Source organism: Stenotrophomonas sp. YJH_SMC_20 (genome assembly GCF_059367845.1).
This window is the reverse complement of sequence record NZ_JCAFRG010000003.1, coordinates 54,393-165,813: the sequence shown is the minus strand read 5'-3', so window position 1 is coordinate 165,813 and position 111,421 is coordinate 54,393. Positions and strand designations below refer to the sequence as shown.

108 protein-coding genes and 5 tRNA genes (2 of these 113 only partly in view) are annotated in these 111,421 nt (G+C 66.6%); 43 read left to right on the top strand and 70 right to left on the bottom strand.

The features are described from left to right. The 3 genes from ftsY to AC5P6A_RS06765 all read left to right on the top strand — a co-directional run. Positions 1–1,122 carry the 3' portion of a signal recognition particle-docking protein FtsY gene (gene ftsY, locus AC5P6A_RS06775; RefSeq protein WP_019661208.1) on the top strand. The gene continues 159 nt to the left of window position 1, outside the view, so only the last 1,122 of its 1,281 coding nucleotides appear in the window; the start codon falls outside the window, past its left edge; the stop codon is at positions 1,120–1,122. 94 nt (positions 1,123–1,216) lie between these two features. Further along, positions 1,217–2,341, top strand: coding sequence for an A/G-specific adenine glycosylase (gene mutY, locus AC5P6A_RS06770; RefSeq protein ID WP_019661207.1), 1,125 nt, complete (start codon positions 1,217–1,219; stop codon positions 2,339–2,341). A gap of 5 nt (positions 2,342–2,346) precedes the next feature. Further along, positions 2,347–2,616, top strand: coding sequence for an oxidative damage protection protein (locus tag AC5P6A_RS06765; protein ID WP_019661206.1), 270 nt, complete (start codon positions 2,347–2,349; stop codon positions 2,614–2,616). 67 nt (positions 2,617–2,683) lie between these two features. Here the strand turns inward: AC5P6A_RS06765 and AC5P6A_RS06760 are convergent, their stop codons facing one another. The 10 genes from AC5P6A_RS06760 to AC5P6A_RS06715 form a co-directional block, all read right to left on the bottom strand. Next, positions 2,684–3,133 carry a DUF6491 family protein gene (locus tag AC5P6A_RS06760; protein WP_021202024.1) on the bottom strand — a complete coding sequence of 150 codons (450 nt, stop codon included), beginning with the start codon at positions 3,131–3,133 and terminating at the stop codon, positions 2,684–2,686. 188 nt (positions 3,134–3,321) lie between these two features. Then, complete coding sequence (gene lolD / locus AC5P6A_RS06755; RefSeq protein ID WP_111098759.1) at positions 3,322–4,035, bottom strand: lipoprotein-releasing ABC transporter ATP-binding protein LolD; 714 nt, start codon at positions 4,033–4,035, stop codon at positions 3,322–3,324. Beyond that, positions 4,028–5,269: a lipoprotein-releasing ABC transporter permease subunit gene (locus AC5P6A_RS06750; RefSeq protein ID WP_019661203.1), complete on the bottom strand. Its 1,242-nt coding sequence runs from the start codon at positions 5,267–5,269 to the stop codon at positions 4,028–4,030. Before AC5P6A_RS06750 ends, lolD begins: the two co-directional genes overlap by 8 nt. Positions 5,270–5,292: 23 nt before the next feature. Next, positions 5,293–5,742, bottom strand: coding sequence for a hypothetical protein (locus tag AC5P6A_RS06745; protein ID WP_019661202.1), 450 nt, complete (start codon positions 5,740–5,742; stop codon positions 5,293–5,295). Next, entirely contained in the window at positions 5,693–5,941 is a 249-nt protein-coding gene (locus tag AC5P6A_RS06740; protein WP_019661201.1) for an FAD assembly factor SdhE, read from the bottom strand. Before AC5P6A_RS06740 ends, AC5P6A_RS06745 begins: the two co-directional genes overlap by 50 nt. A 98-nt stretch (positions 5,942–6,039) precedes the next feature. Continuing rightward, positions 6,040–6,825 (bottom strand): succinate dehydrogenase iron-sulfur subunit, encoded by a 786-nt coding sequence (locus AC5P6A_RS06735; RefSeq protein WP_005409079.1) that lies wholly within the window; start codon positions 6,823–6,825, stop codon positions 6,040–6,042. A 66-nt stretch (positions 6,826–6,891) separates the two neighbouring features. Further along, positions 6,892–8,682 (bottom strand): succinate dehydrogenase flavoprotein subunit, encoded by a 1,791-nt coding sequence (gene sdhA, locus AC5P6A_RS06730; RefSeq protein WP_180877717.1) that lies wholly within the window; start codon positions 8,680–8,682, stop codon positions 6,892–6,894. Positions 8,683–8,713: 31 nt separating this feature from the next. Further along, positions 8,714–9,100, bottom strand: coding sequence for a succinate dehydrogenase, hydrophobic membrane anchor protein (gene sdhD, locus AC5P6A_RS06725; protein WP_005409077.1), 387 nt, complete (start codon positions 9,098–9,100; stop codon positions 8,714–8,716). Next, positions 9,097–9,489 (bottom strand): succinate dehydrogenase, cytochrome b556 subunit, encoded by a 393-nt coding sequence (sdhC, locus tag AC5P6A_RS06720; protein WP_005416132.1) that lies wholly within the window; start codon positions 9,487–9,489, stop codon positions 9,097–9,099. The genes sdhD and sdhC overlap by 4 nt, the downstream gene beginning before the upstream one ends. A gap of 56 nt (positions 9,490–9,545) precedes the next feature. Then, positions 9,546–9,716, bottom strand: coding sequence for a DUF1674 domain-containing protein (locus tag AC5P6A_RS06715; protein ID WP_180877716.1), 171 nt, complete (start codon positions 9,714–9,716; stop codon positions 9,546–9,548). A gap of 39 nt (positions 9,717–9,755) precedes the next feature. Between AC5P6A_RS06715 and ygfZ the strand changes: the two genes are divergently transcribed. After that, positions 9,756–10,631: a CAF17-like 4Fe-4S cluster assembly/insertion protein YgfZ gene (ygfZ, locus tag AC5P6A_RS06710; RefSeq protein ID WP_021202021.1), complete on the top strand. Its 876-nt coding sequence runs from the start codon at positions 9,756–9,758 to the stop codon at positions 10,629–10,631. Positions 10,632–10,790: 159 nt separating this feature from the next. Here ygfZ and AC5P6A_RS06705 read toward each other — a convergent pair whose 3' ends face one another. After that, a complete protein-coding gene (locus tag AC5P6A_RS06705) occupies positions 10,791–11,873 on the bottom strand; it encodes an ABC transporter ATP-binding protein (protein WP_019661198.1) in 1,083 nt (360 codons plus the stop codon). Between the two features lie 352 nt (positions 11,874–12,225). Here AC5P6A_RS06705 and zwf point away from each other — a divergent pair, with 352 nt between their 5' ends. The 5 genes from zwf to eda all read left to right on the top strand — a co-directional run bounded on the left by zwf (position 12,226) and on the right by eda (position 18,310). Then, positions 12,226–13,662, top strand: a complete 1,437-nt coding sequence (gene zwf, locus AC5P6A_RS06700) for a glucose-6-phosphate dehydrogenase (protein WP_019661197.1) — start codon at positions 12,226–12,228, stop codon at positions 13,660–13,662. Beyond that, entirely contained in the window at positions 13,659–14,666 is a 1,008-nt protein-coding gene (gene glk, locus AC5P6A_RS06695; RefSeq protein WP_019661196.1) for a glucokinase, read from the top strand. Before zwf ends, glk begins: the two co-directional genes overlap by 4 nt. Continuing rightward, positions 14,663–15,385: a 6-phosphogluconolactonase gene (gene pgl, locus AC5P6A_RS06690; RefSeq protein ID WP_058980277.1), complete on the top strand. Its 723-nt coding sequence runs from the start codon at positions 14,663–14,665 to the stop codon at positions 15,383–15,385. The genes glk and pgl overlap by 4 nt, the downstream gene beginning before the upstream one ends. A 58-nt stretch (positions 15,386–15,443) precedes the next feature. Beyond that, on the top strand, positions 15,444–17,360 hold the full coding sequence (gene edd / locus AC5P6A_RS06685; RefSeq protein ID WP_021202019.1) for a phosphogluconate dehydratase: 1,917 nt from the start codon (positions 15,444–15,446) through the stop codon (positions 17,358–17,360). 290 nt (positions 17,361–17,650) lie between these two features. Next, positions 17,651–18,310, top strand: a complete 660-nt coding sequence (gene eda / locus AC5P6A_RS06680; protein WP_134730658.1) for a bifunctional 4-hydroxy-2-oxoglutarate aldolase/2-dehydro-3-deoxy-phosphogluconate aldolase — start codon at positions 17,651–17,653, stop codon at positions 18,308–18,310. Positions 18,311–18,640: 330 nt separating this feature from the next. On the opposite strand, the gene AC5P6A_RS06675 is transcribed toward eda, so the two are convergent. The 3 genes from AC5P6A_RS06675 to ispG form a co-directional block, all read right to left on the bottom strand. Then, on the bottom strand, positions 18,641–19,288 hold the full coding sequence (locus AC5P6A_RS06675) for a response regulator (protein ID WP_004153112.1): 648 nt from the start codon (positions 19,286–19,288) through the stop codon (positions 18,641–18,643). Positions 19,289–19,488: 200 nt separating this feature from the next. After that, positions 19,489–20,238 carry a phosphatase PAP2 family protein gene (locus AC5P6A_RS06670; protein ID WP_058980273.1) on the bottom strand — a complete coding sequence of 250 codons (750 nt, stop codon included), beginning with the start codon at positions 20,236–20,238 and terminating at the stop codon, positions 19,489–19,491. Next, a complete protein-coding gene (ispG, locus tag AC5P6A_RS06665; protein ID WP_019661189.1) occupies positions 20,219–21,484 on the bottom strand; it encodes a flavodoxin-dependent (E)-4-hydroxy-3-methylbut-2-enyl-diphosphate synthase in 1,266 nt (421 codons plus the stop codon). The genes AC5P6A_RS06670 and ispG overlap by 20 nt, the downstream gene beginning before the upstream one ends. A gap of 114 nt (positions 21,485–21,598) precedes the next feature. Between ispG and AC5P6A_RS06660 the strand changes: the two genes are divergently transcribed. Together AC5P6A_RS06660 and AC5P6A_RS06655 are read left to right on the top strand one after the other, a co-directional pair. Further along, entirely contained in the window at positions 21,599–22,825 is a 1,227-nt protein-coding gene (locus AC5P6A_RS06660; protein ID WP_019661188.1) for an ATP-binding protein, read from the top strand. Then, positions 22,822–23,385, top strand: a complete 564-nt coding sequence (locus AC5P6A_RS06655; RefSeq protein WP_005409063.1) for a response regulator transcription factor — start codon at positions 22,822–22,824, stop codon at positions 23,383–23,385. The genes AC5P6A_RS06660 and AC5P6A_RS06655 overlap by 4 nt, the downstream gene beginning before the upstream one ends. 21 nt (positions 23,386–23,406) lie before the next feature. Here AC5P6A_RS06655 and AC5P6A_RS06650 read toward each other — a convergent pair whose 3' ends face one another. From AC5P6A_RS06650 to pcnB, 8 genes are all read right to left on the bottom strand, one after another. Continuing rightward, positions 23,407–26,304: a type 2 lanthipeptide synthetase LanM gene (locus tag AC5P6A_RS06650; protein ID WP_134730662.1), complete on the bottom strand. Its 2,898-nt coding sequence runs from the start codon at positions 26,302–26,304 to the stop codon at positions 23,407–23,409. 80 nt (positions 26,305–26,384) lie between these two features. Then, positions 26,385–26,591 carry a DUF6229 family protein gene (locus tag AC5P6A_RS06645; RefSeq protein WP_010484314.1) on the bottom strand — a complete coding sequence of 69 codons (207 nt, stop codon included), beginning with the start codon at positions 26,589–26,591 and terminating at the stop codon, positions 26,385–26,387. A gap of 280 nt (positions 26,592–26,871) precedes the next feature. Continuing rightward, positions 26,872–28,386 (bottom strand): glucose-6-phosphate isomerase, encoded by a 1,515-nt coding sequence (gene pgi / locus AC5P6A_RS06640; RefSeq protein ID WP_134730664.1) that lies wholly within the window; start codon positions 28,384–28,386, stop codon positions 26,872–26,874. After that, a complete protein-coding gene (panD, locus tag AC5P6A_RS06635) occupies positions 28,383–28,763 on the bottom strand; it encodes an aspartate 1-decarboxylase (protein ID WP_005409061.1) in 381 nt (126 codons plus the stop codon). The genes pgi and panD overlap by 4 nt, the downstream gene beginning before the upstream one ends. A 160-nt stretch (positions 28,764–28,923) precedes the next feature. Then, positions 28,924–29,763: a pantoate--beta-alanine ligase gene (gene panC, locus AC5P6A_RS06630; RefSeq protein ID WP_134730666.1), complete on the bottom strand. Its 840-nt coding sequence runs from the start codon at positions 29,761–29,763 to the stop codon at positions 28,924–28,926. After that, positions 29,760–30,575 carry a 3-methyl-2-oxobutanoate hydroxymethyltransferase gene (gene panB, locus AC5P6A_RS06625; protein WP_134730668.1) on the bottom strand — a complete coding sequence of 272 codons (816 nt, stop codon included), beginning with the start codon at positions 30,573–30,575 and terminating at the stop codon, positions 29,760–29,762. Before panB ends, panC begins: the two co-directional genes overlap by 4 nt. Positions 30,576–30,609: 34 nt before the next feature. Beyond that, a complete protein-coding gene (folK, locus tag AC5P6A_RS06620; protein ID WP_155029289.1) occupies positions 30,610–31,095 on the bottom strand; it encodes a 2-amino-4-hydroxy-6-hydroxymethyldihydropteridine diphosphokinase in 486 nt (161 codons plus the stop codon). 3 nt (positions 31,096–31,098) lie between these two features. Then, positions 31,099–32,478: a polynucleotide adenylyltransferase PcnB gene (pcnB, locus tag AC5P6A_RS06615; RefSeq protein ID WP_111098753.1), complete on the bottom strand. Its 1,380-nt coding sequence runs from the start codon at positions 32,476–32,478 to the stop codon at positions 31,099–31,101. Positions 32,479–32,530: 52 nt separating this feature from the next. Here pcnB and AC5P6A_RS06610 point away from each other — a divergent pair. Beyond that, positions 32,531–32,605, top strand: a tRNA-Glu gene (locus tag AC5P6A_RS06610). A gap of 387 nt (positions 32,606–32,992) precedes the next feature. Here the strand turns inward: AC5P6A_RS06610 and AC5P6A_RS06605 are convergent. After that, positions 32,993–34,417 carry a sugar porter family MFS transporter gene (locus AC5P6A_RS06605; protein WP_180877715.1) on the bottom strand — a complete coding sequence of 475 codons (1,425 nt, stop codon included), beginning with the start codon at positions 34,415–34,417 and terminating at the stop codon, positions 32,993–32,995. 193 nt (positions 34,418–34,610) lie between these two features. Between AC5P6A_RS06605 and fdxA the strand changes: the two genes are divergently transcribed. After that, positions 34,611–34,934: a ferredoxin FdxA gene (gene fdxA, locus AC5P6A_RS06600; protein ID WP_004153066.1), complete on the top strand. Its 324-nt coding sequence runs from the start codon at positions 34,611–34,613 to the stop codon at positions 34,932–34,934. A gap of 169 nt (positions 34,935–35,103) precedes the next feature. Here fdxA and AC5P6A_RS06595 read toward each other — a convergent pair whose 3' ends face one another. Together AC5P6A_RS06595 and dapA are read right to left on the bottom strand one after the other, a co-directional pair. Next, positions 35,104–35,619, bottom strand: coding sequence for a hypothetical protein (locus AC5P6A_RS06595; RefSeq protein WP_019661179.1), 516 nt, complete (start codon positions 35,617–35,619; stop codon positions 35,104–35,106). Between the two features lie 32 nt (positions 35,620–35,651). Beyond that, positions 35,652–36,545, bottom strand: coding sequence for a 4-hydroxy-tetrahydrodipicolinate synthase (gene dapA, locus AC5P6A_RS06590; RefSeq protein WP_019661178.1), 894 nt, complete (start codon positions 36,543–36,545; stop codon positions 35,652–35,654). A gap of 164 nt (positions 36,546–36,709) precedes the next feature. On the opposite strand from dapA, the gene AC5P6A_RS06585 reads away from it, so the two are divergent. The 10 genes from AC5P6A_RS06585 to AC5P6A_RS06540 all read left to right on the top strand — a co-directional run bounded on the left by AC5P6A_RS06585 (position 36,710) and on the right by AC5P6A_RS06540 (position 42,607). Further along, positions 36,710–37,270, top strand: a complete 561-nt coding sequence (locus AC5P6A_RS06585; RefSeq protein ID WP_019661177.1) for a glycine cleavage system transcriptional repressor — start codon at positions 36,710–36,712, stop codon at positions 37,268–37,270. A 79-nt stretch (positions 37,271–37,349) separates the two neighbouring features. Next, complete coding sequence (locus tag AC5P6A_RS06580) at positions 37,350–37,829, top strand: peroxiredoxin (RefSeq protein WP_019661176.1); 480 nt, start codon at positions 37,350–37,352, stop codon at positions 37,827–37,829. Positions 37,830–37,913: 84 nt separating this feature from the next. Next, positions 37,914–39,314 carry a PhoH family protein gene (locus tag AC5P6A_RS06575; RefSeq protein WP_019661175.1) on the top strand — a complete coding sequence of 467 codons (1,401 nt, stop codon included), beginning with the start codon at positions 37,914–37,916 and terminating at the stop codon, positions 39,312–39,314. After that, complete coding sequence (locus tag AC5P6A_RS06570; protein WP_019661174.1) at positions 39,311–39,817, top strand: hypothetical protein; 507 nt, start codon at positions 39,311–39,313, stop codon at positions 39,815–39,817. Before AC5P6A_RS06575 ends, AC5P6A_RS06570 begins: the two co-directional genes overlap by 4 nt. A 12-nt stretch (positions 39,818–39,829) precedes the next feature. Further along, entirely contained in the window at positions 39,830–40,498 is a 669-nt protein-coding gene (locus tag AC5P6A_RS06565; protein WP_180877714.1) for a YoaK family protein, read from the top strand. 65 nt (positions 40,499–40,563) lie between these two features. Further along, positions 40,564–41,373, top strand: coding sequence for a bifunctional hydroxymethylpyrimidine kinase/phosphomethylpyrimidine kinase (thiD, locus tag AC5P6A_RS06560; RefSeq protein WP_180877713.1), 810 nt, complete (start codon positions 40,564–40,566; stop codon positions 41,371–41,373). Further along, positions 41,370–42,296, top strand: a complete 927-nt coding sequence (locus tag AC5P6A_RS06555; RefSeq protein ID WP_180877712.1) for an alpha/beta fold hydrolase — start codon at positions 41,370–41,372, stop codon at positions 42,294–42,296. Before thiD ends, AC5P6A_RS06555 begins: the two co-directional genes overlap by 4 nt. After that, positions 42,287–42,363 (top strand) — tRNA-Arg (locus AC5P6A_RS06550). Before AC5P6A_RS06555 ends, AC5P6A_RS06550 begins: the two co-directional genes overlap by 10 nt. Before the next feature lie 58 nt (positions 42,364–42,421). Then, a tRNA-Arg gene (locus AC5P6A_RS06545) sits at positions 42,422–42,498 on the top strand. A gap of 32 nt (positions 42,499–42,530) precedes the next feature. After that, positions 42,531–42,607: transfer RNA gene (locus tag AC5P6A_RS06540), tRNA-Arg, on the top strand. Between the two features lie 594 nt (positions 42,608–43,201). Here the strand turns inward: AC5P6A_RS06540 and AC5P6A_RS06535 are convergent. Further along, entirely contained in the window at positions 43,202–44,122 is a 921-nt protein-coding gene (locus AC5P6A_RS06535; protein WP_111103851.1) for a LysR family transcriptional regulator, read from the bottom strand. Between the two features lie 140 nt (positions 44,123–44,262). Here AC5P6A_RS06535 and AC5P6A_RS06530 point away from each other — a divergent pair, with 140 nt between their 5' ends. Continuing rightward, complete coding sequence (locus tag AC5P6A_RS06530) at positions 44,263–44,964, top strand: pirin family protein (protein ID WP_005409043.1); 702 nt, start codon at positions 44,263–44,265, stop codon at positions 44,962–44,964. 81 nt (positions 44,965–45,045) lie between these two features. Here the strand turns inward: AC5P6A_RS06530 and AC5P6A_RS06525 are convergent, their stop codons facing one another. Beyond that, positions 45,046–45,741 (bottom strand): alpha/beta hydrolase, encoded by a 696-nt coding sequence (locus tag AC5P6A_RS06525; protein ID WP_021202527.1) that lies wholly within the window; start codon positions 45,739–45,741, stop codon positions 45,046–45,048. A 184-nt stretch (positions 45,742–45,925) separates the two neighbouring features. Between AC5P6A_RS06525 and AC5P6A_RS06520 the strand changes: the two genes are divergently transcribed. Then, positions 45,926–47,065, top strand: coding sequence for an MFS transporter (locus AC5P6A_RS06520; protein WP_180877868.1), 1,140 nt, complete (start codon positions 45,926–45,928; stop codon positions 47,063–47,065). Between the two features lie 80 nt (positions 47,066–47,145). On the opposite strand, the gene AC5P6A_RS06515 is transcribed toward AC5P6A_RS06520, so the two are convergent. Further along, positions 47,146–48,264, bottom strand: a complete 1,119-nt coding sequence (locus AC5P6A_RS06515; RefSeq protein ID WP_111097992.1) for an alpha/beta hydrolase — start codon at positions 48,262–48,264, stop codon at positions 47,146–47,148. A 183-nt stretch (positions 48,265–48,447) separates the two neighbouring features. Here AC5P6A_RS06515 and AC5P6A_RS06510 point away from each other — a divergent pair, with 183 nt between their 5' ends. From AC5P6A_RS06510 to AC5P6A_RS06495, 4 genes are all read left to right on the top strand, one after another. Next, positions 48,448–49,794, top strand: a complete 1,347-nt coding sequence (locus AC5P6A_RS06510; protein ID WP_155030423.1) for a c-type cytochrome — start codon at positions 48,448–48,450, stop codon at positions 49,792–49,794. Further along, positions 49,791–50,717 (top strand): c-type cytochrome, encoded by a 927-nt coding sequence (locus tag AC5P6A_RS06505; protein ID WP_180877867.1) that lies wholly within the window; start codon positions 49,791–49,793, stop codon positions 50,715–50,717. Before AC5P6A_RS06510 ends, AC5P6A_RS06505 begins: the two co-directional genes overlap by 4 nt. A gap of 116 nt (positions 50,718–50,833) precedes the next feature. Beyond that, on the top strand, positions 50,834–53,212 hold the full coding sequence (locus tag AC5P6A_RS06500) for a TonB-dependent receptor (RefSeq protein WP_495222265.1): 2,379 nt from the start codon (positions 50,834–50,836) through the stop codon (positions 53,210–53,212). Positions 53,213–53,220: 8 nt separating this feature from the next. Beyond that, complete coding sequence (locus AC5P6A_RS06495; RefSeq protein WP_180877865.1) at positions 53,221–55,329, top strand: phosphocholine-specific phospholipase C; 2,109 nt, start codon at positions 53,221–53,223, stop codon at positions 55,327–55,329. 108 nt (positions 55,330–55,437) lie between these two features. On the opposite strand, the gene AC5P6A_RS06490 is transcribed toward AC5P6A_RS06495, so the two are convergent. The 4 genes from AC5P6A_RS06490 to AC5P6A_RS06475 form a co-directional block, all read right to left on the bottom strand. Beyond that, positions 55,438–57,033: an alkaline phosphatase D family protein gene (locus AC5P6A_RS06490; protein WP_180877864.1), complete on the bottom strand. Its 1,596-nt coding sequence runs from the start codon at positions 57,031–57,033 to the stop codon at positions 55,438–55,440. Between the two features lie 10 nt (positions 57,034–57,043). Further along, positions 57,044–59,977 (bottom strand): TonB-dependent receptor, encoded by a 2,934-nt coding sequence (locus AC5P6A_RS06485; RefSeq protein WP_134735415.1) that lies wholly within the window; start codon positions 59,975–59,977, stop codon positions 57,044–57,046. A 143-nt stretch (positions 59,978–60,120) separates the two neighbouring features. Then, positions 60,121–61,143, bottom strand: a complete 1,023-nt coding sequence (locus tag AC5P6A_RS06480; protein WP_134730694.1) for a FecR domain-containing protein — start codon at positions 61,141–61,143, stop codon at positions 60,121–60,123. Next, a complete protein-coding gene (locus tag AC5P6A_RS06475; protein ID WP_180877863.1) occupies positions 61,140–61,655 on the bottom strand; it encodes a sigma-70 family RNA polymerase sigma factor in 516 nt (171 codons plus the stop codon). Before AC5P6A_RS06475 ends, AC5P6A_RS06480 begins: the two co-directional genes overlap by 4 nt. Positions 61,656–61,693: 38 nt before the next feature. Here AC5P6A_RS06475 and AC5P6A_RS06470 point away from each other — a divergent pair, with 38 nt between their 5' ends. Together AC5P6A_RS06470 and aceE are read left to right on the top strand one after the other, a co-directional pair. Beyond that, the gene (locus AC5P6A_RS06470) at positions 61,694–62,092 is read left to right on the top strand and encodes a hypothetical protein (RefSeq protein ID WP_005409030.1); all 399 of its coding nucleotides are present in this window, start codon (positions 61,694–61,696) and stop codon (positions 62,090–62,092) included. Positions 62,093–62,337: 245 nt separating this feature from the next. Then, positions 62,338–65,010, top strand: coding sequence for a pyruvate dehydrogenase (acetyl-transferring), homodimeric type (aceE, locus tag AC5P6A_RS06465; protein ID WP_495222264.1), 2,673 nt, complete (start codon positions 62,338–62,340; stop codon positions 65,008–65,010). 51 nt (positions 65,011–65,061) lie between these two features. Here the strand turns inward: aceE and AC5P6A_RS06460 are convergent, their stop codons facing one another. Then, entirely contained in the window at positions 65,062–65,544 is a 483-nt protein-coding gene (locus AC5P6A_RS06460; RefSeq protein WP_155029274.1) for a LuxR family transcriptional regulator, read from the bottom strand. 221 nt (positions 65,545–65,765) lie between these two features. On the opposite strand from AC5P6A_RS06460, the gene AC5P6A_RS06455 reads away from it, so the two are divergent. Both AC5P6A_RS06455 and AC5P6A_RS06450 read left to right on the top strand, forming a co-directional pair. Then, positions 65,766–68,096, top strand: coding sequence for a TonB-dependent receptor domain-containing protein (locus tag AC5P6A_RS06455; RefSeq protein ID WP_180877861.1), 2,331 nt, complete (start codon positions 65,766–65,768; stop codon positions 68,094–68,096). A 114-nt stretch (positions 68,097–68,210) separates the two neighbouring features. Further along, positions 68,211–68,666, top strand: a complete 456-nt coding sequence (locus AC5P6A_RS06450) for a DUF4189 domain-containing protein (RefSeq protein WP_032953406.1) — start codon at positions 68,211–68,213, stop codon at positions 68,664–68,666. 95 nt (positions 68,667–68,761) lie between these two features. Here AC5P6A_RS06450 and AC5P6A_RS06445 read toward each other — a convergent pair. The 15 genes from AC5P6A_RS06445 to rlmE form a co-directional block, all read right to left on the bottom strand. Then, positions 68,762–68,854: transfer RNA gene (locus AC5P6A_RS06445), tRNA-Ser, on the bottom strand. Positions 68,855–68,932: 78 nt separating this feature from the next. Continuing rightward, positions 68,933–69,136, bottom strand: a complete 204-nt coding sequence (gene csrA / locus AC5P6A_RS06440; protein ID WP_004152909.1) for a carbon storage regulator CsrA — start codon at positions 69,134–69,136, stop codon at positions 68,933–68,935. Positions 69,137–69,283: 147 nt separating this feature from the next. Next, positions 69,284–71,932: an alanine--tRNA ligase gene (gene alaS / locus AC5P6A_RS06435; RefSeq protein ID WP_180877860.1), complete on the bottom strand. Its 2,649-nt coding sequence runs from the start codon at positions 71,930–71,932 to the stop codon at positions 69,284–69,286. 109 nt (positions 71,933–72,041) lie between these two features. Beyond that, positions 72,042–72,533 (bottom strand): recombination regulator RecX, encoded by a 492-nt coding sequence (gene recX, locus AC5P6A_RS06430; RefSeq protein ID WP_021202260.1) that lies wholly within the window; start codon positions 72,531–72,533, stop codon positions 72,042–72,044. A gap of 110 nt (positions 72,534–72,643) precedes the next feature. Next, on the bottom strand, positions 72,644–73,681 hold the full coding sequence (recA, locus tag AC5P6A_RS06425; RefSeq protein WP_026346904.1) for a recombinase RecA: 1,038 nt from the start codon (positions 73,679–73,681) through the stop codon (positions 72,644–72,646). A 204-nt stretch (positions 73,682–73,885) separates the two neighbouring features. Next, positions 73,886–74,521 (bottom strand): transcriptional repressor LexA, encoded by a 636-nt coding sequence (gene lexA / locus AC5P6A_RS06420; protein ID WP_005412936.1) that lies wholly within the window; start codon positions 74,519–74,521, stop codon positions 73,886–73,888. Positions 74,522–74,730: 209 nt separating this feature from the next. After that, the gene (gene ubiB, locus AC5P6A_RS06415; RefSeq protein WP_026346905.1) at positions 74,731–76,413 is read right to left on the bottom strand and encodes a 2-polyprenylphenol 6-hydroxylase; all 1,683 of its coding nucleotides are present in this window, start codon (positions 76,411–76,413) and stop codon (positions 74,731–74,733) included. A gap of 34 nt (positions 76,414–76,447) precedes the next feature. Next, positions 76,448–76,942, bottom strand: coding sequence for a CinA family protein (locus AC5P6A_RS06410; protein WP_005409020.1), 495 nt, complete (start codon positions 76,940–76,942; stop codon positions 76,448–76,450). A gap of 118 nt (positions 76,943–77,060) precedes the next feature. Further along, the gene (gene hflX, locus AC5P6A_RS06405) at positions 77,061–78,371 is read right to left on the bottom strand and encodes a ribosome rescue GTPase HflX (protein ID WP_005412934.1); all 1,311 of its coding nucleotides are present in this window, start codon (positions 78,369–78,371) and stop codon (positions 77,061–77,063) included. A gap of 14 nt (positions 78,372–78,385) precedes the next feature. Then, complete coding sequence (gene hfq, locus AC5P6A_RS06400) at positions 78,386–78,661, bottom strand: RNA chaperone Hfq (protein WP_004152891.1); 276 nt, start codon at positions 78,659–78,661, stop codon at positions 78,386–78,388. Positions 78,662–78,757: 96 nt separating this feature from the next. After that, on the bottom strand, positions 78,758–79,711 hold the full coding sequence (miaA, locus tag AC5P6A_RS06395; RefSeq protein WP_021202262.1) for a tRNA (adenosine(37)-N6)-dimethylallyltransferase MiaA: 954 nt from the start codon (positions 79,709–79,711) through the stop codon (positions 78,758–78,760). After that, positions 79,711–80,607 (bottom strand): dihydropteroate synthase, encoded by an 897-nt coding sequence (folP, locus tag AC5P6A_RS06390; protein WP_346714714.1) that lies wholly within the window; start codon positions 80,605–80,607, stop codon positions 79,711–79,713. Before folP ends, miaA begins: the two co-directional genes overlap by 1 nt. Positions 80,608–81,199: 592 nt before the next feature. Next, positions 81,200–81,385 carry a hypothetical protein gene (locus AC5P6A_RS06385; protein WP_021202558.1) on the bottom strand — a complete coding sequence of 62 codons (186 nt, stop codon included), beginning with the start codon at positions 81,383–81,385 and terminating at the stop codon, positions 81,200–81,202. A 101-nt stretch (positions 81,386–81,486) separates the two neighbouring features. Then, complete coding sequence (gene ftsH, locus AC5P6A_RS06380; protein WP_058980127.1) at positions 81,487–83,421, bottom strand: ATP-dependent zinc metalloprotease FtsH; 1,935 nt, start codon at positions 83,419–83,421, stop codon at positions 81,487–81,489. 69 nt (positions 83,422–83,490) lie between these two features. After that, positions 83,491–84,123, bottom strand: a complete 633-nt coding sequence (rlmE, locus tag AC5P6A_RS06375; protein ID WP_005409014.1) for a 23S rRNA (uridine(2552)-2'-O)-methyltransferase RlmE — start codon at positions 84,121–84,123, stop codon at positions 83,491–83,493. Positions 84,124–84,188: 65 nt separating this feature from the next. Here rlmE and yhbY point away from each other — a divergent pair, with 65 nt between their 5' ends. Next, positions 84,189–84,494 (top strand): ribosome assembly RNA-binding protein YhbY, encoded by a 306-nt coding sequence (gene yhbY / locus AC5P6A_RS06370; protein ID WP_019658872.1) that lies wholly within the window; start codon positions 84,189–84,191, stop codon positions 84,492–84,494. Positions 84,495–84,507: 13 nt separating this feature from the next. Continuing rightward, positions 84,508–84,882 (top strand): Mth938-like domain-containing protein, encoded by a 375-nt coding sequence (locus AC5P6A_RS06365; RefSeq protein ID WP_058980129.1) that lies wholly within the window; start codon positions 84,508–84,510, stop codon positions 84,880–84,882. 139 nt (positions 84,883–85,021) lie between these two features. On the opposite strand, the gene AC5P6A_RS06360 is transcribed toward AC5P6A_RS06365, so the two are convergent. Genes AC5P6A_RS06360 through surE form a run of 4 tightly spaced genes read right to left on the bottom strand, consistent with a single transcriptional unit; the run spans position 85,022 to position 87,887 of the window. Beyond that, complete coding sequence (locus tag AC5P6A_RS06360; protein ID WP_005416034.1) at positions 85,022–85,804, bottom strand: peptidoglycan DD-metalloendopeptidase family protein; 783 nt, start codon at positions 85,802–85,804, stop codon at positions 85,022–85,024. Continuing rightward, positions 85,801–86,415 (bottom strand): YqaA family protein, encoded by a 615-nt coding sequence (locus tag AC5P6A_RS06355; RefSeq protein ID WP_019658876.1) that lies wholly within the window; start codon positions 86,413–86,415, stop codon positions 85,801–85,803. Before AC5P6A_RS06355 ends, AC5P6A_RS06360 begins: the two co-directional genes overlap by 4 nt. An 18-nt stretch (positions 86,416–86,433) precedes the next feature. Next, positions 86,434–87,111 carry a protein-L-isoaspartate(D-aspartate) O-methyltransferase gene (locus tag AC5P6A_RS06350; protein WP_010485977.1) on the bottom strand — a complete coding sequence of 226 codons (678 nt, stop codon included), beginning with the start codon at positions 87,109–87,111 and terminating at the stop codon, positions 86,434–86,436. After that, the gene (gene surE / locus AC5P6A_RS06345; protein ID WP_019658877.1) at positions 87,108–87,887 is read right to left on the bottom strand and encodes a 5'/3'-nucleotidase SurE; all 780 of its coding nucleotides are present in this window, start codon (positions 87,885–87,887) and stop codon (positions 87,108–87,110) included. The genes AC5P6A_RS06350 and surE overlap by 4 nt, the downstream gene beginning before the upstream one ends. Before the next feature lie 209 nt (positions 87,888–88,096). Between surE and AC5P6A_RS06340 the strand changes: the two genes are divergently transcribed. Beyond that, positions 88,097–88,636 (top strand): Smr/MutS family protein, encoded by a 540-nt coding sequence (locus AC5P6A_RS06340; RefSeq protein WP_019658878.1) that lies wholly within the window; start codon positions 88,097–88,099, stop codon positions 88,634–88,636. Positions 88,637–88,759: 123 nt separating this feature from the next. On the opposite strand, the gene truD is transcribed toward AC5P6A_RS06340, so the two are convergent. The 10 genes from truD to AC5P6A_RS06290 all read right to left on the bottom strand — a co-directional run bounded on the left by truD (position 88,760) and on the right by AC5P6A_RS06290 (position 96,652). After that, entirely contained in the window at positions 88,760–89,791 is a 1,032-nt protein-coding gene (truD, locus tag AC5P6A_RS06335; RefSeq protein ID WP_346714713.1) for a tRNA pseudouridine(13) synthase TruD, read from the bottom strand. After that, complete coding sequence (ispF, locus tag AC5P6A_RS06330) at positions 89,788–90,285, bottom strand: 2-C-methyl-D-erythritol 2,4-cyclodiphosphate synthase (protein WP_021204089.1); 498 nt, start codon at positions 90,283–90,285, stop codon at positions 89,788–89,790. Before ispF ends, truD begins: the two co-directional genes overlap by 4 nt. Positions 90,286–90,319: 34 nt before the next feature. Then, positions 90,320–91,018, bottom strand: coding sequence for a 2-C-methyl-D-erythritol 4-phosphate cytidylyltransferase (gene ispD / locus AC5P6A_RS06325; RefSeq protein ID WP_019658880.1), 699 nt, complete (start codon positions 91,016–91,018; stop codon positions 90,320–90,322). Then, positions 91,015–91,368, bottom strand: coding sequence for a cell division protein FtsB (ftsB, locus tag AC5P6A_RS06320; RefSeq protein WP_019658881.1), 354 nt, complete (start codon positions 91,366–91,368; stop codon positions 91,015–91,017). The genes ispD and ftsB overlap by 4 nt, the downstream gene beginning before the upstream one ends. Positions 91,369–91,372: 4 nt before the next feature. Then, on the bottom strand, positions 91,373–92,665 hold the full coding sequence (gene eno, locus AC5P6A_RS06315; protein ID WP_014036739.1) for a phosphopyruvate hydratase: 1,293 nt from the start codon (positions 92,663–92,665) through the stop codon (positions 91,373–91,375). 96 nt (positions 92,666–92,761) lie between these two features. After that, positions 92,762–93,091, bottom strand: a complete 330-nt coding sequence (locus AC5P6A_RS06310) for a hypothetical protein (protein WP_019658882.1) — start codon at positions 93,089–93,091, stop codon at positions 92,762–92,764. Next, a complete protein-coding gene (locus AC5P6A_RS06305; RefSeq protein ID WP_164145309.1) occupies positions 93,091–93,438 on the bottom strand; it encodes a hypothetical protein in 348 nt (115 codons plus the stop codon). The genes AC5P6A_RS06310 and AC5P6A_RS06305 overlap by 1 nt, the downstream gene beginning before the upstream one ends. Further along, positions 93,435–94,265 carry a 3-deoxy-8-phosphooctulonate synthase gene (gene kdsA / locus AC5P6A_RS06300; protein WP_010485995.1) on the bottom strand — a complete coding sequence of 277 codons (831 nt, stop codon included), beginning with the start codon at positions 94,263–94,265 and terminating at the stop codon, positions 93,435–93,437. Before kdsA ends, AC5P6A_RS06305 begins: the two co-directional genes overlap by 4 nt. A gap of 88 nt (positions 94,266–94,353) precedes the next feature. Continuing rightward, positions 94,354–96,018 (bottom strand): CTP synthase, encoded by a 1,665-nt coding sequence (gene pyrG, locus AC5P6A_RS06295; protein ID WP_005416023.1) that lies wholly within the window; start codon positions 96,016–96,018, stop codon positions 94,354–94,356. A 400-nt stretch (positions 96,019–96,418) separates the two neighbouring features. Next, positions 96,419–96,652, bottom strand: coding sequence for a hypothetical protein (locus tag AC5P6A_RS06290; RefSeq protein ID WP_005416022.1), 234 nt, complete (start codon positions 96,650–96,652; stop codon positions 96,419–96,421). Positions 96,653–96,823: 171 nt separating this feature from the next. Here AC5P6A_RS06290 and parE point away from each other — a divergent pair, with 171 nt between their 5' ends. The 3 genes from parE to AC5P6A_RS06275 all read left to right on the top strand — a co-directional run bounded on the left by parE (position 96,824) and on the right by AC5P6A_RS06275 (position 101,053). Beyond that, positions 96,824–98,713 carry a DNA topoisomerase IV subunit B gene (parE, locus tag AC5P6A_RS06285; protein ID WP_019658886.1) on the top strand — a complete coding sequence of 630 codons (1,890 nt, stop codon included), beginning with the start codon at positions 96,824–96,826 and terminating at the stop codon, positions 98,711–98,713. Positions 98,714–98,866: 153 nt separating this feature from the next. Continuing rightward, positions 98,867–99,445, top strand: coding sequence for a GNAT family N-acetyltransferase (locus AC5P6A_RS06280; protein WP_019658887.1), 579 nt, complete (start codon positions 98,867–98,869; stop codon positions 99,443–99,445). 111 nt (positions 99,446–99,556) lie between these two features. Beyond that, positions 99,557–101,053, top strand: a complete 1,497-nt coding sequence (locus tag AC5P6A_RS06275; RefSeq protein ID WP_111103056.1) for a S10 family peptidase — start codon at positions 99,557–99,559, stop codon at positions 101,051–101,053. Positions 101,054–101,390: 337 nt separating this feature from the next. Here the strand turns inward: AC5P6A_RS06275 and AC5P6A_RS06270 are convergent, their stop codons facing one another. Further along, entirely contained in the window at positions 101,391–102,512 is a 1,122-nt protein-coding gene (locus AC5P6A_RS06270) for an inorganic phosphate transporter (RefSeq protein ID WP_019658889.1), read from the bottom strand. A gap of 13 nt (positions 102,513–102,525) precedes the next feature. Continuing rightward, entirely contained in the window at positions 102,526–103,152 is a 627-nt protein-coding gene (locus AC5P6A_RS06265; RefSeq protein WP_004152833.1) for a DUF47 domain-containing protein, read from the bottom strand. Between the two features lie 292 nt (positions 103,153–103,444). Between AC5P6A_RS06265 and AC5P6A_RS06260 the strand changes: the two genes are divergently transcribed. Then, positions 103,445–104,749 carry a hemolysin family protein gene (locus AC5P6A_RS06260; RefSeq protein WP_005416017.1) on the top strand — a complete coding sequence of 435 codons (1,305 nt, stop codon included), beginning with the start codon at positions 103,445–103,447 and terminating at the stop codon, positions 104,747–104,749. Then, the gene (locus AC5P6A_RS06255; protein WP_021204405.1) at positions 104,733–105,392 is read left to right on the top strand and encodes an exopolysaccharide biosynthesis protein; all 660 of its coding nucleotides are present in this window, start codon (positions 104,733–104,735) and stop codon (positions 105,390–105,392) included. The genes AC5P6A_RS06260 and AC5P6A_RS06255 overlap by 17 nt, the downstream gene beginning before the upstream one ends. Before the next feature lie 92 nt (positions 105,393–105,484). Here AC5P6A_RS06255 and AC5P6A_RS06250 read toward each other — a convergent pair whose 3' ends face one another. From AC5P6A_RS06250 to AC5P6A_RS06235, 4 genes are all read right to left on the bottom strand, one after another. After that, positions 105,485–105,982 carry a pyridoxamine 5'-phosphate oxidase family protein gene (locus AC5P6A_RS06250; RefSeq protein ID WP_111103060.1) on the bottom strand — a complete coding sequence of 166 codons (498 nt, stop codon included), beginning with the start codon at positions 105,980–105,982 and terminating at the stop codon, positions 105,485–105,487. 69 nt (positions 105,983–106,051) lie between these two features. Then, a complete protein-coding gene (locus AC5P6A_RS06245; protein ID WP_171952215.1) occupies positions 106,052–107,047 on the bottom strand; it encodes an LLM class flavin-dependent oxidoreductase in 996 nt (331 codons plus the stop codon). 201 nt (positions 107,048–107,248) lie between these two features. Beyond that, complete coding sequence (locus AC5P6A_RS06240; protein WP_346714712.1) at positions 107,249–108,016, bottom strand: sulfurtransferase; 768 nt, start codon at positions 108,014–108,016, stop codon at positions 107,249–107,251. Between the two features lie 366 nt (positions 108,017–108,382). Further along, positions 108,383–108,748, bottom strand: coding sequence for a DUF6164 family protein (locus AC5P6A_RS06235; protein WP_021204401.1), 366 nt, complete (start codon positions 108,746–108,748; stop codon positions 108,383–108,385). 70 nt (positions 108,749–108,818) lie between these two features. Between AC5P6A_RS06235 and AC5P6A_RS06230 the strand changes: the two genes are divergently transcribed. Together AC5P6A_RS06230 and AC5P6A_RS06225 are read left to right on the top strand one after the other, a co-directional pair. Beyond that, positions 108,819–109,253: an FKBP-type peptidyl-prolyl cis-trans isomerase gene (locus AC5P6A_RS06230; RefSeq protein ID WP_134729552.1), complete on the top strand. Its 435-nt coding sequence runs from the start codon at positions 108,819–108,821 to the stop codon at positions 109,251–109,253. Continuing rightward, positions 109,240–110,487, top strand: a complete 1,248-nt coding sequence (locus AC5P6A_RS06225) for a TIGR03862 family flavoprotein (RefSeq protein WP_155029261.1) — start codon at positions 109,240–109,242, stop codon at positions 110,485–110,487. Before AC5P6A_RS06230 ends, AC5P6A_RS06225 begins: the two co-directional genes overlap by 14 nt. A 91-nt stretch (positions 110,488–110,578) precedes the next feature. On the opposite strand, the gene AC5P6A_RS06220 is transcribed toward AC5P6A_RS06225, so the two are convergent. After that, a complete protein-coding gene (locus tag AC5P6A_RS06220) occupies positions 110,579–111,040 on the bottom strand; it encodes a GNAT family N-acetyltransferase (RefSeq protein WP_111102018.1) in 462 nt (153 codons plus the stop codon). A gap of 106 nt (positions 111,041–111,146) precedes the next feature. Further along, positions 111,147–111,421: the end of an FMN-binding glutamate synthase family protein gene (locus AC5P6A_RS06215; protein ID WP_021204397.1), read on the bottom strand. It continues 1,348 nt past the right edge of the window; only the last 275 of its 1,623 coding nucleotides appear in the window; its start codon lies off the right edge, out of view; its stop codon occupies positions 111,147–111,149.

The window sequence follows — 111,421 nt, the reverse complement described above, 5'->3', positions numbered from 1 at the left end:
GCACCTGTACCGGAACCGGCGCCCGTCGCCGAATGGCCTGCCGTACCGGCTGCGCAGCCGGTCACCGCGCCGGAGGACGTCCAGGCCGAAGTGCTGGCTGCGGCCGCCGTGCTGGCCCCTCTGGCTCCGGTCATTCCGGTCGAGGAACCAACCGCCCCGGCCGCCGACCTGCCAGCTCTGGTGGATGCCCCGCCAGCCCCGGCCGGCAAGCCCGGCTGGCGCGAGCGCCTGCGCAACAGCGTCATCGCGCGCAGCTTCGGTGGCCTGTTCTCGCGCAATCCCAAGCTCGACGACGACCTGCTGGACGAACTGGAAACCGCACTGATCACTGCCGACGTCGGCGTGGGTGCCACTACCGATCTGGTCGAGGGCCTGCGCAAGCGCATGAAGTCGCGCGAGTTCGCTGATGCCAATGCGCTGCTGGCCGCGCTGCGCGCCGAGCTGATCGCGATCCTGCAACCGGTCGCCAAGCCGCTGGTGATCGACCGCAACGCCAAGCCCTTCGTGGTGCTCACCGTCGGCGTCAATGGTGTCGGCAAGACCACCACCATCGGCAAGCTGGCCAAGCGCTTCAAGGATGATGGCCACAGCCTGATGCTGGCCGCCGGCGACACCTTCCGTGCCGCTGCCGTGGCCCAGCTGCAGGCCTGGGGCGAGCGCAACGGCGTGGCCGTGGTCGCGCAGGGGCAGAACGCCGATGCCGCGTCGGTGGCGTTCGACGCGCTGCAGGCCGGCAAGGCCCGTGGCACCTCGGTGCTGATCGCCGATACCGCCGGCCGCCTGCACACCCAGTCCGGCCTGATGAACGAGCTGGGCAAGATCCGCCGCGTGCTCGGCAAGATCGACCCCACCGCGCCGCATGAGGTGCTGATGGTGATCGACGGCACCACCGGCCAGAACGCGCTGTCGCAGTTGCGCCAGTTCAATGCTGCGGTGAACGTGACCGGCCTGGTGGTGACCAAGCTGGACGGCACTGCCAAGGGCGGCGTGGTGTTCGCACTGGCCCGCGAGTTCGGCATTCCGATCCGCTTTGCCGGCATCGGCGAGCGCCCGGAAGACCTGCGCGTGTTCGACCCGGAAGCCTTCGTCGACGCCCTGCTGCCCGAAGCGCTGGGCGCCTGATACACCGTGCAGCCACGCATGGCGTGGCTCTACTGCACCGCAACCGCAATGCAGTAGAGCCACCCTACGGGTGGCTGCCTTCCCCGGAACACCCATGCCCCGCCAGCCGCACGCCAGCGCCGACAACCCCCAGCAAGACGACTTCATCGCTCGCCTGCTGCACTGGTTCGACGACCACGGCCGCCACGACCTGCCCTGGCAGCACCCGCGCAGCCCTTACAGGGTCTGGTTGTCGGAGATCATGCTGCAGCAGACCCAGGTGACCACGGTCATCCCGTACTTCCTGCGGTTCCTGCAGCACTTCCCGACCCTGCCCGACCTCGCCGCCGCCAGCAATGACGCGGTGATGGCGCAGTGGGCAGGGCTTGGCTACTACGCCCGTGCGCGTAACCTGCATGCCGCTGCAAAGCGCTGCGTGGAACTGCACGGCGGCGACCTGCCGCGCGATTTCGATGCATTGCATGCCCTGCCCGGCATTGGCCGCAGCACCGCTGGCGCGATCCTCAGCCAGGCCTGGAACGACCCGTTCGCGATCCTTGACGGCAACGTCAAGCGCGTGCTCAGCCGCTATCACGGCATCGACGGCTTCCCCGGCCTGCCAGTCATCGAAAAGCAGCTATGGGCGATCGCCGAGGCACACGTGGCGAAGGTGCCGGCCGGTCGCATGGCCGATTACACCCAGGCACAAATGGACCTGGGCGCGTCCGTATGCAGCCGGGCCAAGCCCGCCTGCGTCATCTGCCCGCTGCAGGACACGTGCGTGGCACGCCGCGAAGGCCGCACCGCTGAACTGCCCACGCCCAAGCCCAGCAAGACCCTGCCGGAGCGCGAAGCCGTGGCTCTGCTGCTGCGTGACGCCCAGCAGCGCGTGCTGCTGCAGAAGCGGCCGGACACCGGCATCTGGGCGCAGCTGTGGACGCTGCCGCAGGCGGAGGCCGGCAGCGACCTGCAGGACTGGTTCGACGCACATGTCGACGGCTCGCTGGAAGATGCAGAGGAACTGCCGGTGCTGCAGCACACCTTCAGCCACTACAGGCTGCACCTGCAAATATTGTCACGGAAGGTGCGCGGCCTGCGCGTGGAAGAACCCACGCTGCGCTGGGTCGCCAACGACGAGCTACCCGCATTGGGCCTGCCAGCGCCGATCCGCAAACTGCTCGACGGCGCCACGATCAGGACGCCAAAACGAACTTCCAAGAAATCCCGCAACCACGAGTGAGTGCCATGCCCCGAACCGTCTTCTGCCAGTACGAACAACGCGATGCCGAGGGCCTGGACTTCGTGCCCTACCCCGGCGAGCTGGGCCAGCGCATCTTCAACAACATCGGCAAGCAGGCCTGGGCCGCATGGCTGGCGCACCAGACCATGCTGATCAACGAGAACCGGCTGTCGCCGCGCACCCCGGAGCATCGTGCGTTTCTTGAAGGCGAACTGGTCAAGTTCCTGTTCGAGAAGGACGCAGAGAAGCCGGCTGGCTTCGTTCCGGAAGCCTGACCTGCCGGTAGCGCCGGGCCATGCCCGGCGTCCAGGCATCCGCCGGGCATGGCCCGGCGCTACCCGTTTACTTCCCGGATTCCTCGCGCTCCTGCACCTGCGCCTGGCGCAGCTCCTGCTCGGACGCGCGCAGCGCCTTCACATCCAGCTTGCGGATGCTGTCGATGAAGCACGGCATGCGCGGGCCACCGGTAGGGTCGCGCACCAGCACCTTGTCGAAGCGCGCCGAAACACGATTCATCTGGCTGGTCAGGCCGATGGCGGTGGCATACGGCAGGTCCTGGCAGGGGCCTCTCAGCTCCAGCAGGTAGGCCTCGCTCGGGCGCGTCCAGACCGCCAGTGCGCTGTCGCCCAGTTCGGTCCAGCCATTGAGGGTGCCGAAGAACTGCATGTCGCTCTGCGGCGCACCGGCGTGGGCGCGGTAAAGGTCAAGCTTCTCGGCGCTGCTGAGCCGGCCGGTGGTCGCGCAGGCGACCAGGGCGAGGCAGAGGCCGGCCAGCAGGATCGGGGTCTTCATGGCGATCTCCTCGGGGAACTGTCGCCATCATGCGCCCGGGCTCGCAACGCTGGCGCGACGACCGGCAGCCCATTCAGCCGCCGGTCGGCGGCTGCTGGCCGGACCACGGTAGACGCCAACCTTGCTTGGCGCTTGCCCTGAAGGAGCAGCCGACCCAGGTCGGCTTCCACCAAAGCGGGCCCAGCGCCTCAGACGTCGGCGTGGGCCAGTGCGTGCAGGCGCCCTTCCCGCAGTTCCAGCACCCGGTCCAGGCGACGCGCCAGGCTGCGGTCATGGGTCACCAGCACCAGGCTGGTATGGCGCGCGCGGTTGAGTTCAAGCATCAGCTCGAACACCGTTGCCGCCGTGCGGTCATCCAGGTTGCCGGTAGGCTCGTCGCCCAGCACGCAGGCCGGGTGATTGACCAGTGCCCGCGCCACCGCAGCACGCTGCCGCTCACCACCAGACAGCTCGCCCGGCTTGTGATCCAGGCGATGGCCGAGGCCGACCGCTTCCAGCAGCGTGGTGGCCCGGCCGCTCGCTTCTGCTACCGCAGTGCCAGCCAGCAGTACCGGCATCATCACGTTTTCCAGCGCGGTGAACTCCGGCAGCAGGTGATGGAACTGGTAGACGAAGCCCAGCGCCTGGTTGCGCAGCAGACCGCGCGCGGTATCCGACAGCGCCGACATGCGCTGGCCGGTCACATAGACCTCACCGGCAGTGGGAATGTCCAGGCCACCCAGCAGGTGCAACAGCGTGCTCTTGCCGGCGCCGGAGGCACCGATGATCGCCACCGTTTCGCCGGCGGTCACGGTCAGGTCCAGCCCATCGAACACCGGGGTCTGCATGCGCCCTTCAGCGTAGGTCTTGCCCAGTGCTTCGGCACGGATCACTTCGTCGCCGCGGTTGAAGACCTTATTCATAACGCAGGGCCTCCGCCGGCTGGGTGCGTGCTGCCCGCCAGGCGGGATACAGGGTGGCCAGGAAGCTCATCAGCAGCGCGACCACGGTGATCGCCACCACGTCGCCCGTCTGCATGTCGGTCGGCAGGCCGGTGATGTAGTACACATCCTCCGGCAGCAGCTTGACGTTGAACACGCTCTCGATGGCGCCGAGGATGCGTTCCAGGTTGAGGGTCAGGGTGATGCCGCCGATCAGGCCAGCCAGCGTACCGAAGATGCCGATCAGCGAACCCTGCACCATGAACACCTGCATCACGCCACCCGGGGTCAGGCCGAGGGTGCGCAGGATGGCGATGTCGGCCTGCTTGTCGGTCACCAGCATCACCTGCGAAGACACCAGGTTGAACGCACCCATCGCGATGATCAGCGACAGCAGGATGCCCATCACCACCTTTTCCATGCGCAGTGAGTGGTAGAGGTTGGCATTCTGCTGGGTCCAGTCGCTTACGCGGTAGGCGCCACCGAGGTTCTGCGCAAGATCCACGCCCACCTCCAGCGAGCGGTCCATGTCGTGCAGTTTCAGGCGCACGCCGGTGGCACCGTCGCTGCGCAGCACGCGCTCCAGGTCCTGCATGTTGGCGAAGCCGACGCCGCGATCGACCTCGTTATAGCCGGCCTCGAAGAGGCCACTGACGGTGAAGCGTTTCATCCGCGGCACCGCGCCGGCCGGCGTGCCCTGCACTTCGGCAAAGGTCACCAGCACCTGGTCACCAACGTCCACGCCCAGCCAGATCGCCAGCTCCTTCCCCAGCAGCAGGTTGAAGCTGCCCGGCTTGAGGCTGTCATAGCTGCCCTTGGTGATCTTCTTGTCGATCACCGAGACGTTCGGCTCCAGCGCCGGATCGATGCCTTGGATGATCGCGCCCTGCACGCGCGGGCCGCTGATCATCGACTGGATCTCGATGTACGGTGCGGCGCCGGCCACACGCGGGTCCTTCCTGGCCACGTCGACCACCCGCATCCAGTCCGGCATCGGTTCGCCGTCGCGGCTGATGGTGGTGTGCGCGGTCATCTGCAGCAGGCGGCTGCGGATTTCCTTCTGGAAACCGCTCATGACGGCCAAGGTGGTGATCAGCACCGTAACGCCGAGCGCGATGCCCAGGATCGATGCCATCGAGATGAAGGAGATGAAGCCGTTGCGGCGCTTGGCACGCAGGTAGCGCAGGCCGATCGCCACGGGAATGGGTTTGAACATGCAGGCACGCCAGTCAATTCAGCTTATGGTGCCATTGACCGGGGCCGACGGGAAACGCCGCGTGCGGCCACGGCCAGTCGCAGTTCACGTCGCTGCCCGGAATCGAGCACATCGGGCCAGAACAGCAGGCGCCGGCGGCGCCGATCCTCACACCACAGCAACAACAGCCATGGGCCACGCACCACCAGCCGTGGCCTATCAACGTCCTGCCCGGCCACCTGCAGTGGTTCGGGAAGCGGCGCAAGAAGCACCTGTACGCGTGGCCTGCGCTGGCGCCAGGCCAGTTCGGCCAAGCCGACGCCCCAGGCCAGCAGCAGCGCGGGCATCAGCAGCCGCGCAGGCAGATCCGAGGCGCGCAACAGCCAGGGTGCGGCCAGCAGCACCGCCAACTGAGCGGCGGCCTGCAGCCTCGAAGGGCGCCACTCAAGGCTTGAGGGTGAGGATCTTCTGCATGAGGGGGATCGCGTGCGCATGCGGACAGGCCTCGTAGCCCATGAACCAGCGCCACAACTTATCGTCCTCGCAGTCGAGCAGGAATAGGAAAACCTCGCGCTCTTCGGTCGGCGCAGTGCGCCATTCGTGGTCGAGATAGCGCTCGAACAGCTGATCCAGCTCACGCATGCCGCGGCGGCAGCGCCAGCGCAGCTTCTTCAGCAGAACGTCTTCTTCCATCGTGCTTCTCCAGATACAGCAAAGCCACGCATGGCGTGGCTCTACTGAGGTGGTGCAGCCACGCATGGCGTGGCTCTACCGGGTACAGCCAGGCCTGATCAGGCGCGGCGTTCCATCATCAGCTTCTTGATCTCGGCGATCGCCAGCGCCGGGTTCAGGCCCTTCGGGCAGGTGCGGGCGCAGTTCATGATGGTGTGGCAGCGGTACAGCTTGAACGGATCTTCCAGATCGTCCAGGCGCGCACCGGTGTCCTCATCGCGCGAGTCGATGATCCAGCGGTAGGCCTGCAGCAGGATTGCCGGGCCCAGGTAACGCTCGCCGTTCCACCAGTAGCTCGGGCAGCTGGTCGAGCAGCAGGCGCACAGGATGCACTCGTACAGGCCGTCCAGCTTCTTGCGGTCTTCCGGCGACTGCAGGCGCTCGCGGTCCGGCGGTGCCGGGGTCTGGGTGCGGATCCACGGCTTGATCGAGGCGTACTGCGCGTAGAAGTGGGTCAGGTCCGGAACCAGATCCTTGACCACGTTCATGTGCGGCAACGGGTAGATCGGCACTTCCTTCTTGCCGCAGTCCGAGATGGCTCGGGTGCAGGCCAGGGTGTTGGTGCCGTCGATGTTCATCGCGCACGAACCACAGATGCCTTCGCGGCACGAGCGGCGGAAGGTCAGGGTCGGGTCGATCTCGTTCTTGATCTTGATCAGGGCGTCCAGGACCATCGGGCCACAGGCATCCAGATCGACCTCATAGGTATCGGTGCGCGGGTTGCTGTCGTCGTCCGGACTCCAGCGGTAGATCTTGAAGGTGCGCACATTCTTGCCGCCGTTCTTGACGGGGAAGTGCTTGCCCTTCGTGATCTTGGAATTCTTGGGGAGTGAAAACTCGGCCATGGCTGCTCTCGTTGGCTCAGGCGGCCCGCGCCCGTGGGCGCGGATTGCATGGTAGGCGGGGTCGGATCAGTACACGCGCGGCTTCGGTGGCACCACGGACACGTCGTCGGTCAACGTGTACATGTGCACCGGACGGTAGTCGAAGCTGCACTTGCCCTTCTCGTCGACGCTGACCAGGGTGTGCTTCTGCCAGTTGACGTCGTCGCGGTCCGGATAGTCCTCGTGCGCATGCGCACCACGGCTTTCCTTGCGCTGTTCGGCCGAGTTGATCGTCGCCACCGCGTTGAGCAGCAGGTTGTTCAGCTCGTAGGTCTCGATCAGGTCCGAGTTCCAGACCAGCGAGCGGTCGGAGACCTTCACGTCCTGGAACGAGTCGAAGATCTTGTCCATCTTCTCGCAGCCTTCCTTCAGCGTCTGGCTGGTGCGGAAGACCGCCGCGTCGGCCTGCATGGTGCGCTGCATGCGGTCGCGGATGACCGAGGTCGGGGTATCGCCGTTGGCGTGGCGCAGCTTGTCCAGCAGGCCCAGCGCCTTGTCGCAGGCATCGGCCGGCAGCGGCTTGTGCGCGGCGCCCGGCTTGATGGTCTCGGCGCAGCGGTTGGCCACCGCACGGCCGAACACCACCAGGTCGAGCAGCGAGTTCGAGCCCAGGCGGTTGGCGCCGTGCACGGACACGCAGGCCGCTTCGCCGATGGCGTACAGCCCCGGCACCACGGCGTTGTCGTTGTCGCCGACCTTCTGCACCACTTCACCGTGGTAGTTGGTCGGGATGCCGCCCATGTTGTAGTGCACGGTCGGAATGACCGGGATCGGCTGCTTGTTCACGTCGACGCCGGCGAAGATGCGGGCGCTCTCGGCGATGCCCGGCAGCTTCTCGTCGATCACGCCCGGGCCGAGGTGGGTCAGGTCGAGCAGGATGTGATCCTTGTGCTCGCCGACGCCGCGGCCTTCGCGGATCTCGATGGTCATCGAACGGCTGACCACGTCGCGCGAGGCCAGATCCTTGTAGTGCGGTGCATAGCGCTCCATGAAGCGCTCGCCGCTGCTGTTGCGCAGGATGCCGCCTTCACCGCGGACACCCTCGGTGATCAGGCAGCCGGCGCCGTAGATGCCGGTCGGGTGGAACTGCACGAACTCCATGTCCTGCATGGCGATGCCGGCACGCATGGCCAGGCCGCCACCGTCGCCGGTGCAGGTGTGCGCCGAGGTGGCGCTGAAGTAGGCACGGCCGTAGCCGCCGGTGGCCAGCACCACGCCCTGGGCGCGGAACAGGTGCAGCGTGCCATCGGACATGTCCAGGGCCAGCACGCCGCGGCAGGCGCCTTCGTCGTCGAAGATCAGGTCGAGCGCGAAGTACTCGATCATGAAGCGCGCATCGTGCTTCAGCGACTGCTGGTACAGGGTGTGCAGCATCGCGTGGCCGGTACGGTCGGCCGCCGCGCAGGTACGCTGCGCCGCCGGGCCTTCGCCGTACTTGGTGGTCATGCCACCGAACGGACGCTGGTAGATCTTGCCTTCGGCGGTGCGCGAGAACGGCACGCCGTAGTGTTCAAGTTCGATGATGGCCGGGATGGCCTCACGGCACATGTACTCGATGGCGTCCTGGTCACCCAGCCAGTCCGACCCCTTGATGGTGTCGAAGAAGTGGTAGCGCCAGTCGTCCTCGCCCATGTTGCCGAGTGCGGCCGAAATACCGCCCTGGGCGGCAACGGTGTGCGAACGGGTCGGGAAGACCTTGGTCAGGCACACGGTCTGCAGGCCCTTGGCGGCCAGGCCGAACGTGGCGCGCAGGCCGGCACCGCCGGCGCCGACCACGACCATGTCGTACTTGTGTTCGGTGATCTTGTAAGCGGACATCTAATCTGGATTCCTGTGTAGGTGCCTGGGCTCAGGCAACGCCGAGGGCGATGCGGCCCACCGCAAACACACTGACGATCATGCCGAGCACGGCGACGAACTTCACCGCGGTCTGCAGCACCAGGGCCAGCAGCGATTCGTGGATGTAGTCTTCCAGCACGACCTGCATGCCGAGCTGCGCGTGCCAGAACATGGCGATCAGCAGGCCGATCAGCGGCACCGCGTTCCACGGCTTGGCCACGGCGGCGGCGGCGGTCGCGTAGTCCGAGCCGAGCAGGCCCAGCACGAAGACCAGGAACCAGATGCCCAGCACCACCAGTGCGGCGGCGGTCAGGCGCTGGTGCACGAAGTGCTCGGTGCCGGTCTTGGCCGAGCCCAGGCCGCGCACGTTCTTCAACGGGGTACGGAACTTGCTCACGCGGCACCTCCGAACATCACATAGGCCCACACCAGCAGGGTGATCACCAGGCTGCCGATGACCGACAGCCAGCTGCTGCGGATGAAGGCCGGGATGCTGAAGCCGATGGCAAAGTCCTGCACCACGTGGCGGATGCCATTGCACAGGTGATAGGCGAACGACCATGTCCACGCGAACAGGAACACGCGGCCATACCAGGCCCCGGCATGGCCGGTGAAGCAGTTCCAGGACTCGGGCCCCATCATCAGGGCCAGCAGGCCGGCAGCGATGATGAGGGCACCAACAGACAGAAAGATGCCGGTGGCTCGATGCAGGATCGAGGTGGCCATCTGAATCTGCCAGCGATACACCTGAAGGTGCGGGGAAAGTGGGCGTTGTCTGGTCGCCATTCGCTGGGCTCGTTGTCTCGGCTGGGCGGCACGCGGCCGCGTTGGCTCAATGCTGATCAGAAATCGATGCAGCGTCCGTTTTTCTCCCAATCGCCATACCGCACCGGATCAAGTCCGCCGCGGCCGCCGAATTCCTCTGCCTTTTCCTGCTCCACGGGCACGGGTGCCGGAGGGACCAGCGGGGCTTCAGTTTCGTCGTCGGGAGTGGGGGTTGTTTGGCCTATCATGTTCGGTCTCGCAACGCACAAATTTTAGACCTCGTTCACGTGCCTGACAACCTGCCCCCTGCTTTCGTCGGATATCCGCGCCTGCCCGGCCACCAGCTGCTGAGCCTGCAGGGCCCGGATGCGGCCGCCTTCGCCCACGCCCAGTTCAGCAGCGATGTCACCGCCCTGCCCCTGTTGCACTGGCAGTGGAGTGCCTGGCTGAGTGCCAAGGGCCGCACTCTGGCGGTGTTCCAGCTGCTCCGGCTGGCCGACGATCACGTGATGCTGGTGCTGGCCGACGGCGATGCCGATGCGATTGCGTCGCAACTGCAGCGCTTCGTGTTCCGTCGCAAGGTGAAGGTGCAGGGACGCAGCGATCTGGCAGCGGCCGGCGCCTTCACCGCGCCCGAGGCCGCCAGCGGCGCGGCGATTGCGCAGGCCGCAGATGAGGGTTGGGAGCTGGACCTGGGCAGCGATGCACTGCCGCGCACCCTGCGCATCGGCAGCGCCGAAGCGTTCGCCGCCAGTTCTGAAGCCGATGAGACTGCTTTTGCCCTGGCCTGGCGCCAGGCCGACCTGCGCTACGGCCTGCCACGGCTGGAAGAGAGCCAGCGCGAAGTGTGGACCCCGCAGCAGCTGGGCCTGGACCGCCTGAATGGCTACAGCGTGAAGAAGGGCTGCTACCCCGGCCAGGAAATCGTCGCCCGCACCCATTTCCTCGGCAAGGCCAAGCGCGCGGTGCAGCTGCTGCATACCGCGGCACCCGCACAGGCCGGCGATGGCGTGCAGCAGGACGGCGCGACGCTGGGCACAATCGCCAGCGTGGCCGGCGAGCTGGCGCTGGCGGTGCTGCCACTGGAGGCTGGCGACGCCGAGCTGCAGGTGGGTGATGCCATTGCGCAGCGCGTGCCGCTGCTGGATGGATTGGCGCGCTGAATCTGACGCGCCCTCATCCACGCATGGCGTGGATCTACTGACCGACCCGGTGGGTGCGGACCGTTGGTCCGCACGCCTTCGGTGAAGGAATGGTAGTGCCGGGCGCTGGCCGGCAACCATGCAGGGTTGAGGTTGCCGGCCAGCGGCCGGCGCTACCCGTTACAGGCGCTCGCCGCTCTCTGCGTTGAAGAAATGCAGGCCCTGCGGGTGGATCGCCACGCGGATGTCATCGCCCACCGCAGGCAACGCCTGCGGTGCCACGCGCATGGTCAGCGCATGCTGGCCACTGCTGAGGTTGACGAAGATCTCGTTGCCGACCGGTTCGATGCCCTCAATGCGCGCGATGAACGCGTGCGCATCATCAGCAGCAGCCGGTTGCAGGTGCTCCGGGCGCACGCCCACCGCGATCGGTTTCTGCAGCCATGCCGGATCGATCGTGGCCTGGCCCAGCGGTGCACGCCACTGGCCGTCGACCACGGTCACGCCACCGGCATCGCCCTGCAGCGTGCCACGCAGCACGTTCATCGCCGGGCTGCCGAGGAAACCGGCCACGAACAGGTTGGCCGGGCGGTCGTACAGCGCCATCGGCGTATCGATCTGCTGGATGATGCCGTCCTTCAGCACCACGATGCGCTGACCCAGGGTCATCGCTTCAACCTGGTCGTGCGTCACGTAGATCATGGTGGTGCCCAGCTTCCGGTGCAGCTGCGCAATCTCGGTACGCACGCTGTGACGCAGCTTGGCGTCGAGGTTGGACAGCGGCTCGTCGAGCAGGAACACCGCCGGCTCGCGCACCAGCGCCCGGCCCAGTGCCACGCGCTGACGCTGGCCACCGGACATCGCCTTGGGCAGCTTGTCCATCATCTCGGTCAGGCCCAGCGTCTGCGCCGCCTCGGCAATGCGCTTGTCGATGGTCGCCTTGTCATGCCCGCGCAGCTTCAGGCCGAAGGCCAGGTTCTCGGCCACGGTCATGTGCGGGTACAACGCGTAGCTCTGGAACACCATGGCGATGTCGCGATCCTTCGGCGCCACGTCGTTGACCACGCGATCACCAATGGTCAGCGTGCCACCGCTGATCTCTTCAAGGCCGGCCACCATCCGCAACAGGGTCGACTTGCCACAGCCGGACGGTCCGACCAGCACCATCAGCTCGCCATCGGCTACCTCGAAGGTGGCGTCCTTCACCGCGACCTGGCCGTTGTCATAGACCTTGCGCACACCCTGCAACTGCACTTTTGCCATATCACCTATCCGGTCCGCCCGAAGCCGGGCTGTCTTTTGGGACTGCCTCGGCCCTCCCGATGGCAGTGATGATTGCGCGCCTGCCGCATGACGGCGAGCACTGCAATCGAATACAGTTGCCCATTCTGCCATGTAAACGTTTTCACGTGGCACTATCCGATGATCGGTGCGCACCGATCTGCGTCGGCGGTTGAACGAAGGTTCCGCCGAGGTAGTGGTTTCGAATGGAACGATCTTCCGCAACACCGGAGATCGCCCCTGACGAACCTCGGACAGGCAGTTGCGCGGATGTCCCCCGAACCCAGCCATGAAGCGATTGACAACGATGTCACCCGGATCTGAAACTCGAGCGATGCACGACACCCTCTTCCTGTTCGGTGCCACAGGTGATCTGGCCCAGCGCTACCTGTTCCCTTCGCTGCTTCGCCTGCTTGGCGACGGCCTGCTGCCGGAGGACTTCCGCATCCGCGCACTGGCCCTGTCCGGGCATGACACCGAAGCTTTCCATGACATCCTCCGGCCGCGCCTGCAGCAGGCCATGCCGATGGCCACGCAGGACGACATCGCTGCCCTGCTGCGCCGCATCGACTACCGTTCGGTGGACCTGCGCGATGTCGACTCGGTTGCCGCCGCCGTCTCCGACCTGGTGCACCGCAAGTGCGTCAGCTACCTGGCCATTCCGCCGGGCCTGTACATCTCCACCTGCGAAGGCCTGGCCAAGGGCGGCGCCCTCGCCGCGCCGGCACGCCTGATGCTGGAGAAGCCGATCGGCAGCGACAGCGAGAGCGCCGAGGAAATCATCAGCACCATCGGCCAGTGGATCGACGAGGACCGCGTGTTCCGCCTCGACCACTACCTGGGCAAGGCCGCGGTGCAGAACCTGATCGCACTGCGCTTCGGCAACACGCTGCTGGAAGCGGTGTGGAACCGCAACTACATCGAATCGGTGCACATCCTGGTGGCCGAAAGCGAAGGCGTGGATGGCCGCGATGCCTATTACGCCCGCTCCGGCGCGCTGCGGGACATGGTGCAGAGCCACATCCTGCAGCTGCTGTGCATGGTGGCGATGGAACCGCCGGCATCGCTGGAAGCCGATCGCATCCGCGACGAGAAGGTCAAGGTGCTGCGCGCCCTGCGCCCGCTCGATGCCAGGCACGCCGCGCGTGACAGCATCCGTGGCCGCTACACCGCCGGCACCATCAATGGCCAGCCGGCCCAGGCCTACCAGCCGCCGGAAGGCAGCGACGTGGAAACCTTCGCCGGTGTCACCGCGCATATCGACAACTGGCGCTGGAGCGGGGTGCCGTTCCACCTGGTCACCGGCAAGCGCCTGCCCGAGCGCACCACCCGCGTGGTGGTCACGCTGAAGCCGGTCACCCACTGGCTGTTCGAGCGCCCGCAGCGCGCGCAGGCCGCGCCAAACCGCCTGGTGTTCCAGCTGCAGCCGCAGGAAAACATCGAACTGGGCCTGATGAGCAGCCTGGCCGGCCCGGAATGGGGTGCCCTGGAACTGCATCCGCTGGAACTGGAACTGTCGGTGCCGACCGGCCTGCACCGCCGCATCGCCTACGAACGCCTGTTCCTGGATGCCTTCAACGGCAACCACACGCTGTTCGTGCGCGACGACGAAGTGCGCGCAGCGTGGGCCTGGATCGACAGCGTTGCCGACGCCTGGAAGGAGGCCAAGCTGCCGCTGGAACCGTATCCTGCTGGCCAGTGGGGCCCGAGCAATGCAGGCGAGTTCCTGCCGCAGGGCGTGGACGCGCCGGACAGCGGGGCCTCGGCATGAGTGCCATCTCGCAGCCGGTGCTGGTTGCCGACATCGGCGGCACCAATGCCCGCTTCGCCCTGGCCGACACCTCGCAGGACGCGCCGCTGCTCAAGGAGAGCATCCGCGAGTACGCGGTGGCGGAATTCCCGTCGCTGGGTGATGCCGCGCGCCACCACCTGGAGCAGATCGGCGCTGCGGCCAGCCGCGGCGTGTTCGCAGTGGCCGGCCGCGTCGACGGTGACGAGGCGCGCATCACCAATCATCCGTGGGTGATCTCGCGCAGCCGCACCGCCGCGATGCTGGGGTTCGACGAGCTGCACCTGATCAACGACTTCGCCGCACAGGCGATGGCGATTTCGCTGCTGCAGCCCGAGGACGTCGTCCAGGTCGGCGGCGCCGCCTGGGTACCGGGCAAGCCGGGACAGCCGCGCAACTACGCGGTGATCGGGCCCGGTACCGGGCTCGGCGTCGGTGGCCTGATCATGCGCCACGGCCGCTGCTATCCGCTGGAAACCGAAGGCGGTCATGTCAGTTTCCCACCGGGCACACCGGAGGAAATCCGCATCCTGGAAATCCTCTCCGAGCAGTTCGGCCGCGTCTCCAACGAACGCCTGATCTGCGGACCCGGGCTGGTCAACATCCATCGCGCCGTGTGCGAGATGGCCGGCATCGACCCCGGCCAGCTGCAGCCGGTAGACGTGACCGCGCGTGCCCTGCACGGTGATCCGCAGGCAATGCGCACCGTGGACGTGTTCTGCGCGGTGTTCGGCGCCATCGCCGGCGATCTGGTACTGACCCAGGGCGCCTGGGACGGCGTGTTCCTGACGGGCGGCCTGACCCCGAAGATGCTCGATTCACTGCAGCACTCCGGCTTCCGCCAGCGCTTCGAACACAAGGGGCGGTTCTCTTCGATCATGGCGAGGGTGCCATCGCTTGCCGTGATGCATCCCCACGCCGGACTGCTGGGCGCTGCCGCCTATGCTGCCGACGCCGAACGTGACGCACCAGGAGTTGCCGCATGAGCCCCACCTTCCACGACGACCGCATCGAGTTCATCCAGCACGGCGACGCCGATGGCTGGATCGAGGCGGTGGCCGCCGAAATGGCGCAGACCCTCAACCACGACATCAATGAGGTGGGCCGGGCCCGCATCCTGCTCTCCGGTGGCACCACGCCGGCGCCGGTATACCAGGCACTGGCCGAACTGGACGTGCATTGGGACCGGGTGGAAGTGAGCCTGGCCGATGAGCGGTGGCTGTCGCCGCAGGATCGCGACAGCAACGCCTGGCTGGTGCGCGAGCACCTGCTCAAGCGTGCCGAGGGTGCGCACTTCGATCCGCTGGTGCGGATCGGCAAGCCGCTGACGGAGTGCGTCTACACCGCCAACCTGCAGGCCCAGCACAGCCAGCCACCCAGCCTGGTGGCACTGGGCATGGGCAACGATGGCCACACCGCCTCGCTGTTCCCGGGTTCGAAGGACCTGGCCCGTGCACTGGAAAGCACCCTGCCCTATGCGGCACTGGATGCCACCGGCTGCCCGGGCGCGAACCAGTGGCCGCTGCGCATCACCCTGACCCCGCACGGCCTGCGCCAGTGCCGCCAGCGTCTGCTGCTGCTGCGCGGCAAGCAGAAGCTGCAGGTACTGCGCCAGGCACTGGACAGCAATGACCCCCAGCAGTACCCGATCCTCAATGCAATCAACCTGGAAGGCGCGCGCCTGCGCGTCCACTGGGCTGATTGATGTCGGCGGCGGCGCCACGCCGCCGCTTGCCTCTCGCCACCACGAACGCCGGTAGCCAATGAGCCTCCATCCGCAACTGCAAGCCATCACTGAGCGCGTCATCCGCCGCAGCGCGGCCTCGCGCGCCGCCTATCTGGCCGCGATCGACGCCTCCCTGCGCGAAGGCCCGTTCCGCAGCCGCCTGAGCTGCGGCAACCTCGCCCACGGATTCGCCGCCTGTGGCGGCACCGACAAGAGCCGCCTGCGCGGTGGGGTGACACCGAACCTTGGCATCATCACCGCCTACAACGACATGCTGTCGGCACACCAGCCGTTCGAGACCTATCCCGAGCAGATCCGCCAGATCGCCCGCGAGCTGGGCGCCACCGCGCAGGTGGCCGGCGGTGTGCCGGCGATGTGCGACGGCGTCACCCAGGGCCGTGGTGGCATGGAGCTGTCGCTGTTCTCGCGCGATGTGATTGCGCAGGCGACGGCGATCGGGCTCAGCCACGACATGTTCGATACCACCGTCTACCTTGGTGTCTGCGACAAGATCGTGCCGGGGCTGCTGATCGGCGCACTGGCCTTCGGCCACCTGCCGGCGGTGTTCGTGCCGGCCGGCCCGATGACCCCGGGCATACCCAACAAGCAGAAGGCGGAAGTTCGCGAGCGCTATGCCGCCGGCGAAGCCACCCGTGAAGAACTGCTGGAAGCCGAGTCGGCCTCCTACCACGGCGCCGGCACCTGCACCTTCTACGGCACGGCCAACTCCAACCAGGTGTTGCTGGAAGCGATGGGCGTGCAGCTGCCGGGCGCGTCGTTCGTCAATCCGGGCACCCCGCTGCGCGACGCTCTTACCCGCGAAGCGACCGAACGTGCACTGGACATCACTGCGCTGGGCGATGACTTCCGTCCGCTGGGCCGGATCATCGACGAGCGCGCGATCATCAACGCGGTCATCGCGCTGATGGCCACCGGCGGTTCGACCAACCACACCATCCACTGGATCGCGGTGGCGCGTGCGGCCGGCATCGTGCTGACCTGGGACGACTTCGACGAGCTGTCGCAGCTGATTCCGCTGCTGGCCCGCGTCTACCCGAACGGCGAGGCCGACGTGAACCGCTTCGCCGCCGCCGGTGGCCCGGCGTTCGTGTTCGGCGAGCTGATCAAGGCCGGCCTGATGCATGGCGACCTGGTCAGCGTGGCCCGTGGCGGCATGGCCGACTACGCCCGCGAACCCCAGCTGCGCGACGGCCAACTGGTTTATCTGCCGGGCCTGGAACGCAGCGCCGATGACGAGGTGGTGCGTGGCGTCGACAATCCGTTCGAACACCAGGGTGGCCTGCGCCTGCTGCGCGGCAACCTGGGCAAGTCGCTGATCAAGCTGTCGGCGGTGAAGCCGCAGTACCGCACGATCGAAGCACCGGCCGTGGTGGTCGATGCACCGCAGGTGCTGAACAAGCTGCACGCCGGTGGCCTGCTGCCCGAGCATTTCGTGGCGGTGGTGCGTTACCAGGGCCCGCGTGCGAACGGCATGCCGGAACTGCATTCGCTGGCGCCGCTGCTGGGCCTGTTGCAGAACCAGGGCCGACGCGTGGCGCTGGTCACCGACGGCCGCCTGTCCGGCGCCTCGGGCAAGATTCCGGCGGCGATCCACGTGACGCCGGAAGCGGCGCGCGGCGGCCCGCTGGCGAAGGTTCGCGAAGGCGACATGATCCGGCTGGACGGCGAGGCCGGCACGCTGGAGGTGCTGGTGGACCCGGCCGAATGGGCGGCGCGTCCGCTGGCTCCGAACACTGCGCCGGCCGCGCATGACCTGGGCCGCAATCTGTTCGCGGTCAACCGTCGCGTGGTGGGCCCGGCCGACCAGGGAGCGATGTCGATTTCGTGCGGTCCGGCGGCGGCCGATGGCGGGCCGTGGGAGTACGACGCGGAGTACGAGCTGGGGCATGATGCCGCGGCGGCGGCAGCGCCGCATGAGGCGAAAGACGCCTGAAGCGAAAAGCCGCGGCAGGCTTCCCGGCTTGGGCAGTAGAGCGCCCTGGCCGGGACACGCCGTAAACCCCCCTACGGGACCGGCCCAACCGCTGGCGGTTGGGCGTTCGGGCGCTTGCAAAGCGGTGCTTCGCAAGCAAAGCGCCCTCACCCATGGGGGCTCGGTCGCGGCATCCATGCCGCTTACGGTCCCGGCTGGGGCTGACCGCGCCCTTCTGACACTCTCCGGCGCATCAATGCCGCGAAGTGATCATTGAAATCAAATTCGACAGCAAAGGCAGAAGCAGAGCTATGGGTATCGAACAACATCAGGTGAAGGCGGCGGAGCTGTTGCATGCGGCGGGCATCCTGCCGGTGGTGACGGTTCATACGCTGGACCAGGCGCGGGCGGTCAGTGCGGCGCTGCTGGACGGTGGTTTGCCGGCGATCGAGCTGACGCTGCGTACGCCGGTGGCGATGGAAGCGTTGGCGATGCTCAAGCGCGAGCTGCCCGATGTGGTGGTGGGTGCAGGCACGGTGCTGACCGTGGAGCAGATGCAGCAGTCGATCGATGCGGGCGCGGACTTCCTGGTGACCCCGGGCACGCCGCCAGCGCTGGCCGATGCACTGGCTGCTGCGCCGCTGCCGGTGGTGCCGGGTGCGGCCACGCCGACCGAGCTGCTGTCGCTCTACGCCCGCGGCTTCCGCGTGTGCAAGCTGTTCCCGGCCACGGCCGTGGGCGGGCTGGCGATGATCAAGGGACTGGCCGGCCCGGTGGCGGACCTGAAGCTGTGCCCGACCGGCGGCATCACCGAAAACACCGCCGCCGAATACCTCGAGCAGAAAAACGTGGTCTGCATCGGCGGTTCGTGGATGGTGCCGGGCAACTGGATTGCCAACGGCGAATGGGACAAGGTGCGCGCCAGCGCCGCCGACGCCGCGAAGATCATCAAGCGCGTTCGCGGCCACTGAGCCCAACGCAGCTGTAGAGCCGAGCCCACGCTCGGCTCCACGCCAGCGGAATGGAAAGCAGCCGAGCATGGCTCAGCTCTACAGGACCAGCATCCAGAGCGCGCGCAGCGCGCGACCCGCTCCCGCTCTTCCTTCTTCATTCCGCGGTGGCGGCGCACGAAAACCGTCCTTGGCCCTGCGGAGGGATTGCGCAGGGGCGCGAGCGCCATGGATGGCGCGACCGAGCCTCCAGGGATGGATTCACGGCGTCCCCTGCGCAATCCCTCCGCAGGGCCAACCCCACGAATCCTGCCGCACACCGCAAGGGGCTCAGCCGTTGGCCGAAACCCGTTACAGCGGCCGCGCCGGATCCACCAACCCGTACTGGCTGGCCATCCGCGCCAGCGCGATGTTGTCGTGGATCCCCATCTTCTCGAACAGCCGCGCCTTGTGCGTGTTCACCGTCTTCGCACTCAGGCTCAGCCGCCGCGCGATATCTTCCTGGCGCAGGCCCTGGGTCAGCAGCAACGCCACTTCCAGCTCGCGCGGCGACAGGCTGTCGAACGGCGAACCGTTGCCTTCCACCGTCGACAGTGCCAGATTCTGCGCGATGCTGGTGCCCAGGTAGCGGCGCCCACCTGCCACGTCACGCACCGCGCGCAGCAGTTCCTGCGCATCACAACCCTTGCCGATATATCCGGCCGCGCCGGCTTCGAGCAGCCGCTTCGGCAGCGGGCCATCTTCCAGCACCGACACGATCACTACGCGGGTGTTGCGGTGGCTGCGCACGATGCGCTCGGTCACTTCCATGCCGCTCACACCCGGCAGGTGCAGGTCACACAGCACCACATCCGGCAGCAGCTGGCGGACTTCACGCAGCGCGTCTTCGCCGGTCTCGGCTTCGCCCACCACCTCGATGTCGGTTTCCCCCGACAGAATCATCTTCATCCCGGTGCGGACCAGCGCGTGGTCATCCACCAGGTAGACTCGAATCGTCATTCACGTACCTCTTCGAATGCGGCCATTGCAGGTCAAGCTAGGCAGGGTGCCGATACCCTGCAAGCGCGTTCGGAATGCGGCCCCGGCAATCTGCCTTGCGCATCACAGTACCGCGCGTTGTGCTTGCCCCCTGTCTTGCAGAACCTGCTGCAACGAAACAACTGATCTATCACGTAGACGTCCCGCGCGGGGCATCCACGTCAATCCCCCTGTGATGATGCTTCGCTGGCCTTCGCTGGCCGCGTGCCATGATGCCGCCAAGGGTGCCGGCGACTGAACATGACCAGATAGCACCCTACCACCCAAACCAGCGCGGCACACCATCCGGCCAGGATATCGGAGGGGTAATGCACCCCCAGATAGACCCGGGAGACGCTGACCAGCAGGCTGAATGCCGGTGCCAGCAGCAGCACCGGCCAGCGCCAGCGGGTGTTCCAGGCCAGCAGTACCAGGGTCACCGCCAGGGTCATCGAGCCCATCGCGTGGCCGCTGGGAAAGCTGAACGTCGATTCCGGCGCGATCGATTCCCACAGGCTGGGGCGCTGGCGCTGGAAGAAGTGCTTGCTGCCCATGTTCAGCAGCGCCGAGCCGACGAAGCTGACCGCCACGAAGGTGGCCTCGCGCCAGCGCCGGTAGCCCAGCAGCACGCCGATGATCAGCACGTCGGCCGGGATCAGGAACCACTCATAGCCCAGTTTGGAAATGAGCACGAAGAAGCGGTCCAGCAGTGGCGAGTGCAGGCCATGCATCTGCCACAGCAGCGGCGCGTCGAAATGGAACGATTCAAACTCGTGCACCTCGTCCGCCAGGGCGACGAAGCCAGCCAGCGGCAGCAGCACGCCGCCGAACAGCAGGACCAGGCGCCAGGCATTGCGCGCCATCCAGTGGCGGAAACCGGAGGCGGACTCCGGTGCAGCGAGGATCGCAGGCTTATCCGGCGCTTCGGACATACGTGTGTTCGACGTAGTCGTCGATCAGGGCGACGAACTCCTGGGCGATGTTGTCGCCGCGCAGGGTCACCTTCTTCTCGCCATCGACAAACACCGGCGCTGCGGGTGTTTCGCCCGTGCCCGGCAGCGAGATGCCGATGTTGGCATGGCGCGACTCGCCCGGCCCGTTCACGATGCAGCCCATCACCGCCAGGGTCATGTTCTCCGCCCCCGGGTGGTGGATCTTCCACAGCGGCATCTTCTCGCGCACGTGGTTCTGCACGACCTTGGCCAGCTCCTGGAAGAACTCCGAGGTGGTGCGGCCGCAGCCCGGGCAGGCCGTGACCAGCGGCGTGAAGGCGCGTTGGCCGGTGGTCTGCAGCAGTTCCTGGGCGACGATCACTTCCTGCGTGCGCGACTGGCCCGGTTCCGGGGTCAGCGAGATGCGGATGGTGTCACCGATGCCTTCCTGCAGCAGCACGCCCAGCGCCGCCGCCGACGCGACGATGCCCTTGCTGCCGATGCCGGCTTCGGTCAGGCCCAGGTGCAGGGCGAAATCCGAGCGCTGGGCCAGGTCGCGGTATACCGCGATCAGCTCCTGCACGCCGCTGACCTTGGCCGACAGCACGATGCGGTCGCGCGGCAGGCCGAGTTCCACCGCCTGCTCGGCCGAATCCAGGGCCGAGCGGATCAGCGCTTCGCGCAGCACGCGGCCGGCATCCCAGGGCTGTTCGCGCAGGCTGTTCTCGTCCATCAGCTTCGCCGCCAGGGCCTGGTCCAGCGAGCCCCAGTTGGCGCCGATGCGCACCGGCTTGTTGTAGCGGATCGCGAACTCGATCAACTGCGCGAACTGCAGGTCCTTCTTCTTGCCGAAGCCGACGTTGCCGGGGTTGATGCGGTACTTTGCCAGCGCTTCGGCACACGCCGGTTCGGCGGTCAGCAGCTGGTGGCCGTTGTAATGGAAGTCACCGATCAGCGGCACGTCGATGCCCATCATCGCCAGCTTGTCGACGATGCGCGGGATCGCCGCAGCGGCTTCAACGGTGTTGACGGTCAAACGCACCATTTCCGAACCGGCACGCCACAGCTCGGCCACCTGTTTCACGCTGGAGGCCACGTCAGACGTGTCGGTGTTGGTCATCGACTGCACCACCACCGGCTTGCCTCCACCTACGGTGACCCCGCCGATCTGCACGGCATGGGTCTGGCGGCGGGGCCAGGAGGTGGCATCGGAGGGGGGAGTCGGGCGGGTGACGGCGTCGTGCATGGGCGCATTCTACCGCCCGCTCCCGCATTCGGGGTGACTCGCATTCAGCCGGCGGCACGGCTGCGGCCGATTGTCGCAGGCACGCGCGCCCGTGAACGCATACGATGAGCATGAATGACCGGTCCCGACGCCCCGTTCCTCCGTACCCTGTGCAGCCTGCGCTGGCTTGCCGTAGGCGGCCAGGCCGCCACCATCCTGGTCGCCAGCTGGGTGCTGGGCCTGCCGCTGCCCCAGCTGCCACTATGGGCCGGCGTGGCCGTGCTCACCTTGTTCAACATCTACACCCAGCTGCGCCCGGAAGCGGCCGACACCGCCCCGCTGACCGCATTCGGCCATATCCTGGTGGACGTGATCATCCTGACCTGGATGGTGGGCTGGAGCGGCGGCATGGCCAACCCGTTCAGTTCACTGTTCCTGATCCTGATCGCGCTGGCCGCCTTCGCCCTGCCCCTGCGCTGGGCACTGGCAGTGGCCCTGGCCTGCCTGCTCGGCTACGCCGCCAGCGGCATCTTCGGCCAGCCGCTGCCGGACGGCTATTTCCGCGCGCAGGACCTCAACCGTTGGGGCGTGGTCGCCAACTTCCTCATTTCCGCAGCGGTCGTGCTGACCTTCTCCACCCGCCTGGCGCTGGCGCTGCGACAGCGCGAACTGGAACTGTCGGCACTCAGGGAACGCTTCGCCCGCAACGAAGGCATCGTCGCCCTGGCCACCCATGCCGCCTCGGTGGCGCATGAACTGAACACGCCGCTGGCGACCATGACCCTGCTTGCCGATGACGTCGCCGAGCGCAGCGAAGAGCCCGAAGTGCGCGAAGACATGGAGACCCTGCGCGAACTGCTGGTGCAGTGCCGGGAACGCGTGCTGGCGCTGGCCGCACCGGCCTCGGCCGACGCACCGGGCCGCAGCCACTCCAGCGCCCAGCAGGTACTGGAACAGTGGCGCCTGGTGCGGCCGACCATCGACCTGCATCGCAATGACGATGCGCCGCTGCGGTTACCACTGGATCCGGGCGTGGGCCATCTGCTGATGGTCCTGCTCAACAATGCCGCAGATGCCGGCGAACAGGCCGGGCGGCCACGGGTAGACCTGGACCTGCGCATCGAAGGCGACGACCTGATCGGCGAAGTCCGCGACTACGGCCACGGCTTCGATGCCCGTGCCGCGGTGCTGCCAGGCAAGCTGTTCGGCAGCAGCAAGAGCGAGGGCATGGGCGTTGGCCTGGCCCTGTCCCATGCCACCATCGAACGCCTCGACGGCGAGATGTGGATGCGCCCGGCCCAAGGCGCCGGCAGCCGCGTCGGCTTCCGCCTGCCGCTGGTCCCACGCGAGGAAACCCCATGAGCGCCTCAACCCTCGGCCTGCTGGTCGACGACGACGAGCTGTACCTGCGCACCCTGCAGCGCAGCCTGGCCCGCAAGGGCCTGGAAACACAGACCGCACAGGATGCCGCCAGTGCCCTGGCACTGGCCCGCCAGCATCCGCCGGCGTTCGCGCTGATCGACCTGAAGCTGGGCAGCGATTCCGGCCTGGCGCTGATCCAGCCGCTGCGCGCGCTGCGCGCGGACATGCGTATCCTGCTGGTGACCGGCTACGCCAGCATCGCCACTGCCGTTGAGGCGATCAAGCTGGGGGCCGACGATTACCTGCCGAAGCCGGCCACGGTACCGATGATCCTGCGCGCGCTTGGCGAGGAAGACGACGGCCCGGCCGACGATGGCGAAATGGAAGTGCCGGACGCGATGACGCCGATCAGCCGCCTGCAGTGGGAACACATCCAGCAGGCGATGCACGAGACCGGCGGCAACGTGTCCGCAGCGGCACGCCTGCTCGGCATGCACCGGCGTTCGCTGCAGCGCAAGCTGGCAAAGCGGCCGAGCCCGGAACGCGATCCGAGCCGTTGATCGCTGACGGACCGGTCCGGCTCAGGCCTCGACCAGCGCCGGCCGGTCCTGCGCGGCGCTGGAGCGCACCGCACACGCATCGGCCCGCGTGGCCATCGTCTCCTGCAGCAGCGGCGATGGCAGTACGCAGGCCGGATGCATGCGCAGGAAGCCGTAGATCGAACCCGCCAGGCCGATCATCAGGCCCGGGGTAAAGGCCGCGCGGGTGAGGCCGCCAACCATCCCCTGGTGCTCCTCGATCGAAGAAATGATCTCGATGGCGGCCTCGTCCTGCGGATAGGGACACCCTGCCGGATCCAGCGCAGCGGCCAGCACCAGCAGTTCCCGGGTGGACACATCGCCATGGCACAGGGTGTGGCTGAACCCCCATTTGCCGCGCGCATCGGCCACGGCGCGACGCATGTCGCGCAATTGCGCGGCATCACCGGTGCGGGCATACAGGTCCGCCGCCGCCAGGCCGATGCCCACGCTGCCGTGGCACCAGGTCGGGAAGTTCTTCTGCCCATCCTGCAGGTGGATGTCCCGCCAGTGCCCGGTATGTGGCTCGAACAGGGCTGCCTGGAATGCAAATGCTCCTTCGGCCAGCCGCCGCCATGCGGCCCGCTCGGGCACGCTGCCAGCCTCGGAGCGGGCCAGTCGTGCCAGCGCCCAGCCCATGCCCATCGCACCGTGGCCAAAACCACCGATCGGCTCGCTGAACTGTGGCGTCGGCCAGCGCGCACCGTCTGCGTCGACAATCGCAGCGTCCTGCATGCGGCGTCCCGCTGCGGCCGCCAGTTCCAGCCAGCGTGCGTTGCCGGTGGCTTCAGCCAGCGCCAGCAACGGCAGGATCATGCCGGACACACCATCAATCAGTTCGAACTTTGCCGCCTGCTGGAAACCGCGATGCTCCGCGGCTTCCGCGCAGCGCTCTGCCAGCGCCAGCAGCGCCGGTCGCTGCAACAGGTCGTGCAATGCCAGCAATGCCCACATTTGCGAACCGGTTCCGACGAATCCACCGTCAATTTCGGCGGGGTGCCGCTCGCACAGGGTCTGGAACACCGCAAGGGCGCCCTCGATGGCCGGATCCAGCCCGGCCACCGGATCGGCACGCCCCTGCTCCACTTCGTGGCGATAGGCTGCCAGTGCGAAAGCGATGCCGCCCAGCCCGAAGTACAGGTCTGGCTGCACCGGCTGGACGGTCCATCCGGTACGCGTCACTTCAGGTGTGATCCAGGTCATCGAGCCGTCTTCGCCGTGCACCGCCAGCCGCAGCAGGCTTTCCACCGCGCGCGTGGCCAGCGTGCGACGGCGTGCGTCCAGGTCGTCGGCGCGCGGATGCCGTGCTGCATAGCTGTAGCCGGACCGGGCCTCGGCTCGGGCCAGTGCATGCTGGTTCAGGTCGGTGGCGACCAGCGTGCTGCGGATCGTCACGTCTTCCAGGTCAATCCGCATCGCGCGCCAGTTGGCGACGACGGAGTGGATACGCGCCGCGTCCAGCTGCGATGCGAAGATCGGAATGTCACCGTGGCGCAGGTCATCGACCTCTCCGCGTACGGTTTCCAGGTCCGATGGCGCAGCGGGCGACACCGCCGCATTCCGCACCAGCAGGTCGATCGCGCGCTCAACCGCCCGAGCTTCGTTGTGAAGCGATGCTGGATGCCAGAGCATCCGCCCGAGCTCGGCGTAGGCCATTGTCGGCCGCCGTACATCCCGCACCTGGCAGCCTTCGAAGGCCGTCAGCAGCGGCATCAGTTCGCCGTTCGCGTCCAGCGCGCGCAGACGCCCACTGGCGTCGATGAAGCCCTCGCTGATGTGGTCCCAGTACAACGACACATCGGGCTGTGCGCTGGGATGGTTCTGCGCAATGGAGACCTCGGCCTCGACCATGCCCAACCGGGCCGGTTCGGTCCCGTCGTCGACGATCACCGGCACCTGCACCCGTGGCTGCTCGCCGGGCAGCGCGCCGGCTGCAGACAGGTCCACGCCCTCCATGCCCAGGCCGGCAGTACGGAACGGCACGATTCCGGTACGCAGCACTGAATTGCGCATCAGCTTGACGGCGGTGTCGTACGCATCGCCAAGCCCTGATGGCTCGATTTCGATTACCCGGCAGAACACGCTTTCGGCGTCGACCACCACCGGCACCGGCCCGACCGCGATCAGATTCTCCAGATGGATGTCGGTGCCACCGACCAGGCGCAGGATGGCCAGCCAGTGGCCGAGGCCGCGGTAATAGCACCGCAGTTCAGCCTCGCCGGAACAATAGCGATGCGCGGCGAATGCAGCCCAGCCGTGGCTGCCACGATCGATCACCTTCGGCACGCGCACGCGGTCAGGGGCATCACCGAAGACCGCGGACAACAGGCCATCGAGCGTGGCATCGATGCGCAATGAGCGTGGCTTGTACATCACCGTGCCGCCTTCGAACTGCAGCCGTGCCACGGTGCGGCCGCCACCGTGCAGGTCACCGCGGCCCAATACAACGGCATGCAGCGTGCCCGCCGGCGCACCCAGCAACTCGGCCAACGCAACACGATCACTGCCGATGCGTGCAGCGAGCTCCACCACGGCCGCGCATTGTCCTTCGAGCATGCGCGTCAGGCGCGGCAGCAGTACCGGATAGCGTTGCTGCAGATGCGCGCGGAAGCCCTCGCTCGTGGCCAGGGCAACGAATTCGTCCAGCGCACCAGCACTGTCAAGCGGGCCGATGTCACCGCTGCGTGCAGCGGCGTGCAGCTCCAGCAGGAGCACGCGGTTGAGCTTGAGCTGGGCATGCTCATGCAGCGCCGCCTCGCCCTGCGAATGCAGCAGCGCACGTTCGCCGGGCTGCAGGGCAATGGCGGGATCATGCAGGCCGGCAGCCAGCGCAGCGCGCGCCTGGGCAAGGAAATGTTCGGTGATGCGCGCAAACGCGGCCGCAGCCGGAGAAGCGGTCATTACGCCCCCTGCGAGATTCAAGAGTCTGTTCCAGTCGCCGGCACGCAGCTGCATGCCTCTGCGTGCCGGCACGGGCTACATCAGCAACACAGGCAGTGGTTGATCACCGATACCGTGGTGGTGCACTCGTTGGTGCCACCGGTGATCATGGTGTCCGAAGCCCCGGTGAGGGCCGCTTCGGTGGCTGCCGCACCGTAGATGAACAGCGAACCCGCAGGGTTGGCGCACCCATCCACATCGTCCGAGCCATTGAGCCAGCCGGACACAACGTCGTCATTCAGATCCATTCGCAATCTCCTGTCATTCACAACATGAGGCGTTGAGGACATGGATCGATTCCACGTCCCTCCGGATACGGCCAGTCCCTGGCATCAACATCATGCTGCGAGCGATACTGGATGACAGGTACAGCCGCCCATGCACACTGCATTGGCACGCCATGCGTAGTCAAGCTGCGCTGCCGCAGGCACGCGAATACGCTGCATGGGCAACGCCGCAGGGCCCCGGAATGGCAGGAACGGAAGGCACGGGATGGCCGGCCTGTCGCCGGCGCATCCACGACCGGGCTCAGCGCTTCAGCTGCGCCAGTATCTCGCGGGTCATCGGATCGGCAATCGCCACACCCTCACCCTGCAGCGCCGGCAACAGGCCACTGGCCAGCTGCTTGCCAAGCTCGACACCGAACTGGTCGAAGGCATTGATGTTCCAGATCACCGACTGCACGTACACAGCGTGTTCGTACATGGCGATCAGTGCGCCCAGCGCCTGCGGGGTCAGTGCGTCGAGCAGGATCAGCGTGCTCGGGCGGCCCCCGGGGTAATCGCGGTGCGGGTCGTCGCTGCTCTGGCCATTGGCCAGTGCTTCGGTCTGCGCCAGCAGGTTGGCCAACAGGGCCTGATGATTGATCGTGTAGGGATCGTCGCTGTGCACGCAGCCGATGAAGTCGGCCGGAACGATGCTGGTGCCCTGGTGCAGCGCCTGGAAGAAGCTGTGCTGCACGTCGGTGCCCGCCCCGCCCCACCACACCGGCACGGTGTCGGTGGTGACCGGCTGTCCGTCACGCTGCACGCGCTTGCCCAGGCTTTCCATCACCAGCTGCTGCAGGTAGGCCGGCAGCAGCGCCAGGCGCTGGTCGTAGGTCATCACCGCGTGCGTGGCATGGCCCAGCAGGTTGCGGTTCCAGATGTCGGTCAGGCCGTGCAGCACCGGCAGGTTGCGCTCCAGCGGTGCATCCAGCGCATGCGCATCCATCTGCGCGGCGCCTTCCAGCAGCTGCTCGAAGCGCTCGAAGCCGATCGCCAGCGCGATCGGGAAACCCACGGCCGACCACAGCGAATAACGGCCACCCACCCAGTCCCACATCGGCAGCACGCGATCGGCGGCGATGGCAAAGGACTTGGCGGCACGTTCCGGATTGGCGCTGACGGCATACAGGCGCTCGCTGCCCCCCAGCCAGTCGTGCAGGATCTGGCCGTTGAGCAGGGTTTCCTGCGTGCCGAAGGTCTTGGAAATCAGGATGCCCGCGGTCTTCGCCGGATCCAGCGTGGCCAGCGTGCGCTGCATGGCGGCGCCGTCCACGTTCGACACGAAATGCACGCGCAGGCGCGCACCGCTGACCGGACGCAGCGCATCGGCGACCAGGCGCGGACCGAGGTCGGAACCACCGATGCCGACACTGACCACGTCGGTTACGCCGCTGTCTTCCAGCGCGCGCACCAGCACGCCCATGCGCTGGCGGATCTCGCGCGCGGTGGCATAGGCCTCAGCGGCAACCGGTGCATCGACCACGTCGCCGCGCAATGCGGTGTGCAGTGCGGCGCGACCCTCGGTCAGATTGACCTGCTCGCCACGGAACAGGCGCGTGATGGCGCCGCCGACATCACGTTCGGCAGCCAGCGCCAGCAACGCCTGCAGCGCGGCGGCATCGTATTTCTGCCGCGCGAAGTTGACGTACAACGGACCGACCCGCAGCGCCAGATCCTGCACGCGGCCGGGTTCGGCGGCGAGCAGGCTGGGAATGCTTGCGCCCTTCAGGCGCTGGGCGTGGGAATGCAGCGAGTCGAATCCGTTGTTCGTTGTCATGCGGCCTGGGTCGGGATCGTGTCGTTGGTGTGGGTGATCTGGTTCTTGCCATCAACGTACACCAGCTTCGGCTTGAAGCTGTCGGCTTCCTGCTCGGTCATGCTGGCGAACGCGGCGATGATGATGATGTCACCGACCTGCACGTGGCGCGCGGCGCCACCGTTGAGCGAGACAACACCGCTGCCGGCCTCGGCGCGGATGGCATAGGTCGAGAAGCGCGCACCGTTGGTCACGTCCCAGATGTGCACCTGCTCGAACTCGCGGATGCCGGTGGCAGCCAGCAGGTTGTCATCGATGGCGATCGAGCCTTCGTAGTTCAGCTCGGAATGGGTGACGGTGGCGCGATGGATCTTGGTCTTGAGCAGGGACAGGTGCATGGGGGCGCTGCAACGGCAAAGGAAAGAGCGGATTCTAGCACCCGCACAGCGCGGGGCATCACGGCCGGCAACCTGTTCAGGTAGGCGGTGAAACCGGGGTCAGAACCCTTTCCCCTGGAAAAGGCATCTGACCCCATGCATCGCGCGGCGCCGCCGGAGCTCAGAATTCCAGGTTGTCGATCAGCCGGGTCGTACCCAGTCGCGCGGCGATCAGCGCCACGCGGCCACCGCCGTCGAAGGTCGGCTCGGCCAGCTCCGGGGTGCGCAGCACCGCATAGTCGACCTGGAAACCGGCCGCCTGCAATGCCGCCGTGGCGTCGGCCTCGATGCGTTCGCGCGGGTGACCGGCCACGTAGCCCTCGCGCATGCCCAGCAGGGTGCGGTGAATGGCGGTCGCGACCGGGCGCTGTTCCGCGCTCAGGTACTGGTTGCGCGAACTCTTGGCCAGGCCATCCTCGTCACGCACGATCTCGGCACCGACGATCTGGATCGGGAACGACAGTTCGGCCACCATCTGCCTGATGACAGCCAGCTGCTGGTAGTCCTTGCGGCCGAACACGGCCACGTCAGGCTGCACCTGCAGGAACAGGCGCGCTACCACCGTGCACACGCCGTCGAAGTGACCCGGGCGACTGGCACCTTCAAGCACTTCACTGACACCCGGCGCGTGCATGCGCGTGGTCTTGTCCACGCCCAGCGGGTACATGGCCTCGACGCTGGGCAGCCACACCGCATCGCAGCCGACCTGCTCAAGCCCGGCCACATCGGCCTCGGGCGTGCGCGGGTAGCGGCTGAAATCCTCGTTCGGCCCGAACTGGGTCGGGTTGACGAAGATGCTTGCCACCACCTTGTCGGCGTACTGGCGGGCCAGGGTCACCAGCGAATGATGGCCACCGTGAAGGTTGCCCATGGTGGGCACCAGCGCCACGCGCAGGCCCTCGCGCTTCCAGTGGGCGATCTGCTCGCGCAATGCACCAAGCTCGTTGAAGGTCTGGATCATGAGGCGTAAGCGTGCTGTTCGTCGGGGAAGCTGCCGTCGCGCACGGCGTCGGCGTAGGCGCGGGTGGCACCGGCCACCGAACCGCCTTCGGCAAGGAAATCCTTGACGAACTTGGGGCGGCGATGGCCACTGTCCAGGCCGAGGAAATCGTGCAGCACCAGCACCTGGCCGTCGCAGTGCGGGCCGGCACCGATGCCGATGGTCGGCACCTCCACCGCAGCGGTCACCTCGGCGGCAACCGGGGTCGGCACGCACTCAAGCACCATGATGCTGGCGCCGGCAGCGGCCACGGCCCTGGCATCTTCCACCAGCTGGCGCGCGGCATCGCCGCGGCCCTGGATCTTGAAGCCGCCCAGGCGCAGCACCGATTGCGGGGTCAGGCCCAGGTGCGCGCAGACCGGAATCTCGCGCTCGACCAGGTAGCGGATGATGTCGACCTTGAAGCCGGCACCTTCGATCTTGACCATCTCGGCACCGGCCTGCAGCAGCTGCAGCGAGGCATCCAGCGCGCGCTCCGGGGTGGCATCGGCGCCGAAGGGCAGGTCCGCCACCAGCAGCGCACGCTGCAGCACGCGGGCCACGGCGCGGGTGTGGTAGACCATGTCGGCCACGGTCACCGGCAGGGTCGAATCATGGCCCTGCACCACCATGCCCAGCGAATCGCCGATCAGGATCAGGTCAACGCCATTGGCGTCGAAAGTGCGGGCGAAGCCGGCGTCGTAGGCGGTCAACATGACCAGCTTCTGGCCATTGCGCTTGGCCTCGGCCAGGGCGGGAACGGTCCAGGGCTTGCTGTCTGCGTGGGTGCTCATGTGCTGATAACCGGGGGAGATAACCCGGGCATTATCACCCTATCGGGGCAATCCCGCAGGCGTCCACCCGCACCACTGCGTCCCGCACGCGGCCGTGGCCGGGAATGGCCAGATCCGGCGCGATTTCGGCCAGCGGCACCAACACGAAGGCCCGTTCGTGCATGTACGGGTGTGGCACCTTCAGCCCGGGCTGGTCGAGCTCCTGCACGCCGTACAACAACAGGTCCAGGTCCAGCGCGCGCGGGCCCCAGTGCACTGCCGGATCGCGCACGCGACCGAAGCGCTGCTCCAGCGCCAGCATGGCCTGCAGCAGCTCATCGGCCGGCAAGGTGGTTTCGACCGAGGCCACCGCATTGACGAACGGCGGCTGGTCTTCATTGCCCCAGGCCGGCGTTGCGTAAAGCCGCGAGGCCTGGCGCAGCCGGGTCCCGGGCAGGCCGTCCAGCGCGGCAATCGCCGCGCCGACGGTGGCGGCCGCGTCGCCGAGGTTGGCGCCGAGGCCGATCCAGGCAGGGGTCATCGCCTACTCGCCCGCTGCACCGGCCGGGGCACCCGGACGACGGCGGCGACGGCGGCGCTTGCGCGGCGCTCCGCTCTCGTCATCGCCTTCTTCGCTGTGCATCGCATCCAGCGACGACTCCAGCTCACGCCCGGACTGCGCCTGCGCTTCGCGCCAGAACTCGACATCGGCGGCGTGCTCGGACGACGCCACCTGGCGCAGGCTGAGGAAATCGAACGCGGCACGGAAGCGCGGATGGGTCAGGGTACGGAACACGCGCTTGCGCTGGCGCGAGCTGAAGCGCGACTGCAGCAGCCAGATTTCCTGCATCGGCAGCGAGAAGCGGCGCGGCAGCGCGATGGTGCTCAACTGCTGCACGGTGACGCGGTCGGCGGCGCGGCGCTGCGCCTCTTCCGGTGCCACGCCCTGCTTGAGCAGGGTCGCCTGTGCACGGCAGAACGCCGGCCACAGCAGCAGCGCGAACAGGAACGCCGGCGAGACCGGTTCGTCGTTGGCCACCCGCGCATCGGTATTGGCCAGGCCCTCGACCAGCATGCGGCGCAGCGCGCCGGTGCGGTTGGCTTTCAGCGCCTTGGCGCTTTCCGGGAACAGCACGTCGAGCAGGCCGTAACGCTCAAGGCCTTCGAAGCTGGCCACGCCGTGTCCGGACAGGAACAGCTTGAGCACTTCCTCGAACAGGCGCGCTGGCGCGGCTTCGTTGAGCAGGCCGGCCAGGTGCGGGATCGGCGCGGCAGTACCCTCCTCGATCTGGAAGCCGAGCTTGGCCGCCAGGCGCACCGCTCGCAGCATGCGTACCGGGTCTTCCTGGTAGCGCTGCACCGGGTCGCCGATCAGCTTCATCAGGCGCGCCTGCACGTCCTCGAAGCCACCGGTGTAGTCGCGCACCGAGAAGTCCTCGATGGCGTAGTACAGGGCGTTGCAGGTGAAGTCGCGGCGGATGGCGTCGTCTTCGATGGTGCCGTACACGTTGTCGCGCACGAGCATGCCGTTTTCCATCTCGCGGTCGCCGCTGCCGTCATCGCTGTTGGCGCGGAAGGTGGCGACTTCGATGATTTCGCGGCCGAACACAACGTGGGCGAGGCGGAACCGGCGGCCGATCAGTCGGCAGTTGCGGAACAGCTGCTTGACCTGTTCGGGCGTGGCGTCGGTGGCCACGTCGAAATCCTTGGGTTGGCCATTGACCAGCAGATCGCGCACCGCGCCGCCGACAAGGTAGGCGCCGAAGCCGGCATCGCGCAGGCGATAAAGCACGCGCAGGGCGTTCGGGCTGATGTCCTTGCGGGAGATCGTGTGCTGGTCGCGCGGGATGACGCGCAGGCTGAACGGTGATGTAGCAGGGGAAATGATGTTGGCGCTTCCGGTTGAAGTTTCGGGATTGCCCAATGGCATCGAGGTGCATATACTAGCGCTCCTGCCTCGGCAGCGACACAGTTACGCTCCCTTCGTCTAGTGGTTAGGACGTGGCCCTCTCAAGGCTAAAACAGGGGTTCGAGTCCCCTAGGGAGCGCCAGTCGCCGCAGCAGGAACCGAAAAAGCCCGCCTTGTGCGGGCTTTTCTGTTTTCCGGGGTTTGCATCGGCATCGGTCGGCCTGGTCGCAGTAGCGCCTTCCTGTTCCTGCGTGGGAGGGGGTGGGCCACCCTGACAGTTTCCCGCGACGGCGGCACGAACAGCCTCGCTCCTCCGCAGCCAATTCAATCCCGACGCGCAGACCTGCGTCCGCCAGAACCGCAATGCCTGACGCGAAGGCGGGGCAACTCAAGCCGGGACCGTTGGCGCCATGGATGGCGCCATCGAGCCCCCATGGATGGGTTCACGGCGTGTCCCGGATTGGGCTGCCCCGCCTTCGCCCTCGATGACACCGAGGCGCCAACGGAATGCAACCGAAGCCGGGCAGCGTCAGCCTTCCATCTGCTCCAGCTCCTTGCCCTTGGTCTCGCGCACGTAGCGGACCACGAAGAAGATCGAGAGGATGGCCGCCACCGTATAGATCCCGTAGGCCCCGGCCAGGCCGATGCCCGCCAGCAGCATCGGGAACGTCACGGTGATCGCGAAATTCGACGTCCACTGCGCCGCACCGGCGACGGCCAATGCCGGGCCGCGGATCTGGTTGGGGAACATTTCACCCAGCATCACCCACATCACCGGGCCCCAGGACATGTTGAAGAACACCACATAGACGTTGGCCGCCACCAGCGCCAGCCGGCCCATGCCGTCGGACAGTTGCAGGCGACCGTCGGCGAGACTGCCACTGGCGAACGCGACCACCATCAGTACCAGCGCTACCGACATGCCGACCGAGCCGATCCACAGCAGCGGCTTGCGCCCGATGCGGTCGATCAGCAGCACCGTCAGCAGGCAGGCACCGATGCTCAGCGCACCGGACAATACATTGATCAGCAGCGCGTCGCTTTCCGAGAACCCCACCGCCTGCCACAGCACCGCGCCGTAGTAGAACACCACGTTGATGCCGACCAGCTGCTGGAACATCGCCAGGCCGATGCCGATCCAGAGGATCGGGCGCAGCCTGCCGGTGACCTTGTCGCGCAGGTCGGCGAAGCGTGGCTTGTGCTGGTCCTGGGCCAGGCTCGCCTCGATCTCGGCCTGCTTGGCCGTGGCTGCGGCCTCGCCGTACAGCCGCGCCAACACCGCCCTCGCCTGCTCCGGGCGCCCCTTCACGACCAGGAAGCGCGGGCTTTCGGGAATCACCAGCAACAGCAGCAGGAACAGCCCCGATGGCAGCGCCTGCATCCAGAACATCCAGCGCCAGGCCTCATGGCCCAGCCATAGCGGCTCGGTCGACGCCCCAGCGGCACGGGCCAGCAGGTAATTGCTGAGGAAGGCGGCGAACAGGCCGCAGATGATCGCCATCTGCTGCACCGTGGCCAAGCGCCCGCGATAGCGCGCCGAGGCCACCTCGGCGATGTAGGCCGGCGACATCACGCTGGCCGCGCCCACCGCGAAACCGCCCAGCACGCGCGCGGCGATGAACAGCCAGGAAGCGTGAGCGGCACCGGCGCCCAGCGCCGAAACCAGGAACATCAGCGCCGACACGATCAGCACGCCTCGGCGGCCCAGGCGATCCCCCAGCCAGCCTGCCAGGAAGGCACCGACCGCACACCCCAGCAGCATCGAAGCGACTTCGAAACCGAGCGCCGCCTCGCTGGAGTTGAAGGCCTGGCGAAGGCCGTCGACCGTGCCATTGATGACACCACTATCGAAGCCGAACAGGAATCCACCGAGGGTGGCCACGCAGCTGATGAGGACGATGAATGCCGTGTTTTCGCCGCCGTGGGAGGCGATGCCGGGTTGGCGCTGGGACATGGATGAACCTGTTGGGAAGGGAGGCCGGCCATCCGACGCAGCCGGCTGACCCGCAGCGTCGCACAGGCCTTGCCCTGCCGCCAATGTCCGCCACGGCCGCGCCTTCCAGGCGCCCGATTTCCGCCCCGCGCCGACACTTGGGGCCAACCTGTTCTAGAATTGGCGGGTTCAGGAATCGATCCGCCCCCAGCCCATGCCCTTTGTCGTCACCGAAAACTGCATCAAGTGCAAACACACCGATTGCGTGGAAGTGTGCCCCGTGGATTGCTTCCACGAAGGCCCGAACTTCCTGGTGATCGATCCGGATGAGTGCATCGACTGCACCCTGTGCGAACCGGAATGCCCGGTCAACGCGATCTTCCCGGAGGACGATGTTCCTGCCGGCCAGGAGAGCTTCGTCGCCCTCAACGCCGAGCTGGCGAAGGAGTGGCCGGTGCTGACCGTGCGCAAGGACCCGCCTGCCGACGCCGGCGAATGGGATGGCAAGCCGGACAAGCTGAAGCTGCTGGAACGCTGAGAAGCGCCTGCTGCGACAACGAAAAAGGGCGCCTTGGGCGCCCTTTTCCATTTCCGGTAGCGCCGGGCCATGCCCGGCGGATCCTGGGCCGCGCTTCAAGCTCGCCGGGCATGGCCCGGCGCTACCCAAGGCAGGTGCGGACCAAGGCCCGCATCCACCCGACCAGCCCTTACTGCGCCAGCTTCGCCTTGAGCGCGGCGATCAGCTTTACCGGCGCTTCGGCCGTGGCCGGCAGGCCGCGCGGGTCCACCGCGGAGATGTAGGCGCCGGCATCGACGGCCACCACGCGGACCAGGAAGTTGCTGCCTTCGTAGGCCACGTCATACGAGCCCAGCAGCTGCGCGCGGCTGGCGATGGTCACGCCTTCCACGCCTTCCAGCGCGGTGCCGACCTTGGCGAAGGCCTCATCCTTGCCACCGGCGATGGTGAAACCCGTGTTGCCCACGGCCGGGGCCGCAGCCACCGGGGCCGCCGGCTTGGTCGCCGAGGAAAGGGTCGGCACCTTGTTGTCGCCGGTGGTGGCCGGCAGGTTCAGGTCCGGCGGCACTTCCAGCGGACGCATTTCCGGGGCCAGGGCGTAGTCGCCCTTGACGCCGCGCTTGAAGCAGCCGGTGGTGCCGGCAGCGACCGCCACAGCAAGCAGGGCATAGGACAGCACGCGGACGGTGGAAACGGATTGACGCATGTGAATCTCCTGGGTCAGACCAAGACGGAAGGTCAGTGGCTGGAAAGGGCTTCGAGGGCGGCGATGTCGCCGGCAAGGTGGTCGGCGGCCGCATGGTGCGGCGCCGACAGCGGCAGCAGCGGCAGGCGCAGGTCATGGCCGACACCGATGCGGCGCAGCAGCGCCTTGACCGGAATCGGGTTCGGTTCAACGCCGCAGAAATCGTGGAACGGCTGCAGGCGCGCGTCCCAGGATTCGGTGGCTGCATGGTCGTGCGCGGCGGCCAGTTCGCACATCCGGCGGTAGGCACCCGGAAGCACGTTGGAGCCCACGGAGATCAGGCCATCGATGCCGGCCCGGATCGAGCGCGCGGCGGTGCCGTCATCGCCACTGAGGACCGCGAACTTCGGGCTGCGCAGCGCCAGCAGCGCCTGCACCCGGCCGGTGTCGCCCACCGCCTCCTTGATGCCGACGATGTTGGGGTGGCTGGCCAGTTCGGCCACGGTCTCCGGCTGCATGTCGCAACCGGTACGGCCGGGCACGTTGTACAGCACGACCGGCAACCCGCCCTGGTCGGCGACCGCACGATAATGGGCAATCAGGCCGGCCTGGGTCGGCCTTACGTAAGGCGGGGTGACCACCAGTGCATGGCTGGCGCCAAGCGCGGCCGCACGACGGGTCTGTTCGATGGTTTTGGCAGTACCGGACAGGCCGGTGCCGGCCATGACCGGGATGCGGCCGCCAATGCGTTCGACCGCGCTGGCCAGCAGCAGGTCGTACTCGGCATCGGTGAGGGTTGCCGCTTCGCCGGTCGAGCCGGCAACGACAACGCCATGGACGCCACCTTCCAGTTGCAGGTGCAGCAGGCGCTGCCAACCGTCGGGATCGAGGGCGCCGTCGGCCCGGAACGGGGTCGCCAGCGCGGTGATGAGGCCGGAAAGGGACAAGGACGTGCTGCTCTTGGCTGGAAAGGGAAAACGCCCGCCACGAAAGGCCGGGGGCGACCTGAATGTTACTTGCGGCGCGAAAGCACGGGCAAGTATGCTGGACACCGGTGGATCCCCGCCTCTGGCGGGCATTCAGACTCACGCATGCATTACCCGGAATCGCCTTGACCGACACCACCCCGCGCCCCGCGCCGAGCGAAAACCACCTCCTGATCAACGCCTACACGACGCATCCGGAGTCCCCCCTGCTGCCCGTCACCCGCCGCATCGCCGACAGCGGCTGCAATCTGGTGGACGCACGCCTGGCCACGGTCGGCCGCGACGTCTCGGTCACCGCCCTGGCCACCGGCTCCTGGGACTCGGTGGCCAAGCTGGAGGCGATGCTGACCCGGCTGGAGCGCGAGGAAGGGCTGAAGCTGGTCTGGTACCGCACCGCCGCCAAGCAGGCGCAGTCCAACCTGCTGCCCTACATCGTCGAGGTGATCGCCGCCGACAAGCCGGGCATCCTGTTCCAGCTGGCCGATTTCTTCGACCGCCAGGGCATCACCATCGAGAACCTGCAGAGCACGCGCTACCGCGCCATGCAGACCGGTGCGGAAATGTTCAGCGCACAGGTCACCATCGGCGTGCCGGCCAACATGCATATTGCCGCGCTGCGCGACGATTTCCTTGAGTTCTGCGACCACCTGAACCTGGACGCGATCATGGATCCCATGAAGTTCTGATTCTTCGCGCGTCTCTCACGCGCGCGTGGCGTTTCATGTAGCTGTAATGGCAAGAACCCAGGCTCGACAGAAGGACCTCATGAACAACGGCGACACCCTGGACAGCACTACCCTCTCCCTGCCGCTGGCCCTGTCCGGCGGCGACCACGCCACCCTCGGCGACTATGCCGGCCAATGGCTGGTGCTGTACTTCTATCCCAAGGACAGCACGCCGGGCTGCACCACCGAAGGCATCGACTTCAACGCCCTGCTGCCGAAGTTCAGGAAGGCGGGCGCGGTGGTACTGGGCGTCTCGCGCGATTCGGTGAAGTCGCACGACAACTTCTGCGCCAAACAGGGCTTCAACTTCCCGCTGGTCAGCGATGGCGACGAAGCGCTGTGCAGCGCCTTCGACGTGATCAAGATGAAGAACATGTACGGCAAGCAGGTACGCGGCATCGAACGCAGCACCTTCCTGATTTCCCCCGACAGCCGCATCGTGCAGTCCTGGCGCAAGGTCAAGGTTGCCGGCCATGCCGATGCCGTTCTCGCCGAACTGAAGGCCTCCCAGTCCAAGTGAGTCCCACTGCCTACCGTGTCTGCCATCACCCTGCCCCGCTGCAGGCCGTGGTGGTTTTTCCCTGCCCGTAACCAGGAATCGACGATGACCCGAGGCAAGCGCATCTACGTGCTGGATACCAACGTGCTGATGCACGATCCCACCGCGCTGTTCAAATTCGAGGAGCACGACATCTACCTGCCCATGCAGGTGATCGAGGAGCTGGACAACGGCAAGAAGGGCACCTCCGAAGCCAGCCGCAACGCTCGCCAGGTGAGCCGTTTCCTCAACGAGCTGGTGCAGGAATCCGGCCTGGACAACCTGGCCGACGGCATTCCACTGCAGCGTCCCAATGGCCTGCAGCTGCGCGGCAAGCAGAGCGCCGGCAAGCTGCGCTTCCAGACCAGCCATTTCGACGCGGGCAAGAGCTTTGGCAAGGTCATTCCGGACAATGCCATCCTCGGCGCGATCCTGGCCCTCAAGGAAGAAACGCCGGACCTGCCGGTGGTGTTCGTTTCCAAGGACATCAACCTGCGGATCAAGGCCGCCATCGCCGGCATCGTGTCCGAGGACTACGAGAACGACCGCGCACTGGACGATTTCAGCCTGCTCTACACCGGCGCTACCGAGCTGCCGGAAGACTTCTGGAAGCGCCACGGCGAGGATCTGCGCAGCTGGAGCGACAAGGGCCGCAGCCATTACGAGATCCAGGCGCAGGATGGCGAGGAGTGGTACCCGAACCAGTACGTCTACCTGCCCGGCGAAGACGAAGTCGAACTGCGCGTCAGCCGCGTGGTCGGCGACGGCAAGGTAGTGCTGTCGCTGGTCGATGATTTCCGCCACGGCAGCCATGCCGTGTGGGGCATCAGCGCACGCAACCGCGAGCAGAATTTCGCCCTCAACGCACTGATGGACCCGGAGATCGACTTCGTCACCCTGCTGGGTACCGCCGGTACCGGCAAGACCCTGCTGGCACTCGCCGCCGGCCTGGCGCAGACGATGGACCAGCAGCGCTACCGCGAGATCATCATGACCCGCGCCACGGTCAGCGTTGGCGAGGACATCGGTTTCCTGCCGGGCACCGAGGAAGAGAAGATGACGCCGTGGATGGGCGCGCTGACCGACAACCTGGAAGTGCTCACGCACAACCAGGAAGGCGGCACCTGGGGCCGCCAGGCCACCAACGACCTGCTCGCCAGCCGCATCAAGATCCGCTCGATGAACTTCATGCGCGGCCGCACGTTCCTGTCACGCTACCTGATCCTGGACGAGGCGCAGAACCTCACCCCCAAGCAGATGAAGACGCTGATCACCCGTGCTGGCCCCGGCACCAAGATCGTCTGCCTGGGCAACGTCGAGCAGATCGACACCCCGTACCTGACCGAAACCACCTCGGGCCTGACCTACGCGGTGGATCGCTTCAAGAACTGGCCGCATAGTGCGCACATCACCCTGCGCCGTGGCGAACGCTCGCGCCTGGCCGATTACGCGTCGGAGGTGTTGTGAACCGCTGCACCCGCCTGCTGCTGCCCACGGCTGCGATCGCCCTCGCAGCCGCGCTCGGCGCCTGCACCACCACGCGCGGCCCGGCCAGCGTGCCGACCGCCGAACGTACCGGACAATCCTGGGTGGTCACCCGCCCGATCATCGCCGCGCAGGTGCTCGACACCTGCTCGCGGCCCAGTCCAGGCCGCGAGGCGGGCCGGGTCAGCGGCTATTGGGCACCCAGCCGGCAGCAGATCGACCAGCTGGAAGCACAGCTCTCGTCGCTGCAGGCACAGGTCCCGAAGGTGCTGGACTTCGACCGCCAGTACGTCGGCATCGAAAGCGCCGGCAAGCGGCTGATCTACGTCAACGCCTTCCATCTGCCCGATGGCAGCGGCATCAATCCGGCACGGGAAGCGATCCGCGTCTGCGACGGCGGCACGCAGTTCTGGGGCGCGGTGTTCGACCCCTCCAGCAATACCTTCAGCGAGCTGCAGTTCAACGGCGGCTTCGGCGGGCCCTGAGGGGCCTTGCCGATGGGAATACGCCTGCCCACCTGGGTCTGGATTGGTGCGGTCGCGCTCTCGTGCGTGGCCGGCATGGTCAACGTGGTCGGCTTCCTCGGCTTCGAGCATCAGGCGGTCAGCCACATGACCGGCAGCACCAGCCAGCTGGGCATGGCGCTGGCGCAGGGCGACTGGCGCGCGGTCGGCCATCTGTGGGGGCTGCTGATCGCGTTCTCACTGGGTGCGATGCTCAGCGGCCTGTTGATCCAGGACAGTACCCTGCAACTGGGCCGACGCTACGGCGTGGCGCTGGCCTTGGAGTCCGCGCTGCTGCTGGTGGCCATTCCGCTGTTCGAACGCCACCAGATCTGGGGCGCACTGGCCGCCGCCATGGCCTGCGGCCTGCAGAACGCGATGGCCACCACCTTCAGCGGCGCGGTGGTACGCACCACCCATCTCAGCGGCATGTTCACCGACCTCGGCATCGGCCTGGGCCACCTGCTGCGCGGATTGCCGCTGCAGGTACGACGCCTGACCCTCAGCGGCCTGATCATCAGCGGCTTCCTCGCCGGCGGCATCATCGGCGCCTGGCTGTTCATGCGCTGGCAGTACGACGCCCTGCTCGCCCCCGCCCTGCTGACCGGCCTGACCGGGCTGGGCTATGTGCTGTACCAGCAGTGGGCGCGCTGGCGGCATTGAGGTGAAGCGCATCCACGCATGGCGTGGGTCTACCTTCCCCTGCGGGACCACGGCACAATCGCTGGATGAGCCCGACCACCCCCGTTTCCGCCCTCACCATCGCCGGCTCCGACTCCGGTGGAGGGGCGGGCATCCAGGCCGACCTGAAAACCTTCGCCGCGCATCGCGTGCACGGCCTCTCCGCAATCACCGCACTGACCGCACAGAACACGCGTGGCGTCATCGCCGTGCATGTGCCGCCGATCGACTTCCTGCGCGCGCAGCTGGATGCCTGTTTCGACGATTTCGACATTCACGCGGTAAAGCTGGGCATGCTGGCCAACGCCGGCGTGATCAACGCCGTTGCTGACGCACTGGAGAAGCATCGTCCGCCGCACGTGGTGCTGGACCCGGTGATGGTCGCCACCAGTGGGGCGCGCCTGCTGGAAGACAGCGCATTGCAGGCCATGCGTGAGCGCCTGATCCCGCTGGCAACGCTGATCACCCCCAACACACCGGAAGCAGAACTGCTGGTCGGACGGAAGATCAGCAATGGCGATGACGCTGAGCGCGCGGCGTCAGCCCTGCTCGATCTCGGTGCCGGCGCCGTACTGCTGAAAGGTGGCCACCTGCAGGAAGGCAACCGCGTAATCGACCGCTACTTCGACGGCGTCAGCAGCGAAGAATTCATCCATGCGCGCCTGCCACTGGACGCGCACGGTACCGGCTGCACGTTGGCTTCGGCCATTGCTGCGCAGCTGTGCAATGGCCTGAGCCTGGCCAATGCCTGCGAAGCCGGCATCGACTACGTTGCACGTGGGCTGCAGCAAGGCTATGCGCCGGGCCGCAGCGAAGTGCTGGTGCTCGACCATTTCGGCGCGGCACCGCACGCATGAGCCTGACGCCACGCATCCTCGCCGTACAGTGCGACGACGGCCATCGCTACGAAGTGATTGCCTGCGTGCCCGCGCACCCCATTGCGCGCCTGCTGTGGCTGCCCGCGCTGGGCGTGGCCGCGCGCCATTACCTGCCGTTGGCGCAGGCGCTGGCTGCGAAGGGCGTGGCGGTGTACCTGCACGAGTGGCGCGGCAACGGCAGCAGTTCGCTGCGCCCATCGCGCACGCAGGACTGGGGCTATCGCGAGGTACTCGAACAGGATCTGCCAACCAGCCAGGCGGTCCTGGCCACAGCGGATGACGACGCCGGCGCCCTGCCCTGGATCATCGGCGGCCACAGCCTTGGCGGGCAGCTGGCCTGCGTGCATGCCGGACGCCATCCGCAGCACTTCAACCGGCTGTGGCTGGCCGCCAGCGGCTCACCGTTCTGGCGTGGCTTCCCGCCTCCACGCGGATGGCTGCTGCCGCTGGTCTACCGCTTTCTGCCGTGGATCGCGCAGCGCCAGGGCGTGCTGCATGGCCGTCGCCTTGGCTTCGGCGGCACCGAGGCGCGCGGCCTGATTGCCGACTGGGCGCGCGTGGGCCTGAACAACCACTACGCCGCGTCCGGCATGGACGAAGACCTCGATGCGCACATGGCGCGCGTGCATGGCAGCGCGCAGGCGGTGCTGATGGAGCACGACTGGTTGGCCCCCACCGGATCGATGCAGACGCTGCTGGCGAAGCTGCCGAATGTGGACGCGCAGCTGCGCGTGCTGTCCGCGCAGGAACTGGGCACGCGCGCCGATCATTTCGCGTGGCTGAAGGCGCCGGACGCCGTGGCTGACAGCTTTTTCATTCAGTTGGATGAAAATTTTCACAAAACTGTTGACGGTCCGCGCCGACATCCGCATAATTCCGCTCCTGTCGCAGGGCGCCCGTAGCTCAGTTGGATAGAGTACCTGGCTACGAACCAGGCGGTCGGGAGTTCGAATCTCTCCGGGCGCACCACTCGACAGGTTTCCGGCATCCGCCGCTGGAAATGCAGTAAAATTTGATTGTGTACCGCGCGCCCGTAGCTCAGTTGGATAGAGTACCTGGCTACGAACCAGGCGGTCGGGAGTTCGAATCTCTCCGGGCGCACCATACACAGTCAACACAACAAGTTTATGTAATTGGCGCCCGTAGCTCAGTTGGATAGAGTACCTGGCTACGAACCAGGCGGTCGGGAGTTCGAATCTCTCCGGGCGCACCATTACACCGAAACAGCAGGCCTCGGCCTGCTGTTTTTTTATGTGCGTTTTTCGGCAGGGCTGCGCCCTGCACCCGCCGAAGCAACAGCTATGGCCGAAGCAACAGCAACAGCAACAGCTGGTGTTCCGTGGGTTGGCGGGGCGGCATGGACAGGCAGGACACGCCGTAAACCCATCCATGGGGGCTCGATGGCGGCATCCATGCCGCCAACGGTCCTGCCTGCCCATGCCGCCCCACCTCTGACAGATTTCCGCGATCTGATGGATCCACGCCATGCGTGGATGAATCTCCATCGAGTTCGAGTATTTCGATAATTGATCGAAGAGCATCCACGCATGGCGTGGATCTACCGTGTCGACCCAGGTCGACACCTACCAACAGCAGCGGGACTCTGTCGAAGGCGGGGTGGGTCCGGTTGCGGGAGTGTCCGCGGCATGGATGCCGCGGCCAAGCCCCCATGGACGGGTTTACGGCGTCTCCCGCAACCGGACCCACCCCGCCATCCCTCAGGAAACCAGCTGTTGCTGTTGCTGTTGCTGTTGCTTCGGCCATAGCTGTTGCTTCGGCGGGTGCAGGGCGCAGCCCTGCCAAACCCCTACCCCCTGGCCATTGCCTGCCACCACTGCGACAGCAGCTCCGGCCTGCGCAAGCGCTCGCGCCACCAACGCAGTGCGGCGCCGTCCTCGCCGGTGCGCCAGGCCAGCCAGAAGGTCTCTTCCGGCTTGTGCTCCTCCACCTCGCGGATCACCAGCTGGCCACGCGCCACCGCAGCGCGCGCGCACGGCTCGGGCAGGAAGCCGAAGCCCACGCCTTCGCACTGCAGCTTCAGCTTGCTGGCCATGTCCGGCACCGTCAGCATCTCCTGCCCCATCAACAGGCCGACCGTGCGCGGCAGAAGCCTGCGCGCGGAATCGGAGACCGCGATCGCGCAGTGCTCGACCAGCTGCTCGCGACCCAGCACGCCAGGCACGTTGGCCAACGGATGTTCGGGCGCGACCGCGAATACGAACGCCACCGTACCCAGCGGCTCGACCACGTAGCCACCGCCGCTGGGGCCCTCGCCCGGCGCGCCGACCAGCAGGTCGGCACGCCGGTCCAGCAGGGCCTCCCAGGTGCCGGACAGGGCCTCGCCGATCAATCGCAGCCGGGTCGGCGCCTGGGCCTCACGAAACGCGGCGATGTCCGGGCCGAGCAGCCAGGTCGGGAACACCGAGTCCACCGCCAGGGTCAGTTCGGTCTCCCAGCCCGAGGCCACCCGCCGCACCCGCAGTTCCAGCTCGCGGGCTGCACGCAGCAGGTGTCGACCCTCGTCCAGCAGCGCGCGGCCAGCTGCGGTCAGCTCGGCGCGCGGGCCAACCCGGTCGAACAGCTGCACGCCCAGGTCCTCCTCCAGCTTGGCCACGGTGTAGGAGATGGTCGAGGGCACCTTGTGCAGCGCCTTGCCAGCGCCCGCAAACGAGCCGCGGCGGTCGATGGCATCCAGGATCTGCAGGGCATCGAGGCTGAGCTTGAGCATTCGAATTTTTCGATGATGGCTGTCAAAACTATCCGTTTTTCAAACCCGGGGCGCAAGCGGATACTTCTCTCCAACGGGGAAACACAGCGGCTACCGGTCCACCCCGCCCCATCGAAACCATCGAACAAGGAGATTCCATCATGCTGCAGATCCGCAAGAGCGCTACCCGTGGCCTGGCCGAGCATGGCTGGCTGTCCTCGCGCCATACCTTCTCCTTCGCCAACTACTACGACCCCCGCTACGTCAGCTTCGGCCCGCTGCGGGTGATCAACGAAGACAAGGTGATCGGCGGCCAGGGCTTCGGCACCCACGGCCACAGCAACATGGAAATCATCTCCTACGTGCTGGGCGGTGCGCTGGAACACAAGGACTCGATGGGCACCGGTTCGGTGCTGCGCTATGGCGACGTGCAGCGCATGAGCGCCGGCAGCGGCGTCACCCACAGCGAATTCAACCACTCGGCCGACGAGACCGTGCACTTCCTGCAGATCTGGATCTTCCCGGACACCGAGAACATCACGCCGTCCTACGAGGAGACCCACTTCGCGCCGGAGACCAAGCGCGGCCAGCTGCGCCTGATCGCCTCGCCGGACGGTGCCGACGGTTCGCTGCGCATCCACCAGGATGCCCGCATCTTCGCCACCATCCTCGATGGTGGCCAGAAGCTGCACCACGCGCTTGGCAACGGTCGTGGCGCCTATGTGCAGGTGGCGCGTGGCCAGCTGCAGGTCAACGGCATCACCCTGGAAGCCGGCGATGCACTGCAGGTCAGCGACGAAGCCCAATTGACGCTGGAAAACGGCAACGATGCCGAAGTGCTGGTGTTCGACCTGCCGCTGTAACCACAAGGCCCTCGATGCTGCTGAGCATCGGGGGCCTTTTCGTAGAGCCCGGCCTGCGCCAGGCGTGCTACAGGAGAAGTGTTACCCACCGATGGCGGCGCAGGCCTCCAGGATCAGCGCGGTCACTTCCTTCGGCTGCGAGGCCAGCGAGGCATGGCTGGCATCCAGCTCCAGCAGGCGCTTGGGCTGCATTCTTGCGGCCATGGCCTTCTGGTTTTCCGGTGCGATCATGCGATCGTGGCGGGACAGCTGGTACCAGCTCGGCCTGTCCTTCCACGCTGGATCGCTGACCGTATCACCGAAGGTGCTGGCCAGCGGCGCCTTCTGGGTCACCGCCATCACCCGGCCCTCGTCCTCGCTCAGATCCTGGCAGAAGCTCTCATGGAACTTGTCCGCACGCAGCCACAGGTAGCCATCGCTGTCCGGTGCCAGGTTCGGCGCCGCCTCCGGCAGGTGCTGCTGGGTGATGCCACCGGGACTCTCGCCGGCATCAGGCGCGAACGCGGCGATGTAGACCAGGCCCTTCACATTGGCCTCGTTACCGGCCTGGCTGATCACCGCACCGCCGTAGGAGTGGCCGACCAGCAGCACCGGACCGTCGATCTGCCGGATCATTTTCTGGGTGCGTCCTGCGTCGTCGGCCAGCGACGTGAGCGGCAATTCCACCGCCTGCACCCGGTCGTGGCCGTTGCGATGCAGTTCCAGGATCACCTTGGCCCAGTGTGCGGCCCCGCCCCAGAACCCATGGACGAGGAGGATGGTCGGTGTCGTGCTCATGTACGGATCTCCGGCAGCGGCCGGCGGGGTGCCGACCGTGCAGCCACTGTCCGTGAGTCGCGTTAATCACTGGTGACGTCCTCGCGTCATTGCAAACGTATGCGTCGAAGGTTGTCGCCCTTGGCACTTGCCGATTCTTCTTGGGAACGTTTTCATGACGATTCCCTGGAGCTTCGTATCGCGCATGACGCCTTCATCCCCACGTGCCCAGCAGCACGCCACCCGTGCCGCCTTCTTCATTCCCGGATTCGCCACCGCCGCGTGGGCGCCGATGGTGCCCTATGCCAAGGCCAAGGCCGGGCTGACCGATGCCAGCCTTGGTGCCGTGCTGCTGTGCCTCGGGCTCGGCTCGCTGCTGGCGATGCCGTTGGCGGGTGCGCTGACCGGGCGGCTGGGCTGCCGCCGGGTGATGGTGATCACCTGCGCGATGATACTGTGCGCCCTGCCCTTGCTGGTGCTGGCGCCCTCGCCGGTGGCGCTGGGCGCGGCGCTGTTCGTGTTCGGCGCCGGCGTCGGTGCGCTGGATTGTGCGATGAACATGCAGGCGGTCGCGGTCGAGCGCGACGCCGGGCGCGCAATGATGTCCGGCTTCCACGCCTTCTACAGCATCGGTGGCTTCGTCGGCGCCGGCTGCATGACCGGCCTGCTGATTCTGGGCACGCCGCTGTGGCTGGCCGCGCTGGCCTCAGTGGCAGCACTGCTGCTGGTTGCGGTTCTGTCGGCGCCGCACTGGCGCCCACAACGGATCCTGCATGAAGGACCGTTGCTGGCACTGCCGCACGGCGTGGTGCTGTTCATCGGCGTGCTGGCGTTCGTGGTGTTCCTCGCCGAGGGCTCGATGCTGGACTGGAGCGCGGTGTTCCTGGCCGAAGTGCGGCAGGTGCCGCGTGACCAGGCCGGCGCCGGCTTCGCGCTGTTCACGCTGGCAATGACCGCGATGCGCCTGTTCGGCGACGGCATCGTCGAGCGCCTCGGACGGACCCGTACCCTGGTCTTCGGCGGCATCACCGCCGCAACAGGCTTCACCCTGGCCACGCTGGTGCCCTCGTTCCCGGTGGCGCTGGCCGGCTACGTGCTGGTCGGGCTGGGCTGCGCCAACATCGTGCCGGCACTGTTCTCGATGGCCGGCCAGCAGCGGGTGATGCCGGAGAGCATCGCCATCACTGCAGTGACCACACTGGGTTACGCCGGCATCCTCGCCGGCCCGGCGGCGATCGGTGCACTGGCACACGGCACCAGCCTCGGATTCGCCTTCCTTTGCGTGGCCGCGCTGCTGCTGGGCGTAGCCGCATCCGCGCGAGCACTGGCACGACGGGTGGCCTGACAAAAAAAGGGGACGGAGGGGATTAAGTCGCATCTGCCACGGGTGTGCTGCAAACGACTTAATCCCCTCCGTCCCCTTTTTCACCCGTGTGCCAGCCATTCGGCCTGGGCCGGCAGCTGCGGCGCCGGGCATGCGCTCTGCGGGTGGTGCTCGTCGCGCGCCATCCAGTCGTCAACCACTCCGGCCAGCAGATCCAGCCGCAGCGGCAGGGTGATATGGTCTTCGCCGCGCATCTCGATGTAGTGCGCGCGCGGGTTGGCCTGGGCCAGTTCGCGGCCCTGGCTGACGGGTATGTGCTGATCGCCCTGCCCGTGCAGCAGCAGCACGCAGGCGCGGGTATCGGCCAGCGCACGCGCGACGTCGACGCGGTCCAGATCGACGTCGATGCGACGGCTGGCGTCGGCGATCACCTGGTTGATGTCCTGGCCGCCGTAGCGCCAGCGCGCGTACGACGCCATCGCCTGCGCCTTCAGGCCTTCCGGCTGCAGTCCCATCAGGTGCGGAATCATCGTGCGGATCGCCACACCGGCATTGGCAAACGATTCCATCGCCACCACCCCTTCCACCTGGTCGCCGAGCTTGTCGGCGGTGAATACCGCTGTGGCGGCGCCATAGGACACGCCGAACAGGTACAGCGGGCCGGTTACTTCACCCCGCGCGCGCAGCTCGCCGATCACATCCACCACATCGTCCGATTCATAGGTGCCATAGCCCGACGGCCCAGTACCGGACTGTCCATGGTTGCGCAGGTCGAGCGTGACCACGCGGTAGCCGGATTCGGCCAGCTGCAACGACCACGGCAGCATCGAATCACCGTTCATCATCCAGCCGTGCAGCAGCACCACGGTGCCGCGCGGTGCCTGCGCGCGGAACGGTCGCGGTACTGCCAAGCTCAGACCGGTATCCAGCGGCAGGCCGTTCTCGTGGCGCTGCGGCAGGTAGTGGTAACGCGCGCCGTAATCGCCCGGATCAAACACACGCCAGAAGATCGGCACGCCATCGCGGCCCGGCGCGAAGCCATGGCGGTTGGGCAGTTCGGCGATGGCCGCGGCGATGCGCGGGCGATCGAGCAGGGTCGACACGCCACCTGGCGCGATCAGCCGATCGGCGAGCGAAGTGGACGAGGCATTGATCGAGGACGAGCATGCAGCCAGCCACAGGCCGGCGCACGCCAGCGACAACAGCAGCAGGCGCTTCATGGGCAATCAGGGAAAAGGTGCGACAGCGTGGCAGGTTAGCGACGCGCGCGTGGGCCATCTATCGCGCATGGATGACGGCTTGATGACAACGCAGGAACGATTCAGGTTGTCACAATGGCGCGATTGACCTCGGCATTGATCCGGATCAATGAATACGCCGGCACGATTGCCCACAGTGCCGCCATGCGCACCTCGTTCAAGCTCGCCATTGCCCTGGTCGCCACGCTGGCCGCCGCCTACGGCGTCGCCCGCACCACGCCCTACTGGTTCGCACCGCGACAGGCCGCGCAGGTCGACATCCACGATCCGGCATTGATCGCGCAGGGACAATACATGTCGCGCGCCGCAGACTGCGCGGCCTGCCACACCGCACCGGGTGGCAAGCCGTTCGCCGGTGGCCTCGGCATGCAGACGCCGATGGGCACGATCTACTCGACCAACATCACGCCCGATCCGGACACCGGCATTGGTGCCTACGACTACGCCGACTTCGAGCGCGCGGTACGTCGCGGCATCCGTCACGATGGCCAGCCGTTGTATCCGGCCATGCCGTACGCCTCGTACGTAATCGCCAGCGACGCCGAGATCAAGGCGCTGTACGCCTACTTCATGGGCTCGGTGCAGCCGGTGAAGCAGAACAACGCCGACAGCACGATCCCGTGGCCGGCAAACATGCGCTGGCCATTGGCCTGGTGGCAGCTGCTGTTCGCACGCCCGCGCACGTTCAACCCGGATCCGTCGCTGGATGCCAGCCAGCAGCGCGGCGCCGAACTGGTGGAAGGCCTGGCCCACTGCGGCGCCTGCCACACGCCACGCGGGTTGGCGTTCCAGGAAAAGGCAATGGCCGACGATGGCAGCCGCCAGTTCCTGTCCGGCTCGGTGCTGGAAGGCTGGTATGCGAAGAACCTGCGCAATGAAGCGAGCGGCCTGGCCAGCTGGAGCGAGGGCGAGATCGTCGACTTCCTGCGCACCGGACGCACCGATCGGTCGGCGGCCTTCGGTGGCATGGCCGACGTGGTCGAGCACAGCACGCAGTACCTGTCCGACGCTGACCTGCTGGCGATGGCCCGCTACCTCAAGCAGCTGCCCGCCCGCGAAGGACGCAGCGCACAGTGGTCGCCCGGCAGCGACACGACCACCGCCGCACTGCGCAGCGGCGACTACCGCGTGGCCGGTTCGCTGGCCTATGCCGAGCACTGCCAGGCCTGCCACCGCGCCGACGGGCGCGGCATGCCGCGCGTCTATCCGGCCCTGGCCGGCAACTCGATCGTGTTCGCTGACGATCCCAGCTCGCTGGTGCAGGTGACCCTGATCGGTGGCCGCACGCCGCATACCCCGCGCGACCGCATGGCCTTCACCATGCCCGGCTTCGAACAGCTGCCGAACGCGCAGCTGGCACAGATCCTGACCTTCATCCGCAGCAGCTGGGGCAACCAGGCCAGCGCAGTGAGCGAGGTCGACGTGGCACGCATGCGCCGGGTGGTGCGCGACAAGCCAGTGCACTACGTTCCGCAGGAGTCCGCACGATGAAACGTTCGCGCAAACGCTCCCGCCTGCTGATCGGCAGTGCGATCACCCTGGTGCTGCTGGCCGGCGCCGGTACCCTCGCTTACCGCCATCTGTACCCGGACCTGGATGCCGCCGTGGCCAGCACGATCGATATCCTCGATGCACAGGGCAAGGTGGTCGGCCACTACCGTGCACCCAGCGCCGAAGAAATCGCCGGGCTCGGCAATGCCGAGTCGGTGATGCTCGGCCGCCGCCTCCTCAACGAGACCGCACGGCTGCTGCCAGACAACGTCGGCAACGATCTGAACTGCAACTCGTGCCACATGGCCGAAGGCAAGCGGCCGTTCGGCAATCACTACTTCAACACCGGCGGCGGCGCCTATCCGCGCTACATGCCGCGTCCGGGCAAGGTGATCGGGCTGACCGAGCGCATCAACGGCTGCCTGCAGCGTTCAATGAACGGCAAGCCGCTGCCGAAGGACTCGCCGCAGATGCGTGCGATGCTCGACTACATGGCGTGGCTGAGCAGCCCTGTGCCAGTGGGTACAAGGGTGGCTGCCCCCAGTGAGGGGCCCATCGACAGCGTGCTGACCCCGGACCCGGTCCGCGGCCAGGCGCTGTACGCCGTGCAGTGCGCTGCCTGCCATGGCGACAATGGCGAAGGCCGGCGCGACGCCAGCGGTGACATCGCGTTCCCGCCGCTATGGGGCGACCACAGCTTCAACATCGGCGCCGGCATGGCGCGCCTGTACAAGGCCGCCGGTTTCGTCAAACACAACATGCCGCCGGCAGTGACCCGTGAACCGCCACTGGGCCAGCAGGTGATGCCCGACCAGGATGCGGTGGACATCGCCAGCTACTTCATCAACCAGCCACGCCCGGACTTCGCCAACAAGGCCAAGGACTGGCCGCGCGACCCGAAACCCAAGGACGCGCGGTACTGAGCAGAAGCCATTGGAACCGGCCGTCACACAACACGGTTCCTGCTTCGCCGCGTCATGCCGATGTCATGGGCACTGCCGACACTCCGGGGCTTCCCTCCCCTGAAGGTCCGGTTTCAATGCGAACGTTTGCGCGTTTTCCCCGTGTCTCGCTGCTTGCCGTGCTGATCGCCCCCGCCCTGGACGCCCTCGCAGAAGCACCGCAGGGCGATACGGGCGAAGCGCACAGCAGCGGTGCCCGTACCCTGGACCAGGTACAGGTGATCGGCCAGGCCACCAGCTACGCCAAGACGTCGGTGCGCGCAGAAACACTGAACCGGCAGACGGTGATGAGCAGCGTCAACGATGCGCTCAATGAAGTGCCGGGCGTGGTGGTCAGCGAGGCCGATGCCACCGGTTCGTCGGTGTGGGGCACGCAGATCAGCATGCGCGGCTTCGTCACCAACCGCGATACGCAGCAGATCGGCACCACCATCGACGGCCTGCCGAACGGTGGTTCGGGCTACGGCGGTGGATCGCTGGCCAACCGCTACATCGACACCCTTGATCTGGAGACGGTGGAAGTGAGCCAGGGCACCGCCGATATCTCCTCGCGCTCGAACGAGGCGCTGGGCGGCACGCTCAACTTCCTCACCAGCGATCCGCTGCAGGACAGCCGCCTGCGCTTCGTGGTCGGTGCCGGTGACAACGAGGCACGCAAGTACTACGTGCGCTACGACACCGGCCTGCTCGGCGGCCACACCCGCGCGTGGATCAGCGCCTCCTCGTCGAAGGTGCACGACTGGATCGACGGCACCGGCCACGCCAGCAACAACCACATCGCCGGCAAGTTCATCACCGAACTGGATCGCTGGACCCTGACCGGCTACCTGTCCTACAACGATGCCGACGAGCCGGAATACACCAGCGTCTCTCCGAAGGGCTTTGCCACCAATCCGGATCGCGACAACCTGGTCGGCACCCTCACCGGCATTCCCTATCTGGACCAGAATTTCCGTTCGGGCTCGCGTGCGCTGCGCGAGAACACCTTCGGTTACCTGCGTGCGGCCTTCGACGGCGGCAACGGGTTCAAGGCCTCGGTGGCCGCCTACGGGCACCGCATGCAAGGTCGTGGCGACTGGCTTCCACCCTACCTGGCGCAGGTCAGCGATGAGGGTGCGGGCCGCCCCGAATCGGAATATCTCGGTGGCAAAACCGTGTACGGCGGCAGCAACCGTGGCCAGATCTTCTTCGTCAATACCGATGGCAGCGCCGCGCAGCGCCTGGCCAGCTGCACCCCGCGCCTGGGCTTCACCGCCGAGTACGATCCGAACTGCTACGCGGGCAACGTGCTGGGCGCGCAGTCCTACCGCCACACCCACTACGACAACGACCGCATGGGCGTGACCGCCGACGTCGAATGGCGGCAGACCTTCGGTGCGATCGACAACACCATCCGTGGCGGCCTCTGGGTGGAGAAGCTGGACCGTTCGGCACGCCGTGACTGGCACCGCCTGCTCAACGTCGGCCAGGACATCGCCTTCGACCACCAGCCGTACTGGGTGCAGTTCGAGGACAAGTACAAGGTCAACGAGCAGATGTACTACGTCGAGGACGTGGCCCGCTTCGGTCCGTTCAGCGCGCGCCTGGGCGTGAAGCAGTTCTTCGTCGACCAGTCGCGCCGCCGCGTGATCGGTGCCAGCGAGCACGTCAAATCCGATTCCAGGTCCGATCCACTGTTGTCCACCGGCGTCACCTGGGCACCGGGTGTGGAAGGCATGGAGCTGTTCGCCGGCTTCTCGCAGAACTTCGCCGCCATCCCCTCCGGCGTGCTTGGCGAGACCGACCCGCAGCGCTTCCGCAACGTCGAGCCCGAAACCGCCGACAACATTGAAGTGGGCATGCGCATCAGCCGCTGGCCGCTGACCGCCTCGGTCACGCTTTACAACATCAAGTTCGACAACCGCATCGTCTATCTGCCGGCAGGTTTCGTCAGTGGCATCGACTACCTGGGCGAGACCGATGGTGTCTACGAGAACTTCGGCGGCGTGGAAAGCAACGGCCTGGAAGCCGCGTTCGGCTATGGGTGGAACAACGGCTGGCGGATCAACGCGGCCTACACCTACAACCCCTCCAAGTACCTGGGCAGCGGCAATGCCGCGCGTGATGCCCAGCTGGGCATCGTCGACGGCGCCAAGGTGATCGGCCAGCCGGAGAACACCCTGGTGCTGTCGGCCGACTGGCAGGGCGCCAACTGGAACTTCGGCCTGTCCGGCCGTTACCTGGGCACGCGCTACCTTGATGCCGCCAACGTCAAGACGCTGCCCTCGGCCACCGTGTTCAACGCCAACATCGGCTTCGACCTGCAGGGGCTGTCGCCGCGTCTGAAGGGCATGGGTGCCAACCTGGTGGTGAGCAATCTCACCGACAAGCGGTATCTTGCAGGGGTGGACGGCCGCGACAACGCCTTCATCGGCGCTCCGCGCACCGTCGGCATCTCCTTCCGCGTGGACCTGTGAGTGAGCCCGTGACCGATATCGGCCGACGCCGGTTGTTGCAGGCCGGCGTTGCCGCCGGCCTTTCTCCGCTGCTGCCCAGCATCGCCCGGGCCGCAGCGATCGCCCCTGCCGCGCAGACGCGCAGCCTGGAAGACCTGCAGCACATCGTGGTGTTCATGCAGGAGAACCGTTCGTTCGACCACTACTTCGGCACGCTGCCGGGGGTACGTGGCTTCGGTGATCGGTTCGTCGCCCCGGCCGCCGCGCTGCAAGCCGGTGGCCGCACCCGCAGCCTGTGGCTGCAGCCCGATGCCAGCGGCACGCGGGCGATCGCGCCGTTCCCGCTGGATACCGCCGCGCACTTCGGCTACATGCGCGTGGAAGGTACGCCGCATACCTGGCCCGATGCGCAGCGCGCCTGGGACCACGGCCGCATGGGGCGATGGCCGAAGGCCAAGCAGAACCACTCGATGGGCTACTTCCAGCGCAGCGACCTGCCGTTCCAGTTCGCGCTGGCCGATGCCTTCACGATCTGCGATGCGTACCACTGCGCGATGCAGGCCGGCACCAACCCGAACCGGGTGTTCCTGTGGACCGGCCACAACGATGCACAGGCCCGTGCCGGTGGCCCGGTAATCGCCAACTCGCATGACAACTTCCCCGAACACGGCGGGCATCCGGCGTCGTACCGCTGGACCAGCTATGTCGAGCGTCTGCAGAAGGCTGGCGTTTCCTGGCAGATCTACCAGGACATGGCCGACAACTTCACCGACAACCCGCTGGCCGGCTTCGAGGCGTTCCGTCGTGCCTACAGCGCGGCACCCGGACATGATCCGCAGCTGCGCGCACGCGCTGTCAGCACCCGTGGCCTGCCACAGCTGCGCCAGGACGTACTCGACGGGCGCCTGCCTCAGGTCAGCTTCATCATCGCCGATGCCGCCGGCAGCGAACATCCCGGCCCGTCCAGCCCGGCCCAGGGCGCGGCCTATACCGCGCGCGTGCTGGATGCGCTGACCGCCGATCCGGAAGTGTGGAGCCGCACCGCCCTGCTGCTGATGTTCGACGAGAACGACGGATTCTTCGACCACATGCCGCCACCGGCCCCTCCCTCACCGGTGAACGGTGGATGGGCAGGTGCCTCGTCGGTCAGTACCGAGGGCGAGTATCACCGTCATCCCGCACCGGGCGACGAGAAGTACGATGCCGCCGAACTGCGCGGGCGCCCGTATGGTCTCGGTCCGCGTGTGCCGCTGTACGTGATTTCGCCGTGGAGCCGCGGCGGCTGGGTCGATTCGCAGGTGTACGACCACACCTCGGTCATACGCCTGATCGAACGTCGCTTCGGCGTGGCCGCACCGGACATCTCGCCGTGGCGCCGTGCGGTCTGCGGGGATCTGAGCAACGCGTTCGACTTCGCCCAGCGTGATACCCGTCCGTTCGTGCGCGGCCTGCCGGACATGAGCGCGGTGGCCGCGCGTGCCGCCGCCCTGCCGGGACGCACCGTGCCCGCGTTGCCCGAGGGACTGAAGCCGGCGAAACAGGAAAGCGGTGTACGCCCGGCGCGTGCCCTGCCCTACCGGCCGCAGGCATCGATCGCTGCGGTCGACGCTGCGGGCGTGGACCTGACGTTGTCCTGCGAAGGCGCAGCGGCTGTGCTGCATGTCTACGACCGGCTGCGGCTGGATGCGGTGCCACGCCGCTACACGCTGCTGCCCGGTAGGCCGCTGCGCGAGCGCTGGCCGCTGGATGCCCAGGGCCGCTATGACCTGTGGTTGCTCGGCCCGAACGGCTTCCACCGCCACTTCCAGGGAGCGGCCACGGGTCCTGCCGTGCAGGCTTCAATCGATCGCGTCGATGACCAACTGCGGCTCCGCCTGCGCAATCTGGGTGACAGTGCACAGCAGGTGCGCGTGCACGGCGGCGCCTATGCAGGACACATGCCCGAACAGACATTGGCGCTGCCCGCACATGCGCAGACTTCATTGGCGTGGGATGCTACGCCTACCGCCGGCTGGTATGACCTGCGCGTCAGCGCGGGTGGGAGTGTGCTGCGTTTGGCCGGCCGCGCCGAGGATGGGCGCCCCGGCACCAGTGACCCGGCGATGGGCACCGAGCCGCTGCGGTTCGAGCACGATTGAAGAATCCCTGTAGAGCCGAGCCCATGCTCGGCTGCTTTCGCCCTGGTCGCATTGCCCCGAAAAAAGCAGCCGAGCGTGGGCTCGGCTCTACAGCGCAGACCGGTAGATTCAGGCCTCCTGCAGCCCCGGCCGGCCGTGCTCCACCGCGTAGCGCTTCCAGCTCTGCAGCGCGCCATTCGGCTGCATCACGGTATCCAGCGTCTTCATGTCGCCGATCCACGCATCGCGGGTGACATCACACAGCACGTAGCCACGCTTGTCGGTGGTCGCCTTCAGGTAGGGGCTGTGGGCAAGCTGGTTCCTGGCATACGCGTCCACGCCCTGGCCGTCGGCACCGGAAGTGATCGAGGTGGCGAGGAACTCGCTGGAGACCACGCCCGAGTCACGGTGGTCCTGCACCAGATCGCTGGCATAGTGGCGATGCGCGTCGCCGCAGGCGGTCACCACGTTGCCGAAGCCCACCTTCTCGATGTGGTCGAGCAGGCGCCGGCGGCTGTCCAGATAGCCCGACCACTGATCGTCGGACGACTGCACCACCCCATCCTTCTCGCGCATGTAGTTGCCCAGCGCCACCTGGTGGGCGATGGTGTGCCAGCGCGGTGCGGCATCGGCCAGGCCGTCGAACAGCCAGCGCTCCTGCTTCGCCCCCACAATGCTGCGCTCCGGCGATTCCACTTCCTCACGCAGCGCCATGCTCACCTGCTTGCTGCGGTACTGGCGGGTGTCGAGCAGGTGCAGGTCCATCAGCGTGCCGTAGCGTGCACGTCGGTACATCTGCATGTGGCCATCGCGCGGGAATGCCGAACGGCGCAACGGCATGTTCTCGTAGTAGGCCTGGAACGCCTGCGCGCGGCGCAGCAGGAATACTTCGCTGGGCGTGTCATCCTGGTCTTCGGCGCCGGCCCAGTTGTTGTCCACTTCATGGTCGTCAAAGGTGACGAACCACGGTGCCGCCGCATGCGCGGCCTGCAGGTCGGCATCGCTCTTGTACTGGGCGTAGCGGCGGCGGTAATCATCCAGCGTGTAGATCTGCGGGCCGACGTGGTTGCGCAGGTTGGTGAACGGCTGTCCGTTCATCTTCCGCAGGCCCGGCTGGCTTTCGCCTTCGTAGATGTAGTCACCGTAGTGGAAGACGAAATCGAGTGGTTCCTCGGCGATGCGTCGCCACGCGGTGTAGTGGCCTTCTTCGTAATGCTGGCAACCGGCCACCACGAAGCGAACGCGATCCACCGCTGCCGTGGCTGCCGGCAGCGTGCGCGTGCAACCCACTGCGCTGGCGTGGCCGCCTACGGTGAAGCGGTACCAGTAGGGCCGTCCGGGCGCCAGCCCGTCCAGCTCCACGTGCACCGCGTGGCCGAGTTCGGGATGCGCCATTGCCGAACCCTGGCGTACCACCCTGCGCATGCCTTCGTCTGCTGCCAGCTGCCACTCGACCACCATCGGCCGGGCCGGCATGCCACCGCCGAACACCAGCGGCTCGGTCGCCAGCCGTGTCCACAGCACCATGCCATCGGCCGAGGGATCACCCGAGGCCACGCCCAGGGTGAAGGGCGTGCTGGCAAAGCGCGGCTTGGCCAGCAGGTTGCGCGGGTTCAGCGCGGTGGCATCGGCCTGCGCGGCCAGCGCGTGTGCCGTGCCCATCCAGGCGCCGGCAGCAGACAGGCCGGCCAGGGCCAGGAATCGCCTGCGATTGATCGTATCCACGGCGCTGCCCTCAGTTGTAGATGATGTGGAAGTAGAAGAAGCGGCCGTAGTCGTCGATCTCGGTACGGAAGCGCCCATTCGGGCCGGTGCTGTAGGTCGGCTGGGTGTTGAACAGGTTCTTGGCTTCGTACTTCAGCGTCACGTGCCTGCCGACCTTGTGGCTGAAGGCCATGTTGAACGTCATGTACGGGTCGTAGTACGAATCCAGCCATTCGGTGTCACCGAAGTCGACCAGCATCCGGCTGCGGTAGGTTCCGGAAAGGCGCAGCTGCGCGCTCCTCCACGGCATGCGCCAGATCACCGAACCATTGAGCGACCAGTCCGGCTGGTACAGCAGGCGATCCAGGCGGCGCGCGGTGCCATCACTGATGCGGTAGTCGGTCTGCCCTTCCAGCCGCGTGGCGTTGAAGTACATGTCGAAGCGCTGGCGGCCCCACTGCAGGTTGCGGTTGGCCACCGCGAACTCGACACCGCGCAGCTTCGACTCATCGGTGTTCATCGGCTGGGTGACCCGATAGCGGGTATCACCCACGTTCTCGAAGGTGGTCAGGGTGTAGATGTCGTCCTTGATCACCTTGTCGAACAACGCCACCGAGACCAGGCCGTTGTTGCCGTTGAAGTACAGGTCCCATGCAAGGTCGATGTTGGTGGAACGGCGCGGCTGCAGATCGGCATTGCCCTGCTTGATGGTGCAGAAGCCCCTGCCCTCCTCGTCATCGCCACAGCTGGTGCTGGTGGCCTGGGCGATGTTGCTCGGCGTCGGCCGGCCCAGCGTGCGGCTGGCGGAGAAGCGCAGGCGCTGGTCCTCGGTGAGCTTGAAGGTTGCGTTCAACGAGGGCAGCAGGTTGTTGTAGCCACCGCTCGTGTTGCGGAACGCAGAGGTATAGGTAGCGCCGCCATCATCGCTGAACGGACTGTAGGCATCGAAGCGGGTGTGGTCGTAGCGCAGGCCGCCGATCAGCAGCAGCCGGTCCCAGGCGTAGTGCGCGGATACATAGGCATTGGTGATGTCCTCCACGTACTTGTAGTCGCTGGTGAAGTTGGCATTCGGATACGCCGCATTGTTGCTGCCCAGTTTCGGCAGCAGTTCCTCGGTCCACTTGCGGTTGTCGATCAGCGGGAAGCCGGGCACGCTGCCCAACAGCGTCGATCCCGGATACAGGTAGTCGTTGAGCGTGGCGCTGCTCTTGAAGTAGTCGAAGTCGATGTCCTGCCAGATCTTCAGGTGGCGGTACTCGGCGCCGGTGGCCAGGCCGAAGCCACGCGCATCGGCGTCGATGTTGTAGCTGAAATCGGCGCGCAGGTTGTCGATGCTCTCCTTGGCATCGCGCGGGGAGACGTAGGCCTGCGCCGGATTGAGCTTGAATGCGGAACTGGTCAGCAGGCTGGAATCGGAAACCGCCACCGCGTTGGGGAACCCGTGGCTGTCGTTCTCGTAGTCGACGAACAGATTGCTGGGGTAGGCGCGCACACCCCAGTAGACCTGGTTGTTGTGGAAGGTCTCTTCGGTATGGCCGCCACGCAGGGTCAGCCGCGAACGGTCGCCCATGTCCCAGTTGAAACTGGCGATGGCACCACGGTTGCTGCGGTCCCAGCGGTCGTGACGGTTCTTGATGTAGATGCTGTTGATCTGGGTGGTGCCGCTGTCCTCGGTCTGGTTGCGGATCGGGAACTTGGCATTGCCGTACAGATCGGTCTTGTTCATCGTCGAGTTCTCGTAGAACCGGTACGAGTACAGCAGCAGCGATGCGTAGAACGGATCATCCGAGGGCTTCCACTCAAGCTTGGCGGAGCCACCGAAGTTGGTGATGAAGTTGGTATAGGTGCCGGTGCTGAAGTTGCCAGGCGCACGCAGCCCGTTCCAGCCCTTGGCCTCGTCCGGACCGGTGGTACCGTCGGTGAGGTATTTGCCAGCGTCGTTGTAGTAGTAGTTCGACTCCACCCAGCGCTTGACGCTGTTGCGTGAACGCTGCTCGTAGCGTGCCACCGCAACGATGCCGAACTCCTGGTCGGCGCCGAACTGGTTGGAGAACACCATCTTGGCGCTCTTGCCGAAGTGGCCCAGAGTCTCGTGGTTGCCGCCTGCGCTGCGCTCGACGTTGGTCTCGGCGGTGGAATAGATGCCCGCCACATCGGCAAACACGTACTTGCCGGACCGGTCGAAAGCACTGCGGCTGATGATGTCGATCACGCCGCCGATCGCATCCGGTGCCTGCTCCGCACTGAAGCTCTTGTAGATGTCGGTACGGGTGCCGATGTCGCTGGGAATCAGCTGCAGGTTGTTCATTCGCTCGCCGGAGCCACTGCCTCCCACGCTGGCAATCGCGATGCCATCGATGGTGGTGTAGTTGAGGTTGGCCTGTACGCCGCGCACGGTCACGTAACGTGGCTCGCCGGCATCCTCCACCGCACTCAGGCCTGGAGCGGCCATCAGGCTCTCGGCCAGGGTCTCGTCGCCGTAGCTGTCCATCTCGTCGTACACCACCGAATCCTTGATCACCGGTGAGCGCTTCTTCTGGTCGATGACCTCATGTGCAGCAATCACCTTCACCGTGTCCAGGGTCGGCGCCACCATTGCCTCGGCCTCGCGCGGCTTCGGCGCGGCCGGCTTCGGTTGGTTGCGTGCTGGCGCCGGATCGATGGCGATGACATTGCCATCGACCACGGTGTACCCCAGGCCGGTACCGGCCAGCAGCGCGTCCAGCGCCTGCCTGACGGTGGCACCGCGCGGCACGGCACCGGCCATGCGGGCATCACCGCCGGCCGAGTACAGGAACTGCACCCCGGAACTGCGCGACAACTGCTCCAGCGCACGCGCCAACGGCTGCGCCGCGATCGGCGTGGATACACGCGCCTCCAGGCCATCGGCACCGGCGGCGAAGGCCAGCGGCACGCTGCAGGGAGACAGGGCGAGGATGATCGACAGGTAGAGCGTGTTGCGCATCACGGGTCCTTGGAAGAGAGAGAAGGCAGCAGGCGCCGCTGCGTGGCTCGGCAGCGGCTTCTCCCAAGTAAGAGCCCGCATCCACCGAAGTGGAGAACGCGGATTCGATGAATTTTTTTTGACAGTCCACGGCCATTTCGGCCTCAGCGACTGCCAACCCGCACGGTGTCGCCTTCGCGCCTCACCACGAAACGCGGGTCGCGTTCGAGGAAGGCCTGCAGCGCACCGATGCGATGCGCATCGAGACTGCCCGACAACCGTGCCGATGCCGCGCCTTCGTCCAGCACGCGGACCTGCACCTGGTTGTGCCGGTTGAAGGCAGCGGCCACCTCGTCCAGCCGCTCATCCAGGAAGGACACCTTGCGTTGCTGCCAATCCAGCAGCATCGACAATGGCAGGTCCAAGGACTCGACCGCATGGCTGCCCGCGTCGACCTGCACCACTCGGCCTTCGCCCAGCTGCGCAAGACGCCGGGCGTCCGCACCCTGGCTCCATACCTCCACCTCGCCGGAGACCACGCCGATGCGCGTGCTCTGCAGCCGTCGCGATACATCGAATACCGTGCCGATATCCCGGATCTCCAGGCCGTTCACCTGCACCTCGAACGGACGGCGGTCGCGGGCGATGTCGAACGTGGCCTCACCCTGCAGCAGCTCCACCTTGCGGCTGAACCAGCCCATGCGTACCCGCAGGCGGCTGTCCGCGTTGAGCTGCACCTGGGTCTGGTCGGGCAGCACCAGGTCGCGAAGTTCACCCTGTCCGGCACTGTAAAGCTGCTCGGTGGGCATCACCTGCGGAACCAGGCCCACGCCGAGCAAGGTGATACAGGCTGTGGCAGCTGCTACCCACCAGCGCGCACGACCGCGCCGCGGCACAGCGCGCGGCGGCGCGTGCACGCCACCGAACAGCGGCACCACCTTGGCCGACGTCGCCTCCCGCAGCGGCGGCGCCTCGTCAGCCAACGACGATTGCAGCGCTTCGCCCACCTGCCGGTGCAACGAGAGGACGCGCAAGTAGGCGCGCACATGCTCCGGCGAGCGCTTCATCCAGTCCAGGAACGCGAGGCGCCCGGCCTCATCCAACGGCCCCTCGCGGTTGCCCAGGAACCAGTCCATGGCCTCGCAGGCGATCGTGTCGTCGGCCACGGGCGATGAGGTCCGGTTCATGTGAGCTCCCTGGCGCCCAGCACCTTCCTGCAGGCCTCCAGCCCCTTGCCGATGTGCTTGCGCACCATGTGCACCGACACCTGCAGCTGCTGGCTGATTGCCGGGCAGTCCAGCCCGTCGCGGTAGTGCAGCTCCATCACCCGCCGCGTGGTTGCCGGCAGTCGTGCGATGGTGCTGCGGATATCGTTCCAGCGCTGCGCACGCTCGAAATCACCTTCGATGTCTTCTTCGCTTTTCAGCACTTCGGCCAGCAGGTCGACGTCTTCCAGCGGCGGCAGCGACGACCGCGCGCGCGCATGCTCGCGCGCCAGGTTGGCCGCCACGGTGAACAGGTAGGCTTCCGGGTTCTCGACAGCATCGGCATCCTCGCCGGTGCTGCGCAGCAGGCGCAGGTAGACCTCCTGCGCCAGGTCTTCGGCATCCTCGCTGGCCGAACCGCGACGCAGGAAGAAGCCACGCAGCAGCCGGCGCCGCAGTTCGTAGCTCTTCTCCCAGATCCTCACGCTGTTCACGGCCGGCCAACCACCCCGAGGCTGGAAAGCCACGCAGGGTGACCGCCATCGATGACAGTGGCGTTTCAACGACCGGCAGGCAGCCGCTAGAATGCGGCCCCTGCAATGTCCCGGCAGCCCGCACAAGGAGTGCTCCCATCAACGCACGCACCGCCATCAACACCTTCAGCAGCCTGCTGTTCCTGCTGCTGGTCGCCCACACCACCGCCTACCAGCAGCAGATGTGGCCGCCCAGCCGGGTCATCCATGTGCATCCGGTGATCGTCGTCCTCGCCTATGCGCTGGGTGTGCTCACGCTGCTGTTGTGGATCGGCGGTCGTCGTGCACCGGAACCCGCCCAACGCCTGGCGCGCTGGTTGCCCATCGTCGCCTGGTGCCTGCTGGGCGTCGGCGTGGCGATCATCCCGGTGTTCCTGCCGGGGCTGTCCCCGGCCTGATCAGCGGCCGCGCCCAGCGCATCGGCCCATGATACGGCGCGCGGCACCAACCCTTGCTTGCCAGAGACCCAAGCCCTGCACGCCTACCGAAGCGTGGGGGGCAGGCCTACGCTTGTCTTCTCGGTGGCCGCCACGGTCGCCCTTCGCGTCACGGCGCCCGCCGTTGCGACCCCGCTCCAGTGCTGTGCGCCCTGCCGGTGTTGTCGCCCAGGCAGACGTCCGACCGGCGCCCTCTGGAGACAGCCATGAACCAAGCCCTCATTCCCTTCGATACCGATCCACTGGAAACCCAGGAGTGGCGTGAATCGCTGGAGGCGGTGATGCAGGCCGGCGGCCGGCCGCGCGCGCACTACCTGATCGACCAGCTGAGCGATCTGGACGCCCGGCAGCACGGCGACCTGCATACCCGTGCCTGGACCGCCTACGTCAACACCATCCCGCCCGAGCGCCAGCCGGCCTACCCGGATGACCTGGCCATCGAGCGCCGCCTGAACGCGATGATCCGCTGGAACGCGATGGTGATGGTGCTGCGTGCCGGCAAGCACTCCAACGTCGGCGGCCACATCGCCACCTACCAGTCGGCGGCTGTGCTGTACGACGTGGGCTTCGATCATTTCTTCCGTGGCCGTACTGACAGCTTCGACGGCGACATGATCTACATCCAGGGCCACTCCGCGCCGGGGATCTACGGCCGCGCGTACGTGGAAGGCCGCATCGATCCAGCGCGCATGGACAACTTCCGCCGCGAAGCCGGCCGCGAAGGCCTGTCCTCGTATCCGCACCCGCGATTGATGCCGGAGTTCTGGCAGTTCCCCACCGTTTCGATGGGGCTGGGCCCGCTGACCGCCGCCTACCAGGCGCGCTACATGCGCTACCTGGAATACCGCGGCCTGAAAGAACACCAGGGCCGCAAGGTCTGGGCCTTCCTCGGCGACGGCGAGATGGACCAGCCCGAATCGCTGGCGGCAATTTCCCTGGCCGGCCGCGAGCGGCTGGACAACATCGTGTTCGTGGTCAACTGCAACCTGCAGCGCCTGGACGGTCCGGTACGCGGCAACGCCAAGGTCATCCAGGAACTGGAAGGCACCTTCCGCGCGGCCGGCTGGAACGTGATCAAGCTGATCTGGGGCAGTGGCTGGGACGACCTGCTGGCCCGCGACCACAGCGGCCTGCTGCGCCAGCGCATGATGGAATGCGTGGACGGCGACTACCAGACCTTCAAGTCGCAGAGCGGCGCCTACGTGCGCGAGCATTTCTTCGGCCGCTACCCCGAGCTGCTGGAGCTGGTCGCGCACATGAGCGACGACGACATCTGGGCGCTGGCACGTGGCGGCCATGATCCGCAGAAGGTCTTCGCTGCCTACCAGCAGGCGGTGAACACCCGCGGCCGGCCGACAGTGATCCTGACCAAGACGGTCAAGGGTTTCGGCATGGGCGAAGCCGGCGAAGGCCAGAACATCAACCACCAGCTGAAGAAGATGAGCGCCGATGCGGTGCGTGCCTTCCGCGATCGCTTCAACCTGCCGGTCAGCGACGAGCAGCTGGAGGACATGCCGTATCTGCGACCGGAGCCGGGCAGCCCCGAGGCGGCCTACTTCGCCGAGCGCCGCCGCATCCAGGGCGGCCAGCTGCCGGCGCGGCTGGCGAAGGTCGATCCGCTGCCGCTGCCGCCGCTGTCGATCTTCAACACCCAGCTGCAGGGCAGCGGCGATCGCGGCCAATCCACCACCATGGGCTTCGTGCGCATCCTCACCAGCCTGCTGAAGGACCCGGAGCTGGGCAAGCTGGTCATTCCGATCGTGCCCGATGAATCGCGCACCTTCGGCATGGAAGGCCTGTTCCGCCAGATCGGCATCCATTCGTACCTGGGTCAGTTGTACACGCCGCAGGATGCGGGCCAGCTGAGCTACTACAAGGAAGCCAAGGACGGCCAGATCCTGCAGGAAGGCATCAACGAATCCGGTGCGATCTGCTCGTGGATCGCCGCCGGCACCGCCTACAGCAACCACGGCCTGGCCACGATTCCGTTCTACATCTTCTACTCGATGTTCGGCCTGCAGCGCGTCGGCGACCTCGCCTGGGCTGCAGCCGATGCGCGTACCCGGGGCTTCCTGCTCGGTGCCACGTCGGGCCGTACCACGCTGATGGGCGAAGGCCTGCAACACGATGACGGCCACAGCCACGTGCTCTCGTCGGTGATCCCGAGCTGCGTGTCCTACGACCCGACCTACAACTACGAGCTGGCGGTGATCATCCACGACGGCCTGCGCCGCATGTATGTCGAGCAGGAAGACATCTACTACTACATCACCGTACTCAACGAGAACTACCCGCAGCCGGCACTGCCCGAGGGCGCCGAGGCCGGCATCCTGAAGGGCCTGTACCTGCTGCATCCAGCAGCCGCCGGCAACGCTCGGCAGCCACGCGTGCAGCTGATGGGCAGCGGCGCGATCCTGCGCGAAGTGGAAGCCGCGGCAGACCTGCTGCAGCAGGACTTCGGCATCGCCAGCGATGTGTGGAGCGCGACCAGCCTGACCGAACTGCGCCGCGATGGCCTGGCTGCCGAACGCTGGAACCTGCTGCACCCGGCTGAGGAACCGCGCGTACCCTACGTGCAGGAGTGCCTGCAGGGCCATGATGGCCCGGTGGTGGTGGCCACCGACTACATGAAGATCGTCGGCGACCAGATACGTCCCTTCATCAACGACCGCCGCTTCATCGCACTCGGTACCGATGGCTTCGGCCGTTCCGACACGCGTGAGTCGCTGCGCACGTTCTTCGAAGTGGATCGCCACTTCATCGTGCTGGCCGCCCTGAAGTCGCTGGCCGACGAAGGCCGCATCGAACGCTCGCCGATGCAGGAGGCCATCGACAGGTACGGCATCGACGCCGGCAAGCGCGACCCGGCCGCGGTATAAGGCTGCTGCATTCACCACGCCCGCTGTGCGGGCGTGGTGCAGGCGGCGCCGCTACGGTATTCGCTTGAACAGATTGGTCTGCAGGATCGGCGTACCGTCGTGACCGTAGAACGCCTTGGTCTCGGTCATCGTCGTACGGTCGGCCGCCACGGTATAGATGCGGGTGGAGGCCGGCGTGCCGTGGTCCACCAGCTGCATCACCAGGGTGTTCGGCGCCGGCAGTTTCAGGTTGGCCTTGTCCGCGCCGTAGGTGCCGGACAAAGGCCCCGGCGTGCCGTCGAGGGACAGCGTGCCATCGGACTTCATGGTCCTGCCGTCGTGCAGCACGATGTCGACGTGCGAACTCCAGCGTCCACCCCCGGCATCCTTGAATTCCAGCACCACCTGTTTCGGGCGCTGCGCCTCGGGCAGCGCCGAGGTGGCAATGTCCAGCGACCAGCGTCCCAGCACCGGTGAGGGCGAAGCCTCCACGGCCAGCGCCGGAACGGCGGCCAGCGAAAGCGCAGACAACAACACAGCGGACAGCAGCTTCATACGTTGCTCCGTTTCCGTGAAGAAGATGCTGCGTGAAGCGCTGTGGGGCGCAGCATCCGGATCGTGCACAGCATCGGCGCCCCGCACAAGGCAGAGCGCTGAACGGCCGGCAACCTCATTCGCGCCTCTCGTGTGTTCGGCCTCGCGACTAGAGCCAAAACGCCCTTGTTGCCCGCAATAGTTACGTTATAACATTTCACGCAATCTTCACGGAGCGTGTCATGCGTCGCCATCTGCTTGCTGCTGCCATTCTGTTCGCCGTCCACACCGCCCAGGCCGCAGACGAACCCACCCTCCCCACCCTCCAGGTCCAGGCCTCCCAGCCCTCGCGCATCGACACCCGGGTCACTGTCGACAACCCACATGCGCAGAACCGCACCCTCGGCGGCCTGCTCGAACACGTCTCCGGCGTGCAGAGCAGCGCCTTCGGGCCAAACGCGGGCGCTCCGGTCATCCGCAGCCTCAGCGGCAACCGCGTGCAGATCCTGCAGGACGGCCAGTCCATCCTCGGCATGAACGCGATCAGCGGCGACATCAACATTCCGTTCGATCCGCTGTTCGTACGCAGTGTGACCGTCAACAAGTCCTCCGACACCGTGCGCTACGGCGGCAATGCGATCGGAGGCAGCGTGGAGATCGATCCGGGCCTGATCTCGCGCAGCATGGAAGACAAGGACCAGTCGATGGAACTGGTCCTGCGCAAGGGCTTCAATGCTGCGGACGCGCAGGGCTTCCGCATGAACTTCAACAACCAGCGCAACGTCTCGACCAACCTGCAGGTCTCTCGGCAGCGCATCTCGCACTACGACATCCCCGGCAACAGCAAGGCCAGTGTCTGCAATACCCGACTGTTTCCGCCGACCGGCGGCGTCAACTCGGCGCTGGCCGACAGCTGCCAGAAGGAGGCGCGCGTCCAGCAGATCTACAACAATGCCTCGCAGCCCTACATCGACCAGTTCATGACCGAGAACCCGGACTGGGCCGATGGTGATTTCTCGTTCTACACCAACAACCCGACTTCGGTCTGGCAACGCCGTACCTATATCAATCCGGTCAATCCGGCCTATGTCGCCGGCGCGCCGTCATACGTACAGAAGCAGATCAACAATGATGTGACGCCCGATTACCATCACCGGTTGGGCAACAGTTACGCGCGCAATTCGCAGGTGGCGTTCGGGTCGACCCTGTTTTTCGACCGTGGTTACGTGGGTGTCAGCATCGATGCCAAGGACAGCGAATACGGCGTGCCCGGGTTCTCGATGCAGAACCTGTCGTTCGGTTCCAACTACGCCAACGCATTGCCGGTGGGCGTAGTGATCGAGCAGGAACGCTACGCACTGGAAGCCCTGTTGCGTGATCCGCTGCCGTGGTTCGAGCGCGCCGAACTGCGTGTTTCGAAGCTGGACAACACCTCGGGCGAACGGCTGGGTGCCACCCGGGCCAACGACTACGATTTCGAGAGCACCCAGGCCGAACTGCTGTTGAGCCATCAGCGTGTCGGTCCGCTCAGCGGCCTGCTCGGTTACAGCCACCAGTCGCGCGATGTCACCGGCAGCGGCTCGCTGCGCTACCTGCCTGACGTCGACACCCGCAGCAACGCGGTGTTCCTGAAGGAGACGCTGGACTTCGGCTGGGCCAGTTTCGACGCTGGCGTGCGCCACGAGCGCGTTGACCATGACCTGCAACCAAGCCGCTTCAAGACCGCGCGCAATGCCGCCAACACGAAACTGCAGGACCGCGACTACCGGCTCAACAGCTACGGCCTGGGTTCGTATGTCGAGCTCGGTCCGTTGTTCGCCGCCAAGGTGCGCTACTCGTCCTCGCAGCGTGCACCGGAGATCAACGAGTTGTATGCGAGCAACGCGCACTACTCGGTGATGACCCAGGAAGAAGGCAACCAGAACCTCGAGCCAGAGCGCGCGAAAAACCTGGAGCTGACCGGCCTGTTCCATATCGGAGGGTTCGAACTGTCGGCCACCGCGTATCGGATGAAGTACGAGAACTATCTGTACCTGGGTTACTCGGGCGTGCAGACCGCCAACCGCCTGCCGCTGAAATACTGGAAGCAGACCGACACCACGGTGAAGGGCTTCGAGATCGACGCATCGCAGGCCCTGGACCTTGGCCGCTATGGCACGTTGAACATCTCCGCCTTCGCCGACCTGGTGAAGAACAAGGCCGATCACCCCGATTCGCTGCGTGCCCACAACGACGGCGAGTACCTGCCGAACATGCCGACCAACCGCTACGGCGCCAATCTGCAGTGGCAACGCGAGGGTTGGAAGGCGCAGCTGTCCAGCACCTACTACGACACGCAGAAGTACCTCGGCCGCAACGTCAGCGAGGAAGTGCCACTGGATGCCTTCAACCTGGTCGACCTGCAGGTCAGCCGTGAGCTGCCGGTACGCAACAGCTACATCGCCGGCATGGAGGTGTTCGTCAACGGCAGCAATCTGCTCAATGAAGAAGCACGCCCGCACAACTCGCCGTTGAAGTACATCGCGCCGTTGCCGGGGCGTGGTTTCCAGGTGGGGGTGACGGTTAGGCTCTGACGGTCAACCGATGGCGCCGCCCGCGGTTCGATGAACTGCGGGCTCGGCGTAGTGGCGGCAACGTTGCGCTTCAAACCCGGTCTGATCCACCATCAGCAGAAAATGGAGATGGGAATGAACTGGATGCGCCCCCTGTCACTTGGCCTGTTGCTGTGCCTGTCATCCGGCGCCAACGCGGCCTCCGCCATCGTCTACGACGACGATGGCCGCTACGGCTACGCCATGAACCACAGCACGCTGTCGGCTGCGATGCAGCGCGCACTGCAGCACTGCGCCGTTCGGTCCCGCAACTGCGCGCAGACTGCCACGACTACCGCGGTGGGATATTCGGCGATCGCTACCGGCACCGTCGCCATGGGCTTTGCACTTGGGGAAAAGACGGCGGACGCCGCACAACGCAAAGCGGAAAGAATGTGCAGGCAACGTGCCAATGACTGCACACTGGCAATTCTCTGGCGCGAAACGCCAAGCGGCATTGCGCCGCCCGCTCATCCGGGTCATGCGGTGCCGGAGCCCAGGCTCTATTCCTCGCCCGAAGTCGGGCAGGACGCGGCTGGCACCACCCACTAGGCCTGCACAACGCCCGTGCGGCGCGGCCGTGTGTTACCGCGTTGAACAAAGAAAAACGCCTGCAGATCGAGGATCTGCAGGCGCTTCTTTATATCTGGCGGAGTGAGAGGGATTCGAACCCTCGATAGAGCTTTTGACCCTATACTCCCTTAGCAGGGGAGCCCCTTCGGCCACTCGGGCATCACTCCGGGGTTTTCTCCGCATCTGGTGCGTTGCACCTCAGCGGGGCGTGAATCATAACGTTAATCGAGTGCGAAGGTAAAGCGTTATTCGGCAGAATTTTCGCTACCGGTGCCACCGGCTTCATCACCACGCTGGATGCGCTGATAGATCTCTTCGCGATGCACAGCGACGTCCTTCGGCGCGGTGATGCCGATACGCACCTGGTTACCCTTGACGCCAAGCACGGTGACGCTCACCGAGTCACCGATCATCAGGGTTTCGCCGACGCGGCGAGTCAGGATCAACATTTTTGTAAGTCTCCATGGAACCGTGTGGAAGGGTATCCCCCACCGGCTTGACGCTCCGTCAAGAAGCGCTACCACGACAAAGGGAAAAGATTCGCAATGGTACCGTCAGCCGTCCCGCTCCTACAAGGAGGGGGACGGCCAGGTTCATCACAGGCGGGGGCTGACCCATTCGACGACCGCAGCCAGCGCGGTGGCAAGGGCGGGCCCGTCCTCGCCACCACCCTGGGCGAGGTCCGGGCGTCCGCCGCCCTTGCCCCCGATCTGACTGGCGATATGGGACAACAGTTCCCCGGCCTTGACCTTGCCCATTGCGCTGCCGTTCACACCCGCAACCAGGGCAGCCTTGCCGTCCTGGGCACCGGCCAGCACGATCACCGCATCGCCCAGCTGCTGCTTCAGGCGGTCCATGGCGTCACGCAGGGCCTTGGCATCGAAGCCCTCCAGGCGGGCGGCCAGCACCTTCACGCCGGCAACCTCGACGGCCTGGCCGGACAGGTCGGCCGTGGCGCCGGCGGCGACCTTGGCCTTCACGGCCTCCAGTTCGCGCTCCAGCTGCTTCTGGCGCTGGCCGAGGGCACGGATCTTCTCGACCACGTCGGCGGCGCTGCCGCCGAGCAGTTCAGCGGCTTCGGCCAGGCGGGCCTCCTCGGCGTCCACGTAATCCAGGGCGCCCTGGCCGGTGACCGCCTCGATACGGCGCACGCCGGCCGAGACACCGCCCTCGGAGGTGATCTTGAACAGGCCGATGTCGCCGGTACGGTTGACGTGGGTACCACCGCACAGCTCGGTGGAGTAGTCACCCATCTTCAGCACGCGCACGTGCTCGCCGTACTTCTCGCCGAACAGGGCCATCGCGCCGAAGTCCAGCGCTTCCTGCATGCCCATGGTGTGGACTTCGGCCGCGTTGTTTGCGCGTACCTGCTGGTTGACCTTGCGCTCGATCAGCGCCAGTTCTTCCGCGCTGATCGGCTGGAAGTGCGAGAAGTCGAAACGCAGGCGGTCCGGCGCGACCAGCGAGCCCTTCTGCTGCACGTGGGTGCCCAGCACTTCGCGCAGGGCGGCATGCAGCAGGTGCGTTGCCGAGTGGTTGAGGATGGTGGCGCCGCGGCGCTCGCCATCGACCTGGCCGGACAGCACATCGCCCACTTTCAGGCCGCCGTCGGACAGGGTGCCGACGTGGCCATGGAACTGGCCAGCGAACTTCTGGGTGTCTTCCACCACCAGGCGCACGCCGTTGCCGGCAAGCACGCCCGTGTCACCGACCTGGCCGCCGGATTCGGCGTAGAACGGGGTCTGGTTGGTGATCACGATGACCGAATCACCGGCATCGGCCGACTGCACCGGACGGCCGTCCTTGAGCAGGGCCAGCACGCTCAGGCCGTCGGCCTGCAGGCGGTCATAGCCCAGGAACAGGGTCGGGCTGAGCGTTGCCACCAGCTCGGCCGGCAGGGTCACGCCGCCGCCGAACTTGCCGGCTGCGCGTGCGGTCTCGCGCTGCTGCTCCATTGCGGCGTCGAAGCCGGCGATGTCGACGGTCAGGTCACGCTCGCGGGCGATGTCCTGGGTCAGGTCGAGCGGGAAACCGTAGGTGTCGTAAAGGCGGAAGGCGTCAACGCCCGGGATCACGCCGTTGCTGGCCTTGCCCGCCACGTCCTCGAAGATCTTCATGCCGGCATCGAGGGTTTCGGCGAAACGCTCTTCTTCGGCCTGCAGCGCACGGGTGACGGTGTCCACCGCCGCCGGCAGTTCCGGATAGGCCTCGCCCATCTGCTCGACCAGGGTCGGCACCAGCTTGCTGAAGAACGGCTGCCGCACGCCCAGCATCCAGCCGTGGCGCAGGGCGCGGCGGATGATACGGCGCAGCACGTAGCCACGGCCTTCGTTGGACGGCAGCACGCCATCGACGATCAGGAACGAACAGGCGCGGATGTGATCGGCGATCACGCGCAGCGACTTGTTTTCCAGGTCGGCGGTGCCGGTCAGCTCGGCGGCCTTGCGGATCAGCGCCTGGAACAAGTCGATCTCGTAGTTGGTGTGAACGTGCTGCAGGATCGCCGCCAGTCGCTCCAGGCCCATGCCGGTATCCACGCACGGCGCCGGCAGCGGCACCAGGGTGCCGTCGGGCTGGCGGTCGAACTGCATGAACACCAGGTTCCAGATTTCGATGAAGCGGTCGCCGTCTTCATCCGGCGAACCCGGGGGGCCACCGGCGATGTGGTCGCCGTGGTCATAGAAGATCTCGGTGCACGGGCCGCACGGACCGGTGTCGGCCATCTGCCAGAAGTTGTCCGAGGCGAACGGTGCGCCCTTGTTGTCGCCGATGCGCACGATGCGCTCTTCCGGCACACCGACCATGTCACGCCACAGTTCGTAGGCTTCGTCGTCGGTCTGGTACACGGTAACCAGCAGGCGCTCGGCCGGCAGCTTCCAGACCTGGGTCAGCAGCTCCCAGGCCCAGGCGATCGCGTCCTTCTTGAAGTAATCGCCGAACGACCAGTTGCCCAGCATCTCGAAGAAGGTGTGGTGGCGTGCGGTGTAGCCAACCTGGTCGAGATCGTTGTGCTTGCCGCCCGCGCGCAGGCAGCGCTGGACATCGGCCGCGCGCACGTAGCTGCGCTTTTCCGCGCCGAGGAACACGTCCTTGAACTGCACCATGCCGGAGTTGGTGAACAGCAGGGTCGGATCGTTGCCCGGCACCAGCGGCGCCGACGGCACGATGGTGTGGCCTTTGCCCTTGAAGAATTCAAGGAAATCGCTGCGGATCTGGGAAGTCGTGAATTTGGCGGATGCGTTCATTGGGGGCTGGCAGTCTGCGGGCCGGCGGACCCGGACCACCGGCCGCGTTGGCCAGGGTCGCGAGGGACCGCCGAAAACCTAAAGGGTATCAGGCCCGGCGCCGCCAGTCTCAGTCATCCGGGTCGTAGCGGGTCGCGCGGCGGATGCTGTCGCCGTCGAAGCCCCGTCGGGCCAGCAGATCGGCGGCCTTGCGCCGCTGCGCCAGGTCCTGCGGGCCGGCCTCGCCAAAGCGCCTGCGGACCAGATCGCGAGCATTTTCCTGCCAGTCGCCTTCGTAGCTGTCCATCGCTGCGGCAATCGCGGCACTGTCCAGGCCGTGGGTGCCAAGCTCGGCGCGGACATGGATCGGCCCATAGCCGGTGTTGGCGCGCATCCGCACCAGGTTCTCAGCGAAGCGGGTGTCGTCCTGCCAGCCGGCCTCGGTCAGCTTGGCGACAGCGGCCTGCGCGGCTTCGTCTTCAATGCCACGGGCGGTCAGCTTGCGGGTGAGTTCCTTGCGCGAGTGTTCGCGGCGGACCAGAAGGCCCAGCGCCCGCTGCACGGGAGTCTGCTCACGCGGTCGGCGCTTGCGGCCGGTCGGAATGTCTTCGGCGTCGGACATGGGTACTCCAAGGGTGGCGCCATCCGTGGCACCCAGCCCATCCATGGGCGATTCGAACCTGCGGGACAGGGCGACGTCACTGACGGCGCCGCCCTGCCCCACAGCAAGCCTTACTCGTCGTCGCCTTCGTCGTCACCATCCTCGCGGGCCGCTTCGGCCGGCTGGAACTTCTCGCGCAGTTCTGCCTCGAGCTTTGCAGCGACGGTCGGGTTGTCGCGCAGGTAGCCGCGGGCGTTGTCCTTGCCCTGGCCGATGCGTTCTTCACCGTAGCTGTACCAGGCGCCGGCCTTTTCGACCAGCTTGGCATCCACGCCCATGTCGATCAGTTCGCCCTCGCGGCTGATGCCTTCGCCGTACAGGATCTCAGTGATGACCTGCTTGAACGGAGGCGCCAGCTTGTTCTTGACCACCTTGATCTTGGTCTGGTTGCCGATGATCTCGTCACCCTTCTTGATCGCGCCGATACGGCGGATGTCCAGGCGGACCGAGGCATAGAACTTCAGCGCGTTGCCGCCCGTGGTGGTTTCCGGGCTCTGGCCCGGCATCATCACGCCGATCTTCATGCGCAGCTGGTTGATGAAGATCACCAGGGTGTTGGAGCGCTTGATGTTGCCGGTCAACTTGCGCAGCGCCTGGCTCATCAGGCGGGCCTGCAGACCCGGCAGCTGGTCACCCATCTCGCCTTCGATTTCGGCCTTCGGGGTCAGTGCGGCGACCGAGTCGACCACCAGGATGTCGACCGAGCCCGAACGGACCAGCATGTCGGCGATTTCCAGCGCCTGCTCACCGGTATCCGGCTGCGACAGCAGCAGGTCGTCCACGTTCACGCCCAGCTTGGCGGCATAGATCGGGTCAAGCGCGTGCTCGGCGTCGATGAAAGCTGCGGTACCGCCCATCTTCTGGCACTCGGCGATGGCCTGCAGGGTCAGGGTGGTCTTGCCCGAGGATTCCGGCCCGTAGATCTCAACGACACGGCCCTTCGGCAGACCGCCAATGCCCAGTGCGATGTCGAGCATCAGCGAACCGGTCGGGATGGCTTCGACGGGCTCGACCACGCGGTCACCCATGCGCATCACCGAGCCCTTGCCGAACTGCTTCTCGATCTGGCCCAGAGCAGCAGCCAAGGCGCGCTTCTTGTTCTCGTCCATCGTATTGGTCCTTGCAGAGGTCATGTCGTTGGGGGTGCTGTCTTTGGGGGTCTTCTTTGCCATGGGTTCACTTTAAGTCGGACGTATCGCACAGGCTGAGATTCTGCCCGGCGCTCTGAAAAGAATTATCGGACATCCGTACCAACCTCAGTGGAACCAGAGAATCGCCACAAAAGACCGCGGGGTAATGCGCTATGGAACGGGTCAACGGTTAGGCCGCAGCAGGCCGCAATAGAGGCCCTCGATCGCGAAATCCTGGTCCGGCAGCACCTCGATCGGCTTGTAATCGGGATTGCGCGGCAGCAGGCGGATGCGGTCCTTGGCGATCTTCAGCAGCTTGACCGTGATCTCGTCATCGATGCGCGCCACCACGATCTGCCCGGAATGGGCGTCGCGGGTGCGGTGCACACCGATCAGGTCACCGTCGAAGATGCCCTCGTCGATCATCGAATCGCCCTGCACCTTCAGCAGGTAGTCCGGCGCTGGCGAGAAGAACACCCGGTCCAGCACCACGAAATCGTCCGAGCCGATGTCGGCGCCGATCGGGAGGCCGGCCGCAACCCGGCCCAGCACCGGCAGGCGCAGCACACTGTCGGGCAGGCCCGGCTCGGCCAGCTTCTCGACCGGCGGCGCCTGCACCAGGCGGATGCCGCGCGCCTGGCCCGGGATGCGACGGATCGCACCGGCCTGCTCCAGGGCTTCCAGGTGGTACTGGGCCGCGCGCACGCCCTTGAAGCCGAACGCACGTGCGATTTCAGTCTGCGAGGGCGGTGCGCCTTCGCTCTCGATACGCTCGGCGATCAACTGCAGGATCGCCTGCTGGGTGTCGGTCAGGTCCATGGTTAGTAGTATTACTACTAACGCACACAACTGCAAGTGCCGGGTACGACAGACAGGTGATGGGGATCTGTAGTGCCGAGCCATGCTCGGCAGTTGGGCCAATGGCCGGGCGGCAAAGGCAAAAGCAAGAGCAGCCGACCAGCGGTCGGCCCTACAGGAATCGCGCAGCGATTCCACGGTTCCGATGGGGAACCGCTGCGGCAAGCACACTATGTGTGCTTGCCGCTCCTCCATATGGAGAACAGGATCCACACACCACAGAAGCCGGCGCCGATGAAGCCGCACACGCCCAGCGCCAGCAGCCAGCGGCTGGAAACCCCGCCGACGCTGTGCATCACGATCGACGAGCCGATGATCAGGGCAGCCGTGATCACGCCTACCACCAGCCGGTTTGCCGCACGGTTCACCTGTTCGCCGAAGCCCTGCAGCGCGGTGGTTTCGACCTTCAGCTGCAGTCGTCCGCGGCGCGCCGCCTGCACCAGCTTGCGCAGGTCGCGCGGCAGCTCACCGGCGAAGTCGACCAACCCCAGCAGGCTGCGGCGGCCACGCTTGAGCAGCGCCCTGGGCGCATAGCGCTGCAGCACTACCCGCTCCAGGAACGGGCGCGCGGCACTGGCCATGTCGAAATCCGGGTCGAGCTGGCGGCCCATGCCTTCCAGGGTCAGGAAGGCCTTGATCATCAGCGCCAGATCGGCCGGCAACGTCAGACTGTAGCTCCGCAGCAGCTGGGTGATATCGCCCAGCATCAGGCCGATACGCAGGTCCTTCAGCGGCACGCCGCGGTACTGGTCGACGAACTGGCTGATGTCGTGCTGCAGCCGGTTCTCGTCCACTTCCACGCCACCGGCCCAGTCCAGCAACACGTCGGCCACGCCCTGCGGGTCCTGCTCGACCAGCCCGTGCAGCAGCTGCGCGACCTGGAAGCGGCGCACCTCGGACAGCGCGCCGACCATGCCGAAATCGATCACGCCGATGCGGCCGTCGCGCAGGTAGATGATGTTGCCCGGGTGTGGATCCGCGTGGAAGCTGCCGTCCTCCAACACCATCTTCAACACGATGCCGGCGCCGCGCCGGGCCAGTTCGCGGCGGTCCAGCCCGGCCGCATCGACACCGGCAAGGTTACGGCCGGGAATGCCGTCGACGAAGTCCTGCACGTTCAGGCTTTCGCAGGTCCACTGCCAGTGCACGCTGGGAATCAGGATGTCGTCGCGGCCGCTGAAGTTGCGCGCGATGCGTTCGGCGTTACGGCATTCGGCGGCGAAATCCAGTTCGCGTCGCAGCGACACGGTGAACTGCTGCACGACCTCGGCCGGACGATAGCGGCGCAGGTCCGGCAGCCGCGCCTCGACAATCTCGGCCAGGCGGGCCAGCAGCCGCAGATCGGCCTCGACCACATCGCGGATGCCGGGCCGCCGGATTTTCAGCACCACCTCACGGCCATCGTGGAGCCGGGCGCGATGGGCCTGCGCCAGCGAGGCGGCGGCCATCGGGGTTTCATCGAGGAAGGCGAACACCTCCGTCGGCGAGGCGCCAAGGTCGGCTTCGAGCTGCTCGCGGATATCCGCGTACGGCAGCGCCGGCACCGCGTTCTGCAGTTCGGACAGTTCAGCGATCCATTCCGGCGGCAGCAGGTCAACGCGCGTCGCCAGCACCTGCCCGAGCTTGACGAAAGTGGGACCCAGATCCTGCATAGCGCTGCGCACACGCACCGGCGCGGTCATCCGCAGCAGTTCCTGGCGGTCCTCGTTCCAGTGCAGCAGGCGCCCTGCCCGCTCCAGCGTGGTGGCCAAGCCGATGCGCCGCACCACGTCGCCGAAGCCATAGCGGATCAGGACGACGGCGATTTCCTGCAGTCGGCCCAGGTCACGGACAGTACCCAGCGTCTCCCACATCATGCGTGCTCCGGACGATTACCGGAGCAGCATGTCACAGCTGGGCGTCGATACCGCGCAATGCCGCCGCCACGGTTTGCCGGCGGATGGCTTCGCGGTCGCCGTCGAACTGGAACAGCTCGGCGCGGGCATAGCCGCCACGGCGCTTCCAGCCAATCCAGACACTGCCGACCGGCTTGTCCGGGCTCCCGCCACCGGGGCCGGCAATGCCGGTCACCGCCACGGCGATGCCGGCACCGGAATTGACCAGCGCGCCGGAGACCATTTCCAGCACGGTTTCGCGGCTGACCGCACCGAACTGCTCCAGGGTCTGCGCGCGCACGCCGAGCAGGCGCTGCTTGGCTTCGTAGCTGTAGACCACCATGCCGCAGTCGAAGAACGCCGACGAGCCGGCAATGTCGGTCATGCACTTGGCGATCCAGCCACCACTGCAGCTTTCGGCGGTCACCAGCTGCAGCGAGGCCTGCTGCAGGCGCTGTCCGAGCGCGGCGGACTGGGCATTGAGATCAGCGTCGGTGGGGATGGACATCGGCATGACGGTGGGGTGAAGAACACGTTGTACCGCAGATGACAGGCGGATGTCGCGCCCCTCCGGCACGGTTGCGTTGCCGGCCAGCGGCCGGCACTACCGGGCACCGGTCGCTACCTCACCACTCCGGCAGTTTTTCCGGCAGCAGCGCGCGGATCGGGGCGCCATCGGCACTGGCGGCCAGCTTTTCGGCTTCGGCGATCGGCAGGTCGACCTGCAGCAGCCAACCATCCTCATCGGCCTGCTCGCTGCGGATCACCTCCAGCTGGTGCAGGCGCGCGCGCAGGCGGCCTGCATCCGGGGGAAGACGCAGTTCGCCGGTGACATGCTGCAGGCCCAAGCGCTTGCCCAGCACCGCCTGCAACAGCTCCAAGCCCTGACCGTCACGCGCGGAAATCCACACCCGCTCGCGACGCGATTCGTCCGGGATACCGTCCTGGCCGTCGTGGCGCACGTCGGCGCCGTCAATGCGGTCGATCTTGTTGAACACCAGCAGCTGCGGCAGATCGCCGGCACCGACTGCAGTCAGCACTTCGTCCACCTGGGCGATGCGCTCCTCGCGGTGCGGGTCGGCAGCATCGACCACGTGCAGCAGGAAATCGGCCTCGCGCGCCTCGGACAGGGTCGAGCGGAACGCAGCGACCAGGTCATGCGGCAGGTCGCGGACGAAGCCAACGGTGTCGGCCAGCACCACGTTGCCGCCCGGCACCGCGATGCGGCGCACGGTCGGATCCAGCGTGGCGAACAGCTGGTCGGCGGCATAGGCCTCGGCGCCGGTCATGGCGTTGAACAGGGTCGACTTGCCGGCGTTGGTGTAGCCCACCAGTGCCACACGGGGCAGCTCGCTGCGCACACGCGCACGACGCATCTGGGTGCGCTGCACTTCCACCTTTTCCAGGCGCTTCTGCAACTGCTCGACCCGCTTCTGCAGCAGGCGGCGGTCGGTTTCCAGCTGGGTTTCACCCGGGCCGCGCAGGCCAATTGAACCACCGCGCTGGCGCTCCAGGTGGGTCCAGCCGCGCACCAGCCGCGTGGCCAGATGCCGCAGCTGCGCCAGCTCGACCTGCAGCTTGCCCTCGTGGCTGTGCGCACGCTGGGCGAAGATATCCAGGATCAGGCCGGTACGGTCGATCACCCGGCGCTCCAGGAACCGTTCCAGGTTGCGCTCCTGGCCCGGGCTCAACGCATGGTTGACCAGGATCAGGTCGGCACCGCTGGCGTCGGCCGCAGCCTTGATCTCGTCCAGCTTGCCGCTGCCGATCAGCGTCGACGGATTCGGTCGGTCCAGGCGCGCAGTGATCGTCGCGGCGATGCTGGCCCCAGCCGAGCGGGCCAGATCACCGAATTCTTCCAGCACATCGTCTTCCAGCTTGCCGAAATGGGGCTGGATCAACAGGGCGTGTTCGCCCTTTTTCGAGCGGTCAAACATTCACCGCTCCGGTCTTACTCGTCTGCTTCATCACCTGCCTGACCACCTTCACCGGACTGCACGTAACCACCGCCCGGACCGACCTTCACGTTACGTGCCGGAACGACCGTGGAAATGGCGTGCTTGTAGACCATCTGACTGACCGTGTTGCGCAGCAGGACCACGAACTGGTCGAACGACTCGATCGTGCCCTGCAGCTTGATGCCGTTGACCAGGTACACCGAAACCGGCACGCGCTCGCGCCGAAGTGCGTTCAAGAAAGGATCCTGCAGCGATTGCCCCTTGGACATTGCACACTCCTGATTATTGTTCTTATTGGGTTGCCGACGGTTGCCACGGCCCCCGAGCCGCCCGCCGACCGATGATGTTACACGGCTGGCGGGGGTTCAGCGTGCGACGAAGGTCGACACCGCGCCGGCCAGGCGCTCCCCATCGACATGGGGGTCGAACCAGCGCGCATCAAGCTCGCCGCGCAGCCAGGTCAGCTGGCGCTTGGCCAGCTGCCGGGTGGCGAAGATGGCCTTGTCCCGGAAACGGGCAGCATCGCCCTCCCCGTCCAGGTATTCCCAGGCCTGGCGATAGCCAACCGCGCGCACCGCGGGCAGGTCCAGCGGCGCCGCCACGGCGGTCATTTCCGGCATTGCACGCAATGCCCGCACCTCGTCCAGGAAGCCCTGCGCCAGCATGGCGTCGAAGCGCGCCTCGATGCGCTGGTGCAGTACCGCGCGGTCACGCGGGGCGAGGATCAGCTTGAGGGTGCGCACCGGCAACGGCGCGACGCCCGGCCGGCGCTGCCATTCACTGATCGGCGTGCCGGTGAGGCGATAGACCTCCAGCGCCCGCTGGATGCGTTGCGGGTCGGTGGCATGGATACGTGCGGCGGCGGCCGGGTCGACCTTGGCCAGCTCGGCGTGCAGTGCCGCCCAGCCCCGCTCGGCCGCCTCGGTGCTGAGTGCTTCGCGCATCACCGGGTCGGCCTCCGGCATCGGCGACAGGCCCTGCAGCAGGGCCCGGAAGTACAGCCCCGTGCCACCTGCCAGGATCGGCGTTTTGCCGCGTGCCACGATGTCGGCCACGACGCGGCCGGCATCGGCGGCGAACTCGGCCGCCGAATAGGTCTGCCACGGATCGCGCAGGTCCAGCAGATGGTGCGGCGCCTGCGCCCGCTCGGCCGCATCCGGCTTGGCCGAGCCGATATCCAGATGCCGATAGACCAGCGCCGAATCGACGCTGACGATCTCGCCATCCAGCTGCTTCGCAAGGGCGATCGCGGTGGCGGTCTTGCCACTGGCGGTCGGCCCCATCACGGCGATCGCCAGTGGCCGCCGGTCGATGTCCATCAGTCTTCGTCCGGCCAGCGGATCGTCGGCGTGGCGTCGGCGCGCGGCGTTGGCACGGCCTCGACGGCCTGCCAGATCTTCAGCGCGTCGACGGTGGCTGCCACGTCATGCACGCGCACGATGCGTGCGCCACGCTGCACCGCGATCAGGTGCGCAGCCAACGAGGCGGCCACGCGCTCGGACGGCGTGTCGCGACCGGTCAGTTCGCCCAGGCTGCGCTTGCGCGACAGGCCAGCCAGCATCGGCACGCCCAGCTCCAGGAACCGCTCGGAGCGTGCCAGCAGGGTCACGTTGTGGGCAGTGGTCTTGCCGAAACCGAAACCGAGATCGATCAGCAGGTTCTTCTTCGCAATGCCCGCCATCTCGGCAGCGAACAGGCGCTGGACCAGGAAGCCGTGCACCTCGGCGACCACATCGTCGTACTGCGGATCGGCCTGCATGTGGCCCGGCTCGCCCTGCATGTGCATCAGCACCACCGGCACGCCGGTTGCAGCGGCGGCGTCCAGCGCCCCTTCCTGACGCAGGCCGTAGATGTCATTGATCATGCCGGCGCCAGCCGCCACCGCCGCGCGCATCACTTCCGGCTTGAAGGTGTCGATGCTGATCGGCACCCGGGTGCGTGCGGCCAGCTGCTCGATCACCGGAATCACCCGGCGCAGCTCTTGTTCAATCGAGACCGGCGCGGCGCCCGGGCGGGTCGATTCGCCGCCGATGTCCAGCAGGTCCGCGCCCTCCTCGACCAGCTTGAGGCCATGTGCGACCGCGGCCTCGGTGGTGTCGTGCGCGCCGCCATCGGAGAACGAGTCCGGGGTGACGTTGACGATGCCCATGACCCGGGCACGGTCGAGGCGCAGGATGCGGCCGGCGCAATCGAGCTGGGGCGAGATATCGAACATGGGCAATCCTGATGGGACAACGGCAGGTAGTTTAGTTCGGCAGGGCGGCGCCCTGCACCCGCAGAGGCCAGAGCGACAGCAACAGCCGGAGCAACAGCGGGTTCACTGAAGAATGGCGGGGTGGGTCCGGTTGCGGGGGCCGCTGCAAGTACGTCCATGTAAGCTCGGTCGCCGCATCCATGCGGCTCACGCCCCCGCAACCGGACCCACCCCGCCTTCGACAGATTTCCGCGATCTGTTGGAACGACTATTGGGGTGAGATCCGTTTTCCTCCGGAAAACGGATCTGACCCCATATTGATTTCGACATCTGACAGAGATTCATCCATGCATGACGTGGATCTACGTGTCGACCAAGGTCGACACCTACCAACAGCTCCCGGAATCTGTCAGAGGTGGGGCGGTGTCGGAGTGCGGGGTGTCAGCCGCATGGATGCGGCTGCCAAGCCTCCATGGACGGATTTACGGCGTCCCCGCACTCCAACACCGCCCCGCCAAACCACGGAATGCACGCTGTTGCTGTTGCTGTTGCTGTTGCTGTTGCTGTTGCTCTGGCTCGTAGCAGGTGCAGGGCGCAGCCCTGCCAACACCCCTCAACGGCGGCGGCGCTTGCGATCCACGTACAGGGTCCTGGCAATGCTCAGCACAATGCCGACACCGATACCCACCACGCAGCCCAGCAGCAGGTTGTCGGCCCCAAGGCCCACACCCACGCCGACCACGGTGGCGATGACCATTTCAGCGGTGTGGGAAATCGGTTCGGGCTTCGGGGCGGACATGCGGGCTCCAGCGTCAGATCGGATCTTCGGGATGGGCCAGTGGCCCGGAAACGACGAAGCCGGGTTGCCCCGGCCTCGTCTGGTGCACCTGCAGGGGACCGTCAGTGCGATTCGGCCGGGCCCGCGATCGGCGGCAGCGGACGGGCGTCGCCGCCCTTGTCGTTGCCACCGTCCTTGTTCGACTTGCTCCAGCCCGCCGGCGGCGGCGGATCACGACCTTCCATGATCGCGTCGATCTGCGGCGCATCGATGGTCTCGTACTGCAGCAGCAGCTGGGACATCGCGTGCAGCTTGTCGATGTTCTCGGTCAGCAGCTGGGTAGTACGGGCGTAGGCCTTGTCGAGGATATTGCGCACTTCCTCGTCGATACGGCGCGCCGTGTCGTTGGACACGCTCTTGTGCTGGGTAACCGACCGGCCCAGGAACACCTCATCGTCCTCTTCGCCATAGGCGATCGGACCGAGCTGCTCGGACAGGCCCCACTTGGTGACCATGTTGCGGGCCATCTTGGTGGCACGCTCGATGTCGTTGGAGGCACCGGTGGTGACCTTGTCCTCGCCGAAAATCAGCTCTTCGGCGACGCGGCCGCCGTACAGCGAGCACAGCTGCGACTGGATCGCGACGCGGTTCATCGAGTACTTGTCGCCTTCCGGCAGGTACATGGTCACACCCAGCGCACGGCCACGCGGAATGATCGTGACCTTGTAGACCGGATCATGCTCGGGTACCAGACGGCCGACAATGGCGTGACCGGCTTCGTGGTAGGCGGTGAGGGTCTTCTCCTCTTCGCTCATGGCCATCGAGCGGCGCTCGGCGCCCATCAGGATCTTGTCGCGGGCACGGTCGAAGTGGTCCATGCGGACTTCCTTCTCGTTGCCACGCGCAGCGAACAAGGCGGCCTCGTTGCAGAGGTTGGCCAGGTCGGCGCCGGAGAAGCCCGGGGTACCGCGCGCGATCACCATCGGCTCGACGTCGTCGGCCAGCGGCAGCTTGCGCATGTGGACCTTCAGGATGTGCTCGCGGCCCTTCACGTCCGGCAGGCCGACCACGACCTGGCGGTCGAAACGGCCCGGGCGCAGCAGCGCCGGGTCCAGCACGTCCGGACGGTTGGTCGCGGCGATCACGATCACGCCTTCGCCGCCTTCAAAACCGTCCATCTCGACCAGCAGCTGGTTCAGGGTCTGCTCGCGCTCGTCGTGACCGCCGCCCAGGCCGGCGCCACGGTGGCGGCCGACAGCGTCGATTTCATCGATGAAGATGATGCACGGGGCATGCTTCTTGGCCTGCTCGAACATGTCGCGCACGCGGCTGGCGCCGACGCCGACGAACATTTCCACGAAGTCCGAACCGGAGATCGAGAAGAACGGCACCTTGGCTTCGCCGGCAATGGCCTTGGCCAGCAGCGTCTTGCCGGTACCCGGCGGGCCCACCATCAGCACGCCGCGCGGAATCTTGCCGCCCAGCTTGGTGAACTTGGACGGGTCGCGCAGGAAGTCGACCAGCTCGCCCACTTCTTCCTTGGCCTCGTCGCAGCCGGCGACGTCGGCGAAGGTGACCTTGATCTGGTCCTCGCCCTGCAGCTTGGCGCGCGACTTGCCGAAGGACATCGCGCCCTTGGCACCGCCACCGCCGCCCTGCATCTGGCGCATGATGAACAACCAGAAGCCGATGATCAGGATGACCGGCAGGAAATTCATCAGGATCGCGCCGAGGGAAATGCCGCTGGACGGCTCCTCCTGCACGATCTCCACGTTCTTGGTGCGCAGCACGTTGATCAGGTCGCGATCGAACGGTGCGGTGATGGTGGATGTCTGCCCGCCGCGGGTGGTGTAGGTCAGCTGGCTGGTGCCGCCGCGCATGTCGCCGCCGAAGGCGACCTTCTGCACGTTGCCGCTGTCCACCTGGTCCAGGAACTGCGAGTACGACGCGCCCTGCGCGCCGGCTCCGGAGGACTTCGGCGAGAAGCTCTGGAAGACCACCATCAGCACGACGGCGACGACCACCCATAGCAGGAGGTTCTTGGTCAAGTCGTTCATCCTCATTGGCTCCGGTGTTCCTCTCAGTGCTGGCGTTGCGTGGGGGTCGAACTTGCGTACATTGCGAGCTTACTTCATGTGGGCGCGTTTTCCCTGACCCAAGGCATACACCTCGGGAGAGCGCTTGCGCGAGGCTTCCGGCTTGCGGATGGAGACCTTGTCGTACCGGCGGCGCATGTCGCGCACGTAGTCGTCAAAGCCTTCACCCTGGAACAGCTTGATCAGGAACGCCCCACCGGTCTTGAGGTGGTTGTCGGCAAAATCCAGGGCCAGCTCCGCCAGGTGCATCATCCGCGGCTGGTCGACCGCGCCCACACCACTCTTATTGGGGGCCATGTCCGACAGCACAAGGTCTACCGGCTGATCCCCGAGCATGGCTTCAAACTGCGATAGGACGGCTTCTTCCCTGAAGTCACCATGAAGGAACTCCACGCCGGCCAGCGGCGGCATGTCCAGGATATCCAGGGCCAGCACCCGGCCGGTATCGCCGATCTGTCTCCGCACCTGTTGAGACCAGCCGCCCGGGGCCGCGCCGAGGTCGACCACCACCATGTGCGGCTTCAGCAACCGGTCACGTTCCAGCAGCTCTTCGAGCTTGTAGGCGGCACGCGAGCGCATGCCTTCGGCCTGGGCCTTCTTCACGAAGGGGTCGGAGAAGTGTTCCTTGAGCCAGCGCTGGCTGCTTTTGCTGCGGGTAGCCATTGAAAATAGGGGCTGATGGGGTCCTCATGATACCCTGATCGCCCCATTCAACCGTCTTTTCCTGCATGTCCATCGCCCTGACCGCCTCCCAGACCCGTTTCCTGCGCGGCCAAGCCCACGACCTGAAGGCCCTGCTGCAGACCGGCGGCAAGGGTGTGACCCCGGCCTTCATTGCGGAGCTGAACGAAGTGCTGGAGCGCCACGAGCTGGTCAAGGTGAAGGTCGCTGCCGAAGACCGCGAGGCCCGTGACGTAATGATCGGCGAGATCGTCGAAGCCACCGAAAGCGCGCTGGTGCAGCGCATCGGCCACGTCGCCGTGCTGTACCGCCCGAGCAGGGAACAGCGCCAGATCGTGCTGCCGCGCGGCTGATCGGCCTACTGCCATGCAGCTGAACCACGAACCGCCGGACTACGCCTACAGCCTGCGCGCCGCCGATGGCCGCTCGGCCAAGGTCAATGACCAGGTGTTGGGCAGCAGTTTCTTCCTGACCCCGGACCAGCTGGTCACGCAATGGCCGGCGGTGAGCGCCACTGCGCTGCAGCTGGCTGACCTGGAGCCGATCCTGGCGCTGAACCCGGCGCTGATCGTGCTCGGCACGGGTGACCGTCAGGTGTTCCCGCCGGCGGCGGTGATGGCCGCCTGCCTGTCACGCGGCATCGGCCTGGAAGTGATGAACAATCCAGCCGCCGCGCGTACGTTCAACATCCTGGCCGGCGAAGGCCGCAAGGTCGCCGCCGCCTTCATTCTCGAAGGCTGACGTGGTGCCGCCGGACATGGCCCGGCGCTACCCTGGATCACACTTGACTCTGTAGCGCCCGAGCCCGTGCTCGGGCGGCGCCGCATCGCGGCGCGGAAAGCCGCCGGGCACGGCCCGGCGCTACCCGTCTCTGCCTGCGTCAGCGCGCCGGCAGATACTGCTGCGGGTCGACCGGCTTGCCGTTGTAGCGAATCTCGAAGTGGACCATGTCGCGGTTCGCACCGGTGCGGCCCATTTCGGCGATCTGCTCGCCGGCTTTCACGCTCTGCCCTTCATTCACCAGGCGCTTGCGGTTGTGGCCATAGGCCGACAGCCACTGGTCGCTGTGCTTGATGATGATCAGCTCGCCGTAGCCGACCAGGCCGGCACCGGAGTACACCACCACACCGTTGGCGGTTGCCTTGACCGGCTGGCCGCTGGTACCGGCGATGTCGACGCCCTGCTTGGTCGCGTCACCGGCCACGTAGCGGCCGACGATCGCGCCATCGGCTGGCCAGCGCCAGGCGATGTTGCTCTTCACCGGCCCGACCGGCGCCGGGGCCGGCGCGGTGCTGCCGCCACTGCTGCCAGCCGAACGCGGCGGGGTGACCACCGTGGTCGGCGCACGGCCGCTGGTGGCCCCCTGCGGATACAGGCGGATCACCTGGCCGGGGTAGATGGTCGACGGGTTGTCCAGACGATTCCAGGCAATCAGGTCGGCCGGGGTGATGTCATGGATGCGGGCCAGCGCATAGATGGTGTCGCCCTTGCGCACCACCACGGTCTGCCCGGGCTTGGGTACCGAGGTCTTCGGCGTGGTCACGCCGCCAGCGTTGCCGCCGCCCGGGCGGACCACGGTGGCGGTACCGCAGGCGGCCAGTGTGGAAACCAGCAACGCCAGCGCGCCGATGCGCACTCCCTTGCTCAGACGATCAGGATTCATGCGAACTTCGACCTCCATACAAGCCAGGCGATCAGCACCACCACCAGCACGGTGGCGATCCAGCCCAGCGGTTCAATCCAGCGACGCAGTGCGGCTTCGGCACGCGCACCACCGATACGGATGACCGCGGCCAGCACGAACACGCGCTTGCCGCGACCGATCAGCATGCTCAGCAGGTACTGCGGCATGGGTACGCCGACGATACCCGATGCCCACGTGAAGACCTTCATCGGGATGGGCATGAATCCGCCCAGCACCAGGAAGGTGAACACCGCCCAGGGCGACTCGGCCATCTTCGCCTGCACGGTGGTGATGCCCTGCTCGATCGCCGGCAGCATGCCCAGCGCTTCGAACAGCGGCTTGATCGCCTCGAAGGCGTAGTGACCCAGTGCATAGCCAACCAGCGCGCCGAGCATCGAGCCGGCCAGGCTGAGGGTGGCGAACCACCAGCCGCGCTTGGGCTGGGCCACGCACATCGGCGCCAGCATCACCTCCGGCATCACCGGGAAAATGATCGCTTCGAAGAAACTCAACACCGTCAGGTAGGTCGGCGCGCGTTCGTGCGCCGCCCACTTCATCGCCCGCTCGTACAGCGGCCCGAAAATCTTCATGCAACCCTGCTCCGTGGATTAGTCGAGCATGCCAGACAGCAGCGGCACGAAGGTGACCGGCGCCAGCACGTGTTGTTCGATGCTGCCGTCGGCCTTGCGGTCCAGCTGCACCAGCGACTGCGCCCCGGGACCACCGACCGGCGCCACCAGCCGGCCGCCCTCGGCCAGCTGCTCGATCAGCGCGTCGACCAGTGCCGGCGCCGCCGCAGTGACCACGATGGCATCGAAGGGACCGTGCTCGGCCCAGCCGACGCGACCGTCGTCATGCTTGGTGCGGATGTTCATGCCCAGCGCACGGAAGCGCTTGCGCGCCTGGCGCAGCAGGTCGCCGATGCGCTCCACGGTGTAGACCTCCAGGCCCAGCGCACCGAGGATGGCGGCCTGGTACCCGGAACCGGTGCCCACTTCCAGCACGCGCTTGGGCGCGACCTGGAGGACCGCTTCGGTCATCCGCGCTACCACCCAGGGTTGAGAGATGGTCTGGCCGTGGCCGATGGGCAGCGCGGTATCCTCGTAGGCACGCGAGGCCAGCGCTTCGTCGATGAACAGATGGCGCGGCACCACCCGGATCGCGTTCAAGGTCGGCTCGTCGACGATGCCGGCTTCGCGCAGGCGGTCGACCAGACGGTCACGCACGCGCTGCGAGGTCATGCCGATACCCACAGCTTCCGGTTGCAGGCGCAGGCGTGGGCTCATGCCGGCTGGTCCAGGGCTGCGCTGAGGCCGCCGACCCAGCTGGCCACCTTCTCCAGCGCCTGGTAGCGGGTGAGGTCGACCTGGATCGGCGTGATCGAGATGTGGCCGGTGCGCACGGCGTGGAAATCGGTACCCGGGCCGGAGTCCTGCTCGCGGCCGGCCGGGCCGATCCAGTACACCTCGTTGCCGCGTGGATCCTTCTGCGCGATGCAGCCTTCGGCACGATGGCGGTTGCCGAGGCGCGTGACCTCGAAGCCCTTGACCTCGCTCCACGGCAGGTCCGGCACGTTGACGTTGAGGATGGTGTCGGCCGGCAGCGGGTCGGCCTTGAGCCGTGCAACGATCTCGACCGCGGCGCGCGCAGCGGTTTCGTAGTGCTTCGGATCGTGGTTGCGGCTGACCAGCGACACCGCCACGGCGGGCAGGCCCAGGAAGCGACCTTCCATCGCCGCCGAAACAGTGCCGGAATAGATCACGTCATCACCGAGGTTGGCGACGTTGTTGATGCCGGACACGACAATGTCGGGCTCGAATTCAAGCAGGCCGGTCAGCGCCAGGTGCACGCAGTCGGTCGGGGTGCCGGCCACCGAGACGGTGTAATGGTCGATGCGCTTGAGCCGTATCGGCAGATCCAGCGTCAGCGAGTTGCTGGCGCCGGAGCGATCGCGGTCGGGTGCGACCACCGTAACCTCGTGCCCAGCCTCGCGCAGGACCGAGGCAAGCATCCGGATGCCTGCAGCGTCGACACCATCGTCATTGCTGACCAGGATTCGCATCTTCGATTTAACCGCTTGATTTTCCAAGAATTCGATTCCGTCACCGTGCAGTGTAAGCGGGACCGCCGCGCTCCCCTGCGGAAGCCGTCGACCCTGCAAGCGCATCGTCTATTGTGCCGCATGCGAGCCGCCGCTCCTACCCTGCCGGCGGTCACGGCCGACATCGAACCGTCATAGGCAGACCTGCGCCGGCGGTTTACCCTGTGCGCATGTCGCACCCTGAAGACGAAGATCCCGCCGCGCTGTTCCGTGCGGCCATCGGCGAAGTGACGCCGCTGCGCAAGGATGCCGAGCCGGCACCTGCCGCGCCGCGACCGAAGCCGCGTGCGCGGATGGCCGAACGTGACGAGGCCGACGCCGCCGGCGAGTTCGCCCGGCTGCTGCGCGACAGCACCCCGCTGGAAGCCGGCGATGTGGCCAGCTATCGACGCGACAACCTGCCACCACGCCTGTTCCAGCGCCTCAAGCGTGGCCAGTACTCGGTGCAGGACGAGCTGGACCTGCACGGCGCCACCGCCGCGCAGGCGGAGACGCTGCTGCGCCAGTTCCTGCTGGAAGCGCATGCACACGAGTATGGCTGCGTGCGCATCATCCACGGCAAGGGCCTGCAAGCCGATGGCGGTGCGCCGGTGCTGAAGAACCTGGTTGACCGCCTGCTGCGGCTGCGCAACGACGTGCTGGCGTTCCATTCAGCGCCGGCCGGGCAAGGCGGGACCGGCGCGGTACTGGTGCTGCTGGCGCGGCGCTGAAAAAAGGGGACGCCATGAGTCCAGGTAGAGTCGACTGTCAGTCGACTGCTCTTCCAGCGGCAAGCGAATACCCCGCGCTGCGCGCGCAAGTCGACTGACAGTGGACTCTACCGTGCGCCCTGCTCAGGCCTGCGAGGCGTCTTCGACCGGGCCCAGCTCGTGCAGTACAGCGGTGGCGTAGCAGCCCGGCGGCAGCGCGAACGAGAGTTCCAGCACGTCATCGGCCAGCCACTGATGCTGCAGCAGCGCCGGGCGCAGGCGCAACGCGCGGCGCTCCTGTTTCAACCGTGCGTCTTCCAGGCCAGCGCGCAGCGCCTTCGATTCCTCGTCGTCCAGCGCGGCCAGCTCCAGCTCACGTGCAGCGTCGGCGCTGCGCAGTTCGCCTTCGCCCCACAACGGTGCGCTGGGATGGATGTCGAACCGCGCGAGGCGCTCGGCCAGCACGTCGGTGTACGGCTCGGGGCCGAACACGCTGCGACTGCCGTCCAGCATCCACACTTCGCCCTCCAGTGGCTGATCCCAGCTGCCCTGCTCCACGCGCGCGGCCAGCACGCGGTTGAACAGCGCCGAACGGGCGGCAGACAACAGCAGCGAACGCTGGTCCTTGCGCATGCGGCGGCCCCCGAACATCGCCAATGCGGCCGGCACGTTGCCGCCGTCGCGGCCGAAGCGCTGCTCACCGAACCAGTTCGGCAGGCCCCGGCTGGCAATCTGCTGCAAACGCTCACTGATCGCTGCAGCATCGCCCCGCACCTCGCGCAGCACCAGCTTGAAGCGGTTGCCGGCCAAGGCGCCGCGCTGCAGCTTGCGGTTGTGCCAGGTGGCTTCGAGCACTTCGATCTCACCACTGGCCAGCTCGGCCAGATCCGGAGCAATGCGCTTGGGCAGGTGCACGCTGAAGCGCTGGGTGGTGACCGCATGGCGGTCCTTCATGCCGGCGTAGCTCACCGCCATTTCCGGCAGGCCGGCCCACTTGGCCAGCAGCTTGGCCACATGCACGGTGTTGGCACCGCGCTTGCGGATGTGCAGCAGCAGGTGCTCGCCCTCGCCAGTGGCCTCGAACGCCGGCAACTCGTCGACCTGGAAATCCTCCGGCGTGGTGCGGATGCGCGCCGACAGCAACGGCGCACCAAACGCAAGCGGCAGCGGGATCATGCCGCCACCAGCAGCACCACCGCCTGTGCGGCGATGCCTTCTCCACGGCCGGTAAAGCCCAGCTTCTCCGAGGTGGTGGCCTTGACGCTGACCGCATCCAGCGGCAGCTGCAGCAGCGCACCGATGCGCTCACGCATGGCCAGCGCATGCGGACCGACCTTCGGACGCTCGCAGATCACGGTGATGTCGGTGTTGCCGACGCGCCAGCCACGCTCGCGCAGCAGGCTGTCGCAATGGCGGACGAAATCGCTGCTGTCAGCGCCCTTCCAGCGGTCATCACTCGGCGGGAAGTGCTGGCCGATGTCACCCAGCGCCAGCGCACCGAGCATCGCGTCGCACAGGGCATGCAGGATCACGTCGCCGTCGCTGTGCGCGAGCACGCCACAGCTGTGCGGCACGTTCACCCCACCGAGCATGATGTGATCGCCCTCACCGAAGGCATGGACGTCGTAGCCCTGGCCGATGCGGACGGGCGGGAACGGTGCGGTGCTCATGGATGCAACCCTTGCAGCAGGGCCGCGCGGGCAATCAGCCGGCGCGGCGGGAAAGTACGAATTCGAACCGGTCGAGATCGGCCGGAGTGGTTACCTTGAAGTTGTCCTCGCTGCCTTCCACCAGCAGCGGGCGCTGGCCCTGGCGCTCCATGGCCATGGCCTCGTCGGTGACTTCGACACCGGCGGCAGCGGCTTCGGACAGCGCGCGGCTGAGCTGGTGGCGGCGGAACAGCTGCGGCGTCAATGCACGCCACAGGCGCTCGCGCGGCTCGGTGCCATCGATGCCACCGTCATCGCCCGCGCGCTTGAGGGTGTCGCGCACCGGTGCGGCCAGGATCGCCCCGACCGGGTCGGCACGACCGACTTCAAGCAGGCGGCCAAGGTCGGCCAGCGACAGGTTGGGCCGGGCCGCATCATGGACCAGCACGAACTCATCGGCACGCACCGAGTCCGGCAGGGCCTGCAGCCCGGCCAGCACCGAGGCGGCACGGGTCGCGCCGCCGATGCAGGTCAGCACCGGCTTGCCGGCCCATTCACTCCAGCCAGGCCAGTCACCGTCGTCCTGTCCGATCACCACCATTGCGCCGGCCACGGCCGGGTGCGCCAGCAGCGCGTCCAGGGTATGGGCGAGCAGGATCTGCCCGCCGGCCTGCAGGTACTGTTTGGGCAGCGGTGCGCCGAAGCGGGCGCCACGGCCGGCGGCCGGAACCACCACCCAGATCGCCCCACTCATGGCACGTCCGCCGGATGATCGCCGACCTGGGCGCTGACACCTGCCGCAGGTTGCGCCGGTTGGACCGGCGCATCCTCGACCACACGGTAGAACTTCTCGCCAGGCTTGATCATGCCCAGCTCGCTGCGCGCGCGCTCCTCGATGGCGGACTGGCCTTCCTTGAGGTCCTTCACTTCGGCGGCCAGCGCGTCGTTGCGCTGCTGCAGGCCCTCGTTGTCCCGCTCCTGGTTGGCGACCTGGGCTTCGAGCATCATCACTTCACCCGAATTGCCCGGACCGAACCAGAAGCGGTACTGCAGCCAGCCCAGCAACAGGGCCAGCACCAGCAGCATCCAGCGCCAGTCGCGCATCGGCTCAGCGCTTCAGCGAAACGAACGCGTCACGACCGGCGTAACGCGCGCCGGCGCCGAGGGCTTCCTCGATGCGCAGCAGCTGGTTGTACTTGGCCACGCGATCGCTGCGGCACAGCGAGCCGGTCTTGATCTGGGTGGCGGTGGTAGCCACGGCGATGTCAGCGATGGTGGTGTCTTCGGTTTCACCCGAGCGGTGGGAGACCACGGCGGCGTAGCCGGCACGATCAGCCATGGCGATCGCTTCCAGGGTTTCGCTGAGCGTGCCGATCTGGTTGACCTTGATCAGGATCGCGTTGGCGGTGCCCGAGTCGATGCCTTCCTGGAAGATCTTCGGGTTGGTCACGAACAGGTCGTCGCCGACCAGCTGCACCTTCTTGCCGATGCGGTCGGTCAGCAGCTTCCAGCCAGCCCAATCGTTCTCGGCCAGGCCATCCTCAATCGTGATGATCGGGTACTGCGCGGCCCAGTCAGCGAGGAAGTCGACGAACTGCTCGGAAGTCAGGCGCTTGTTCTCGCCGACCAGGTTGTACTTGCCGTTCTCGAAGAATTCGCTTGACGCCACGTCCAGGCCCAGCAGCACGTCTTCACCGGCGGTGTAGCCGGCCTTGCCGATCGCTTCGAGGATGGTGTCCAGCGCTTCGACGTTGCTGCGGAAGTCCGGCGCGAAACCGCCTTCGTCGCCCACCGCCGTGCTCAGGCCGTGGCCCTTCAGCACCGACTTCAGCGAATGGAAGATTTCGGTGCCGGCGCGCAGCGCTTCGGAGAACGAGGTGAAGCCGACCGGCAGCACCATGAACTCCTGGAAGTCCACGTTGTTGTCGGCATGCGCACCGCCGTTGATGATGTTCATCATCGGCACCGGCAGCGACGGGGTAACGCCGGTCTTGGCGGCCAGGTACTGCCACAGTGCCTGCTTGTTCGATGCAGCGGCGGCGTGCGCGGCGGCCATCGAAACACCCAGCAGCGCGTTGGCGCCCAGGCGGCCCTTGTTCTCGGTGCCATCAAGATCGATCAGGCGACGGTCGAGGCCGGCCTGGTCGGTGGCTTCAAAACCCTTCAGCGCGTTGGCGATGGTGGTGTTGACGTTGTCGACGGCCTTGCGCACGCCCTTGCCCAGGTAACGGGTCTTGTCGCCATCACGCAGCTCGACCGCTTCCTTGGTGCCGGTCGAGGCGCCGGAGGGAACCGCGGCACGACCGAACGAACCGTCCTCCAGGATGACTTCGGCTTCCAGCGTGGGGTTGCCACGGCTGTCGAGGATTTCACGGGCGTGGATGCTGCGGATCGTACTCATGGTCGGGCCGGTTACCTGTATGGAGAGGGGGCGACAAAACGAATGCCGCGTGATTATCCCCGGCTGCCCGCCACTTGCCAAATGGCGTGGGCGCCCTCAGGCCAGAGTGGCCCCGATCACCATCAGGATCAACGACACCATCACCACCAGCAGGCCACCAGCAATGGCCGCCACTACGCCGCCGCGGCGGCAACGCCAGGCCATCACCATCGCCACCAGGCTGCCAACGAAGGACAGCACGAGCATGGCCAGTGCAGCCCAGATCCAGTACTGCATGGCCTGCATGCCATGGCTGCCATCCCCGGGCGAACCGAAACTGGCGGCGAAGGCGAATACAGCTGCCACCAGGCCGGCCCAGGCAAGAACAGCCAGCGCCAGCGCGATCAGGCCCCAGGGCCGATCACGGGTTGCCAGGGTCGCATTCATCAGAACAGTCCGTAGAACAGGGCGCCAAGCCACAGCGACAGCAGGATGATCGCCAACCCGGCGGCCACCTTGCCACGGTTCAGGCGCCAGGCCAGTACGGCGGCAGCGACGCATCCCACGGCGCCGACCAGCTCTGCAACCAGCAGCGCAATGAAGTACACGCGCAGATTGAGCGCGCTGCCGCCATCACCTGGTGGGCGCACTGACGCGGCGCCGATCAGCGCCAGACCGAACATGCCCACGGTGAACAGCACGGCCAGGCCCAGTGCGATCAGGCCCCAGGGCCACTGTTTCCAGTGCCGGCGGCGGCGCTGGTTTTCCAGCGCCAGCCACGGGTCACGACTCACGCGAAGCGCGAGAAGCCGTGCTTCTTGGTCACCGCGTCCAGTTCCATCAGGGTCTCGAGCAGGGCTTCCATCTGGTCCAGCGGCCATGCATTGGGGCCATCGGACAGCGCCTTGGACGGGTCCGGATGGGTCTCGGCGAACAGGCCGGAGATGCCTACCGCCACGGCGGCACGGGCCAGCACCGGCACGTGCTCACGCTGGCCACCGGAACTGGTGCCCTGCCCGCCCGGCAGCTGCACCGAATGGGTAGCGTCGAACACCACCGGGCAACCGGTCTCGCGCATCACCGCCAGCGAACGCATGTCGCTGACCAGATTGTTGTAGCCGAAGCTGGCACCACGCTCGCAGACCATGATCTGCTCGTTGCCGGTGGCCTTGGCCTTCTCCACGACCGGCTTCATGTCCCAAGGCGCCAGGAACTGGCCCTTCTTGATGTTGACCGGCTTGCCGGCCGAGCACACCTTGCGGATGAAGTCGGTCTGGCGGACCAGGAACGCCGGGGTCTGCAGCACATCCACCACCGAGGCCACCTCATCCATCGGGGTGTACTCGTGGACGTCGGTCAGCACCGGCACGCCGATCTGCTTCTTCACTTCGGCCAGCACCTTCAGGCCCTCTTCCATGCCCGGGCCGCGAAATGCGGTACCCGAAGTGCGGTTGGCCTTGTCGAAGCTGGACTTGAAGATGAAGTTGACGCCGAGCTTGTCGGTGATCTCCTTCAGCTTGCCGGCGGTATCGAGCTGCAGCTGCATCGACTCGATCACGCAGGGGCCGGCGATCAGGAACAGGGGCTGGTCCAGCCCGACCTCGAATCCACACAGTTTCATGGCGTTTCCTTGTTGTCCGCAGCACCGGACGGGCCGGTGCGCTGGGGGTGAAGCATGCAGGATGGGGGCCGAAGCCCCCATTCACAAGTCAGGCGCGCGCTTCGGAAAGCAGCTTGCCGCCGGCCTTGCGCTCGCGCGCGGCACGGATGAAACCGATGAACAGCGGGTGGCCGTCACGCGGCGTGGACAGGAATTCCGGGTGCGCCTGGCAGGCCAGGAACCACGGGTGGGCATCGCGCGGCAGCTCGACCACTTCCACCAGGGTGTCGTCCATCGACTTGCCGGCGATCACCAAGCCCGCATCTTCCAGCTGGGTGCGGTAACGGTTGTTGAACTCGTAGCGGTGGCGGTGGCGCTCGGCGACCACGTCCTTGCCGTACAGCTCGCGGGCCAGCGTGCCCGGCTTCAGGCGTTGTTCCTGCAGGCCCAGGCGCATGGTGCCGCCGAGGTCGCTCTTGTCGTCACGCTTCTCGACATCGCCGCTGGCGGTGCGCCATTCGGTGATCAGGCCGATCACCGGGTTCGGCGACTGGCGGTCGTTCTCGGTGCTGTTGGCACCTTCCAGGCCGACCACGTTGCGCGCGTAGTCGACCACGGCCGCCTGCATGCCGTAGCAGATGCCGAAGTACGGCACCTGCTGCTCGCGGGCGAACTTCGAGGTCAGCACCTTGCCTTCGAAACCACGGTCACCGAAGCCACCCGGCACCAGGATGCCGTCGACATCGGCCAGTGCAGCCATGTCGGTGCCTTCCAGGTCCTGTGCTTCCAGCCACTTCAGGTTGACCTTGGTGCGCTGGCGCAGGCCGCCGTGCTTCAGTGCTTCGCCGACCGACTTGTAGGCATCCTGGTGATCGACGTACTTGCCGACCACGGCGATGGTCACTTCGTCCAGCGGGTGCAGGGTCGCATCGACCGCGTCTTCCCACATCGACAGGTCGACCGGACCGGCCTTGTCGGCCAGCTTCAGCTGGTTCACCACGATTTCGTCCAGGCCCTGTGCATGCAGGCCGGACGGGATGCGGTACAGCACGTCCACGTCCGGCACGCTGATCACTGCACGCTCGGAGACGTTGGTGAACTGGGCGATCTTGCGACGCTCCGAATCCGGCACCGCCTGTTCTGAACGGCACAACAGCACGTCCGGCTGGATGCCGATCGAGCGCAGTTCCTTCACCGAGTGCTGGGTCGGCTTGGTCTTCAGCTCACCGGCGGCACCGATGTACGGCACCAGGGTGAGGTGCATGAACAGCGCCTTCTCCGGGCCACGTTCGGTGCGCACCTGGCGGATCGCCTCCAGGAACGGCAGCGACTCGATGTCGCCCACGGTGCCGCCGATCTCGACCAGTGCCACGTCGTAGCCTTCGGTGGCTTCGTCGATGCAGCGACGGATCTCGTCGGTGATGTGCGGAATGACCTGCACGGTCGCGCCCAGGTAGTCGCCGCGGCGCTCCTTGCGGATCACGTTCTCGTAGATGCGCCCGGTGGTGACCGAGTTCTTGCGGCTCAGGCGGGTGCGCACGAAGCGCTCGTAGTGGCCCAGGTCGAGGTCGGTCTCCGCGCCGTCGTCGGTGACGTAGACCTCACCGTGCTGGAACGGGCTCATGGTGCCCGGGTCGACGTTGATGTACGGGTCGAGCTTCATCATCGTGACCTTCAGGCCACGGGCTTCAAGAATGGCGGCCAGCGACGCGGCGGCAATGCCTTTGCCGAGCGAGGACACCACGCCGCCGGTTACGAAAATCAAGGGAGTCATGGCTGCAAGCATCCTGTCTGGAAATGGAAAACGGCAGCACCACGCGCACCCGGAGGGCGGGCATGGTGCTCAGAGGGGGTTTTCCGGTTCGCTGAGGCAGCGAGGGAGGTGCGGATCCGTGCGGCGGCAGGCGCCGGACCGGAACCATCGTGCGAGGTCGGGGCGGCCGTGCCGGCCAAATCGACCGTCACCTGCGACCCGCCATGCTGGAAGCCACGCTTGGCCGCTCCAGCCCATTCGCAAATGGTGGACACGCACTTACTCCCGGAAAGCCATAGTTTACAGATTGATGGCCGCCAACCCAAGGGGCAGACGCCACGTTCCCAAAAAGAAACGCCCCGCTGAGCGGGGCGTTCCGGAGCGCAACCCTTGTCGCAAGGGCGCCTGGCAGGCTGCGGGATCAGCGCTTCTTGCGCGCTTCCTCTTCCTCTTCCTGCTGCGGGGCCGGCTGGCCCTGCGCCTTCATTTCGGCATTGGCCTGGGCCCGACGCTTGGCCTTGGCATCGGCCTCGGCCTGCGCCTTGTCGGCCTGGTCACCCTGCTGCGGGGCCGGCTGGCCGGCGTTCTGCGCCACCACCAGCGGCACTGCAACGGCGGCAGCGGCCAGGATCGCAATGGTCAGCAACTTCTTCATGAGGTCCTCCTCGCGGTATGGCTTGGACGTTCAGACCCAACGGGGCCGCCGGCGTTCAGATTCCAGCGAGGGCTATTTTACCTCCTCTGCGCCGCCGAGACTGAACCGCAGGCGTGCAAAATCCCGTGCCAGACCCCACACTTGCCCGTCGCTCCAAGCTTTCGAAGACAGATGAACGCCCGTTATAACGCCGCCGATATTGAAGTCCTGTCCGGCCTTGACCCGGTCAAGCGCCGTCCCGGCATGTATACCGACACCGCGCGCCCGAACCACCTGGCGCAGGAAGTGATCGACAACTCGGTGGACGAGGCCCTCGCCGGCCACGCCCGCTCGATCGAGATCACCCTGTACAAGGACGGCAGCGTGGAGGTCAGCGATGACGGCCGCGGCATGCCGGTGGACATCCATCCGGAAGAAAAGATCCCGGGCGTCGAGCTGATCCTCACCCGCCTGCATGCCGGCGGCAAGTTCAGCAACAACAACTACACCTTCTCCGGTGGTCTGCACGGCGTCGGCGTCAGCGTGGTCAACGCGCTGTCGACCCTGGTGGAAGTGCATATCAAGCGCGACGGTGCCGAACACCGCATCACCTTCCGCAATGGCGACCGCGCCACACCGCTGGAAGTAGTTGGCAGCGTCGGCAAGAAGAACACCGGTACCCGCGTGCGCTTCTGGCCGGACCCGAAGTACTTCGATACGCCGAAGTTCGCGGTGCGCGCGCTCAAGCACCTGCTGCGCGCCAAGGCCGTGCTGTGCCCGGGCCTGACCGTGAAGCTGACCGATGAAGCCACCGGTGAAGTCGATACCTGGTACTACGAAGACGGCCTGCGCGATTACCTGAAGCTGGAGCTGGGTGATCGCGAGATGCTGCCGGCCGAGCTGTTCGTCGGCAGCCTGAAGAAGGACACCGAGGTCGTGGACTGGGCAGTGGCCTGGCTGCCGGAAGGCGAGCTGGTGCAGGAAAGCTACGTCAACCTGATCCCCACCGCCCAGCACGGCACCCATGTCAACGGCCTGCGTACCGGCCTGACCGAGGCGCTGCGCGAGTTCTGCGACTTCCGCAACCTGCTGCCGCGTGGCGTCAAGCTGGCCCCGGAAGACGTGTGGGACCGCGTGTCGTTCGTGCTGTCGCTGAAGATGACCGACCCGCAGTTCAGCGGCCAGACCAAGGAACGCCTGTCCTCACGCCAGGCGGCCGGCTTCATCGAAGGTGCCGCCCATGATGCCTTCAGCCTGCTGCTCAACCAGAACGTGGAGCTGGGCGAGAAGATCGCGCAGATCGCCATCGAGCGCGCCAGCGCCCGCCTGAAGACCGAAAAGCTGGTCGTCCGCAAGAAGGTCACCCAGGGCCCGGCCCTGCCCGGCAAGCTGGCCGACTGCATCAGCCAGGACCTGTCGCGCACCGAGCTGTTCCTGGTGGAAGGTGATTCGGCAGGCGGCAGCGCCAAGCAGGCCCGCGACAAGGATTTCCAGGCCATCATGCCGTTGCGCGGCAAGATCCTGAACACCTGGGAGGTTTCCTCCAACAGCGTGCTGGCCTCGGAAGAAGTGCACAACCTGGCGATCGCGATCGGCTGCGACCCGGGCAAGGACGACATCAGCGGCCTGCGCTACGGCAAGGTCATCATCCTGGCCGACGCGGACTCCGACGGCCTGCACATCGCAACACTGCTGACCGCGCTGTTCCTCAGGCACTTCCCTGCGCTGGTCGATGCCGGCCACGTGTTCGTGGCCATGCCGCCACTGTTCCGCATCGACGTGGGCAAGCAGGTGTTCTATGCCCTGGACGAGGAAGAAAAGCGCTCGATGCTGGACAAGATCGAACGCGAGAAGATCAAGGGCGCCATCAACGTGACCCGCTTCAAGGGCCTGGGCGAGATGAACCCGCCTCAGCTGCGTGAATCGACCATCCACCCCGATACGCGCCGGCTGGTGCAGCTGACCGTGGACGATCGCGAGCAGACAAGTTCGCTGATGGACATGCTGCTGGCCAAGAAGCGCGCCTCCGACCGCAAGGGCTGGCTGGAGTCGAAGGGCGACCTGGCTTCGCTGGAAGTCTGACTCCCGCAGCCCTCCTGTAGAGCCGAGCCCACGCTCGGCTGCATTCCGCGCCGTGCCGGGCAGCCGAGCATCGGCTCGGCTCTACAGAGATCCCACCCCCATCGGCAAACCCGGCGGCGCCATAATGCGCGTCCATCCGTGTGGACCAACGTATTGGCCAGCCACTCCCTGCTGTTTCCCGGCCTGCCGCTGCACAGCGCGCGCCTCGTCCTGAGCCCGATCCGCCGCGACGATGCGGCCGCCCTGTTCGCAATCCAGTCCGATCCGGACGTGATGCGGTTCTGGAACCATCCTGCATGGACACGACCGTCCGAGGCACGCGCGCAGATCGACGATGACCTGGCGGCACAGGCCACCGGCACCCAGCTCAAGCTGGCCGTGCGCGAAACGCTGGACGGCCCGTTGCTGGGCATCTGCGTGGTGTTTGCGTTGGACCGCGATGCGGCACGCGCCGAGATCGGCTACCTGCTGGCACCGGATCGCCAGGGCCAGGGCTACATGCACGAGGCCCTGCAGCAGGTACTGGCCTACCTGTTCGGCACCCTCCACCTGCATCGCGTGGAAGCCGAGATCGACCCGCGCAACGCACCCTCCGCGCACGTGCTCGAACGCCTGGGCTTCCGCCGCGAGGGAGTGCTGCGCCAGCGCTGGCGGATCCAGGGGGAACTGGCCGACTCGGCCGTCTATGGCCTGCTGGCCGATGACGAAGCGGCCGCCACCCTGCCCGCTTGACCCAATCTGGCCAGTAGCGGGCTCAACGCACGGCCATGTCTTTGGACACATACGACATGGGCCGCCACCGGCCTAGCATCGGAATCCCCCTTCCGCTGCCCACCCGGTGCCATGAAGTCCCTGCTGCACACTGCCGCGCTCTGCGTCGGCCTGCTCATCGCCCCAGCCAGCGTGCTGGCCGCGCCTGATGCCGACGCCAAGCCCGATCCGAAAGACGACAAGACCGAGGCACCTGCGTTGCCCGCAGACGCCTCAGCCCGCCAGAGCATGCGCCTGGCCGGCCGCACCCTGGACTACACCGCCACCGTCGGCACCCTGCCGGTACGCGATGCCAAGGGCAAGGTGATCGCCGATGTGGTGTTCACCGCCTATACGATGCCGGGCAAGGACCGGCCGGTGACCTTCGCGCTCAATGGCGGCCCCGGTGCGTCGTCGGTGTACCTCAACATGGGCGCGATCGGGCCCAAGGTGGTGACCTTCGGCTCCGAGGGTGACAGCGCGTCGGCGCCGGCCACGCTGCACGACAACCCCGGCACCTGGCTGGACTTCACCGATCTGGTGTTCATCGATCCGGTCGGCACCGGCTTCAGCCGCGCGCGGATCGGCGACGATGAAGCGAAGAAGGCACTGTACAACCCCAGCGCCGACATCGAATACCTGTCACGCTCGATCTACGACTGGCTGCTGCGCAACCAGCGCATGGCGTCGCGCAAGTACCTGACTGGCGAGAGCTACGGCGGCTATCGCGGCCCGCGCATCACCCACTACCTGCAGACCCGGCTGGGCGTGGCGATGAACGGCCTGGTACTGGTCTCGCCGTACCTGAGCCCGACCCTGGAAGACAACGCCGATGTCTCGCCGATGGCGTGGATGCAGACCCTGCCGTCGATCGCCGCCGCGCACCTGGAGCGCCAGGGCAAACTGACCGATGCAGCGATGCGCGAAGTAGTGGAATACACCCGTGGCGACTACGCCACCGCCTTGATGAAAGGCCGTAGCGATCCGCAGGCAACCGAGGCGATGCTGCGCCGGGTGACCGAACTGACCGGCCTGGACCCGCAGTTCGTGCGCCGTGCCGGTGGCCGCCTGGAAACGCAGGCCTACCTGCGCGAAGTATTCCGCGACAAGGGCACGCTGGGCAGCCGTTACGATTCCAATGTGACCGCGTTCGATCCGTTCCCGAACGATCCGGAGCAGCGCGCCAACGATCCGCTGCTGGACAGCATCATCGCGCCGACCACCACGGCGATGGTCGACTTCGTGACGCGCGTGGTCGGCTGGAAGGTGGACGCGCGGTACCAGGCGCTGAACTACGACGTGAACCGGCTGTGGGACCGCAATGGCGAGCTGCGCGATGGCGCGGTGACCCAGCTGCGCCAGGCCGTGGCGATCGACCCGCACCTGCAGGTGCTGATCGTGCATGGCTGGAACGACCTGTCGTGCCCGTTCATGGGTTCGATCCTGACCGTGGACCAGATGCCGACGATGGGCAGCAATCCGGACCGGGTGCAGGTGCGCAGTTATCCGGGCGGGCACATGTTCTACAGCCGGGCCGACAGCCAGGCGGCGTTCCGGAATGATGTGAAGGCGCTGTTCCAGCGCAATTGATGGGTGGTGGCGGCCGGGCCTGCGGCCCGGCACCCGCTGGATCAACGGCAACGGCAAGGTCCACGGCAAGATCAACTGCAAAAGCGGGCTTCCTGAGTGCTGGCGAGGTGGGGTGGATATGCAGGACACGCCGTAAACCCGTCCATGGGGGCTCGATGGCGCCATCCATGGCGCCAACGGTCCTGCATATCCACCCCACCCCGCCGCTGACAGGTTCCTGCTGCTGTTGTGGGTGCCGACCGTTGGTCGGCACGCTTGGATACAGAGGAATGATCTGCCATGAAAAAAGCCCGCCGGTATCCGGCGGGCTTTTTCGTTTGCAACCCTGGCGTGGCGATCAGGTCCAGCCGAACAGCTCGAACAGCTTCAGGATCAGGTACGCACAGCCGCCGGCCGCCGGGATGGTCAGGATCCAGGCCCAGACGATGCGCTCGATCACGCCGAACTTCAGCGAACGCGGGTTCTTGGCGAAGCCGACACCCATGATCGCGGTGGAGATGCTGTGCGTGGTCGAGACCGGCATGCCGAAGTGGGCCGCCAGGGTCAGGATGGTGGCCGAGCTGGTCTCCGCGGCGAAGCCGTGGATCGGGTGCAGCTTGACCATCTTGTGGCCCAGGGTCTTGATGATTTTCCAGCCACCCGAAGCGGTACCGGCCGCCATCACCACCGCGCAGGTCAGCACGATCCACATGGCGATGCCGTCACCGGCGTGCGCGTCCGGGTGCATGAAGGCCAGCCAGGACGGCAGATCGTTCAGTGCGCCGGTGGCTTCGGCACCAATCAGGGTCATCGCGATGATGCCCATGGTCTTCTGCGCGTCGTTGTGGCCGTGGGCGAAGCCCATGTAGGCCGCCGAGGCGATCTGCGCCTTGCCGAAGAAGGCATTGACGATGCGCGGGCGGGCCAGGCGGCCGATGGCGCCACCGACCTTGGCCAGGCCGGCGATCAGCGCCCACAGCAGCACCATCACCACAATGCCGAGCAGGAAGCCGGCGATCGGCGAGGTGATCATCGGCACGAACACCTTCCACAGCAGGCCCTTGTTCTGCGCCCAGCTGCCCAGGCGCTCGGACCAGATCAGGGCATCCCAGTTGTTGTGGGCCGCAGCCAGGCCGGCGCCGCAGAGGCCGCCGATCAGCGCGTGCGAGGACGAGGACGGCAGTCCCTTCCACCAGGTGATCAGGTTCCAGATGATGCCGCCCAGCAGCGCGCACAGGATCACCTGCGGGGTGACTTCCACCACGTTGGTGTTGAGCAGGCCCGAGGCGATGGTCAGCGCCACCGCCGTACCGGTCAGCGCACCGATGAGGTTCATGAAGGCGGCCAGCATCACCGCCCAGCCGGGCGAGAGCACCTTGGTCGCCACTACGGTGGCAATGGAATTGGCAGTGTCGTGGAAGCCGTTGATGAACTCGAAGACGAGCGCGGCCAGGATCACTACCAGGACAAGGGTCAACATGCGGCGGCGTCCGTCAGCTGTTCTTCAACACGATCTGGTACGCCACCACGCCAGCCTCGCGGCAACGGTCGATGGCCTTTTCCAGGATCTCGAAGAATTCCTTCAGCAGGAACATCTGCAGGTTGTCCAGGCGACCGGAGTAGATGTCGCGGTACAGCTCGAGCATCAGGCGGTCGGCCTCGTTCTCCAGCGAGCGCAGCTTCTCGTTCAGCGCGGTCATCCGGTCCAGGTTCATGTGGCGCAGGTCGGCCACCATCTCCACCACCACGCCGGCGGCCTGCTCCAGCATCGCCGCGCGCGGCGCGAAGTCGATGTGCTCCAGGTGGGTCGTGGCCAGCGAATAGCGATCGGCGAACTTCTCGATCTGCTTCGGAATCTTGTACAGGGCCGAACCCAGCGCTTCGATGTCTTCGCGCTCGATGGGGGTCATGAAGCTGTCCACCAGCGCCTGGCTGATCTTGTCCGAGGCCGCGCGTTCGCGCAGGCGGGCCAGCTTGAAGGCGTCCAGCGCGGGCTGGCGGTCGGCCTCGCGCAGCATGGAATGCAGCGCCTTGGCGGCATCGGAAGCCGCGACAGCAGCCTCATCGAGCAGGGTGTAGAACTGTTTGCCGGAACCGAAAATGGTCTGCAGAGAGAACATTGAGAAACCTGTCAGCCGTCGCGGGAAGGACGGCACCAGAGCGAATTATGACGGCTAGATGACCATCACGGGTATCCCCGCGCCCTTTCCGGGCTCTGGGAGCCCCAACCTGAACAGGCGGTTGCCACCCTGCCACGCCCCTTTGCTAAGATGCCAGCGCGCCTTCGGGCGCACCTTATGGACGACGACCCTTATCCCCCTGCGCCGCGCCGGACCCCGTTCCTGAGCGCCTGCCGCCATCGCAAGCACCCGCCCTCCCTGCCACCAACCGGGGACGACGCCCGTGTTTGAAATGATCCTGATTGTCTTCGCGCTGGTTCTGCTGAACGGCTTCTTCGCCATGTCCGAGATGTCGGTCATGACCTCGCGCAAGAGCCGCCTGAAGCAGATGGCCGCCACCTCCAAGCGCGCCGCCAAGGCGCTGGAGCTGTCGGAGAAGCCGGAGAGCTTCCTGTCCACCGTGCAGATCGGCATCACCGTGATCGGCGTACTCACCGGCTACCTCGGTGGTGATGCGATCGGCGACGCGATCGCCGGCTGGCTGCAGGGCCTGATGCCCGGCTTTGCGTACGCGCGCGAAGTAGGCACCGCCCTGGCGGTCTCGCTGATCACCTTCATCACGCTGATCTTCGGCGAACTGGTGCCCAAGCGCCTGGCCCTGACACGTTCCGAGGCCATTGCCGGCCTGGTCGCGATGCCGATGAGCTGGCTGGCCAGGCTCGCCCTGCCCTTCGTCTGGCTCCTGTCCAAGACTACCCAGCTGGTGCTGAAGGTGCTGGGCCTGGGCAAGGACGAGGCCGCGCAGGTGACTGAAGAAGAGATCCGGATGCTGGTGGCCGAGAGCCACGAGGCCGGCGTGATCGACGCCCACGAGCGCGACATGATGAACCGCGTCATGCGCCTGGGCGACCGCACCGCCGACAGCCTGATGACGCCGCGCAACCGCATCGCCTGGCTCGACACCCAGGCCGGGCTGGAGCGCAATCTGGACATCATGGCCGAGCACGAGTTCTCCCGTTACCCGGTGTACCGCGACAACGACATGGACGTGGTCGGCGTGCTGGAGCTGAAATCGCTGGCCACGCGCATGGCGCGCGGCGACAACGCGCTGTTCCAGACCCTGCGCGAACCGCTGTACGTCTCCGAATCGACCCACGCGATGAAGCTGCTGGAGATCTTCCGCGAGGAACAGCAGTCGATGGCGCTGGTGGTGGACGAGTACGGCGAGATCCAGGGCCTGGTGACCATCAGCGACCTGATGGGCGCCGTGGTCGGCCGCCTGCAGGCGGTCGAGAATGCCGACGAGGATGCCCTGGTGGTGACCCGCGAGGACGGCTCGCTGCTGGTGGACGGCTCGCTGCCGATCGAAGACCTGCGCGAGCTGATCGGAAGCAACGACCTGCCCGATGCCGAGGACGGCGATTACTACACGCTGGCCGGCATGTGCATCCACTACTTCGGCCGCATCCCGCACGCAGGCGAGTACTTCGACTGGGCCGGCTGGCGCTTCGAGGTGGTCGACCTGGACGGTGCGCGGGTGGACAAGCTGCTGCTGCGCACGTTGTCCGACGAGCAGGCCGATGAGCTCACCGCCTGAGACCGGCCAGGGCCAGGGCGCTCAGCGCGCGGCCTACCGCAACGAGGGCATCCGCACCCTGCTGGAGATGTTCGCCTCCGGCGATCCCGCCGAGCACATGCCGCTCGGCCAGATCCTCAGCAACCTGCAGCAGAGCGCGTTCGGCGTGTTCCTGTTCGTGGCGATCCTGCCCTCGTTCATCCCGATCCCGGGCATGGGGGGTGCGGTCAGCGGCCCACTGGTGGTCCTGATCGGCCTGCAGATGCTGTGTTGCCTGCGCCGCCCCTGGCTGCCCGGTTTCATTGCCCGACGCGGGCCGAAGCGCGGCACTATGCACCGCTTCCTGGACCGTATCGATCGCCCGTTGCGGCGGCTGGACAGGATGCTGAAGCCACGCCTGCCGCAGCTGCTGACACCGCTGCCCGCACACGCGTTCACTGGCCTGCTGCTGGTGTTGCTGGGCCTGCTGCTGTCGTTGCCGATTCCGTTCACCAACTTTCTGTTCGGCTTCCAGCTGCTGCTGTTCTCGCTGGCGCTGCTGGAACGCGATGGTGCGCTGATGCTGTTCAACTGGATCGCCGCACTGGTGGCGATCGCGTTCTTCGGCTTCAGTTCGGGGCAGCTGGTGGGCTATACAGTGGAGCTGTTCCAGCGCTGGTTCTGAAGCGGCATCCGGTAGAGCCGGCCGCTGGCCGGCTGCCACGTTTCCAGGGTTGCCGGCCAGCGGCCGGCACTACCAATACCGGACATCGGTCATCACCGAAGATCGATGAAGCCGTTGTCGGCCAGCGCCGCCGGTTCGTCCTGCACCGCCGACAGCACGAAGCTCAATGCCTTGCCCAGCAGCGTGCCCGGGCCATCCCAGTATTCGGCGCTCTCGGCGCGCACGTGGATCAGGCGCAGGTTCGGATCGTCCTTGCCACCCGGGAAGAACAGTTTCATCGCCGGCGACCACAGCTCCTCGATCTTCGCGCGGTCATCGACGACGCGGGCACGCCCGGCCACCGAGACATAGGTGTTGTTCGAGGGCGAGGCATACGCCACGTTGACCCGCGGGTCGAGCGCGATCTCGGCCACCTTCGGGCTGTCGGCGGTGATGACGAACCACAGGTCGCCGTCAAAGGCGACCTGCTGGGTGGCCAGCGGCCGACTGTAGAGCCGTCCGTCGACGCCGGTGGTGGTGAACATGGCCACCTCCACATCCTTGATCAGTTCGGCCAGCTGGTTGACGTGTTCGGCACGGGTGTCGGCCATGTGGGGGACTCCATCGGAATGAGCCCCCATCAGACCGGGCACGGCCGCAACAGCCCGTGACGCAATTGTTCAGCCCGCGTGGCGGGCGTGCCAGGCCTGCATGGTCAGTTCGAACGAGCGCAAGCGCGCGCGGTGGTCGTACAGGTTGGCGGTGAGCATCAGCTCGTCGGGCTTGTGCCGTTCGACAAACGCGGCGATGCCCTCCCCGACCTGCTGCGGATCGCCCAGCACGGTGCAGGCCAGCGCCCGCTCCACCCCCAGTTTTTCGTGCGGCTCCCAGAAGGACTCGATGTCGTCGATCGGTGCCGGAATCTTGCCCGGCCGGCCACGACGCAGGTTGACGAAACTCTGCTGCTGGCTGGTGAAAAGGCGGCGCGACTCCGCCTCGCTGTCGCTGGCAACGACGTTCAGGGCCAGCATCGCGTGCGGCTGCTTCAGCGCCGCCGAGGGGCGGAACTCGCGGCGGTAGACAGCAAGGGCTTCGTCCATCGCGTCGGGTGCGAAGTGCGAGGCGAACGCATACGGCAGGCCCATCGACGCGGCCATGCGCGCGCCGAACAGGCTGGAACCGAGGATCCAGGTCGGTACCCGCAGGCCGCCACCTGGAACGGCCTGCACCGCCTGCCCCGGCTGAACCGGCTCGAAGTAGTGCAGCAGCTCGCGCACGTCCTGTGGGAACTGGTCCGCGCTGTCGAAGTAGCGGCGCAATGCACGCGCGGTCGGCTGGTCAGTACCCGGTGCGCGGCCCAGGCCCAGGTCGATCCGGTCCGGATACAGCGAGGCCAGCGTGCCGAACTGCTCGGCCACCTGCAGCGGGGCATGGTTGGGCAGCATGATGCCGCCGGCACCGACCCGGATGCGAAGGGTACCGCCGGCGACATGGCCGATCAGCACGGCGGTGGCCGCACTGGCGATGCCGGGCATGTTGTGGTGTTCGGCCAGCCAGTAGCGGCGGTAGCCCAGCGCATCGGCGTGCTGGGCCAGTTCCAGCATGTTGGCAAAGGCGGTGGTGGTGTCACTGCCCTCGCAGACCGGGGCCAGGTCAAGGATCGACAACGGGATCATCAGGCGTTTTTCCGTCACAGGATCCCCCATGCATGGGGACGACCCGGCGCAGCGGCCAGTGCCGGTGGCAGGATGCTGATTCCCGCAGCGCGGGTCCACGACTGGCTGCGCTTGATCCGGTAGAGCCGGCCGCTGGCCGGCAGGCAACGTGCCCTGGCAGCCGGCCAGCGGCCGGCTCTACCGGGGAATCGACATCCCGGCTTAGAACGCGCTGGGGCGCGGATCAGGCAACGGCTGGTCGACCATCGGCTTCAGTTCCGCATCCAGCGCAATGCGCTCATCGAACACGAAGCAGCGGCCTTCGTAGCCTTCGCCGCCCACTTCCTCGAAGTAGCCGAGGATGCCACCGTCCAGCTGCAGCACGTTGTCCATGCCGTCGTTGACCATCCACAGCGCCGCCTTCTCGCAGCGGATGCCGCCGGTGCAGAAACTGACCACGGTGCTGTCCTTCAGTGCTTCGCGGTGCGGCGCCAGCGCCTCCGGCAGGTCGGTGAACTTGTGGATGGGCAACACCAGCGCATCCTTGAAGGTGCCGTACTCCACTTCCTGCAGATTGCGCGTATCGAGCATCACCACCGGCTTGCCGGCATCGTCATGCCCCTGCCGCAGCCAGCGCTGCACGGTGGCCGGATCCACCGCCGGCGCACGCGGATAGTCCAGCGGCTGGCCGTCATCACGGCGGAAGCTGATGATCTCGTTCTTCACCTTGGCCTTCAGCCGGGCGAACGGCTGGTGCTCGCTGAAGCTGGTCTTGACCCGCATATCGGCAAAGCGCGCGTCAGAGCGCAGCGCTGCGTAGAAACCCTCGACCGCCTCTGGCGCACCCGCCAGGAACAGGTTCAGCCCCTCGCCCGCCACCAGGATCGTGCCGCGCAGCTGTGCCGCCTCGGCACGCGCCAGCAGCTGGTCACACAGGGCCTGAGGGGCGTCGATGACGGCGAAATGGTAGGCAGCGGTATTGGCGATCATCCCGCCATTTTAGCGCCTCCCGCCCGCACAGACAGATTCAGGGGTCAGTGCCCTCTGCGCAGCAGAGGGATCCGACCCCAAGCCCGGCAGACACCCGGAATCTGTCAGGGGTGGGGCGGTGTGGGCAGGCGGGGGCGCAGAGCGCCATGGGCCCGGGGCATGCGCCGGGCGGGTTGGGCAGGACGCCCAACCCCGGTCTTGCCGTGTGCGCAGGACAGCGCACACGAGCAAGGCGCTCTACGAGGCACGCAGGAGCAGCGTTTGCCGTCCCCCGCCTGCCCACACCGCCCCACCCTCCCACTGAAGCCCGGCTTTTGACGTCGCCGTTGCGTCTGCGGGTGCCGGGTGCAACCCGGCCGAAACCCCTTACCCCCGCAACAGCACGAACGGCAGCAGCACCAGCGCAGCGGCAGCGGCCATCCCCAGCAGCACCAGCATTACGAACAGCGGCCGCCGCCGGAACAGGCTGCCGAAGGTCTCCGCCGTGCCATCACGCAATGCCTGCTCACGCTCGGCACGGATGCGCGGCCCGCGTTCGGCCTGGTACTCCGCCATCAGCGCCTTCGCACGTGGATGATCGGCGTCCTCGCGCAGCCACAGGCCTCCGTTGGAAATGCCCCAGGGGCTGGGTTCGGTGCGGTACCAGGCGATGCCGTGCTGGTCGAGCAGCGTGCAGACATCGGCGTATTCGTCGTCACCGACATTGCGCAGATTGAGCAGGAGTTTTGCCATGTCCCCATGATACCCGGCGCCGATGCGCTACCCTTGCCGCCCTCGACCTGCGCCCTACCGGAGACGCCCGATGCGCCGCCTGCTGCTTCCCCTGCTGCTGTCCCTCGCCGCCGCTGGCTGCTCGACCGAACCGTCCGGCCCCCCGCCCGGCGGCACCCTGACCGCCTTCGAGCGGATCGATACCGTGCCAGGTACCGGTGCTGAAGCCGTTCCCGGCAGCAAGGTCACCGTGCACTACACCGGTTGGATCTACGACAACCGTACCGAGACCAAGCACGGCAAGACCTTCGACAGCTCCTTCAAGCACGGCCAACCGTTCACCTTCGCGCTTGGCGCCGGCCAGGTCATCCGCGGCTGGGATGAGGGCGTGGCCGGCATGAAAGTTGGCGGCAAGCGCACGCTGATGATCCCGCCGGACTACGGTTACGGCGACCGCAAGGTCGGCCCGATTCCGGCCGGATCGTCGCTGGTGTTCGACGTCGAGCTGCTCGATGTCAAACCGTGATGCCGCCATGCCCCACCGCGTCGCCGTCATCGGCGGTGGCCCGGCCGGCCTGTTCGCCGCCGAGCGCCTGCGCGCCGCCGGGCTGGACGTCGACCTGTACGAGGCCAAGGGGTCGCCCGGCCGCAAATTCCTGATCGCCGGCAAGGGCGGGCTCAACCTCACCCATTCCGATCCGCGTCCGCTGTTCGACAGCCGCTACCGCGAGCAGTCCACGGCCGTAGGCCGCTGGCTGGACGACTTCGATGCGCAGGCGCTGCGCGACTGGGCCGCCGGCCTGGGCGTGGAGACCTATGTGGGCAGCTCCGGCCGCGTGTTCCCGGTCGACCGGAAGGCTGCGCCGCTGCTGCGTGGCTGGGTGCGCCGGCTGAAGGAACAGGGTGTGCGCCTGCATGCCAACCACCGCTGGATCGGCTGGGGTGAGGATGGCGCGCTGCGATTTGAAACCGAAGATGGCGCCGTTGAAGTACATGCCGATGCCACCCTGCTGGCCATGGGCGGCGGCAGCTGGCCGCAGCTGGGCAGTGACGGCGCCTGGGTCGCGCCACTGCAGGCCCGTGGCGTGGACATCGCACCACTGCAGTCGGCCAACTGCGGTTTCGACGTGGGTTGGACCCCATTCTTCGCCCAACGCAATGCCGGCGCGCCGTTGAAGCCGGTGGTCGCGCACTGGATCGACCTGGCCGGACAGCCACGGTCGCTGCAGGGCGAATGCGTGGCCAGCGAGTACGGCATCGAAGGCAGCCTGATCTATGCGATGGCGGCGGACCTGCGCGAGACCATCAACCGCGAGGGCCACGCGATGCTGTGGCTGGATCTGGTACCGGGCCGCGACGAGGCGCGCCTGCTTGCCGATCTGTCACGCCCACGCAAGGGCCGCAGCTTCGGCGAGCACCTGCGCCGCCAAGCCGGCCTGGATGCAGTGAAAGCCGCATTGGTGTTCGAGATTCTGGGTAAAGAAGCGGGCAGCGACCTGCCTGCCGTGGCGGCTACGCTCAAGCGCCTGCCGCTGCGCCTGCTGCGTCCCCGGCCGATGGCCGAGGTGATCAGCACCGCCGGCGGCGTGCGCCTGGATGCGCTGGATGATGGCCTGATGCTGCGGGCAGTGCCCGGCGTGTTCTGCGCCGGCGAGATGCTGGACTGGGAAGCGCCGACAGGTGGCTACCTGTTGACCGCGTGCTACGCCAGTGGCCTGCGTGCTGCGGAAGGCGTAATCAGGTGGCTGGCCGGGCGGTGACGCCTGCCTTGTAGCGTCGAGCCATGCTCGACGGCGTTACCTGTAGAGCCGAGCCCATGCTCGGCTTGAATCTAACGCCGGGAAAGGTCACTCACCACGGCCGGCGCATGCTCACTGAAGCCAGCGCCACGCCGCTGGGATGCGGGTAGGCCTCTTCGCGCACGCTGACGAACCCCTGGCGTTGATAGAACGGCACGGCGTTGAGCGAGGCCGACAGCACCACCTCACGTTCACGATCGGCCATCGCCAGCAGGCGCTGCATCAACGCCTGGCCAATGCCCTGGCCGCCATGATCCGGATTGACGAACAACGCATCGACTTCATTGGCATCGGCATCAAAGACGCCGAAGCCGAGCAGGCCACCCTGCCCGTCCTCGGCCACTACGCATCCGCCCTGCGACAACAGCCGCGCATACTGCGACGGTGGCGGCGAGGCAGACCAGGGCGCAATGACTTCGGGCGGGTAATGGCTGCTGCAGGTCTCGCGCACGCAACGCGTGCGCAGCGCCCACAACATGGCCACGTCATCCATGGTGCCGGTCCTGAACTGCATTACATCTCCTTGTAGAGCCGAGCCCATGCTCGGCTGCTTCTCGATCACGCATCGCGATGTTGGAACGAAGATCAGCCGAGCATGGGCTCGGCTCTACAACATCACGTTATCGCGACTTGCTGGCGCGCAGCGCCTGGATCTTCGGCGGTGGCTGGAACGAGTCGCTGCGCGCATCGGCCCAGAACGCATGGAACACCGCATGGTCGGGCACCTTGTGCAGCAGTTCGCCTGGCTCCAGGTAGCGGTACAACGAGGCCAGCGAACGGATCTCCACCGGCGAGACACGGCGCAGGATGTGTTCCGGCCCAAGTTCAGCCGGGTCGTTCAGGCCAGCGGCACACAGCAGTTCCTTCAAGGCATGCAGCGTGTGCTCGTGGTAGC

Coding starts and splice junctions, on each gene's coding strand:
- mutY (WP_019661207.1), top strand. CDS start 1,217: ATGCCCCGCCAGCCGCACGCCAGCGCCGACAACCCCCAGCAAGACGAC.
- AC5P6A_RS06765 (WP_019661206.1), top strand. CDS start 2,347: ATGCCCCGAACCGTCTTCTGCCAGTACGAACAACGCGATGCCGAGGGC.
- AC5P6A_RS06760 (WP_021202024.1), bottom strand. CDS start 3,133: ATGAAGACCCCGATCCTGCTGGCCGGCCTCTGCCTCGCCCTGGTCGCC.
- lolD (WP_111098759.1), bottom strand. CDS start 4,035: ATGAATAAGGTCTTCAACCGCGGCGACGAAGTGATCCGTGCCGAAGCA.
- AC5P6A_RS06750 (WP_019661203.1), bottom strand. CDS start 5,269: ATGTTCAAACCCATTCCCGTGGCGATCGGCCTGCGCTACCTGCGTGCC.
- AC5P6A_RS06745 (WP_019661202.1), bottom strand. CDS start 5,742: ATGCGCACGCGATCCCCCTCATGCAGAAGATCCTCACCCTCAAGCCTT.
- AC5P6A_RS06740 (WP_019661201.1), bottom strand. CDS start 5,941: ATGGAAGAAGACGTTCTGCTGAAGAAGCTGCGCTGGCGCTGCCGCCGC.
- AC5P6A_RS06735 (WP_005409079.1), bottom strand. CDS start 6,825: ATGGCCGAGTTTTCACTCCCCAAGAATTCCAAGATCACGAAGGGCAAG.
- sdhA (WP_180877717.1), bottom strand. CDS start 8,682: ATGTCCGCTTACAAGATCACCGAACACAAGTACGACATGGTCGTGGTC.
- sdhC (WP_005416132.1), bottom strand. CDS start 9,489: ATGGCGACCAGACAACGCCCACTTTCCCCGCACCTTCAGGTGTATCGC.
- AC5P6A_RS06715 (WP_180877716.1), bottom strand. CDS start 9,716: ATGATAGGCCAAACAACCCCCACTCCCGACGACGAAACTGAAGCCCCG.
- AC5P6A_RS06705 (WP_019661198.1), bottom strand. CDS start 11,873: ATGGCAAAAGTGCAGTTGCAGGGTGTGCGCAAGGTCTATGACAACGGC.
- zwf (WP_019661197.1), top strand. CDS start 12,226: ATGCACGACACCCTCTTCCTGTTCGGTGCCACAGGTGATCTGGCCCAG.
- glk (WP_019661196.1), top strand. CDS start 13,659: ATGAGTGCCATCTCGCAGCCGGTGCTGGTTGCCGACATCGGCGGCACC.
- pgl (WP_058980277.1), top strand. CDS start 14,663: ATGAGCCCCACCTTCCACGACGACCGCATCGAGTTCATCCAGCACGGC.
- edd (WP_021202019.1), top strand. CDS start 15,444: ATGAGCCTCCATCCGCAACTGCAAGCCATCACTGAGCGCGTCATCCGC.
- eda (WP_134730658.1), top strand. CDS start 17,651: ATGGGTATCGAACAACATCAGGTGAAGGCGGCGGAGCTGTTGCATGCG.
- AC5P6A_RS06675 (WP_004153112.1), bottom strand. CDS start 19,288: ATGACGATTCGAGTCTACCTGGTGGATGACCACGCGCTGGTCCGCACC.
- AC5P6A_RS06670 (WP_058980273.1), bottom strand. CDS start 20,238: ATGTCCGAAGCGCCGGATAAGCCTGCGATCCTCGCTGCACCGGAGTCC.
- ispG (WP_019661189.1), bottom strand. CDS start 21,484: ATGCACGACGCCGTCACCCGCCCGACTCCCCCCTCCGATGCCACCTCC.
- AC5P6A_RS06660 (WP_019661188.1), top strand. CDS start 21,599: ATGACCGGTCCCGACGCCCCGTTCCTCCGTACCCTGTGCAGCCTGCGC.
- AC5P6A_RS06655 (WP_005409063.1), top strand. CDS start 22,822: ATGAGCGCCTCAACCCTCGGCCTGCTGGTCGACGACGACGAGCTGTAC.
- AC5P6A_RS06650 (WP_134730662.1), bottom strand. CDS start 26,304: ATGACCGCTTCTCCGGCTGCGGCCGCGTTTGCGCGCATCACCGAACAT.
- AC5P6A_RS06645 (WP_010484314.1), bottom strand. CDS start 26,591: ATGGATCTGAATGACGACGTTGTGTCCGGCTGGCTCAATGGCTCGGAC.
- pgi (WP_134730664.1), bottom strand. CDS start 28,386: ATGACAACGAACAACGGATTCGACTCGCTGCATTCCCACGCCCAGCGC.
- panD (WP_005409061.1), bottom strand. CDS start 28,763: ATGCACCTGTCCCTGCTCAAGACCAAGATCCATCGCGCCACCGTCACC.
- panC (WP_134730666.1), bottom strand. CDS start 29,763: ATGATCCAGACCTTCAACGAGCTTGGTGCATTGCGCGAGCAGATCGCC.
- panB (WP_134730668.1), bottom strand. CDS start 30,575: ATGAGCACCCACGCAGACAGCAAGCCCTGGACCGTTCCCGCCCTGGCC.
- folK (WP_155029289.1), bottom strand. CDS start 31,095: ATGACCCCTGCCTGGATCGGCCTCGGCGCCAACCTCGGCGACGCGGCC.
- AC5P6A_RS06605 (WP_180877715.1), bottom strand. CDS start 34,417: ATGTCCCAGCGCCAACCCGGCATCGCCTCCCACGGCGGCGAAAACACG.
- fdxA (WP_004153066.1), top strand. CDS start 34,611: ATGCCCTTTGTCGTCACCGAAAACTGCATCAAGTGCAAACACACCGAT.
- AC5P6A_RS06595 (WP_019661179.1), bottom strand. CDS start 35,619: ATGCGTCAATCCGTTTCCACCGTCCGCGTGCTGTCCTATGCCCTGCTT.
- AC5P6A_RS06580 (WP_019661176.1), top strand. CDS start 37,350: ATGAACAACGGCGACACCCTGGACAGCACTACCCTCTCCCTGCCGCTG.
- AC5P6A_RS06575 (WP_019661175.1), top strand. CDS start 37,914: ATGACCCGAGGCAAGCGCATCTACGTGCTGGATACCAACGTGCTGATG.
- AC5P6A_RS06565 (WP_180877714.1), top strand. CDS start 39,830: ATGGGAATACGCCTGCCCACCTGGGTCTGGATTGGTGCGGTCGCGCTC.
- thiD (WP_180877713.1), top strand. CDS start 40,564: ATGAGCCCGACCACCCCCGTTTCCGCCCTCACCATCGCCGGCTCCGAC.
- AC5P6A_RS06555 (WP_180877712.1), top strand. CDS start 41,370: ATGAGCCTGACGCCACGCATCCTCGCCGTACAGTGCGACGACGGCCAT.
- AC5P6A_RS06535 (WP_111103851.1), bottom strand. CDS start 44,122: ATGCTCAAGCTCAGCCTCGATGCCCTGCAGATCCTGGATGCCATCGAC.
- AC5P6A_RS06530 (WP_005409043.1), top strand. CDS start 44,263: ATGCTGCAGATCCGCAAGAGCGCTACCCGTGGCCTGGCCGAGCATGGC.
- AC5P6A_RS06525 (WP_021202527.1), bottom strand. CDS start 45,741: ATGAGCACGACACCGACCATCCTCCTCGTCCATGGGTTCTGGGGCGGG.
- AC5P6A_RS06520 (WP_180877868.1), top strand. CDS start 45,926: ATGACGCCTTCATCCCCACGTGCCCAGCAGCACGCCACCCGTGCCGCC.
- AC5P6A_RS06515 (WP_111097992.1), bottom strand. CDS start 48,264: ATGAAGCGCCTGCTGCTGTTGTCGCTGGCGTGCGCCGGCCTGTGGCTG.
- AC5P6A_RS06510 (WP_155030423.1), top strand. CDS start 48,448: ATGCGCACCTCGTTCAAGCTCGCCATTGCCCTGGTCGCCACGCTGGCC.
- AC5P6A_RS06505 (WP_180877867.1), top strand. CDS start 49,791: ATGAAACGTTCGCGCAAACGCTCCCGCCTGCTGATCGGCAGTGCGATC.
- AC5P6A_RS06500 (WP_495222265.1), top strand. CDS start 50,834: ATGCGAACGTTTGCGCGTTTTCCCCGTGTCTCGCTGCTTGCCGTGCTG.
- AC5P6A_RS06485 (WP_134735415.1), bottom strand. CDS start 59,977: ATGCGCAACACGCTCTACCTGTCGATCATCCTCGCCCTGTCTCCCTGC.
- AC5P6A_RS06480 (WP_134730694.1), bottom strand. CDS start 61,143: ATGAACCGGACCTCATCGCCCGTGGCCGACGACACGATCGCCTGCGAG.
- aceE (WP_495222264.1), top strand. CDS start 62,338: ATGAACCAAGCCCTCATTCCCTTCGATACCGATCCACTGGAAACCCAG.
- AC5P6A_RS06460 (WP_155029274.1), bottom strand. CDS start 65,544: ATGAAGCTGCTGTCCGCTGTGTTGTTGTCTGCGCTTTCGCTGGCCGCC.
- AC5P6A_RS06455 (WP_180877861.1), top strand. CDS start 65,766: ATGCGTCGCCATCTGCTTGCTGCTGCCATTCTGTTCGCCGTCCACACC.
- AC5P6A_RS06450 (WP_032953406.1), top strand. CDS start 68,211: ATGAACTGGATGCGCCCCCTGTCACTTGGCCTGTTGCTGTGCCTGTCA.
- csrA (WP_004152909.1), bottom strand. CDS start 69,136: ATGTTGATCCTGACTCGCCGCGTCGGCGAAACCCTGATGATCGGTGAC.
- alaS (WP_180877860.1), bottom strand. CDS start 71,932: ATGAACGCATCCGCCAAATTCACGACTTCCCAGATCCGCAGCGATTTC.
- recX (WP_021202260.1), bottom strand. CDS start 72,533: ATGTCCGACGCCGAAGACATTCCGACCGGCCGCAAGCGCCGACCGCGT.
- recA (WP_026346904.1), bottom strand. CDS start 73,681: ATGGACGAGAACAAGAAGCGCGCCTTGGCTGCTGCTCTGGGCCAGATC.
- lexA (WP_005412936.1), bottom strand. CDS start 74,521: ATGGACCTGACCGACACCCAGCAGGCGATCCTGCAGTTGATCGCCGAG.
- ubiB (WP_026346905.1), bottom strand. CDS start 76,413: ATGTGGGAGACGCTGGGTACTGTCCGTGACCTGGGCCGACTGCAGGAA.
- AC5P6A_RS06410 (WP_005409020.1), bottom strand. CDS start 76,942: ATGTCCATCCCCACCGACGCTGATCTCAATGCCCAGTCCGCCGCGCTC.
- hflX (WP_005412934.1), bottom strand. CDS start 78,371: ATGTTTGACCGCTCGAAAAAGGGCGAACACGCCCTGTTGATCCAGCCC.
- hfq (WP_004152891.1), bottom strand. CDS start 78,661: ATGTCCAAGGGGCAATCGCTGCAGGATCCTTTCTTGAACGCACTTCGG.
- miaA (WP_021202262.1), bottom strand. CDS start 79,711: ATGGACATCGACCGGCGGCCACTGGCGATCGCCGTGATGGGGCCGACC.
- folP (WP_346714714.1), bottom strand. CDS start 80,607: ATGTTCGATATCTCGCCCCAGCTCGATTGCGCCGGCCGCATCCTGCGC.
- AC5P6A_RS06385 (WP_021202558.1), bottom strand. CDS start 81,385: ATGTCCGCCCCGAAGCCCGAACCGATTTCCCACACCGCTGAAATGGTC.
- ftsH (WP_058980127.1), bottom strand. CDS start 83,421: ATGAACGACTTGACCAAGAACCTCCTGCTATGGGTGGTCGTCGCCGTC.
- rlmE (WP_005409014.1), bottom strand. CDS start 84,123: ATGGCTACCCGCAGCAAAAGCAGCCAGCGCTGGCTCAAGGAACACTTC.
- yhbY (WP_019658872.1), top strand. CDS start 84,189: ATGTCCATCGCCCTGACCGCCTCCCAGACCCGTTTCCTGCGCGGCCAA.
- AC5P6A_RS06365 (WP_058980129.1), top strand. CDS start 84,508: ATGCAGCTGAACCACGAACCGCCGGACTACGCCTACAGCCTGCGCGCC.
- AC5P6A_RS06360 (WP_005416034.1), bottom strand. CDS start 85,804: ATGAATCCTGATCGTCTGAGCAAGGGAGTGCGCATCGGCGCGCTGGCG.
- AC5P6A_RS06355 (WP_019658876.1), bottom strand. CDS start 86,415: ATGAAGATTTTCGGGCCGCTGTACGAGCGGGCGATGAAGTGGGCGGCG.
- AC5P6A_RS06350 (WP_010485977.1), bottom strand. CDS start 87,111: ATGAGCCCACGCCTGCGCCTGCAACCGGAAGCTGTGGGTATCGGCATG.
- surE (WP_019658877.1), bottom strand. CDS start 87,887: ATGCGAATCCTGGTCAGCAATGACGATGGTGTCGACGCTGCAGGCATC.
- AC5P6A_RS06340 (WP_019658878.1), top strand. CDS start 88,097: ATGTCGCACCCTGAAGACGAAGATCCCGCCGCGCTGTTCCGTGCGGCC.
- truD (WP_346714713.1), bottom strand. CDS start 89,791: ATGATCCCGCTGCCGCTTGCGTTTGGTGCGCCGTTGCTGTCGGCGCGC.
- ispF (WP_021204089.1), bottom strand. CDS start 90,285: ATGAGCACCGCACCGTTCCCGCCCGTCCGCATCGGCCAGGGCTACGAC.
- ispD (WP_019658880.1), bottom strand. CDS start 91,018: ATGAGTGGGGCGATCTGGGTGGTGGTTCCGGCCGCCGGCCGTGGCGCC.
- ftsB (WP_019658881.1), bottom strand. CDS start 91,368: ATGCGCGACTGGCGCTGGATGCTGCTGGTGCTGGCCCTGTTGCTGGGC.
- eno (WP_014036739.1), bottom strand. CDS start 92,665: ATGAGTACGATCCGCAGCATCCACGCCCGTGAAATCCTCGACAGCCGT.
- AC5P6A_RS06310 (WP_019658882.1), bottom strand. CDS start 93,091: ATGAATGCGACCCTGGCAACCCGTGATCGGCCCTGGGGCCTGATCGCG.
- kdsA (WP_010485995.1), bottom strand. CDS start 94,265: ATGAAACTGTGTGGATTCGAGGTCGGGCTGGACCAGCCCCTGTTCCTG.
- pyrG (WP_005416023.1), bottom strand. CDS start 96,018: ATGACTCCCTTGATTTTCGTAACCGGCGGCGTGGTGTCCTCGCTCGGC.
- AC5P6A_RS06290 (WP_005416022.1), bottom strand. CDS start 96,652: ATGAAGAAGTTGCTGACCATTGCGATCCTGGCCGCTGCCGCCGTTGCA.
- parE (WP_019658886.1), top strand. CDS start 96,824: ATGAACGCCCGTTATAACGCCGCCGATATTGAAGTCCTGTCCGGCCTT.
- AC5P6A_RS06275 (WP_111103056.1), top strand. CDS start 99,557: ATGAAGTCCCTGCTGCACACTGCCGCGCTCTGCGTCGGCCTGCTCATC.
- AC5P6A_RS06270 (WP_019658889.1), bottom strand. CDS start 102,512: ATGTTGACCCTTGTCCTGGTAGTGATCCTGGCCGCGCTCGTCTTCGAG.
- AC5P6A_RS06265 (WP_004152833.1), bottom strand. CDS start 103,152: ATGTTCTCTCTGCAGACCATTTTCGGTTCCGGCAAACAGTTCTACACC.
- AC5P6A_RS06260 (WP_005416017.1), top strand. CDS start 103,445: ATGATCCTGATTGTCTTCGCGCTGGTTCTGCTGAACGGCTTCTTCGCC.
- AC5P6A_RS06255 (WP_021204405.1), top strand. CDS start 104,733: ATGAGCTCACCGCCTGAGACCGGCCAGGGCCAGGGCGCTCAGCGCGCG.
- AC5P6A_RS06250 (WP_111103060.1), bottom strand. CDS start 105,982: ATGGCCGACACCCGTGCCGAACACGTCAACCAGCTGGCCGAACTGATC.
- AC5P6A_RS06245 (WP_171952215.1), bottom strand. CDS start 107,047: ATGATCCCGTTGTCGATCCTTGACCTGGCCCCGGTCTGCGAGGGCAGT.
- AC5P6A_RS06240 (WP_346714712.1), bottom strand. CDS start 108,016: ATGATCGCCAATACCGCTGCCTACCATTTCGCCGTCATCGACGCCCCT.
- AC5P6A_RS06235 (WP_021204401.1), bottom strand. CDS start 108,748: ATGGCAAAACTCCTGCTCAATCTGCGCAATGTCGGTGACGACGAATAC.
- AC5P6A_RS06230 (WP_134729552.1), top strand. CDS start 108,819: ATGCGCCGCCTGCTGCTTCCCCTGCTGCTGTCCCTCGCCGCCGCTGGC.
- AC5P6A_RS06225 (WP_155029261.1), top strand. CDS start 109,240: ATGTCAAACCGTGATGCCGCCATGCCCCACCGCGTCGCCGTCATCGGC.
- AC5P6A_RS06220 (WP_111102018.1), bottom strand. CDS start 111,040: ATGCAGTTCAGGACCGGCACCATGGATGACGTGGCCATGTTGTGGGCG.